Genomic DNA, 83122 nt, shown 5'->3' with positions numbered 1-83122 from the left:
GCACCCGCCTGTTCACCCGCGGACAGAAACTCGCCCTCGCCGAACGCGACGGCGGCTGCGCCTGGACCGGCTGCACCCACCCACCATCCTTCACCGAAGCCCACCACATCACCTGGTGGTCCCAAGGCGGCCCCACCAACCTCGACAACGGGGTACTCCTCTGCCCCTTCCACCACCACCGCATCCACGACGACCACTGGACCATCACCATCCAAAACAGTGTCCCCTGGTTCATCCCACCCAGCGACATCGACCGCCACCAAACCCCCATCCGAGGCGGACGCATCCACCTCGCCGCCTGAACCCGAGGCACCCGCCTGCCCCCGCACACGCCTGCCCTTCGACAAGCCCAGGGACCGACACGCGAACCACCCTTCGACAAGCTCAGGGACCGAAACGGGAACCACGCTGCGTCGACAAGCTCCGCGACCGACACGGGAACCACCACGCGTCGACAAGCCCGGTGAACGACGCCGTCCTCGACAACCCCGCCACCCCGGTCCCTGAGCCTGTCGAAGGGCACACGAACAACCGGCACACCCACCCTTCGACAAGCTCAGGGACCGAACCGGGGAACCACCACGCGTCGACACGCTCGGCGAACGACGTCGTTCTCGACAACCCGGACACCCCGGTCCCTGAGCCTGTCGAAGGGCACACGAGGCGCGCCCCGTCCTCCGCAGACTCACCCCGCGGCGACGACCTCTTCCACCGCCACCCGCGCACCGACGTCCGCCAGCCGCGCGCGCGCCGCGATGAACGCCTCGCGCAGCCGCGCGTCCGATCCGAGGTCGCCGAACACGACCTCCAGGTCCAGGAACGCCCCAGGGCGCTCCGCCTCCTGCGCGACGGCCGCCTGCAACTCGGCCAACCGCCGGTCGACCGGGGCAAGCTCCCGCCCGTCGTCACCGACACCCTCGATGAACCGACTCCACGCTGCGAGGACGAGCCCCGAACGCGCGATCCCGCCGCCGGTCAGCAACTGCTCACGGACCACCGGGAGCAGGAACTTCGGGATGCGCTCCGACCCGTCGACGATCTGCCGCGCCAACGTGTCCTTGATCGCCTCACTGCCGAACCGGCGCATCAGCTCCGCACAGTACGCGTCGATGTCGATGCCCGGGACCGGCGCGAGCGTCGGCCGCGCCTCCTCGTGCATGTACCCGAGGAGGAACCGCGAGAACAGCTCGTCGCGGCAGACATCGTGCACGTACGTCTCCCCCGCCAGCAACCCGAGGTAGCTCATCGCCTGGTGGGAGGCGTTCAGCAACCGGAGCTTCATCAGCTCATACGGCTCGACGTCCTCCACGAGCTGCACGCCCACCTGCTCGTATGGCGGACGACCGTCGGAGAAGTCGTCCTCGAGCACCCACTGCTCGAACGATTCCGAGAGCACCGGCCAGCGGTCGTCGATCCCGAACCGCTCGGACACGAACGCGCGCTGCTCGTCCGTCGTCGCCGGCGTGATGCGGTCGACCATCGAGTTCGGGAACCGCACCTCGGCACCGATCCAGGCGGCGAGCGCCGGGTCGATGCGCTCGGCGAAGGCGAGGATCGCCGTCCGGGCGACGTGCCCGTTGCCCTGGATGTTGTCGCAGGACATGACCGTGAACGGGACCGCACCGGCGTCGCGTCGGGCACGGAGGGCCGCCGTGATGAACCCGAGCGGGCTCTGCGGCAGCGCCCCCGCCGGCAGCCCGTCGAGGTCCGCGAGCGTCGCACCGTCGCTCGGCTCGAAAGCCCCGGTGGCATCGTTCACCCCGTAGCCGCCCTCGGTGATCGTGAGCGACACGATCCGCGTCGACGGATCGCTCACGCGGGCGAGGACCGCTTCCGGGTCGTCGGGAGCGAACAGGTACTCGACGATCGACCCGACGACGCGTGCCTCGACCTCGCCGTCCGGACTCGTCGTCACGAGCGTGTAGAGCCGGTCCTGAGCGCCGAGCGCGTCCCGCATGGCGGCGTCACCGGCCAGTGTGCCGACGCCGACGAGCCCCCAGGACGCGTGTTCGTCGCCGGGGAGCCCGAGCACGCGGTCGACGAACATCGCCCCGTGCGCACGATGGAAGGCGCCGACCCCGAAGTGGACGATGCCGGGTCGGATGGCCGAGCGGTCATAGGCGGGGACGGCCACCCGCTCGTCGAGAGCGGTGAGGGTGGCGTCGGAGAGCTGGGTCATGTGGTGCCTTCTCGTCGGTGAGCGGGTTCCGGGTGGTGCAGGTCGAGGGTGATGCAGGTCGAGCGTGGTGCAGGTCGAGCGTGCTGGGGCTGCTGGGTGGGTCAGACGCCGTGGGTGGATTCGGTCTCCACCGGCGTCGACGCGTCGAGGGTGACGATCCGGGTGGCACGTTGCTTGGTCGCGTCGACCAGGCGGGCGTTCGGCTCGTCGACGCCGAGCACCCAGGCTTCAGCCTCGTCGCGCGGGTGTCCGTGACCGAGGCGTCGGGCGATGAGTCGGTCGCGGCGGACCTCGTCGTCCACGTCGACGTACCAGGACTCGTCGAGATGCGCGGCGACACCCTGCCAGCCGTGGTCGTCGAACAGGAGGTAGTTGCCCTCCGTGATCACGAGCGGCACCTCGGGTCGGACGAGGACGGCACTGCCGATCGACGCCTCGAGCGAGCGGTCGAACCGGGGTGCGTAGATCGGTGTGCCCGGTGCATCGGCGGTGCGTCCGGCACGGGCGAGGCGGGACAGCAGTGCGACGTAACCGTCGACGTCGAAGGTGTCGGGCGCGCCCTTGCGGTCGCGCCGCCCGAGGCGGACGAGCTCGGCGTTGTCGAGGTGGAAGCCGTCCATCCCGACGATCACGGCCTGGTCGCCGAGCGCCGCGGCGATCGTGTCGCTCACGGTGGACTTGCCCGCACCGGGTGCCCCGACGATCCCGAGGATCCGGCGGGACCCGGTGGCGGCGAGCGAACGGGCGTGATCGATGAGGCCGTCGAGGTCGACGAAGCCATCGAGGCCGGTCCCGGCGGTGGTCGTCGTGCCGCTCATCGTGATGCCTGACCTCTCCTGGGAGCCGACCGGTCGCGGTCGCGCCGTCGCCCGACTCACGGTAAGTCCAGGGGATGCGTGTGTCAACATCAGATGTCACCGGTGTCATCACCGGCCACAGAAATCCATGTCACGGGTGACATGACCGTCATTCCGTGGTTATGATGCTCGCGACCCGGTGCACCGACGCACGGGCCTCATCACGTCGATCGGACCACCTCATGACTGACTTCAACGGCCGCACCATCCTCGTCACGGGAGCGAGTGGCGGTATCGGCGGCGCGACCGTCCGCCACCTCGTCGCAGCGGGCGCGCAGGTGATCGCCTCCGGTCGCAACGTCGAGCACCTCGACGCCATCGCCGCTGAGACGGGCGCCGAACCGCTGCCCTTCGACCTCACCTCGGAGGACAGCATCCGCGACGCGATCGAGGGACGCGACATCTGGGGCGTCGTCAACTCCGGCGGTTGGGGCGGCGAGATCGCCTCCCCGCAGGAGACCGACATCGACGTGTTCGACAAGGTCATCAGTATCAACGCACGCGGGTCGCTGCTCGTCACCAAGTACGCGTCCCGCGAGATGATCCGCCAGGAACGCGGCGGCGCGATCGTGAACGTCTCGAGCCAGGCGAGCCTCGTCGCCCTCTCCGGCCACATCTCCTACGGCTCGTCGAAGGCCGCGCTCGACAACATCACGCGGGTCTCCGCCCTGGAACTCGGGAAGTACGGCATCCGGGTGAACGCCGTCAACCCGACGGTCGTGATGACGCCGATGTCCGCCTGGTACTGGGGTCGGCCCGACATCGAAGGCCCCTTCCTCGAGGCGATGCCGCTCGGCAAGTGGGCCACCGAGGACGACATCGCCGGCCCGATCACCTTCCTGCTGAGCGACGCCGCCGGCATGATCTCGGGCGTATCGCTGCCGATCGACGGCGGCTACACCGCGCGCTGACCCGAACCGGCAGGACCGAACGGGAGGGACGAGCATGGCCACGATGCGCCAGATCGCCGCAGCCGCCGGCGTGAGCGCGAAGACGGTCTCGCGGGTCTTCAACGACGACCCGCACGTCCTCCCGGCGACCCGAGAACGGGTCGAGTCGATCATGCGGGAGCTCGACTACGTGCCGAACTCCCTGGCGACGGCGTTCCGCTCGGGCCGCCCGTCGGTCATCGGGGTCGCCGTTCCCGACATCGTCGACCCGTTCTTCGCCGAGATCGCGCGTGCGGTGGAGCGGACGGCGCGCGATCACGACATGTCGACGCTCGTGACGAGTCTCGGCGATGACCCGGACCGCGAGCGCGCGGTCCTCGAGCCGATGCTCCGGCGTCAGCTGGCCGGAGTGGTGCTCGCGCCGATCAGCGACGACCAGAGCTCACTGGCAGCGTGGGCGTCGCGGACGCCGTTCGTGTTCGTCGACCGCGCGCCAGGCGGGCTCGCTGCCGACGCGTTCACGCAGGACGACTTCGATGGAGCGTTCGCGGCGACGACCCACCTCGTCGAGCACGGCCACCGCCGGATCGCCTTCGTCGGCGACCAGCTGGCCCTACCGACGACCGCCGAGCGGCTGCGCGGGTACCGAGCGGCACTCACTGAAGCCGGGCTGCCCGCCGACGAGGAGCTCATCGCCCTCGGTGCGGCGACCCGCGAAGGGGCGGCGCGCGCGCTGGCGGCCATCGACTCGCGGGCGACGGCCCTGTTCTCGTCGAACGCCGTCTGCACGATGGCGTTGCTGCCCGCACTCGCCGAGCAACCGCTCCCACTCGTCGCGTTCGGCGACTTCCCCCTGGCCGAGCTCCTGCGACCGTCGGTGTCCGTGATCACGCAGGACCCGGAGGCCCTCGGCCGACTCGCGGCGGAACGGATCATCGATCGCCTCGACCGCCCCGACGCGCGGTACCGCCGGAGCACGGTCCTCCCGGTGCACCTCGTCGAGCGCGACTCCTGCCGCGCCGCGTCCGCGGTGCGCTGAGCCCTCCCCGCTGGACGATCCGGGTCCCCCCGCCCGCACACGTGCCCGCGAGCGCTTCCCACCCCTCGACGGGCTCGGGAGCGGCAGACTATCGCCCACGCAGTGCCGCGGCCTCGCTGAGCCATCGGCTGTAGAGGTCCCAGGGGTCGACGTCGCGGGCGACTGAGGCGATGTGGGCGAGCAGTCGGGGCGACCCCGTGAACCATTCGGAGCGTTCGAGGCGCTCGCGGGCGAACTGTTCGTGACGCGCACGCTCGACGTGCCGGTCGCCTCGTTCGAGGGCGAGCAGTTCGTCGTGCCAGATCGCGGCGAACCGCTGGCGTGGATTCGTCGTGGTGCCGATCTTCACGCGGTCGCCATGGCGCAGGTAGTAGACGACGTCGATCCGCGGCCGGGCGAGGTCGTCGTCGGGCACGTCCCCGTGCCGCCACTCGCACGAGGCGCACAACCAGGCGGACGGGTAGTGCCGGCCGAGCCGCGAGCCGCACATGATGCACGGCGAGGGCAGGGCGTCGACCACGCCCCATCGGCGCTCCGCCCAGTCGGCGGCGAGGGCCAGGTGATCCTCGCAGAGCGCGACGGGCGCGTCGACCGATGCCGCGGCGTCGCACCCGGGTTGTACGCATCGTCTGTGGGGCATCTCCCGAGTGTCCCCCACCCCGCCGACACCGGCCTCCGCCCACGGACGGGACGCGTGGCCCACCCTTCGACAAGCTCAGGGACCGATCGGTTGGGCTGGCAGCGACCGACCGGACGGGCGAACAAAACGACCGACTCCAACCCCGGTCCCTGAGCCTGTCGAAGGGCACCCGGCAAGACCCCACCCCTTCGACAAGCTCAGGGGCCGATCGGTTGCGCTGGCAGCGACCGACCGGACGGACGAACAAAACGACCGACTCCGACCCCGGTCCCTGAGCCTGTCGAAGGGCACCCGGCAAGACCCCACCCCTTCGACAAGCTCAGGGACCGAACGGTTGCGCCGGCAGGGACCGCTCGGTTGATCACTGCAAGGAACCGAACGGGCGAAGCGGCAGGGGCGAACGAAGGTCCTCCACAACTCCGCGTGATCCGAGAGCGTCCACCGTCGGACGTCAGCGCAAACCGACACGATCGAGGTCCTGCGAGGCTTCCCGGATGCCCTACGTCTACATCCTCAAATGCGCCGACGGATCCTTCTACACCGGCAGCACCATCGACCTGGCTCGACGACTCGCCGAGCACATGGACGGCCTCGGAGCGACCTACACCCGCGAGCGACTGCCCGTCACACTCGTCTGGTCAGCCGAGTACGACCGCGTGGACGACGCATTCTTCATCGAGAAACGTCTTCAGGGGTGGAGCCGGGCGAAGAAGCAGGCCGTGATCGATGGGCGGTTCGACGACCTCCCGCGCCTCAGCTGCTCGCGGATCACCGCGTGGCGCGATCCGGAACCTGGAACAGACCCGGGGGCCGGTCCCTGAGCTGCGCCGCATTGAGCGTGTCGATATGTCGAAGGGCGCGCGACCAGACCCCGCCCTTCGACAAGCTCGGGGACCGAACGGGTGCGCTGGCAAGGACCGGCCGAGTGAGCGGACAGGGGCCGACCGTTCGGAACGACCGACTCCGACCCCGGTCCCTGAGCCTGTCGAAGGGCACACGAGCAGACCCCACCCTTCGACAAGCTCAGGGACCGAACGGGTGGGCGGGCAAGGACCGGCCGAGTGAGCGGACAGGGACCGACCGTTCGGAAACGACCGACTCCGACCCCGGTCCCTGAGCCTGTCGAAGGGCACACGGACAGACCCCGCCCTTCGACAAGCTCGGGGACCGAACGGGTGCGCTGGCAAGGACCGCCCGAGTGAGCGGACAGGGACCGACCGGTCCGAAACGACCGACTCCGACCCCGGTCCCTGAGCCTGTCGAAGGGCACACGGACAGACCCCACCCTTCGACAAGCTCAGGGACCGAACGGTTGGGCTGGCAAGGACCGAACGGTCGGGTCGGCGGGGACCGATCAAGCTCAGAGGCCGGACGGCGCGCTCCCGGCTGGGAGACGATCGGGTGGCCTCCCAGCCGATGCGCACGTCACAGCGCGATCGCGCGACCCTCCTCGTGGGAGCGGATCGCCGCTCGGTAGATGTCGTGGGTGAGCGCTGCCTCCTCGGGGCGCGCCGCCCCGAACCGGTCACCGAGCGAGCCGTGCCGCTCGGCGAGGAACACGGCCCACATCTGGAGGATCGTGTCGGAGAACCCGGACTCGAAGTTCGGGCCGGTCACCGTCGGCCACACCGACTGGCTGCCCGCGTCGAGCTGCTGCCACACCTGCTCCCGACCGCCACCCGGGATGTCCCGCACCGCGAACACCTCGACGAGCTTCGGGTTCTTCGTGCTGAACCGGACTCCGCCGTCGAGACCGATCGCCTCGAACTCCCACGTGTTCTTCTGCCCGGGATCGATGCGCTTCGTCTCGGTCGTCAGCGGGAAGCGGACACCGTCCTGGGTCGCCCAGCTGTGCAGCACCGCGTTGTCCCAGGTGTCGCACGGCACCAGCGAACCGTCGGGGCCCGGACGCTCGGTGACGATGTTCTGCAGCACCCCGTACACGCTCTCGGGTGCCCAGCCGAGCCGCAGCGGCACGTGCCAGGTGTGCATCCCGAGGTCGTTCATCACGCCGGCCTCACCGCAGAACCGCGTCTGGCGCTTCCAGTTGATCTGCTTGCCCCGATCGATGTCGCTCGAGTGCAGGAAACTGTTGCGCGCCTCGACGATCGTGCCGAGCGCCCCGGACCGCACATAGTCGATCGCCAGCTGCGCACCCGGGAAGAACGGCATCTCACTCGAACACCGGACGAAACTCTCCGGGTGCTCGGCCATCGCCGCGAGGACGGACTGCGCGGCCGCCGCGTCGATCCCGAAGGGCTTCTCCGCCAGCAGGCCCTTCCCGGCGCGGATGACGTCCGTGTAGATCTGCTCGTGGAGGTCGTGACGCACGGCCACGTAGACGACGTCGACTGACGGGTCGGCGAGCAGCTCAAGGTAGTCCGTGGTCTTCGTGACGACCGTGTCGATCTCGTCGAACCAGTCGAGCGCCGCCGGGTTGATGTCGCAGACGGCCGTCAGTCGCGGTCGCACCGGGTGGTCGATGAGCGCCGGCCAGCGCTGGATGGCGGCTGCGATCTCGCGCCCCATGAGTCCGCCGCCGATGATCGCGACGTTGACGCGCTCCGCCGTCGCCCGGTCGGCCGTCACCTGGTCGGCGCTCATGCGCGAGCCGCCTCGAGGATCGCGAGGCCGGCATCGGCGTCGGCACCGTCGTGCAGCACCGCCATGAGTGCCGCGGTGATGGCTGCCGGGTGCTCGTGCTGGATGATGTTCCGGCCGTAGACGATGCCGCTGACCCCGGCGTCGAGGACGGCGACCGTCCGCTCCAGCAGGGTCCGGTCGTCGACGCGACCGCCGCCACGGACGAGGACGGGGACGTCTCCGGCGACCTGCACGACGCGCGCGTACTCGGTGATGTCGCTACTCGGATCGGCTTTGATGAGGTCGGCGCCGAGTTCGACCGCCTGGCGCACGAGGGTGACGATCTTCTCGATGTCGCCGTCGACCTGGTACCCGCCGGCCGTCGTGTTGTCCTGCATGACGAGGGGTTCGATCATGAGCGGCATCCCGTACCGGGTCGCCTCGCGGCGCAGGGCCATGATCGAGCGGATGTTCGCCTCACGGACCTCGGGGTGCTCCGGGATCTGCATGAGGTTGACGCACACGGCGACGGCGTCCAGCCGGACGGCCTCCTCGATCGCGTGCGGCACGTGGTGGCTGTAGAGGATCGAGTCGAGGGGGTTGCCGTAGACGTTCGCGACGTCCGTCCGAAGGACGAGCGCCGGCTTGTCCTTGCCGAGGACCTGCTGCAGGAGACGGGCCTGACCGAGGGTCAGCTGGACGGCGTCCGGGCCCGCGGCGACGAGCGTGCGGACGACCTCGCCCATGTCCTCGATGCCGGTGATGAACGAACGCTCGCCGAAGAACCCGTGGTCGACGGCGACGTCGAGCGCGCGACCGGATCGGGCGTTGAAGAGACGATTGAGGCGGTACAGCGACATTGCGGCGGCTCCTGATCGTGACGGGGAGGGTTTCCGAATCGTCCCTCGGTGTGTCACAGTAGTGGCCTGAGACAACGTTGTCTAGCTTGCGTCGGGTCAGCCCCGGGGCGAAGAACGGAGGGTCCATGGGCGAGATCGTCGTCGCCGGTCACATCTGCGTCGACCTGTCGCCGGGGCTGAGCGCGAGCGCACGCATCGATCCGGGCGCCCTCATCGACACCGGCCCGCTCCGCATCTCGCTCGGTGGCTGCGTCGCGAACACCGGCCTCGCCCTCGCCGATCTCGGGAGTACGGTCCGCCTGCACGCGACCGTCGGCGACGACGAGCTCGGCGCGATCGTCGCCTCACGCATCGCGGCGCACGACCGGCTCCACCCGGCGCTCGAGGTCACCGACCAGGCCACGACCTCCTACAGCGTCGTCGTCGAGCCCGCCGGCCTCGACCGGACCTTCTGGCACCACACGGGCGCGAATGAGGTGTTCACCGGCGAGCACCTGGCCGTCGGCGACGCGGACCTGGTCCACCTCGGCTATCCCCCGCTGCTCCCGGGAATCGTCGCCGACGACGCGGCGCCCCTCGCGAAGCTGCTCGAACGGATCCACCGACACGGCGCCACCACCTCGATGGACCTCGCCGTCGTCGACCCCACGAGCGCCGTCGGCCATCTGGACTGGGAGGCGATCCTCCGGCGCACCCTGCCGCTGACCGACGTCGTGAGTCCGAGCGTCGACGACCTGCGTTCGGCGCTCGGCACGCGCCGTCTCCCGGCCGGGACCAGCGCATCGCCCCTGGCCCAAGCGGCGGCGTTCGCGGACCTCCTGCTCGCCTGGGGTGCCGGCGTCGTGGCGATCTCGGCCGGCGAGGACGGTCTGCTCCTGCGGGCGGCCGGCGTCGACCGCCTGCGACTGAGCGGACGGATGCTCGCACCGCTCGCCGAGGCCTGGGCCGACGTCGACCTCGTCGCGCCGCCCGTCGCCGCACCCGCGTTCGTGTCGACCAACGGCGCCGGGGACGCGTCGACCGCCGGCCTGCTGTTCGCGATGTCACGCGGTGCAGCACCGGCGGAAGCGGCCGAGCTCGCGGGCGCGAGTGCCGCTGCGACGATCGCGGGACGCCGGCCGGCGGCGGCTGAGATCACCCGACTGCGCCCCGGACTCAGCGGCCTCTTCGCTGCCGCGGGCGCGGGCGAGCCGGTCGTGTGACCCCCCCCCCCCCATACGCCAGGATGGTGAGCATGCGCAGCTCCCGACCCCCGACCATGAACGACGTCGCCGCGGCGGCCGGGGTCGGGCTGAAGACGGTGTCACGGTATGTGAACGGCGCGACGAACATCAACCAGGAGCTGTCGGAACGGATCGGCGCCGCGATCGAGGCCCTCGGCTACCGACACAATCTGGCGGCCGCGAGCATCCGGCCCGGACGGTCGAGCAAGGTCATCGGACTCATCATCAGCGACCTGGCGAACCCCTACTACTCGGTGCTGGCACGCTCGGTGGAGCGCGTGTGCACGGAACACGGCTACCTGCTGATGTCGGCGAGCTCCGAGGAGGACGCCGACCGGCACCGACTCCTCGTCGACCGGCTCGTCGCGCAGCGCGTGGACGGCCTCGTCGTCGTGCCGCCACGCCAGGCGACGACGGCCTGGGCCACGAGCACGATCGTGCACGTCCCGATGGTGCTCGTCGACCGACCGACCGGGCCACTCGAGTCGGTCGAGGCGCACACGGTGCTCGCCGACAACGCGGGCGGAGCGACCCGGGCGACCGCGGCCATGCTCGCCGCGGGCGCACGACGGGTCGCCTTCCTCGGCGACTCACTCGAGTTGTACACGATGCGCGAGCGACTGGCCGGCTACCACCGGGCGCTCGCCGAGGCCGACCTCGGCGGCGCGGCGGGGACGGGTCCGATCGAGCCGATCGTCTCCGACGGCGCCCACTCCGTCGAGGACGCTGCGGCGGTCGTGGCGGGGTTCCTGGCGTCGGGCGAGGTGGACGCCGTGTTCGCCGCGAACAACCGGGCCGCGATCGGGGCGGTGCAGGCGTTCGCGACGGCCGGGCGCCGGCTTCCGCTCGTGGGGTTCGACGACTTCGAGGCGGCACCGCTCGTGTCGCCTGCGGTGTCCGTCGTGGCGCAGGACGTGGCGCTCATGGGCCGCGTGGCGGCGGAGACCCTCCTGGCACTGATCGCCGGCGAGGCGGGCCCGCCCGTGACCCACACGCTGGACGTGCGTCTGGAGCTTCGCGGCTCCGAGCGCTGACACCCTTCGACAAGCTCAGGGACCGGGAGGGGTACACCCGGACCGCCCTTCGACAAGCTCAGGGACCGGAAGAGGTGCTCCGGGACCGGAAGGGGTACACCCGGACCGCCCTTCGACAAGCTCAGGGACCGGAAGAGGTGCTCGGGGACCGGAAGAAGTGCACCCGGACCGCCCTTCGACAGGCTCAGGGACCGGGAGAGGTGCTCCGGGACCGGACGGGGGCGCGCAGGGACCGGGAGGGGCGCTCAGGGACCGGCGGGGTAGGTGAGGCCGTGGCCGAAACGGAAGAGCGGGTCCTCGGTGTCGTAGGGGACGTCGGACCGACTCGCCTCGACGGCCGCCATCGAGCGCGGCAGGTCGAACGGGAGCCGGCCCTCCGGCAGCACCCGGCCGAACACGACGTCGAGGAACGCCGCGTCGCTGCCGCCGAAGCTCGCGACGAGTGCCGCGACCGCGTCCACCACCCCGGTGAGGATCGCCGGTCGGTCGAGGTGCATGTCGAGCACGGTCGGCACCGCCAGCGCGAGCGCCCGCAACCGCTCGACCTCGTCGGCCGCGATGTCGAGCGATCCGGCGTGGAACATGGCCTCGAAGCCGCCGGGCCGCGGTTCGTACGGCGTCTGCATGCGCACGAGGGCGACGTCCGCCGAAGCCGGATCCGCGACGACCTCGCCGTACGCTGCGGCGACCTCGGGATCGACGCCCTCCACATACAACCGCGGACGCGGCGAGCGCACCGGCAGCGTCTCCTCCACGTTCGTCAGGACGGTGAAGGCGCGGCGCTGTGCGGCCTCGCCGGCGGCGACGAAGTCCGCGCGCCCGACGATGCCGCTCGCGGCGCCCGCGTCGACGTACGGCTGCTCGAAGAGCCCGAGCACGAACTTCTCGCGCAGCAGTCGACGCACCGAGGCGTCGATGCGGTCCTCGGTGACACGTCCCTGCTCGACGAGTTCGACGACGAGCTCGGGTCGGGCCTCGCCTCCGAACTGGTCGCAACCGGCCTGCAGGATGCGCTCGACCCGGGACAGCTCGTCGAGGTGCTCCAGGCCCCACGCCCGCGCTGGCATGTCCTGCCCCATGATCGACGTGTCGGTGACGAGTCCCCAGTCGGTGCAGACGATGCCTGCGAACCCGAGCTCCTCGCGGAGGAGCCCGGTGATGATCCCGTGGTTGAAGGCGAACGCGACCTCCTCGTGTTCGGTCCCGACGGGCATGCCGTAATACGGCATCATCTGCGCGGCTCCGGCGGCGATCGCGGCGCGGAACGGGATGAGGTGGTAGTCGAAGTTGTCGCCGGGGTACACCTGTTCGCGCCCGTAGGCGAAGTGCGGGTCCTCCCCGTCGAGCTGTGGCCCACCGCCGGGGAAGTGCTTCGTCATCGTGGAGACCGACTGCGGCCCGAGTTCGGCGCCCTGGAAGCCTCGGATGTAGCCCGCGACGAGTTCGGCACTGAGCTCGGCGTCCTCACCGAACGTGCCGCCGATGCGCGACCAGCGCGGTTCGGTCGCGAGGTCGACCTGCGGGTGGAGCGCCAGCCGGATCCCGACGGCGAGATACTCCTGCCTCGCGGTGTCGGCGAACGCCTCGACGAGGTCGGCCGATCCGATCGCCGCGAGGCCGAGCGTCTCGGGCCACTGCGAGAACGCGCCGGCACGGGCCGCCGTCCCCACGTTGTCGGTGAAGTGGTTGCGCGGGTCGGTCGACAGGGTGACGGGGATGCCGAGTCGCGTGCGCGAGGCGCGCTCCTGCAGGGCGTTGGTCCACTCGGCGAGGGCCGTCGTGTCGGGCGCGGTGCCGAGGACGTTGAAGTGGGACATGAGCTGCTCGCCGATCATGTGCTCGCCGCTCGCGAGTCCCATGTGCGGGTTCGCCTCGTCGATGGGGCCCGGGGCGATCATCGTCTGGAAGAGCATGCCGGCCTTCTCGGCGACGGTCATCCGTCCGAGGAGGTCCTCCACCCGGTCCTCCACCGGCAGGCTCGCGTCGCGGTAGGGCAGCGCCGGTTCATGCTCGCTCATGGGTGGTCCGTTTCTCGTCGGTGAGTGGGGCGGCGTCGGGATCACCCGGGCTCGGGCGAGCCGGAAGCGAAAACCGAACTCCGTTCGGGAACGGAGTGTGACTCCAGTATGCCCGCTGACGAGGATCACGCAAGACTCAGCCGGCGTGGTTCCCCACGGCGCGCAGCCCGTCGGCCAGCCAGTCGAGCGACGGGGAGACGCCTGGCGCGACCGGATGGCGATTGAGGTGGCCATGGAGGACGCCCGGCTCGAGCCGACTACGGACGGGTGCACCGGCCGCCTCCGACGCCGCGATGAGCAGCTCCCCCGACGGCCGGAGGTCGTCGAACTCCGAGAGCAGGACCGACAGCGGCGGGCGGTCCGGGGTCACGGGGACGATTCCCGGCAGGGCGAGCTCGGGCACGTCGTCGAGTCGACCGACGTAGTTCTCGACCATCCAGTCGATCGACTCGGTCGGGAACCGCATGAAGTCCGGCAGGACCACCATCTCGGCCAGGACGTCCGCGGGCAGGGCGGGCACGACCGCGTGCAGGAACGGGTAGGCCAGCAGCACGGCGTCCGCACGACGATCGCTGCGGAGTGACGCGGCGAGCGCGAGGGCCGCTCCGGCGCTGGCCCCACCGATGGCCGTCCGCGCACCGGGAACGGTCGACCGCTCGTCGTCGAGCTGCTCCCAGACCGCCAGCACGTCGTCGAGCGGCACCGGGTATCGCGTCGTGCCGTCCGCCAGGCGGTAGTCGACGGAGACGACCTCCGCGCCCGCTCGCGCCGCCAGTTCGGCGCTCACGACGTGCGCCTCCGGCCAGTCGAGCGTCCCCGCCGCGAAACCACCGCCGTGCACCCAGAGGAGCGCGACGCCACTGGGATCGGCCGGGACGTAGCGTCGGATCGGGACCGTGCAGTGCGGACCGTCGACGACCTCGTCGGTGACCACCACATCACTCGGCGGGGTCCACGGCCCGTCGTCGCCGTAGGCTGCGAGTCGTTCCTGGAACGCCTCGTCGAGCGCTCCGCCGGCGGCGGCGCGATCGGCGTTGGAGAACCCGTCGAAGAGGCTCAGGCGGTCGCGGTAGTACGGATCGAGTGACATGCGCCGAGCCTACCCAGCCGACTCGCTCGACTCGGTCGACTCAGACCACGACGCCGCCGACGCGCTGGAGGTAGACGTCGATGGCGTCCCGGCTCTCCTGGATGCAGCCGAGCTTCGCATCCAGTCGCTCGCGATGCTCGAGCAACCGCTCCAGCACCTCCGCCGAGGGCGTCACCTGGTAGATCGTGTCGTCGTCCTCGAAGCAGGGCAGGACCTGGAGGATGAGCGCGGTCGGCATGCCGACGGCGATCAGCTCGCGGATGCGCTGCACCTTCGCGACGAGGTGGTCCCCGTACTCGCGGTACCCGTTCGGGCAACGGGTCGGGCGCAGCAACCCCTGTTCCTCGTAGTACCGGAGCAGCCGCGGTGTGCTCCCGGTGGCCGCCGCCAGTTCGCCGATGCGCATGCAAGACCCCTTCGACCGAGTTGTGTCCTCTTGGAGCAGCCGTCGGTGCCGGGCGGATATTCCCGGGGCATCCTCGTCGGCTTGACCCTGCCACCAGTGGCAGGCCGGGAGACTCACCGACATGACCACCGACAGCGTGCGCACGGCACGATCCACGACCCCTCCTGCCACCCGAACCCGCTCTCCCCTCCCGACCGCGCTGCTCCTCGCCGCCGTCGGATTCGTGACGCTCCTCACCGAGGTGCTCCCGGCCGGAGTCCTCCCCGCGATGGCCGCCGACCTGGGCGTGTCGGAGTCGATCGCGGGCCAGAGCGTCGCCGTCTTCGCACTCGGCTGTATCGTCGCCGCGATCCCGATCAGCCGTGCGCTCGCGAGACTCGACCGCCGGACGATCGTGCTGCTCGCCCTGATCGTCTCGGCGCTCGCGAACGCCGGCACAGCTGTCGCGCCCGACCTGCTCACGCATCTCGCGGCCCGGTTCGTCGCGGGGCTCGTGGCCGGCGTCGTGTGGGCGATGCTTCCGGGGTACACGCGCGGGTTCACCACCCCGGAGCGGTTCGGCTCCACACTCGGCATCGTGCTGTCCGGTGCCACGCTCGGCTTCGCGCTCGGCGTCCCGGCCGGCGCGGTCCTCGGTGAGGGGTTCGGTTGGCGCACGGTGTTCGGGATCGTCGCCGCCGCCACCGCGCTCCTCGGTGTCCTCGCGGTCGTCGTCGCTCCCCGGGTGGCAGGCAGCGCCCCCGGGCGTTCGACACGTATGGGTGCGGCGCTCCGCATCCCCGCGGTCGTCACGATCCTCGTGGCCCTCGCCGTCTGCATCATCGGCCAGAACATCGCGTACACCTACCTCGCACCGGTCCTGTCCTCCCGCGGGACGCCCGTGCCGCTCGGGTTGCTCCTCGCCACCTTCGGTGTGGCGTCGGTCGTCGGGACGCTCGGCGCCGGACGGCTGGCGAACCTGCGCCTCGGGACGACCATCCTCACGGCCGCCCTCCTCGGGACCGTCGGCCTCGCGGTCGTGGCCTGGGATCCCCCGGTCGTCGTCCTGCTCATCGCAGCGGCAGGCTGGGGGCTCGCCTTCGGCGCCTACTCCGTGCTCTTCCAGGTGGCGATCGCTCGGGTCGCCGGCAACGCTGCGGACGCGGCCCAGTCGGCGCTCGTCACGGTGTGGAACTGCTCGATCGCCACCGGCGGGGCGGTCGGCGGGATCATCCTCGGCACCTGGGGCCCGGCCCTGCTCCTCCCGGCGGCGGCCACACTGACCGTCGTCGCCATCCCCCTCTGCGCCGTGATCGCACGCGCCGTCCGCCGCGGGTGAACGACGGAGGACCCGGCACGCCGCAGCCGGGTCCTCCTAGACTCGATGCGATGCCCGTCCCGTTCCTGCACTCGCCGAACATCCTGTTCGACACGGTCGTGGACCGCACGGAACGGCTGTCCCCCGGCTTCGTCCGCCTCACCCTCGCCGGCGCCTCGCTCGTCGACTTCGCCCCGTACGAGCGGGACCAGCGGATCAAGATCCTGCTGCCGGGAGACGACGGCGCGTACCCGGACGGACTCCACGGCGGCCTGCCGGAGCACGCGTGGCGGCGCGCCTGGCGAGCGCTCCCACCGGCGGACCGTCCGGTGATGCGCAGCTACACCGCCCACCGCGTCAGGCCGGCGCAGCAGGAGGTCGACCTCGACGTGTTCATCCACGAGCCGGCCGGTCCGGCGAGTCGTTGGGCGCTCGGGGCGCGGCCGGGCGACCGGTTGCTCGTCTCGGGGCCGGACGTCCGTCGCGGCGACCCGACGCACGGTGTCCAGTGGGCGCCCGGTACCGCGACGACCGTGCTCATCGCCGCCGACGAGACGGCCTTCCCCGCCGTCCACGGGATCCTGCGCTCCCTCGACGAGGACGTCCGCGCGCACGTCCTCCTCGAGCTCGGCGATTCCGCCGACACCGCCCTGCTCGGGCCACTGCTCGAACGTCACGCGGTCGAGGTCCATGAACGGGCCGGGCGGCCTGGCGGTGACGCGCTCGTCGCCGGCATCGAGCAGTGGCTCCATCTGCACGGGTCGTCGGCGGCGACACTGGGCACGGACTTCGCCGCCTGGCTGGTGACCGAGAGCACCCGGATCCCCCTCCTGCGCGCTGCGACGACCGACCACGGCATCGGTCCCGAGCGCGTCCACGGGCAGGGCTACTGGAACGCTCGCCCCAGAACCACGCCCGAATGAAGGTTATGCTTGCCTTACTCGGTCGCGTCCGTCGCGGCCCGTCCGAAAGGTGATCCGTGCCCCTCCCCCTCGCCCATCGTCGACGTCTCGTCGCCGTCGCCGCCCTCTCCATCGCCGCCCTCGGCCTCTCCGCCTGCAGCAGCTCGAGCGCCTCGACCCCCTCGGACACCGCGACGAGCGCGACCCACGTCATGGAGCACGCCCACGGCGAGACCAGCATCCCCGACGCACCCAAGCGGGTCGTCGTCCTCGAACCGGTGCAGCTCGACACGACCGTCGCGCTCGGCATCACCCCGGTGGGCGCAGCGGTGCTGAACGAGACCGCCGGCGTCCCCACCTACCTCGGCGAGGAGGCCGCCGACATCCCCACCGTCGGGACCGTGGCGGAGCCGAACGTGCAGCTGATCGCCGCCGCGAAGCCCGACCTCATCATCGGCACCGAGTCACGGCACTCCGCCCTGTACGACCAGTTGTCCGAGATCGCGCCGACCGTGTTCATGGCGACGCAGACCGACCCCTGGCGCGATAACGTGCAGTTCGTCGCCGAGGCACTCGGTGACCCGGACGGCGCGGACGAACTCCTCGACGCCTACGACGCACGCTGCGCGGAGATCGCGAAGGAGCACGACACCGCCGGCAAGACGGCACAGCTGATCCGCCCGCGCGACGGCGTCCTCACGCTCTACGGCCCCACCTCCTTCGCCGGCAGCACCCTCGAGTGCGCCGGGTTCACGACGCCCGAACACGCCTGGGAGGACATCTCCCTCGACCTCTCCCCCGAGCGCGTACTCGAGGCGAAGGCCGACCAGGTCTTCGTGACGAGCGTCGACCCCGACGACACCTCGACGCTGCCCGCCTCGCTCACCGCGAACACGGACGCCTTCCCCGAGCTGCACCTCGTCGACCAGTCCTTCTGGATCACCGGCGTCGGCCCCCTCGGCGGCATGGCCGTCCTCGACGACCTCGACCGGCTGCTCTCCGACGGGTCGTGACGAAGCCGACCGCGATCCTGACCGCCCGCGACACCTCGGTGAGCGGGCGGGCGCCGCAGCGACACCGTTTGCTCGTCGGACTGCTCGCGGGCGTCGCGGCGCTCGCGGTCGCCGTCCTCCTGTCGCTGTTCGTCGGCGCGAACCCGATCGCACCGGATGACGTCCGTGCCGCGCTTCTCGGCACGGGCTCGGACGAGGCGAACTTCGTCGTGTGGGATCAGCGGGTGCCACGCACGGTCGCGGCGCTCGCCGTCGGTGCGGCCCTGGGCGTCGCTGGCGCGCTCATGCAGGCGTTCACCCGGAATCCGCTCGCCGACCCCGGCATCCTCGGCGTCAACGCCGGGGCAGGCTTCGCGGTCGCCGTCGGCCTGGCGTTCCTCGGCGTCCGGGCGCCGGGCGACATCGCCTGGCTCGCGTGCGGCGGGGCGCTCGTCGTCACCCTCGTCGTGTACGCGATCGGTTCGGGCGGGCGCGAGCAGTCCTCCACCGCTCGCCTCACCGTCACGGGTGTCGCCTTCGGCGCCGTGCTCGCCGGACTGACGACGGGGATCGCGATCACGCACCCCGACGCGTTCGACCGGATGCGCGGCTGGAACGCCGGCAGCCTGCTCGAACGCGACCTCGGTGTCGTCGTGCCGGTCCTCCCCTTCCTCGCCGTGGGCCTCGTCCTGGCCGCGGCGAGCGCGCGGAGCCTCAACGCGATCGCCCTCGGCCCGGACGTCGCCAGAGCACAGGGCGTCAGCGTCACGCGCAGTCGCATCCTGGTGCTCGCCGCGGTGACGCTGCTCGCCGGCGGCGCCACCGCGATCGCCGGGCCGATCGCCTTCGTCGGCCTCGTCGTGCCCCACCTCGTGCGCTGGTCGGTCGGCAGTGATCAGCGACGCATCCTCGGGGGTTCGGTCCTCGTCGGCTGCGTCCTCGTGTTGTGCTCCGACGTCGTCGGACGGATCGCGGTGCTCCCGGGCGAGATGCCCGTCGGGCTCGTGACCGCATTCGTCGGGGCGCCCGTCCTCATCGCGCTCGCCCGACGCAGAACGGCCTCGGGCCTGTGAGCACGACACGGGAACGGGAGACCGGACGTCCGATCACCGGGCGCCGACCGGCACGACGGACCCTCCTCGTCTGCGCCGCAGCACTCCTGGCGATCGTCGTCGCGGCGATCGCCGGTCTCGCGCTCGGCGACTACCCGCTGACCACCGAGGAGGTGATCGGCGTCCTCACCGGACGCGTCGACGGCCTGGCCCGCACGGTCGTGCTGGACTGGCGCCTGCCCCGGGTCCTCGCGGCGATCGGCTTCGGTGCAGCGCTCGGTGTCTCGGGAGCGATCTTCCAGACCCTCACCCGGAATCCACTCGCGAGCCCCGACATCATCGGCCTCGCGAACGGCTCGTTCACCGGGATGCTCGTCGCGCTCCTCCTCCTCGGCGGCAGCTGGCCGGCGTTGATGGCCGGGTCGTTGCTCGGCGGTCTGGCTGCCGCGGTCGCGATCTTCCTGCTGGCCCTCCGCCAGGGCTTGTCGGGGTTCCGGTTCATCGTCGTGGGCATCGGCGTCTCGGCCATGCTCGCGGCATTCAACAGTTGGCTGTTGCTCCGGGCCGACCTCGACGTCGCGCTCTTCGCGGCGGCCTGGGGCGCGGGGACGCTCAACACCGCGACCGCGACCGTCGTCTGGCCGACACTCGCGTGCCTCGTGGCGCTCTTCGCGGTCCTGCCGTTGGCCGCCCGTCCGCTCCGCCAGCTCGAACTCGGTGACGATGTGGCTGCCGCGACCGGGGTGCGCCTCACCCGCGAACGCGCCATCCTCATCGGCCTCGCGGTCGCGCTGGTGAGCGCGGTGACCGCCGTCGCCGGCCCGATCGCCTTCATCGCCCTGGCCGCTCCGCAGATCGCACGCCGGCTGACCCGCTCGCCGGGGATCCCGCTGGTCGCGACGGGGCTCGTCGGCGGCGTCCTGCTCCTCGCGTCCGACCTCGTGGCCCAGCATCTGATCCCGCTGACGGTCCCGGTCGGCGTCGTCACCGTGGTCGTCGGCGGGCTGTACCTCACGCAGTTGCTGCTCCGCGAGCGGCGGCACTGAAGGTCGGGTCCGAACCACTCAGCGGGCGTCGTCGAGCTCCAGCAGTTCGCCGACCGTGCAGTCGAGCACCCGGCAGATCGCCGTCAGGGTCGAGAACCGGATCGCCTTCGCGCGGTCGTTCTTCAGCACCGAGAGGTTCACCACACTCACCCCGACGAGCTCGCTGAGCCGGGCGAGGGTGAGCCCACGGTCGGCGAGCAACCGGTCGAGGTTGCAGTGCACACCGGTCGCGACGTCCTCCTCGGGCGTCGGCACCATCAGACGAGTCCCTCGGTGTCGGCGCGCAGACGCTCGCCCGCACGGAACGCGATCGCAAGGCCGCCGACCGCCATGGCGACGAAGAACGGGATCCAGGTGAGCGGATACGGGGTCCCCTCGACGGCCCCGTCGGTCGCGACAGCGAGCGCCCCGTTCGAGGCCATCGTGCCGAACCAGGTGTCTGCGATCCACCCGCAGAGGATGGCGATCGAGGCGATCGAGAGCAGCCGCGCGTTACCGGGTGCGAAGGCGTCGCCACGCAGCAGACGGCGGAAGAAGCGGAACGCGCAGACGATGACCACGAGGTTCGCGATCGCCGGCAGGATCGCGGCGAGCAGCACACACACGAAGGTCGCCACCGGGAGGTCGGCGACGACGACCGAGCCCTGGTCGATCGTGAAGGAGTCGGCTCCTGCCGCACCCGGCAGGACCGTGTCGACGGCGTCGAAGAACACGGGCACCCGGGTCCCATCGGTGCCGAAGACGTCGAGCAGCCGGAGGACGAGCATGACGACGACGGCCCCCGCCGCGACGACGGCGGCACCGAGCACGGACACGAGGTCGTTGCGGGTGGAGCGCTGGGTCTTCGCAGCCTGCCAGGCCGCGTGGTCGAAGCCGGACGGCGTCGGGCGATCGGTGGACTCGGTCATGATCATCACATCCATATCGATTGTCGTTGGTATCGATAAACGATATGCCGAGATCGATCAGAACGCAAGAGCGGGCGGAGCGCAGGTCCACCCGGCCGGATCACCCTGCTGATGACTCGTCGAGCGCCTCGAGCTCCCGTAGCGCCGCCTCGGCGCGCCCGAGTCGATCGGCCTCCGGCTCCTCCCACCATTTCGGGCCGCGTTCACCGAGCCCGTGCTTGGCGAGGCCGACCCGGCGGCGGGCAGCAGCGACCGCGTCGTCATCGCCTTCCCGCTTCGCGACGCCGACACCGGAGCGCCCGCGGCCGAGGTGGGACTGGAGGGACGCGACGAGTTCCGACGGCAGACTCGGATCCGTCCGGCGCCAGCGTCTACCGTTCACGACGAACCAGTGGTCGTCCTCCTCCGGCCCGTCGTCCGATCGTGGCGTCACGGGCACCTCCTGGAGACGACACAGGGCCCGGCCCACCGCGAACGCGGACGAGACCGGACCCTGGAGGTCATGATGGCGCGATCAGCCGTTCTTGACGGCGTCGAGCACGCCCGCCCAGCCGAAGGCGGAGATGGCGTCGGCGAAGGTCGAGTCACCGCGCCCCTCGCCGATCTGCTTGCCCGAGGCGTCGCGGACGACGACCGTGTGGTCCTTCTCGGCCTCGGTGCCGTTGCCCTCCTCGATGAAGTCGATGTGGATCTCGCTGTCACCGAGGGTGCCGGTGACCGTGGTCGTGGCGTCCTGCTCGGTGGTCTTCGTCGTGAGGAACGGACCGCCGCCAAGTGCCGCGAGCGCCTCGTTGATCTGGTTCGTGAGCGATGAGGTGTTCATGTGTCTCTCCCTACGGTGATGAAGAGTCCAGGCTAGTGAGCGGACCCGGGAAGGGCGGGAGCATGGCGCTCGTGCACGAGATGTGCGATGGGGCGACCGGAGACGGCGACAGGACACGCCGGCCGGACTCGCCACAGGAGCAGAAGATCCGCCTCACGTCAACGGTCGGCGCGATCCAGGTGCGGTCGGAGCCACGAGTCGTAGGCTGCGAGCCACGCAGACCGGCACCCCGACACCGACGGGCCGGTCGACGAGACGAAGGAGACCCCATGGCCGGAGACACCGACCCCTACACGACCCTCAACAAGCTGCTCGCGGACTTCCGCTTCGCGATGCTCACCACGGTGGACCTCGACGGCAAGCTCGTCGCCCACCCGCTCACCGTCCAGGAGCGCGAGTTCGACGGCGACCTGTGGTTCATCGTCGGCAAGGACGCCTCCGCCGTGCAGCAGCTCGACGTCAACCCGAACGCCGGCGTCACGCTGAGCTCGGACAGCTCGTGGGTGTCGCTCGCCGGCACCGCCGAACTCGTCGAGGACCACGCCAAGTTGGAAGAGTTGTGGAACAGCGTCGTCGAGGCATGGTTCCCGGACGGCCCCTCCGACCCGCGCGTCGGTCTGCTCAAGTTCTCGGCCGACAGCGCCGAGTACTGGGACAGCCCCGGCGGCAAGATCGCGACCGCCGTCGCGTTCGTGAAGTCCAAGGTCACCGGCGAGACCTACGACGGCGGCGACAACGCGAAGCTCGACCTGTAACGAGCGGTCGCCTGAACACCTTCAGGCACGTTCGTCCGCCAGGACACCGGCGAGGATGCGGGCCGCTTCATCGAAGCGGCCCGCGTCCTCGCCGGAGTAGTTGACTCTCAAATAGGGCCCCGCGGGTTCCGCAGGGAACCACTCGGTGCCGTCCGAGACGATGAGCCCGTGGCTCTCGCAGGTGCGGACCACGCGCGGCACATCGGTGCCCTCCGGGAGCCGCAGCCACAGGTTCAGTCCACCGAGCGGCAGCCGCTCGAGGTGCGCCGTCGGGGCGTGCTCGCGCAGACTCGCGACCAGCAGGTCCCGTCGAGCACGGAGGAGCGGTCGCAGACCGCGGAGGTGCGACCGCCACCCGGGCTGGGTGACGACGTCGAGGGCGGCGGCCTGCAGGACCCCGCTGATGTACATCGACTCGGCGGCCAGGTCGGCCAGGATCCGGTCGTGGGCCGGGCCCCGGGCGATGACGGCGGCGACGCGCAACGCGGGCGAGACGCTCTTGGTCAGCGACCGCAGGTAGATGACGTGGCCGTCGTCGTCGAGCGCGGCGAGCGGCCGGGCATCGACGTCGATCGCGAGATCGTGGGCCCAGTCGTCCTCGACGAGGAACGCGCCGTGTCGCCGGACGATCTCGAGGATCGCGACCCCCGTCTCCGGCGACCAACGACCTCCGGTCGGATTCGCGAAGGTCGGCTGTGCGTAGAACGCCCGCGCACCGGTGTCCTGGAACGCGCGCTCCACGACGTCCGGGTCCGGTCCGTCGGGACCGGTCGGCACGGGAACCAGCGTCACGCCCGCCTGCTCGGCCGCGAGGATCGCGCCCCAGTAGCTCGGCGACTCGATGAGCATCGGCTGCCCAGGGCCGACGAGTGCCCGGAAGATCGAGCTGAGTCCACTCTGACTGCCGGAGATCACGATGACGTCCCGGGCGGTCGGCGGCGCGACCCCGGGCGGTGCGGCTGCCGCGAGGTCGGCTGCGAACCACGCCTGGAGCTCCGGCGAGCCGGCCGCCGGTGATCGGGTCATCGCCACGTCGGTGCGGGCGGCGCGCGCGAGCGCGGCGCGGACCAGCCGTTCAGGCAACAGTTCTCGGGCGGGGTATCCGGAGTGCATCGCGATCGCGGCGGGTGCGACCGACCGTTGCGCCGAGGACAGCGCGCCAGAGCGCCACGGGAGCGCGCCGAGCGCAGCGGTCTGCCAGCCGTAGTCCACCGATCGCGCCGGACGAGCCGCCCGCACGAAGGTGCCGACGCCCGGCCGACTCTCGATGAGCCCTCGCCCGGCGAGCTGGCGCATCGCGTTCTGGACGGTGACGGGGCTCGCTGCGAACTCGGCGGTCAACGCCCGGTTGGAGGGCACGCGTGCACCCGGAGGCGCCGCTGCGATCCAAGCGGTCATGGCGGCGACGATCCGCCCGGTGCTATCGTTGTCCATGAGTGCACAGAGTAGCGTTATCGCGACACCGACGCGAGTGTTATCCCGCAGCGGGCTCGGCTGGGGCTTCCTCGGCGTCCTGGCGTTCTCCCTCACGGTCCCCGTCACGAAGGTCGCCCTCGTCGGCCTCTCGCCGCTCCTCATCGGTTCCGGGCGCGCGGTCGTCGCAGCCCTGCTCGCCGCGATCACCCTTGCCACCCTGCGAGCGCGGCGACCGACCGGAATGCAGTGGGCACGCGTCGCGATCGTCGCCGGCGGCGTCGTCGTCGGATTCCCGCTCCTGACCTCTTTCGCGCTGACCACCGCTCCCGCCGGTCACAGCGCCGTGGTGATCGGCCTCCTCCCGGCGGCGACGGCGGTCGCCGCCGTCCTCCGGGGTGGCGAGCGCCCGACGCGTCGCTTCTGGATCTTCGCCGGCTCGGGCGCGGTCGCGGCGATGGTCTTCGCCTCGGTGCAGCACGGCAGCCTCGCGTCGATGGCCTGGTCGGACCTCCTCCTGCTCGGCGCCGTCGTCGCAGCCGCGATCGGCTACGCGGAGGGCGGACTGCTCGCCCGGGAGCTGGGCTCCTGGCAGACCATCTCCTGGGCGCTCGTCGTGGCATCACCGCTCATGGTCGCCCTCACGGCACTCGCGGTCGTCCAGCAGCCGCCGACCGCAGCCATCGGCAGCTGGCTGGCGTTCGGCTACCTCGGCGTCGTGAGCATGTTCCTCGGCTTCTTCGCCTGGTATCGCGGACTCGCGATCGGCCCGATCGCCCGGGTCAGCCAGATCCAACTCGTCCAGCCGGTGCTGAGCATCGTCTGGGCGGCCCTCATCCTCCGCGAGCGACTCGACTGGGCCACCGTGCTCGGCGGGCTCGTGGTCATCCTGTGCGCCGGCCTCGCCGTCCGCACCCGTCTCGACCGGAAGTGACCCCACCATGCGCCACACCCCCACCTACCTGATGACCGACGTCGACGAGGTCAAGCGCCTCATCCGCAACCACCCGTGGGCGACGTTCGTCTCGCCTGCGAGCACCGGTCTCGTCGCCTCCCACTACCCGGCGATCCTCGAGGAGAACCGGGACGAGCTGTCGATCGTCAGTCACTTCGGCCGACCGGACGAGCGCTCGCACGAGCTCGGCGAGCACGAGATCCTCGTCATCATCCAGGGACCGCACGACTACGTCTCGCCGAGCTGGTACCCGGAGGGCCAGGTGATCCCGACGTGGAACCACGTCACCGCGCACCTGTACGGCACGCCGGAGGTCCTCAGCGAGGACGAGAACTACGAGATGCTCGCGCGACTCACCGACCACTTCGAGGACCATCGACCGGACGGCCGCCACCTGTCCCAGGACGAGGCCGGCACCCGGCGCGCAGCGAAAGGGACGGTCGGCCTCCGGATGCGCGTGACCCGCTTCGACGCCCGCGCGAAGCTCAGTCAGAACAAGGCGCCCGAGGTGGTCGACGACATCACCGCGCACCTTGCGGAGCGGAATCCGGCACTGGCCGAGGAGATGCGCCGTCAGCAGGATCGGCGGCCGGCGGGGCACTGACCCTACGGGCACCGACGCGACCGCGGGCGTCGCTCACGAGTACGAGGGTGACGCCCGCCGCGCTGAGTAGGAACCCGCCGGCCGTCAGGAGCGTGAACGGCTCCTGGAACAGGAGCGCACCCGCGACGGCGGTCGTCGGGGCGACGAGGAACAGGAGCGCGTTGAGGACTGTGACCCCGATGCGACGCAGCAGCCACCAGTAGAGCCCGTAGGCCGACAGCGTCGGGACGAGCGCGAGGAAGAGCGTCGTCAGCCAGAAGATCGTGTCGCCCGGCGGCATCGCGGCGCCGGTCGCGAGGGCGAGCACGGCGAGGAGCACTGTCGTCGCCGTCGCGTGGACGGTCAGCGTGAGGAGGACCGGGGATCGGTGCGGCGAGCGCCGTTCGAGGATCGTCGCGGTGATGAGGCTAGCCATGGCGAGTGCGGGCAGGGCGTAGGCGATCGGCGGCGCGTCCGAGGCGCCGAACTGGGATTGCACGATGAGGAACACTCCGACCGCGCCGATCCCGAGTCCCAGCCACTGGGCCCCCGGAACCCGCACGTGCAGCAGCGGTCCGGCGAGCGCCGCGATGACGAGCGGCTGGACGGCGTCGATGAGCGCGGTCGTCCCGGTCGAGATGCCCACGGCGACCGAGGCGTAGACGAACACGACGTAGCCGAACTGCGCGAACAGGCCGATGACGAGCTGCGAGCGCAGCTGAGCCCGGGTGGCGTTCCGCCACTGCCCGCTCAGCACCAGCACGATCGCGAGCCCCACGGCGAGCGGGACGAACCGCCAGAGGAGCACGGTGAGCACCGGCACGTCCTCGGTCCCGATCTTCGCGACGATGAACCCGGAGCTCCACGCGAGGACGAACCCGATCGCCGCGAGGGGGACGATGACGGCACGGATCATCCGCGCCACAGGTATACCGATCTGTCTACTCATCCCTGCAGTATACAGACTGGTATAGTTTTCGCATGACGGGCGACACTCCAGAGCTCGCACCCCTCACGCCGGGCGCCCGACGCGTGCTCGACGCCGCCTCCGTGCTCTTCTACGAGAACGGCATCCACGCGGTCGGCGTCGACACCATCGCGGAGGCGGCCGGGGTCACGAAGAAGACGCTCTACGACCGTTTCGGCAGCAAGGAGGCCCTCGTGCTCTCCTACCTGCAGCATCGCGACGCGCGCTGGCGAGCGTGGGTCGACGACGTCCTCGCGCAGCACCCGGAACCCGGGGTCGACCGGGTTCTGGCGATCTTCGACGCGGCGATCGGCTGGTCGGACGACAACAGCCCCAAGGGCTGCAGCGCCGTGAACGCCCGCGCGGAGATCCCCGACCACGCGACCAGCGGCCTCGTGCTCCCCGAGGTCACCCGGCAGAAGCAGTGGCTGCTCGAGCGCTTCGCCGAGCTCATCACCGAAGCCGGCCTGTCGGACGCCGGAACGCGCGCCCGCGAACTCATGTTGCTCTACGAGGGCGCGATCGTGACGGTCGGGATGCGCACCTTCCGCGAACCGTTCGAGACCGCCCGCGCGATCGCCGGTCGACTCCTGGCCGCCTGACCGGAGCCGGGCGCGGCCTGTCGGCGACCACCCGACATCGCGTATGGTCTCGGGATGGACTTCACCGATGACGCCACCGCCACCGACCGCATCGCCATCGTCACCGGGGTCGGGCGCCGCCGCTCGATCGGCGCGGGACTCGCCACCGGTCTCGCCGCGGACGGCTGGAACCTCGTCCTCAACGCCTGGCGACCCTACGACGACCGCGTCGGCTACGAGCGGTCCCCCGACGACCCCGAGTCGATCGCGGACGAGTGCCGTGCGCTCGGCGTGACCGTCGAGCTCGTGCTCGGTGACCTCGCAGACCCGGCGTTCCCGGCCGAACTCGTCGAGCGCGCAGCGCAGCTGGGGCCCGTGTCGGGGCTCGTCATGTCGCACTGCGAGTCGGTCGACAGCTCGATCCTCACGACGGACCTCGAGAGCTGGGACCGCCACTTCGCCGTGAACGCGCGGGCGACGTGGCTGCTCATCAAGGCCTTCGCCGAACAGCTCCCGGTGCAGGAGACGCCGCCCCGGGTGGCCGGTCGCATCGTCGCGCTCACGAGCGACCACACCGTGCACAATCTGCCCTACGGGGCCAGCAAGGGTGCGCTCGACCGCATCGTGACGGCCGCGGCGGTGGAGTTGGGCGAGCGCGGGGTGCGGGCGAACGTCATCAACCCGGGTCCGATCGACACGGGCTGGATGACCGACGACATCCGCCGCTGGGGAGCCAAGGCGACGCCCGCCGGCCGACTCGGCACGCCGTCCGACACCGCCGACCTCGTGCGCTTCCTGTTCTCGCCTGCAGGCTCCTGGATCAACGGCCAGGTGCTCTCGAGCAACGGCGGATTCGACGTCGGTTAGGAACGCGTCCACCCGTCGACCTGCGCGCGGACACCGGCGATGTCGGCCGGCATGACGCGACAACAGCCGCCGACGACCGTCGCCCCGGCCTCCAGCCAGGCCTCCACCTCGCCGACCCCGGCGGCTCCACGCCAACAGCGGGCGTCGGCGTCCCAGCGCTCGCCCGAGTTCGGGTAGACCACCACCGCCTTGTCCGTCACGGACCGTGCAGCGGCGATGGCCGGGAGGACCTCGTCCGGGTGCGAGCAGTTGACACCCACCGCCTGGAACTCGTCGATCCCCTCGACCAGTCGGAAGCCCTCCGCCATCGGCTCGCCCGAGCGGAGACGACCACCCTCCACCGTGAACGACAACCACGCAGGCACTCCCGAACCCCGCACGAGCTCGGCGAGCGCCGTCGCCTCGTCGAGCGTCGGAATGGTCTCGAGGGCGAGGAGGTCGGGGGCCGCGTCGACCAGCACGGCCAGACGCCGCTCGTGCCACCGCTGCAGCTCGGTCCGGCTGAGACCGGAGGCACCCTCGTACTCCGAGCCGTCGCCGAGCGTCGCGCCGTACGGACCGACCGACGCGGCGACGAGGAGCGGGCCGTCGGGGTTCGATTCCGACCGCGTGTCGCGCGCCGCACGCGCCAGCTCGACGCTCGACCGCAGGAGCCGTTCGGTCTCCGGAACCGAGATGCCGATCCGATCGAACGCCTCGAAGCCGACCTGGTACGACGCCGTGATCGCGATCTGCGCACCCGCGGCGAAGAACTCCTGATGAGCCTCCTGAATCGCCCCAGGATCGCGCGCGAGCAGCGCGGCGCTCCAGAGCACGGTGGACACGTCTCGGCCGCGCGCTTCGAGCAGTGTCCCGAGACCGCCGTCGACCGTCCAGATGCCGCGCCTCAGGTCCATACGTCCCATTGTGCTCGCGTCGCAACCCGATGAGGCGCCACTGGACAGCTGGTATGGTCTATACCCGTCCAGAGCCGACAGGACACGTTCTCCCCGAGAACGACCCGCCACCCGACGTGCAGCTCCCCCGAGCTCCGTGCCAGTGCAGCATGGCGATCCTCCGGCATTTCTCGGGCACTGAGCGATTACGCGAGTGCCGAACGATTCAACACGACTGTCAGGAAACGAGTACTGCTTGTGAACTCCAGCGACAACGCGGCATCATCGTCCCCCGCATCCCCCTCCCCCAGAACCGGCCGGAAGCCGGCCCGCAAGACCAGGCGCCTCCGCGTCGACGACGTCCTCGTCGTCAAGACGTCCAAGGTCCGCACCGCCATCTCGGGCACCGTCGTCGGCAACTTCATGGAGTGGTTCGACTTCGGCATCTACGGCTACCTCGCGGTCACAATGACCGTCGTCTTCACCGAGGGCCTCCCTCCTGAGGCCGGCATCCTCGTCACCCTGTTCGGTTTCGCCGTGTCGTTCCTCGTGCGTCCGCTCGGCGGGCTCGTGCTCGGACCGCTCGGCGACAAGATCGGCCGGAAGAAGATCCTCTTCCTCACGATGTCGATGATGGCCGCGGCGACCGCCCTCATCGGCGTGCTGCCGACCGCCGCCCAGATCGGGCTGTGGGCGATCGCCCCGCTGTACCTCCTCAAGATGATCCAGGGCTTCTCGACCGGCGGTGAGTACGCCGGCGCGTCCACCTACGTCGCCGAGTTCTCTCCCGACCGCCGACGCGGGTTCTGGGCGTCCTGGCTCGATGTCGGGTCCTACGTCGGTTTCGCGGCAGGCGCCGGGACCGTCGCCCTCACCACGTTGATCGCGGAAGGCCTCGCCGGTCCTGACGCCATGACCGAGTTCGGGTGGCGCATCCCGTTCCTCATCGCCCTGCCGCTCGGCGCGGTGGCGGTGTGGTTCCGCCTCAAGATCCCCGAGACCCCGGCCTACGAGGTCACCGAGACCGCCGGCGGCATCGAGGCGGAGCACGAGGACCCCATGGCCCGCCAGGGGATCTTCGGGATCTTCCGTCACTTCTGGCGCCAGATCCTCATCGCGATGGCGATCGTCGCCGCGACGAACACCGCCGGCTACGCGCTCACGAGCTACATGCCGACCTACCTCGAGAAGGACGTCGGGGTCTCCAACCTGACGGCCGCGGTCGCGACCATCCCGGTCCTGCTGATCATGTCCGCCTGCCTGCCGCTCGTCGGCCGGATGTCCGACAAGCTCGGCCGCAAGCCCGTCTACCTCATGGCCGTCGGTGCGACCCTCGCCCTCATGGTGCCGGCGTTCGCGGTCATGCAGATCGGTGAGATCTGGGCCATCTTCATCGCCCTGTTCATGGTCGCCGCCCCGGTCGCCCTGTGGGCGGGACCGTCCGCGGCCTCGCTGCCGGCGTTCTTCCCGACGGCGTCCCGCTTCGGCGCGATGGCGATCGCCTACAACCTGTCGGTCTCGCTCTTCGGTGGCACGACGCCGCTGTTCAGCGAGTTCCTCATCCAGGTCACCGGGAACACCTTCATGCCCGCGTTCTACATCATGTTCTTCGCTGCGGTGGCGGGCGTCGGCGTGCTCACGATGCGGGAGACGGCTCGTCGTCCGCTCATCGGTTCCGTGCCGACGGTCGAGACGAAGGCCGAGGCGGTGGAACTCGTCAAGGGGCAGGACGACAACCCGCTCATCGACACCCACACGATGCCGCTCGACATCCTGCCGCCCGCGTCGACCACCGGCGCCGCGGCGGACGGCCAGGACGGACGCGTCACGACGCCCGCCGGCTAGCGGGTTCGTCGACGCGTTCGTCGAGGACGACGCGTTCGGTGATCACGATCGGGGCGGGTGCGCGGTGCGCATCCGCCCCGTCGCGTCCGACCCGTTCGAGCAGCGCGGCCTGCCAGCCACCGCTCGCGACCGGCTTCGCCGGGGCGGACGGCACGGTCGGGTCCTGGTCCTCAGCCGCCGGCTCGCGCGGCGCATCCGGCCCACGTTCCTCGACGAGGGCCTCCTGGACGATCCGTCGGGGATCGAACTGTCGAGGGTCGAGGCGTTTCCACTCGGCCGGGTCGAACTCCGGTCCGAGCTCCTCGGCTGCTCGCGCCTTGGTCGTGGCGACGAGGTCGCGGACGGTGCGGACGAGCACTCCGAGTCGCTCGGCGTACACCGGCAACTGTTTCGGGCCGATGAGCACGGCCGCGAGGACGCCGATGACGATCAGCTTGTCCATGGTGAGTCCGAACACGATGCGCTCCGATGATCAGGCAGCCGGAGTGTCGGCGCGGGGGTCGGTGTCGGCCGACACCTCGTCCTTCAGGATGCGTGCCGACTGCCCGACGCTGCGGGCGAGGCTCGGGAGCTTCGCGGCGCCGAAGAACAGCAGGATGACGGCGAAGACGATGAGGGCGTGCCAGCCGGTGAGGTTCTGGAGGAATCCCATGACGGGTCCTTTCGGGTCGATGCGGGTCGGGACGGGAATGCGTGGAGGTGCCGCGGTCAGCGTCCGCTCGGCGGCGTTCCTCCGCCGCCGCCAGCCCCGCCACCGCCGGACGGGGCAGCACCGGCGGTCGGCGTCGTCGTGGTGTCCACCCGGACGGTGAGCGCCACCTGATACCCGGAGGTCGCATCACCCGTCACCGTCGCGAGTTGCAGGGCACCGCCGTCGTCGCCGAAGACGTTGTCGTCGTCGAGACTCACCTGGGCGAGGTTCGCGCTCGAACCGTCGTAGCCCGACAGGGCGTAGACGGTGTCGCACGCCGCCTGCGGGAGGGCGACCTGCGAGGTCGCGATGGCGTTCGCGGAGTCGGAGATGTCCGCGACCGTGGGGTACACCTCGAAGTGGATGTGCGGCCACCGGCCCGAATAGCAGGCCGGGAAGATCGAGGTGTACGAGACGGTCCCCGAGCTGTCGGCGACCTGGACGCCGCGGAGGTAGGTCTCGTCCTCGATCCCGTCGGAGTACATCGAGTAGCCGCCCGACGCGTCGCAGTGCCAGACGTACACGGCGACGCCGGCGAACGGGGCGTCACCGTTCGCCATGTCGAGGATGGTGAGCGAGAGGGCCATGGGGACTCCGCTCGCGGTGGTGCCCGACCCGATGCTCGACCGGATGTCGCTGCGGACGATGCCGGACTCCTCGAGCACGTCGGCTCCGTTGGAGCCGTCGCCCGGGTAGGGGCCCGCGGTCTCGTCGGGGATCTCGCCCGATGGGAGGCCGGCGGTCGCGGTCGCGGTGCCCGTGTCGGTACTCGCGGCGCCGGAGCTCGTACTGCTGCTGCCGGACGCCCCGGTGGAGCAGGCGGCGAGCGCGACGGCCCCGACCCCGGCGCCCACGAGGCTCAGCACCGTGCGCCGGCTGACGAGGGTTCCGAGGTCGAACGCGACACCCTGGTCGACGACCTCCTCGTCGGCCCGGTCGAGTAGACGGCCCTCGTAGGCCGGGCCGTCCGGGGTGGTCTCGGGTGCTGGGATCCTGCTCATGGTGCGCCTCGCCTTCGTCTGCGATCGGTGGTCTCGATCGGTCGTGAGACGAGCATCGGCGTGGCGGCTATGGGCTTCCTATGAGCCGCCCATACGTCGTCGATGGGTCTGCTGGGCGGTTGCCGAGTCCGCATCGTCCCACCAGGCGAGGACCCGGGAACCGATGAGCGTGAGCCACTTCGACGGCTCACCCTCCGGCACGTCGGTGTCGAACCAGACGCGTCCGGGGAGGACCCGTCCCTGCAACCAGATCCCGTCCGACCGCCGTGCCGCGCGGACGAGCTCGACGGCGTCGGCGAGGCGCGGATCCGGGGGTGTGCCGCCGGCGAGAGACGCGTCCCGGAAATGGTCGAGGGCGGCGAGGGCGCTGTAGCGGTAGCGGTTCGGGTAGATGAAGTGGTCCACGAACGGGCCGACCCGCTCACCCGTCGTCGCCCGGTTGAGGAGTCGTCGCGTCAGGAGGTACTCCTCGCCCCCTTGTCGGGCCTCACGAACACTCGAGTCCCCCGTGTACGACTCATACGCCAGGAGACCGCGCACCGCGTTGAGGGTCGAGTGGAAGGAGGACCGCACCGAGTCGCCCTCCTCCGCCTCGCAGTTCCAGCCGCCGTCGGCGAGGCGATGCGTGGAGAACCAGGCGGCGAGCGGGGTGACGTCGACGTCGAGCCAGGCGCCGGTGGCGAGCGTGAAGGAGTTGATGCAGACGTCGACCTCACCGCCCCAGTACGGCAGATCGTCGTACTCCCAGCGACTGTTGGCGGTCAGGCGCTCGGCCGTGTCGGTCAGGGCCCCGGCATCGACACCCCATTCGCGGAGGTCCTTGAGCGCCCAGGTGGTCCCGACCCAGGGCTGCCCGGGCTCCTCCTGCTCGGCACTGCCGAAGAACCCGGCCGGGAAGTAGGCGCCGCCCGCCCACTGTCCGTCAGGGTCCTGATGCGCGAGCAGCTCGGCACCGAACCCGGTCGCCGCCACGGCGCCCCGCGTCGCCTCCCAGACCGCGGGTGGCGCTCCCGCCAGGTCGCGTTCGACCTGCCACCGGATGGCCGGGTCGGCGTCGAGCAACCAGTCGAGCAGCTTCGGATCGATCGCCATGCGGGAACGCTACTCCCCGGTGGCGCGCTCCGACAGGCTGGATCAGCGCGGGGTGGCCTTGAGCCCGTTGGGCGGCCCGTCGCGGTCGGACGCGGTGCGCGGGACGTCGTACCGCACGAGGGCGTCCGCGCGTTCCAGGCTCGGTTGCACACTCATCAACACCCGCTTGAGTGGATCGATGTCCCAGGCGATGACGAAGTACGCGTCGGCACCACCCCGATCGCGGCGCCGTTCGATGACCGCCTTCGGGATCACCGGGTCGTTCCGCATCACGAGCCACGTGTCGTGGTCGAGGCGGATCGGACGCGGGCGGGTCATGTGTCGAACATACGTTCGAATGTCGCGTGAGGCAAGTCGATACTCGAGCTGCTTAACTTTGCTTAACCGCTTGACCATCGTCACTGCACCTCGCTACGGTAACTGCGTAACCGATTAACCACTCACTGCAGAGGACGTCATGAACCAACGAGGGTTCCACCAGCCGAACGGCGCATGGGTCGGAGACGTCATCCCCTGGCAGGAGGACGGTGTCTTCCACCTCTTCTACCTGCACGAATCGCGTCGCGTCCCCAAGATCGGCATGCCGTGGCATCGCGTGACCACCCGGAACCTCGTCGACTTCGATGAGCTCGGTGAGGCACTGCCGTCGGGCGGACCGTCCGCGCCGGACTTCAACGTCTACACGGGCAGCGTCATCCTGGACCCCGACGGCGTCCACCACGTCTTCTACACGGGACAGCACCCGGAGCGCCGCGGTGCCGACGGTCTGGCGCTGCAACTCGTCATGCACGCCGTCAGCACCGACGGCATGCGCACCTGGGAGCGCCGGGAGGCCGACACCTTCGGCGCCACCGCAGGATATGAGACCGCCGACTGGCGGGATCCCTTCGTCTTCTGGGACGAGGACGCGGCCGTCTGGCGGATGCTCATCACCGCCCGACACGCACACGGCCCGGAACGGCGTCGCGGCGTCATCGCCCAGTGCACCTCCACGGACCTCTCGACCTGGGAACCCGTCGAGCCGTTCTGGGACCCGCGCCGCTACATCGCCCACGAGTGCCCCGAGGTCTTCCAGTGGGGCGACTGGTGGTACCTCGTGTCCTCCGAGTTCAGCGAGTCGTTCACGACGCGCTACCGGATGTCGCGCACCCTGCACGGCCCCTGGCTCGTCCCCGAGCACGACACGCTCGACGGACGCGCCTACTACGCGGCGAAGTCCGCCTCCCGCGACGGACGCCGGTTCTTCTTCGGCTGGATCGCCTCGCGTGAGGGAGCCCACGACGCGGGCGCCTGGCAGTGGGCCGGCACCATGTCGGTCCTCGAAGCGGAGCAGCGTGCCGACGGCACCCTGGCCTTCCATCCGCCCACCGAACTCCGCGACACCTTCGCGCCCGCCGACGAGCCGACGGACACCGTCGTCACCTCGGGCACGGTCCTGAGCGCCCCCGACGGGTACGCCGACGCCCTGTCGGCCGTGGACGCACCGAGTTCCTTCCGGCTGGTCGCCCGGTTCGACATCGCCCCCGGCACGACCGAGTGCGGTGTCCTCCTCCGGGCGAGCGATGACGGCGACGAGGGCTACGTCCTGCGCCTGGAGCCGAAGCGCGACCGCCTCGTGTTCGACCGCTGGCCCCGCTCCAGCACCGGCACGGAGCAGTGGCAGATCTCGGGCGACGTCCCCTTCGTCGTCGAACTGGAACGCCCCTGCCACCTCGCCCCCGGCTTGCACGAGCTCGAGGTGATCGTCGACGGCGACCTCTGCGTCGCGACCGTCGACGACGCGGTCGTCCTCAGCACGCGCCTCTACGACCGACCGGCCGGTCGCGTCGGCGTCTTCGTCGGCGAGGGGACCGTCACCGTCGAGGCGTGCACGCTCCTCGAGCGCGACGGCGGCGACTCCGACGACGACCTCACCTCACACCGACTGCTCACCAGCACCACGTCCTGATCCCGACACCACGCTCCGCCCGCCTGCACCACCACCCGCACACCCGCACCCACCTGTGATCGATCAACGGAGATTCCGACCATGCCAACCACCGCACGCCCCCGCACCATGCGCCCCACCCGCAGCACCGCCTTCGTGGCCCTCGTCGCCGCTGCAGCACTCGCCCTCTCCGGCTGCGCCGGCGGATCGAGCGCCACGGACCCGACCGACGTCGACCCGAAGGGCGACATCGTCCCCCGCGAGATCTCGTGGCTGCTCTCCCGCCCGGCCGACGGCGGGGTGATCACCGCGATGGAGCAGATCGCCGACGAGTACGCGAAGGACCACCCCGGCTTCTCGCTGAACCTCATCACGACCCCCGACCGCCCGTCCTACATCCAGAAGTACGAGACCCTCGCGGCCGCGAACAAGCTCCCCGAGCTCTTCGACACCGACGCGACCCCGTTCGCGCAGAAGCTCGCGAAGCAGGGCCGCATGGTCGACGTCGACCTGCTCCTCGAGGACCTCGGTCTCGCCGACTCCTACCGCGAGGCTGCGCTCAACTACCAGCGGTTCGACGACGGCTCGCTCTACATGGTGCCGTTCGAGTTCCAGCTGGAGTTCTTCTGGTACAACCGCTCCCTGCTCGAGGACGCCGGTGTCACCGTCCCGGCCACGCTCGACGACTTCCCCGCCATGTGCAAGGCGCTCCGCGCCAAGGGCGTCACCCCGATCGCGCTCGACGGTCAGGACCAGTGGCCGCTCGAGCGCTACATGGCCTACTACCCGTTCCGGATGGCGGGTCCCGAGTACATCCAGGACCTGAAGGCCGGGAAGGCCTCCTTCTCCGACCCGGCCGGGAAGGCCGCGGCCGAGTGGCTGTACGACCTCGGGCAGGCCGGCTGCTTCCAGGAGGGCTTCTCCTCGACCGGTTACGCGGACGCGCAGGCGCTCTTCACCTCGGGCAAGGCCGCGGTCTACAACATCGGCACGTGGGAGCTCTCGAACCTCGCGACGGATGCGCTCGACCCCGGCGTCCGTGACGCGGTCGGCACCTTCACGCTGCCGACCATCGACGGCGCCGTCACCGCCGACAACGAGTACGTCACCCCGTCCGGCATCGGCATGGCGGTGAACGCGAAGACGTACGACCCGCTCGTCCGCGACTTCCTCGCGTTCGCCCTCGAGCGCTACCCGGAGCTCTACGCGGCGACTGGCGCGCTGTCGCCGACGACCTCCGCGCAGACCACCGTCCCCGCGAACGCGACCGAGCTGTACGCCAGCTCCGTGGCCCAGGCGGACGGCGTCGGACCGGCGATCGCGATGCCCTGGGACACCCAGCTCGATCCGGCCACGAACACCCGACTCCAGCAGGAGCTGACCCTGCTCGTGCAGGGCGACATCACGCCGGACGAGTTCATCGCGACGATGGACGCGGCCCTCACGGAGAACGTCGATGACTGAGCTCACCCAGACCGCGGTGGGCGCGGCACCGGCCCGCCCACCACGGCGGCGGAAGCCGATGTCCACCTCGATGCTGCCCCGCCGGTCGACCTTGTCGGTGCTCGTGTTCCTCGTGCCGCCGCTCGTCCTCTACGGTGTGGCGGTGCTCCTGCCGATCGTGCAGTCGCTGTTCCTCAGCCTCTTCTCGTGGGACGGCATCACGGACATGGCGTTCGTCGGACTCGACAACTACGTCAAGATGCTCACGCGGGACGACGTCTTCTGGACCTCCTTCGGCAACGCCCTCGGCTACCTCGCGATCTGCCTGGTGCTCCAGCTCGGCGGCGCGCTCCTCGTCGCCGGACTGCTCACCGCCCTCCCCCGGGCCCGCGAGCTCGTCAAGACGCTGTACCTCCTGCCCGCCGTCATCTCGACGGTCGCGATCGCCATCCTGTTCCAGCGGCTGTACGCGCTCGAACCGGTCGGGCTGATCAACCAGCTGCTCGCATGGGTCGGACTCGGCGACCTCCAGACGGCCTGGCTGTCGAACGTGCAGACCGTCCTCGCCGCGGTGTCGATCCCGGAGGGCTGGCGGTTCACCGGCCTATACATGCTCATCATCTACGCCGCCCTCATGGCCGTGCCCCGCGACCTCGAGGAGGCCGCCCGGCTGGACGGCGCCTCCTGGTGGCAGATCTTCTGGCGGATCCGCTTCCCGTACATCCGGCCGGTGTGGATCACGACGACGGTCATGGCGACGACCTTCGCCCTCCGCGGCTTCGACATCCCGTACCTGCTGACGAACGGCGGGCCCGGTCAGTCGTCCGAGCTGCTGACCACCTACATGTACAAGACGGCGTTCGTCCACACGGATTACGGCTACGCCAGCGCGATCTCCATGTTCATCGTCGTCGAGTGTCTCGTCGCCGTCGGCCTCATCTTCCTGCTGCTCCGACGGAAGGACAAGTCATGACCGCCACCCTCCCCGCCCGGCCGACCGAACACGTCGCGCCCCCGGCGGCGTCGACACCGAAGCGGAAGCCCCGGCACACCCCGCGCGTGCGGGTGCAGCGGGCGATCCTCACCGTGACCGTCGTCGCGATCGTGCTCGTCCAGGTCTACCCGCTCGTCTGGTTGTTGGTCACGAGCTTCCGGACGGCGGCCGACTTCGCCGGTGGCAACCCCTTCGCGCTGCCGTCCGAGTGGACGCTCGACAACTACGCAAGGGCGTTCTCAACCGGCAACCTCGGGCTCAACATCGTCAACAGCCTGATCGTCACCCTCGGGTCGAGTGCCCTGATCGTCATCGCCGGCATGATGGCGGCGTACGCGCTCCAGGTCCTCGGGTTCCGGTTCAGCGGGCTCGTCCGCGGTCTGTTCCTCCTCGGCATCATCGTGCCCGTGCAGATCGCGCTCGTCCCCCTGTTCATCGATTACTCGCAGGTCGGCCTGCTCGACACCCACCTGTCGATGATCATCCCGCTGGCGGCGTTCGCACTGCCGATGGCCGTGTATCTGTTCTCGTCGTTCTACGAGTACATCCCGAGGGAGATGTACGAGGCCGCGTCGCTCGACGGGGCGGGTCCGTACCGGATCTTCGGCCAGATCACGTTCCCGCTCTCGGTCAACACGATCATCACCGTCGTGCTCGTCAACAGCATCTTCATCTGGAACGACTTCATCTTCGCGAACACCTTCGTGCTCTCCGACGGATTGAAGACCATCCCGCTCGGCCTGCAGAACTACATCGGGGCGATGGGGAACACTGATTGGACGGCGACGTTCGCCGCCGTCTGCGTCACGGTCACACCGCTGCTGTTGGTGTTCCTCGTGTTGAACAAAGCGATGATCAGCGGCCTCGAGAGCGGAGCGACCAAGGGATGAGCAGCACCGACCAGCCGAAGCCCGGCTCAGACCACCCGAAGAACACCTCGGGCATCACGATGCGCGACGTCGCGAAGGCCGCCGGTGTCTCCGTGGCGACCGTCTCGCACGTCGTCAACGACAAGCCGGGGTCGCGGATCGGCGAGGACGCCAAACGTCGGGTGCACGAGGCGGTGGCCAAGCTCGGCTACCGGCCGAACGCCCTCGCGAAGACGCTGTCCCAGGGGCACTCCCGGTTCATCGGCCTCGTCGCCGACGCGATCGCGACGACCCCGTTCGCCGGCCAGATCATCCACGGCGCCCAGGACGAGGCGTGGCGCCACGGCTACGTCCTGCTCGTCGCCAACACCGACGGCAACACGGCCGCCGAGGAGGAGGCGATCGCGATGATGCTCGAGCACCAGGTCCGCGGGATCCTCTACTCCACCTGGTTCCACCACGAGATCACCGTGCCCGAGGCGCTCCTCCAGACCGACACCGTGCTCGTGGACTGCTACGCCGCCGGAAGCGGGCTCCCGGCCGTCGTGCCGGATGAGGAGCAGGGCGGGCGGACCGCGACCGAGGCGCTGCTCGCGGCCGGCCACCGACGGATCGCGTTCGTCAACACGACGACCCCCTCACCGGCACAGACCGGCCGGCTCGCCGGGTACCGCTCGGCGCTGCAGGCGGCGGGAGTGGCGTTCGACGACGCCCTCGTGATCCCGGCATCACCGGAGCAGGAGGGTGGGTACGCGGCGACCGCGGAGGTCGTCGACTCAGGCGCCACCGCGGTCTTCTGCCACAACGACCGCGTGGCGATGGGACTCTACGACGGGCTGCGCGAGCGCGGACTGCGGATCCCCGACGACATGGCGGTCATGGGGTTCGACAACCAGGACGTCATCGCCGCCCACCTCCGGCCCCCGCTGTCGACGGTCGCCCTCCCCCACTACGAGCTCGGAGCGGCCGGCGTCCGTCGGCTGCTCGGTCTAGACGCCGCGCTGCCCGCCGGGCCGCAGCTCATCGCCTGCCCGGCCGTACCGCGGCACTCCGTCTGAGGGCGCGACCGTGCACGACGAGCAGCACGCCCTTCCACGGCCCGGCTTCCACCTGACGCCACAGCGGAACTGGATGAACGACCCGAACGGCTTGGTCTTCCATCGCGGGCGGTGGCACGCGTTCTTCCAGTACAACCCGGAGGGCAGCGACTGGGGCAACATGAGCTGGGGTCACGCCTCGAGCGTCGACCTGCAGCACTGGGACGAGCATCCGGTCGCCCTTCGGTACACCGCCGAGGAGCAGGTGTACTCGGGATCCGTGGTCGCCGCGGGTCCCGACGGGCGCCTCACGGCGTACTACACGAGTGTGTCCACCGACGGTCGGCAGGCGCAGTCCCGGGCGACCAGTGACGACGACGGGCTCACCTGGCAGCGCGACCCGGAGAACCCGATCCTCGACCGCGGCTCGCACGCCTTCCGCGACCCGAAGATCATCCGGTACGAGGACGCCGCGGGTTTCCGCTGGATCATGCTCACGGTGGAAGCCGTGGAGCGCCAGGTCCTCGTGTACTCCTCCACCGACCTCCGCACCTGGGAGCACCTCAGCACCGTCGGTCCGGTCGGTCCCACCGGCGTCGTGTGGGAGTGCCCCGACCTCATCCCGCTCGCGGTCGACGGACGCCCGGACGAGGTCCGGTGGGTCCTGCTCCTCAGCACCAACCCGATCGGCGACGTGCAGGACCCGGACGGGTCGTCGATGAGCTATCTCGTCGGCGACTTCGACGGCTCGGTGTTCACGCCTGAGCGGGCCGAGCTGCAGCGGCTCGACCACGGTCGGGACTTCTACGCGGCGGTCGGGTTCGACCGCGCTCCGGACGGTGAAGCGGTGATCCTCGGTTGGATGGGCAACTGGCGCTACGCCGCCGACCTCCCCGCCTCGCCCTGGCGGGGCGCGATGTCGCTCCCGAGACGCCTGTCCTTGACCACGGTCGACGGCGAGCCACGACTCGTGCAGGAGCCACCGGCCTTCGTCAGGGAACGACTGGCCGCGATCGACCCGACGACCGTCGCCGTGTCCTCGGACGCCGTCGACCTGGGGCTCGAGGGTGACGGCGTGGTCGAGCTGCGCTGGGATCCGTCGATCACCGGTGGGTTGCGGCTCCGGCTGACGGCCGACACCGACGGTGCGGTCCTCATCGTCCACGACCCGGCGACGGCGTCACTCTCCGTCACCCGGTCGGGCGGTGCCATGGACACGGTGCACCCCGACTTCGCCTCCACGAGCATCGTTCCCCTCGTCGGCGACCGGCCGGCTCGACTCCTCCTGAGCCTCGACGGCCCGCTGCTCGAGCTGTTCGTCGACGGCGGTCTCGCCACCGTCTCCGACCTCGTCATCCTCGGGAGCGGACGACCGACGCTGAGCCTCGCGAGCGAACGCGCCAGTCCCGTCTCGGTGGCCGTCGCCGTCCTCGACCGGGCGCCCGCCACCGACCAGGTGCACGCGCTCGCCTGAGCAGTCCTCCACCGCACGATCCAGCACCATCCCGCCACGGGTGCCTTCGGCGCGCCCGCGGCACCGACGAAAGGAACAGCAATGACGCACGACCTCTCCCGCCGGACCGTCCTCCAGGGCGCCGGCCTCGGGGCGCTCGCCCTGTTCGCGAGTACCGGCACGCCCCTCGCCGCCCAGGCGGCGACCACCGCCCAGGCGCAGGCCTCCCTCAGATCGGTGTTCCACATGACGCCGCCGTCGGGGTGGCTCTGCGACCCGCAACGACCGGTGTTCACGAACGGCGCGTACCAGCTGTACTACCTGCACTCCGGCCAGAACAACGGTCCGGGCGGTTGGGATCACGCGACGACGACCGACGGCGTCGCCTTCACCCACCACGGGACCGTCATGCCGCTGCAGCCGGACTTCCCGGTGTGGTCGGGTTCCGCCGTCGTCGACACCGCGAACACCGCCGGCTTCGGGGCGGGTGCGGTCATCGCCCTCGCGACGCAGCCCACGGACGGCGTCCGGAAGTACCAGGAGCAGTACCTCTACTGGTCGACGGACGGCGGCTTCACGTTCACGATGCTCCCCGACCCGGTGATCGTGAACACCGACGGACGTGCGGCCCAGACCCCGGCGGAGATCGAGAACGCCGAGTGGTTCCGGGACCCGAAGGTCCACTGGGACGCGGCCAGGAACGAATGGGTGTGCGTCATCGGCCGGGCGCGCTACGCGGCCTTCTACACCTCGCCCGACCTCACGACGTGGCAGTTGCAGCACAACTTCGACTTCCCGAACCACGACCTCGGTGGCATCGAGTGCCCGGATTTGTTCGAGATGCGAGCGGGCGACGGCAGCTGGCACTGGGTCTTGGGCGCCAGCATGGACGCCTACTCGATCGGCCTGCCGATGACCTACGCCTACTGGACGGGCACGTGGGACGGGACGCGGTTCACCGCCGACGACCTCACCCCGCAGTGGCTGGACTGGGGCTGGGACTGGTACGCCGCCGTCACCTGGCCGAAGGCGGAGTCGCCCGACGACCGCCGGCTCGCGATCGCGTGGATGAACAACTGGAAGTACGCGGCCCGCGACGTCCCCACCGACGCCTCGGACGGCTACAACGGCCAGAACTCCGTCGTCCGGGAGCTGCGACTCGAGGCGCAGTCCGGTGGTCGGTACAGCCTGCTCAGTTCGCCCGTGGACGCTTTGGCCGGGTATGCGACCTCCACCGTCTCCCTCCCCGACCAGACGGTCACCGGGAGCGCCGTCCTGCCCTGGAGCGGCCGGGCGTACGAGATCGAGCTCGACCTCACCTGGGACACCGCGACCAATGTCGGTCTCTCCGTCGGTCGTTCGGCGGACGGCTCTCGCCACACCAACATCGGGAAGGCCGGGGCCGAGCTCTACGTCGACCGCGCACCGTCCGACCTGGCGGGCTTCTCGCTGCAGCCGTACACCCGGGCCGCAGCACCGATCGACGCGGCTGCACGCTCGGTCCATCTGCGGGTCTTCGTCGACACGCAGAGCGTCGAGGTCTTCGTCAACGCCGGTCACACCGTCGTCTCGCAGCAGGTGCACTTCGCCGAGGGCGACACGGGGATCTCGCTCTACACCGACGGCGGACCGTTGACCGCCTCGGGGATCACGATCCGCGAGTTCGGCACGGCGATCTGAGGCGAGCGCCCGCATCCATACGTCAGGATGGACGGATGGATCTGCAGAACCTGGTCGAACACGGACATTGGACGACGGCCCCTGCGGCGGTGACGACGGAGCCGGACGGTTCCCTGCTCGTCACCGCCGTCGAGGGCAGTGACGCCTGGCGACACACCTCCTACGGTTTCGTCCACGACACGGAGCACGCGCTGATCGCGCCGATGCAGCGACGGGCGGCGATCGAGGTGTCGTTCGTCCTCCCCGGCTCCGAGCAGTTCGATCAGGCCGGGGTGTTCCTCCGCGCCTCCGAGTCGACGTGGATCAAAGCCGGGGTCGAGGTGTCCGACGGGGTCGCCCAGCTCGGTGCGGTCGTCACGCACGGGACCTCCGACTGGTCGGTGGCACCGGTCCCCGGTTGGCTCGGACGAACGGTCACCGTGCGCGCGAGCCGCGACGGCGACGCCGTGACCGTACGCGCACGGGTGGACGACGAGGACTGGCGACTGGTCCGTGTCGCCCACCTCGACCCGGAGGCCGACGTCGAGGCGGGGCTGTTCTGTGCAGCCCCGACGCGCGCCGGCCTCACGGTGCGGTTCACCGCCGTCCGTCTCGGTCCGCCGGACGACGCGCTCCACGGCTGACGCTCTGCCCGGTCGCGGCATTGCGCTCCGCGAGCTGTGCGAACGCGGTGACGAGCTCAGGCGGCTCGACGACGTCGACGTCGGTGTCGAAGCGGTTCACGGACGCGGCGAGCGCCACCCACGACCACGCGCCGGCGGTGTAGCGCGTGCGGTCCGGACCGAGGGGCTCGGCGGTGCCGTCACCGACGAACGGCCGGACCGCATCGAACGGCAGGTGGAGCACGACGGTGCCGACACAGGGCCAGGCATCGGCCTGCTCGGATCCCTTGAACCTCGCAGCCACGAACGTCTGGACGTCTCCACCCGGCACCTCGCGCGGACGGAACCGCGGTCCGGTCGGCGTCCTCGGCACGATGCGGTCGGCGCGGAAGATCCGCCAGTCGTCGCGGTCGAGGTCCCAGGCCACGAGGTACCAGCGCCCCTGGGAGGTGACCAGGTGATGCGGTTCGACGCGCCGAGGGGGTTCCGGGTCGTCGACGGATCGCCCGAACCGGAGCACCTCCCGCGCGCGGATGGCCGCGGACAGCGCGAGGAGGATCGGCACGGCCACCTGCGGGGTCGGTCCGCCGCCTGAGCGGGGCACCGAGGTGACGTCGAGGGCGTCGAGTCGATGCCGCAGCCGCGACGGCAGGACCTGTCTCACGGTCGTCAGTGCTCGGAGCGCCGGCTCCTCGAACCCGGATCCCGCGACGGCCGTGGTCTGGAGGGCGATGGTGAGCGCGACGATCTGCTCGTCGTCGAAGAGCAGCGGCGGGAGTTCGCTCCCGGCGTCGAGGTGGTACCCGCCGTCCGGCCCCATCGTGGCCTCGATGCGATACCCCATCTCCCGGAGTCGGTCGACGTCGCGGCGGATCGTGCGGTGGCTGACGTCCAGCCGGTCGGCGAGCAGGGCACCCGGCCAGTCGCGGCGCGCCTGCAGGAGCGAGAGCAACTGCAGGAGTCTGGAGGTCGGTGAGGCCATGGTGCGAGCGTAGTCCGAGTGCAGGACATGATCTGTCCTAGACGCCTGAAACAGTGGTGCTCGACCGGGAGGAGCCCGGCACGACTCGAGGAGCACTCATGAGCATCACGACCACGACCCACCTCAACTTCCAGGGCGACGCCCGCGCTGCGCTGGAGTTCTACCAGTCCGTCTTCGGCGGGCGGACGACGATCGCGAGCTACAGCGACCTCGGGATGCCGAAGGACGCCCCGGGTGCCGACCTGGTCGTCTTCGGTCAGGTCGAATCCGAGGACGGCTTCCGGGTGATGGCGTACGACAGCCCCGGAGCTCCGGTGGCGTCCCTGATCGGCGCCGCACCGACCCGCCGTGAGCACGGTGCGACCGTCACCGGACAGTCCTGCTTCGTCGCGGTGCGTGGCGAGACGCTCGCGGAGGTCGAGGTGTTCTGGAACCGACTCGTCGTGGGAGGTTCGGTCGTCGAAGAGCTCGCCGCGTCCGCCTGGAGCCCCGGCTTCGGCATGGTGACCGACCGGTTCGGCGTCACGTGGGTGCTCGACGTGGCGGCGGCCGGCTGAGGCGTCCACGCCCGTCCGGCGAGACAGGGAACGGGCCGGTGCGGACGATCGTGTCCGCACCGGCCCGTTCCGGTCGTCGGGTTGCGACTCAGCGCACGGTGTCGAACCGCTGACCCTCGGGCTTCGAGGGCAGGAGGAAGAGGACGAGCAGGATGATGCCGCCGACCGACGGGATGAGCGAGAAGAAGTAGAACGGGCCGGGGAAGTTGGCGTCGTGGAGACGGCGCCAAGCGAGGGCCAGGTTCGGGACGATGGTCGCCAGCCAGATGAGGCCGAGGAGGACGACGCCCGTCAGGATCAGCGGAGCAGCCCCGGGGATCTCGAGGATGCCGGGCTGGGTGTAGTAGGTCCGAGAGCCGGTACTGCTGTCGAACACGACGGCCTCGCGCTGCGCGGCAGCGGATGTCGCGCCGATCAGGACGCCGGTGAAGAACAGGATGTTCGGGATGAGCGTGACGAGGAAGACGAACAGCGTGACCCACCAGTACTCGCTCCGAGAGGCACGGCCGGTGAAGGTCGCGTACTTGCGGAGGTAGCGCTTGACCGCCTGCGGGAACGTCGCTCCATAGAGCGGGAGCGTCAGGTCATCCGGGGAGGCGGCGCCGTGGATCGGAGCGGGCGCGTACGGCTGCTTGTACGTCGGCGTCGCGGGGTAGTCAGAGGTGGCGTTGGAACTCATGGTGCCTTTCGATCGAGGTACTCGGTAATGAGACCCTGGCATAACACATGTCCACCTCAGAACAACTTGCGCGACCGACCGACTTCGGGCATGCTCCGCGGCATTTCGGTGATCCTCGGCCAGCCCCGAGCACCCGCTCCGGTCTCACGAATCCGGTGCCCTTCCCCCGGTCCCTGAGCCTGTCGAAGGGCACACGAGGACCCTTCCACATCCGACCCGACTCGGCATCTGGAATGTCAGTGGTCCATGATGGACTTGTTCCATGACCGAGACCACGACCTCCGCAGTTCGAGCTGGCGACGAATACGCCGCGCAGCTCGCGGAGTTCTCAGACCACTATGCCGACATCCAGCGTCGGCGTGCTGCTCTGGACGCCGAGGAGGCCCGGCTCCTCGCCCGTTCCGCCGCCTACGCCGACGCCTTCGCCGACGCCACGGTCCCGGCGATCTTCCCGCCCGCCGAGCGTCAGGCACTCTCACGCCGATCCACCTGCGCGGCCCTCGCGATGGCGACCCGAACGCCCGAGCGGACCGTGCAGCGTGCGAGCAACGACGCGGAACGCCTCGTGAACGAAGCGCCGGCCGTGCTCGCCTCGCTCGAGGCAGGGCGTATCTCGGCGCGGCATGCGCAGACGATCATCGACCAGCTCAGTGACGTGCCGGCAGCAGGGCGGGCGGTGTTCCTCGCCGAGGTCCTGCCGGTCGCGGAAGAGTCGACCAACGCGTACCTCCGGAAGCGCGCCCGCGTCCTCCGCGAGCGCCTCCACCCCGAATCGATCACCGCCCGAGCCGTCCGCTCCGAGGCCGACCGCCGGGTGGAATTCGAGCCCGCAGCCGACGGCATGGCGTGGGTGCATCTCTTCACGACCGCGCCAATCGCGCAGGGCATCGCCGAGCGGGTCGAAGCGGCCGCCGCCGAATCGCGCGATGCCGGTGAAACCCGCACCTGCGGACAACTGCAGGCCGACGCGCTCGCGGCGCTCGCCCTGACCGGTGTGACCCCGGAGGACGTCCTGTCGAGCCCGGTCCTCCCGCACCCGATCGAGGTCCAGGAACACATCAAGCCCACGGTTCAGATCACCGTCCCGGCACTCAGCATGGCCGGTGTGAGCGATGCCCCGGCTACCCTCGACGGCTACGGCCCGATCGACCCCGAGACCGCGGCGCGTATCGCGGTGAACGCGCCGAGCTTCACCCGGATCCTCGTCCAACCGGAAACAGGCGCGGTCCTCTCCGTCGGCCGAAACCAGTACCGCGTCCCGGCCGACCTGCAACGGGCAGTGCGCCTCCGGGACGGCACCTGTCGGGCACCGGGCTGTGGCAGACGAGCCAGAGCCTGCGACCTCGACCACTCGGTCGCGTGGGAGGACGGAGGGGCGACAGACGTCGGAAACCTCGCCTGCCTGTGTCGACATCATCACCGGATGAAGCACCTCCCGGGGTGGAACCTCGACCACAAACCGGGCGGCGTCCTCGAATGGACGACACCCGACGGCAAGCACCACCGGACGGAACCAGACCCCGCCCCGTTCTGACCCCGCCGACGAAGGCTCCTTCGTGGGCACTTCGACAAGCTCAGTGACCGGAAGAGGTGTGCTCGGATCCGTTTCGGTCCCTGAGCCTCTCGAAGGGTTCCTCGTAGGCACTTCGACAAGCTCAGTGACCGGAAGAAGTGTGCTCGGATCCGTTTCGGTCCCTGAGCCTGTCGAAGGGTTTCGCGTGGGCACTTCGACAAGCTCAGTGACCGGAAGAGGTTCACCCGGGATATTTCGGTCCCTGAGCCTGTCGAAGGGTTTCGCGTGGGCACTTCGACAGGCTCAGTGACCGGGAGAGGTGCGCCCGGAACGACGAGGGGTCCTCGTAGGCACTTCGACAAGCTCAGTGACCGGGAGAGGTGCGCCCGGAACGACGAGGCGTCCTCGTGGGCACTTCGACAGGCTCAGTGACCGGAGGAGGTCCAGCCGGAACGTCTCGGTCCCTGAGCCTGTCGAAGGGCAGTCGGGTAGGGACACCTCGGCGAGCGGAAGCGGTCCACGCGGGGCTCTTCCGGTCCGCCGCCGGCCAGAGCGCACACCGAACCGTGTCCCGGAAAGCGCTTGCCGAGCGGGCGCTCGCACCGGTAACCTCGTCCGGAACCCCACCCGGAAGGTCGCGATGCTGCGCCGAAACGACACCTCCACCACGCCGATGGTCGTCAACGACAACGCCGCCTGGTGTTGGTTCCAGGACGAGCGCGCACTCGTCGATCCAACGTCGAACCTCCTCGTCGTCGGCTCGATCGCGTCAACGGACGGCGTCGACGGCGAGCAGCGCGGCGGCAACGTGGAGGTCACCGTCGTCGACCTCAGCACCGGTACCGCCGACATCGTCGTCCTGCACGAACGCCTCGAGTCCGACGATCACGACGTCCCGGCTCTCTGGCGGCGGCGCGACGGGCGCTGGCTCGCCATGTACACCCGCCACAAGACCGACGACCTCACCCGCTGGCGCATCAGTGAGCCGCACGACCCGCGTCACTGGGGGCCCGAGCAGACGTTCGACTGGAGCGCCCACACCGGTGGACTCGGCGTGACGTACTCGAACCTCCACGAACTCGACGGCCGCCTGTACTGCTTCGCCCGCGCCGTCAACGACGACCAGTGCGCGCTCGTGTCGGACGACGACGGCGACACCTGGAACTACGCCGGCAAGCTCTTCACACGGCCGAAGGTCGGTTACGTCAACGGCTACACGCGCTACGTCTCCTCCCCCGGTCGCATCGACCTGATCACCACCGACCACCACCCGCGCGACTACGACAACAGCGTCTACCACGGCTTCCTCGACGCCGACGGGCTCCACCGGACCGACGGCGCCGTCGTCGACCCGCATCCGTTGCGTGGCGACGCACCCTCGCAGGTCGAGCTCACCACCCTCGTCGCCGCCGGCTCACGAATGCCCGACGGCGGCACCTGGGCCGGCGACCGACTCTCCCACTGCTGGACCGTCGACGTGCGACGAGCCCCCGACGGCACCGTGGCCGCCGTCGTCTCCGCCCGCGCCGACGACGGACCAGCGCATCCGGACGAGGCGACCGAACGCCTCCGGCCCGTCCTGGACCACGGGTTCCTGTTCGCCCGCCTCACGCGCGGCGGCTCCTGGCAGGTGCACCCGCTCACCGTCGCCGGCCCCGGCCTCCTCCCGCACGAGCAGGACTACACCGGACTCGCCGCCATCGACCCGGACGACCTCGACTCGCTCTACGTCTCGACGCCGATCGATCCGCGGAACGACCAGCGGCTCGCCCACCACGAGATCTTCCACGGTCGCACCGGCGACGGCGGAGCGACCTGGACGTGGACACCGTTCACGGAGGACTCGGACGTCGACAACCTGCGTCCGATCGTCGCACCCGGTGACCCCTCGACGGTCTCGCTCCTGTGGTTCCGCGGGGACATGGCGAGCTCGCAGGACTACCGGTGCGAGGCCGTCCTGCTCAGGCTGCCACGCACCGAGTGACGACCGGTCACTGGGCCAGGACATCTCGCCGCTGAAGTCCGAAACCTTCCGGAGCTCGGCCCGGATGAACGGCCAGCTCACGCCGCATGACGACCGGTCACTCGGGCCAGGACACCTCGCCACCGAAGTCCGAATGCTTCCGGAGATACGCCTGGATGAAGGGGCAGTACGGGACGATCGTCAGTCCTCGCTCGACCGCATCGTCGAGTGCCGCGGCGGCGAGGACGCTGCCGAGCCCCTGTCCGCCGAAGTCCGGATCGATCTCGGTGTGGGTGAAGAGGATGCGACCGGGCTCCTCCCGGTATCCGGCGATCCCGGCGACGCGCTCCCCCACCCGGATCTCGTACTCGTGGCTGTCATCGTTGCGGACGACCTGCGGGCCGTCCTCGGGTGTGCTCGATGTCGACATCGGGGCTCCCTTCCGTTCGTTCCCCACTGTACGTCGAGCGATCCGTCATGTGCTGTTTACGCAGGGGCCGATTCCGCAACGTGCCGGAAACACGCGCACAGGCAATCGGAAACACGCCGGTGTCACGCTGGGCGCACCCGACGCGCTCCAGCCGCGTCCCTGCGGAGAGGCACCTCGAATGGATCAAGGAAACACAGCGTTCATCCTGATATCAGCGGCACTCGTGCTGCTCATGACACCAGGGCTCGCGTTCTTCTACGGCGGCCTGGTCAAGGCGAAGAGCGTCATCAGCATGATGATGATGAGCTTCGGCGCACTCGGCCTCATCGGCGTCCTCTGGGTGCTCTACGGGTACGCGATCGCGTTCCCCGGCTCCGAAGGCACCGTCGCCCCCTGGGCGATCGACACGGGGAACATCGGCCTGACCGCCGCCCTCGAGACGCCTGAGGGAGCGGCATACCCGCCACTCGCCTTCGTCGCCTTCCAGGCCACCTTCGCGATCATCACCGTCGCCCTCGTCTCCGGCGCCATCGCCGACCGCGCGAAGTTCGGCTCCTGGATGATCTTCGCCGGCATCTGGGCGACCGTCGTCTACTTCCCCGTCGCCAGCTGGGTGTTCAACTTCGGCCTCGCCGACGACGGCAGCTTCGCCTACGGCGGTTGGATCACGCACGGCCTGCAGGACGTCTTCGGCGTCGGCGTCATCGACTTCGCCGGTGGCACCGCGGTCCACATCAACGCCGGTGCTGCAGCCCTCGCGCTCGCGCTCGTCCTCGGCCGCCGCGTCGGGTTCAAGAAGGGCGTCCACGTGCCCCACAACCCGCCGTTCGTGCTCCTCGGCGCCGGTCTGCTCTGGTTCGGCTGGTTCGGCTTCAACGCCGGTTCGGAACTGGCGGCCGACGGCACCGCTGCACTCGTGTTCGTCAACACCATCGCGGCGCCGGCAGCAGCCCTGCTCGCCTGGCTCATCGTCGAGAAGATCAAGGACGGCAAGCCGACCTCGGTCGGTGCCGCATCTGGTGCCGTCGCCGGTCTCGTCGCGATCACCCCGGCGTGTGGTTCGCTGCACCCGATCTGGGCCATCGTCCTCGGCCTCGTGGCCGGTGTCGTGTGCGCCCTCGCCATCGAACTGAAGTTCAAGCTCGGCTTCGACGACTCGCTCGACGTCGTGGGTATCCACCTCGTCGGTGGCCTCATCGGAACCCTGTACCTCGGCTTCTTCGCCAACGGCACCGGCCTCTTCATGGGTGGTGACGCTTCGCAGCTGCTCGTCCAGGCGATCGCCGCGTTCGCCGTCCTCATCTACTCCTTCGTGCTCGCCTTCATCATCGGCTTCGCGATCGAGAAGACGATCGGCTTCCGCGTGAAGAACGAGGACGAGATCGCCGGCATCGACACCGTGGTCCACGGTGAAGAGGGGTACGTCCTGGTCGACACCAAGGCCTGATCCACCGGCCTGAACGACCTGCCCGACCCGACCCGACGAGGACGAGATGCGCGGAGCAGCTGGACCCGAACCGGCTGCCACCCCCGCTCATCTCGTCCTCGTCGACGTCGCGTCACGACCACCGGCCGACCCGGGCCCGCCCCGGCTCGTCCGGTTCGCCGACCTCGTGCGGCAACCACTCGACCGTGGCCGTGGCAGCGTGCGAGACGTCTGGACGAGCACCGACGTCGACCGCCTCATCCGCTGGCGACTGCAGGTCGTCGAGCTCCGTGACGCCGCCGGACTCATCGCCGCTCCCGACGACATGAACCACGCGATCGTCGGCTTCGCCGGCCCACAAGTCGCGGTCCGCGCGGGCGGGAACGAGCTGAACGGCCCCGGGCGCATCCTGCACCGCGACGAGGTCCTGACGGTCCGCGAAGCCTCGGTGCGCCTCTCGAGACCACGACTCCGGGCCTCGGGGTCGAGTTCGATGATCCTGCTGAGCTACAGCACTTCGGAGGACCCGCCGACGCTGAGCTTCGAGCAGCCGGACGCCGCGCACGATCCCGCCGACGGCCTGCGGATCACCCTCGCCCTGCGCGGTCCGATCCGGCGCGGCGATGGCGAGGTCCCGCAGGGCGCCGCCCTCGTCTCCACTCCCCTCGCGGTTCCGCCGCGCTACCGCTGATCGCTAACGCTGACCGGAGGTCCGGCCGTCGGCGAACCGCTGGCGCGCGTGCTGCTGCCGCGACCCGACAGGCACCGCCTCGGTCGCCGCCGGGAGCCCCATGGACGGGGTCGACACGTAGATGCTCTCGGCGCGATCGACGAGGAACGTCTCGTGCCAGACGCCGACGGCCTTCGGCGCGGACCGGGCACGCTTGTTGAAGCGCGACCAGGCGGGCCGATGGGCGGAGGCCGGAGCCGACGCGTAGGCGTAGAGCTTGTCGATCGACGACCAGTACTGGACGAGGTACGGGCCACTGGAACCGAGCAGGACGTGCGAGCCGAGGAGCCCGGACTCCGGATCGGACATGAGCTCCTGCAGCATCCGCGGCATGTCACCGAAGATCGGGAGCCACTTGTCCACCCGCCACCACTGGTTGATGGTCATTCCGATGTGGAACACGACGAGCTCGCCCTCGTGACGATGGGTGATTCGGCCGACGACGACGCGCGACATAGACTACTCCTATTCGATAGTGACGCTATCCAAGTTGGATAGTAGCACTATCCAGACGGAGAGGACAGGATGAGGATCTCGGAACTCGCGGCGGTGTCCGAAGTGCCGGTGGCGACCATCAAGTACTACCTGCGCGAGCAACTCCTGCCGGAGGGCGAGCGCACCTCGGCGACCCAGGCGAGCTACGGCGACGCCCACGTGTCCCGGCTCCGCGTGATCCGCGCGCTCCTCACCGCCGGCGTGAGCATCGCGGAGACCCGCCACGTCGTCGCCGCACTGGACTCGCCGCCGGCGGGCCCCTACGACCTCCTCGGCGTCGCCCACACCGCCGTCACCCCGCGCCCGAGCGGTCCGGTCGACACGACCCGCGCACTGGAGCTCTACGAACGACTCGGCGGGATCGAGGCGCAGTGCGACCCCGGACTCCTCGCCGGCCTGGCCGGGGCCCTCAACACCCTGGAACGAGCCGGCTTCACCGTGCCACCCGCGGTGCTCGACCGCTACGTCGACGCAGCCCGCAGTATCGCCGAAGCCGAGATCGACGGCATCCCGGCGGACTCCCCCGAGCTCGCGGTGCAGTACATCGTGCTCGGCACCGTGCTCACCGAACCGCTGCTCCTCGCCCTCCGTCGGGCGGCCCAGCAGGTGGTGTCGTCTGAGCGTTTCGCCGGGACGGAAGCCCCGGTGTCCCAGCCGTCCTGAGGCTCAGGCGCCCAGCGCCTCAGGCGTCGAGTTCCGCCGAGGTGGGCGGGTTCGCCCCCGGCCGCGACACCGTGATGCTCGCGGCCCGCGCGGCGCGGTCGAGCAGCTGCTGCAGCACCTCGTCGGACACCCCACGAAGTCGCTCCTCGGCCCCGGGCCCAGCGATACCGGCGGTCAGCAGTCCGTCGATCAGCGCACCCATGAACGTGTCGCCGGCACCGACGGTGTCGGCCACCTGCACCCGTGGCGTGTCGATCTCGAGCACGGAACCGTCTCGCACCGCGACAGCCCCGTCACCACCCATCGTCACGACCACGAGTCCCGGCCCGGCCGCGACCCACTCCCGAGCGGCGTCGACCGGCGCCACACCGGGCAGCAGGAACGCGACGTCCTCGTCACTCGCCTTCACGACGTGTGCGCGCGCGATGCAGTCGAGCGCCGCCTGACGGACGCGGGCCGCGTCGTCGATGAGCGACGGCCGGATGTTCGGGTCGTAGGTGATGAGCGCCGAGGGACGACGCGCCTCGACCAACTCGCGGAGGCGGTCGGCACTCGGCTCGAGGACCGAGGCGATCGAGCCGGTGTGGACGACGGCGGCGTATGGCGCACCCGCGGCCTCCAGATCGAGCGAGAGGTCGAATTCGTAGGTGGCCGCGCCTTCGGCGTCGAGGGTCGCCTGCGCCGTGGACGTCCGGCCGGTCGAAGCCGACACGAGGGTCACCGCGGACGCGTCGAGCCAGGAGCGGATCGCCGCGCCTCGCTCGTCGTCGCCCACATGGGTCACCAGGGCCGGGGCGCGGCCCAGCCGACCGAGGGTGATCCCGACGTTCGCCGGGCTGCCGCCGGGACTCTCCGCCTGCGTCCCGTCGAGCCGCCGGACGATGTCGATGAGGGTCTCGCCGGCGATGAGGACGTCGGTCGTGGGGGCTGCGTGCATGGCATCTCTCTCTGCTGGATCCGAGGGTCGGGTGGCGTCAACCGGCGTCGGTCGACACCGCGGCGATGAGCGAGTCGCGCTCGATGATCGGCATGGTGACCAGCTCGTGCCCGAGGGCGTGCTGACCGAGGAGCATCGAGGCTCCGAGCGCGCCGATCTCCTGGTAGGGCAGCCGTGCGGTGGTGAGGCCCGGGCGCAGGTAGCCGGCGAGGATCTCGTCGTCGAAGGAGACGACGGAGACGTCCTGCGGGATCCGACGTCCCTGTTCGAGCAGCACCTGGTAGGCACCGAAGGCGACGCCGTCGTTCGCGGCGAGGATGGCCGTGACGTCCGGGTGGCGCTCGAGGAGCGTAGCCGTCGCCTCGTAACCGGGTTCCGGCTGCCACTCGACGATGTCGACCCGAGCAGGTTCGATCCCGGCCTCCGCGAACGCCGCGGCGATGCCTGCGAAGCGGAGTGCCACCGTGGCCGTCTGTCGCGGATCGCTGATGACGTCCTGCGGCAGGTCGCCGACCACGCCGATCCGTCTGTGGCCCGCGTCGACGAGCCGTTTCGCGACCGCGTACCCGGCCGCGCGCTCATCGGGGAGGACGTTCGCGTGCCCCGAGGAGGACGCTCCGTTGAGCACGACGACCGGGACACCGGTCGAGGTGGTGGGGAGGTCGATGAGGCGGGCGCCGAGGAGGCCGATGAGGATGCCGTCGACCCGGTGGTCGATCATCGTCTCGAAGGCGCGGGCGAGACCACCTTCGATCCCCTCGGTCTCCGCGATGAGCATCGTGTGGTCGTGGGCCTTCGACACCTCGAGCGCACCGCCGATGAGCCCCGAGGCGTGCCGGGTGAGCGTGACCTCGTCGGAGATGAACCCGATCGTCCTGGTCTTCCCGCGGCGCAGCACCTGGGCCGCGGGGTTCGGGCGGTAGTCGAGCTCCGCCGCGGCGGCGCGTACCCGCTCGACGGCGTCCGCGGACAGCCGGGAACCGGGGCGGTCGTTCATGATCATGCTCACCGCGGCCTTGGACATGCCCGCGCGCTCCGCGACGTCCGCGAGGGTCGTGCGGCGGCGTTGCGTGGACATGACACTCCCTCGTGCGGTTTGCTGAATCAGTTCAGCATATCGCGCGGAGCTGTGTTATGTTTCGTCTGCTGAATCCGTTCAGCACCTCCATTCACGGCTCATCGTCCGCGCCCTGCGAACGGTCGGCCCCGATTTCGCAGGAGCAACAACGTGGTTGATCTGAGTCGCAGGGCGGTACTCGCCCTGCTCGGTCTCGGTCTGGCGGGCACGGCCATCTCCTGGCCGCGCCTCACCGGCGGAGACATCCCCGGCCGAGGTGACGACGCCCTCACCGTCGCCCTCTTCGGCACCGCCCAGGACGCCGCCGCCCGGCAGTCGCTCGTGGACGGCTTCCAGAAGCTGCACCCCGACATCCCCGTCCGGATCATCGCGATCCAGGGCCAGGACTGGGGTAACTTCTTCGCCAAGATCCTCACGATGGTCGCGGCCGGCACCCCGCCGGACATCGTGTCGGTCGCCACGGAGGGCACGCAGCTGTTCGCCGAGCGACTCGCCCACCCGATCGACGAGTACGTGCAGCGCGACGCCGCCGAGCTGCAGGAGTACTTCGACGACGTGAACCCCTCGCTCATCGAGTCGTTCATGTACAAGGGCAACCTGTTCCAACTGCCCGACAACTTCAACGCGGCGAACATGTACTACAACACCTCCGCGTTCGAGCGGGCCGGCCTCGAGCGCCCGCGCGACGACTGGTCGGTCGAGGACTTCTTCACCGTCGGCCGCACCATGCAGGCCAGTGCCCCCGGCTCGTTCCTGCCGTACTTCTGGAACAACCGTCTCTGGGGCGGCGTCGTCCCCTGGTTGTACATCAACGACACGAGCTTCCTCACCGAGGAGAAGGCACCCGGCGGCGACTGGATGTGGTCGAAGTTCTACCCGGACGAGACCCCGCGTGGTGGCGGGTACCTGTGGGAGAACGCCGATGCACTCAGCGACCGCACCGTCGAGAGCTTCGAGGTCCTGCAGCGCATGGTCTCCGAGGGCATCGCCGCGAACCCCGCCCAGGGCGGCGGCAACGAGCTCGTCTCGCTCTTCTCCCGCGGCTCGGTCGGCATGACGCCGGCCGGCGGGTTCTGGGTCAAGGGCCTCAACGACGCCGGCCTGGGCGACGACGAGTACGACGTCACCTACTTCCCGAAGATGCGCGGACAGCGCCACCAGTTCGGAGCCGGCGGCTACGCGATGATGCAGACCTCCGAACGCAAGGACGAGGCGTGGGAGTGGATGAAGTACTGCATCTCCGTCGAGGGCATGTCGATCGCGCACAGCCAGCCCGACTCGTCGCTGCCTCGGCGCTCGCTCAACGCCGAGCTGTACGGCGGTGACATCGGCCCGAAGCACTGGGAGGTCTTCTACGACACCCTCGACCGGTTCCCGACGACCGGCCCGATGCCCGCACCGCCCCAGCAGGCAGCCGTGGAGTCGGCCCTCATCAAGAACGTGGTCGGCACGATCACGAACGGCCCGAACGGCGTCCGCCGCGGCCTCGAGACGATGCAGCGGGACCTCGAGCTCGCGCTGAAGGGACGATGATGGCACTGCAGTCACCGACGGCGACCCGAGCCCTGGTCGTCCCGCCCGAAGCCGAGACCGGACGCCGGAAGCGGGCCCCTCGCGGCAGCCGGCTGCTCGTCTGGGTGTTCCTCGCCCCGACGCTCATCGGCCTCGGACTCTTCAGCTTCGTCCCGATCATCGGGTCGTTCGTCCTCGCCTTCTTCCGGTGGGACATCATCTCGGCACCCGAGTTCGTCGGCGTCGGCAACTTCGTCGACCTCGCCGCCAACCCCACGGTGCGCGTGTCCTTCCTGAACACGGTCGGCTTCGTCATCGTGGCGGTCACGCTGCAGCTCGCCGTCGCCCTCCTGCTCGCGATCCTCGTGCAGTCGCGGATGCCGGAATGGCTGCGTACCTTCTTCCGCTCCGCACTGTTCTTCCCGTTGGTGCTGTCGGCAGCGTCCGTGTCGCTCGTGATGTCGTACCTGTTCAACCAGGAGTTCGGCCTCGTCAACGAGTTCCTCGGACTCTTCGGCGTCGGGAACATCGGCTGGCTGACGACCGGGTTCGGCGCGAAGATCGTCGTCCTCCTCGTCTACGTGTGGCAGAACTTCGGCTTCACCTTCCTGCTGTTCATCGGTGGACTGGCCGCGATCCCGCGCGAGGTCTACGAGGCGTCGTCGCTCGACGGCGCGTACGGCTGGAGCCAGTTCCGGAACGTCACCTTGCCCCTCGTGAGCCCGACCATGCTCGTCGCGTCCGTCATGGCCATCATCAGCGCCCTGCAGATCTTCGACCAGCCGTACGTCCTCACACGAGGTGGGCCGGGAGACGACACCCGCACCGCGGTGATGGTGATCTACGAGTCCGCGTTCCAGCAGCTCGACTTCGGTCTCGCCGCAGCGATCGGCATCGTGCTGACGCTCCTGATCATGCTCGTCACCGCCGCACAGTTCCGACTGAGCAAGCGTTTCGTCTTCTACGGATGAGGTCCCAGATGTCCATCGCAGCAGTCACCCCCGACTCATCACGCCGCCGACTCGCCACGGCCGGGAAGTTCCTCGTCCTCGTCATCGCCGCGTTCCTCACGCTCGCGCCCGTCGTGTGGACGCTCATCACCGCGCTCACCCCCGCGAACGTCGACACCGGGCAGACCGAGTTCGGCCCGGGCGCGTTCATCGACGTCTTCCAGAAGATCCCGATCCTGCTCTACACGTGGAACAGCGCACTGGTGACGCTCCTCATCGCGGCCGGACAGATGCTCAGTGCGGCGATGGCCGGCTACGTGTTCGCGCGCTTCGACTTCGGCGGCAAGCGCATCCTGTTCGGACTGATCCTCGCCACGATGATGGTGCCGATGCAGGTGACGATCGTCCCCGTGTTCATGCTCATCCGCGGCATGGGACTGTCGGACACGCTCCTCGCACTCATCATCCCGATGATCCCGACGGCGTTCGGCACCTTCCTCATGCGGCAGTACTTCATGGGGTTGCCGCCGGAGCTCGCTGAGGCGGCGCAGATCGACGGGGCGGGACCGTGGAAGATCTTCTTCCGCATCTACCTGCCGCTCGCCGCCCCGGGCCTCGCGATCGTCGGCATCCTCGCGTTCAACTACCACTGGAACGAGTTCTTCCGACCACTGATCCTCACGATCAGCGAGCAGAACTTCACCCTCCCGCTCGGGCTCGTGACCCTGCAGGGCAACCTCGGCACCGGGTCGGTCGCGACCGTCCTCGCCGGTGTCGTCCTGTCCATGATCCCGGCTGCGCTGGTCTTCGTCTTCGGCCAGAAGCCGCTGCGCGAAGGGCTCACCGCCGGCGTCAGCAAGTGACCGGCACCACCGCCCTCCCCTCGATCCGATCGATCTCGAACCGAAAGGAAGCCATGACCGGCCTCCACGCAACGCACGTCCTCGACCGCGGCTTCCCGCTGCTGCACCCCCGACCCGAGGCCGGGTGGTTGAACGACCCCAACGGCATCATGTTCGTCGACGGTCGCTGGCACGTCTTCTTCCAGTACAACCCGGGGTCGGCCAGGCACGAGGACATCCACTGGGGTCACGTGAGCTCGCCGGACCTGCTCGCCTGGGAGGAACACCCCGTGGCCCTGGCTCCACGCCCGAACACCACCGACGGCTTCGGCTGCTGGAGCGGCGTCGGGGTCGTCGATCAGGGCCGGCCGGCCGTCGTGTACTCGGGCGCGCGTGATCGACACGGGTTCTCGGAGGTCGTCGTCGTCCACGGCTCGGCGGATGCGCAGGACTGGAGCGGCGAACGTGTCGTCGCGGCCTCGCTCCCCGCCGATGAGCGCGTGACGATGGTGCGCGACCCGTTCGTCTTCGAGCTGGGTGGGCGCCGCTGGGCGATCCAGGGCGCGGGCCGCTCGGACGTCGGTGGCGCACTGCTCCTCTACGGCGTCGACGACCTCGACGCCTGGACCGAGGAGGGGTACCTGCTGACGGCCGAGGCGCCGGTCGTCTCGGAGCTCGCTCCGTGCGAAGGGTGGGAGTGCCCCCAGCTCGTGCGCGTCGGCGACGACTGGGTGCTGCTGGTCTCGCTGTGGCTCGACGGCCGTCCGCACCGCGGGGTGGCCTGGGTCCTCGGCTCGATGGAGCTCGACGAGGCCACCGGGCGACCCGTGTTCAGCGCCCGCCGGACCGGCATCATCGACGAGGGGTCGAGCTTCTACGCGCCGCAGGCCGTGCAGTCCGACGGCTCGGACGGACAGTCGGAGCGGGTACTGCTCTGGGGCTGGGCCCAGGAGATCGCACCCGAGGGCGTGCGTGGCCGGACGCAGGCGGACACCGACGAGCAGGGGTGGTCGGGCATGCTGACGTTCCCGCGCGAGCTCGTGGTCCGCGGCGACGAGGTCGAGCTGACGCCGGCGCGGGAGCTGACGAGGCTCCGTGCCGAGCTCGTCGACGCGGCGGAACTCCCTGATCAGGCGGAGGTGCGACTCACAGGCGCAGGCACGGCCTCCCTCGAGCTGGAGGGTTCGGACACGCAGCTGATCTGGCGGGGCGAGCTAGTCGAGGGCGACGAGGTCCGGATCCTCATCGACGCGTCCATCGTCGAGATCCACCACACCGGGCACCCCGCTCGGACCTTCCGCGCGTATCCGGCCGATGGCGAGCGGTACGCCGTGCGGCACGACGCGGGGGTGCGAGCCGACGCCTGGTCGCTGGCCCTGCCCGTCGCGGGCGGCGTGTCGGCGTCCCACTGACGCGGAGACGCGGTGACGCGCAGCGCTGGGTGCGCCGCGCGTCACCGCATGCGGTTGCCGGACCTACTTCGCGAGGAACTCCAGGATGGCCCGGTTCCATTCCTCCGCGTGGCTGACGTTGACGCCGTGCGGCGCACCCTCGACGACGTACAGCGTCGACGACGGGATCGCCGCGTGGGTCCGTGCACCGGAGCCCTCGAAGGGGACGGTCGCATCGCTGTCGCCGTGGATGACGAGGGTCGGGACGGTGACGTTCGGCAGGTCGTCGCGGAAGTCGGTGTTCGCGAACGACGCCATGGCCTCGAGCGCGGCGGGCTTGAACGCCTGGTGCGCGAGCGCGAGAGCCTCCTGACGCTGCTCCTCCGTGACCTTCAGCTCGCCGTCCACCGAGAAGAAGTCGGTCGTGAACTGATCGTAGAACGCGTCCTGATCCGCCGTGAGCCCGGCCGTCATCTTCGCGGCCTCGGAGACCGGGAGGGGCCCGTCAGGGTTTCCGGCCGTCTGCAGCAGGTACGGCGGAACCGCGGAGGCGAAGACCGCGCTGTGGATGCGCTCCGAACCGTGGCGGCTGAAGTACCGGGCGACCTCACCGCCACCCATCGAGAACCCGACGAGCGTCACGTCGCGCAGGTCAAGTGCTTCGAGCACCGCCTGCAGGTCGTCGGTGAGCCGGTCGTAGCCGTAACCGGTGAGCGGCTTGTCGCTGCGACCGAAGCCGCGGCGATCGTAGGTGATGACGCGGTAGCCTGCGGCCTCGAAGGCCGGGACCTGTTCCTTCCACGACGCACCGGACAGCGGCCAACCGTGGATGAGGACGACCGGGCGTCCCGTGCCACCGGTGTCGTCGACGTGCAGGTTCGTGTCCTTCAGCAGGCCGTGGTGTGCGGTGATCTCCGTCATGGTGCTCCTCTCCCGGGCCGCGGGTCGCGGCCACTCAGACCAGCTTCGACGGAGGCGGTGCGAGCGGATGGGGGCTTGCGAACCGCGAGGCGATGTCCTATCCGCTGAAGACTCCGGCGACGTGGCGACCAGAGACGTTCACCGCTCGGTCGGGAGCAACCCCAACCGCCGCGCGGTGGCCAGCGCGTCCTCGCGGGAGTCGACGCCGAGCTTCCGGTAGACGTTCCGGAAGTGGAACTTCACCGTATTCGCGGACACGTACAGCGCCTGTGCGATGTCCTGCCTGGTCCGGCCCTCTGCGGAGAGCTGCAGGATCCGGCGCTCGGTGGCGGTGAGCTCCACGAGCTGCACGGTCTCCGGCGTCGGCTCGGGACTCGAGGCGAGCGTCCGCTCGATCCACGCGTGTGTCGCACTGGGCGACATCGTGCCGAGGAGGTGTCGAAGCGGCCTGCGCGGCGCGACCACGAAGGGCGTGAGCATCCCGGTCCGCGCCGTCGTGGCGATCGCCTGGAGGAGGTGCCGCCGACCGTCCTCGTCCGAGTCGTCGGCGAGCGCCGAGGTGATGAGCAGCTCCGTCTGCGCACCGGCGTCGATGTGCTCCTCCGCGAGCCCGGCGGTGGCGAGTTCCCGCGCGAGGGGTTTACGGTCGGTCAGGAGCGCGAGCCGCGAGGCGACCGCCGCGGTGTGGGCGTTCCGGTCACGACCGTCGAGGAGGACGCTGGCCTCCGTCGGGCGGTCGAGGGCGAGGAGGAGTGACGCTTCAACGGCGTCGAGGAGTCGCTCCGATCCGGCATGACGCAGGCTGCGACCGGCGAACACGCGGGTGCGCTCGATGAGCTGCAGCGCCGCCCGTCGATCGCCCCACAGGAGCGCGTGCTGCGCTTGCGCGTAGGTGATGAACGGGGCCCAGGACCGCTCACGGTTGACCTGGAGCTCCAGCGTCGCGAGCGCGGCCTCCGCCGCCGCACGGTCGACGCGGGCGATGGCGATCAAGGCGCGGGCGATGGACCCGGACAGTTGGACCAGGGGCACCATCCACCCGTGCGCGCCGCCCCCGTCGTCGTGGCGCTCGAGCCAGCGGTCCGCCTCCACGATCTCGCCGCGCACCGCGTAGAGCAGGGCGAGCTTGCCGGAGGCGTCCCCACCGTTCCGGCCGTCCCAGGACTCGTGCCGGAGCTCGTACGCCTCGCGCAGCACGAGGCTCGCCTCGTGGAGGTCTCCCACGAGCAGTTTCGTGATCCCCACCTGCAGCAGGGCGGTGGGGACGCGGGGCGCGAACTCGGTCGGGCGGTGCACGCGGGCTCGGCGAGCGAGCTCCTCGGTGATCCGCGCGTAGTGCAACGCCCGCTGGTGCCGGCCGTGCACGCGGTAGGCGATCATGAACGCCGTCGATGCGCTCAGGCTGATGCGCGCGAGCTCGGAGCGGGCGCGGTCACGGATGTCGTCGGGATCAGTCGGGAGCTGGAACCGCCCCACCGACTGGTCGAGTGCGTCGGTCTCCCCGCGGATGTTGAGCCGGATCTCGCGGACGGCGAAGACGATGGGGTGGTTCGAGAGCACGCGCGCCGGCAGCGCCTGCAGCGCGCGGTCGAGCGTCGCGAGGTCGAGCGCCATGAGGATCCCCCACTCGTACTCGATCACCGAGACGACCGTGTCCCAGTCCTCCTCCTGGATGGCCGTGGTGAGGAGACGGGTGACCGGGGCGACGTCCGTGGGGTGGAGGAACCCCGCCCCGAGGGAGGGAAAATACCTCTTCCAACCGGTGTGCACGGGTCAACCCTAAGTGACCGCCACCTGTCGGGGAACACCCGGGGCAGGATGCGGGGTGGTCTTTGGCCGATCCGCCCGGACCGCGTCGGGGTTGCCGCTCTACTGATCCTCGGCCCCGCAGCTGGGGCCAGGTTTTCGGCGGGCGCACCGCCGCTTCACGGGGAAGGCGACACACATGCAGCAGCACACGGGTCGAAGGAGTCACCGCGCTCGGTGGCGGAACCGGTGGGGGGCACCGTCCGCCGGTCGCGCGACCATGGGGATCATCGGGGTGACCGTCCTGTCGGCGCTCTCGCTCGTCGGGGTCGGCTCGAGCGCGCAGGCGGTACCGGGGACGCCGGGGACCCCGCAGTCGGGCTCGGTGGTCTACTCCGAGGACTTCGAGAACGGCGTGACGTCGCCGACGTACCTCGAGGACTACGTCGGAGCCGACGGCACGCGGTACACCGCGGACGCCTCCTGGCGCGACCACACCCAGTGCAACGGGAACATCACGAGCTTCGCCTCGTCCGCGGAGCCGCAGTGCCTCGCGGCGTCGGCGTCCGGTGAAGGGCGCACGCGGCAGCTCGCCTGGGCCCTCGGCGCCGGCGACACGGCCAACCACTCCGTGAGTGCCTGGACCTCGCAGCAGACCCTCACGATGAACCCGCCGAACGCGGTCGAGTTCGCGACCGTCGACCCGATCGCGCTCACGAGCGCCGGCCGGTACCTCACGACCTCGGTGGATCTCGCCGCGGTGTCCTGCAACGCGTCGCAGCAGCCCGTCCTCGAGTTCTTCCTCACCGACGACCAGGGCGGCGCGCACTCCGTCGGGGCCGTCAACGGCTGTACCGCAGCCGGCTCCCGGTCCGTCACCGCACCGGCCACCGGCGCGGCCGGGGCCGAGAACGTCCGTGTCGGCACCTACGTCTCGCCGGGAGCGGTCCTGCTCCCCGGGGCGACCGTCGGCATCGTCGCCCGCAACCTGACCGGTGGCGGCACGGCCGGCAACGACCACGCCTTCGACAACATCCAGGTGCTCGACGTCTCCCCGCAGTTGGACAAGTCGTTCAGCCCGGCGAGCGTCGTCGCCGGTGAGACGTCCACGCTGACCCTCACGATCACCAACACCGACGAACTCGCGGCGAAGAACGGCTGGTCCTTCACGGATGCGCTGCCCGCCGGCCTGACGATCGCCGACGGCGACGCGTCGACCACCTGCCCGTCGGGTGTCGTCACCGCGCCCGAGGGCGGCTCGTCGATCGACGTCACCGGGAACCTCAGCCAGGGCATGACCTCCTGCGCCGTGACCGTCGAGGTCACGTCGCCCGTCGCCGGGACGTTCACGAACGGGCCCGACAACATCACGAGCGTGGGCCTCAACCCGCCGGCCGACGCCACGGTCGAGTTCGTGCCGCAGGCTCCCGCGATCACCGTCGTGAAGTCCGCGTCCCCAGTTGCGGCGGAGTACGCCGTCGGCGACGAGATCACCTACTCCTTCCTCGTCACCAACACCGGCAACGTCCCGCTCACCGACGTCCAGGTCGACGAGGGCACGTTCACCGGGACCGGTGAACTCTCCGACGTCGTCTGCCCGCCGGCAGCGGCGACGCTCGCACCCGCGGCGGCGGTGACCTGCGAAGCCACGTACACGATGACGCAGGCCGACATCGACGCCGGTACCGTCTCCAACTCGGCCACCGCGACCGGGACACCGCCGCAGGGCCGGCCGCCGGTCTCACCGCCGTCCGAGGTCACCATCCCGGGCGTGGCCCAGGCCCCGGCGCTCACTGTCGCGAAGTCGGCGAAGCCGACCACGGGCGCGAACGCCGGCGAGGACGTCACCTACTCGTTCCTCGTCACCAACACCGGCAACGTCACCCTGACCGACGTCTCGATCGTCGAGGGCGAGTTCACCGGCACCGGCGAGCTCTCCGACGTGGTGTGCCCAGCCGCAGCCGGCTCGCTCGCCCCGGCGGCGACCGTCACCTGCGAAGCGAGCTACACGGTCACGCAGGCCGACGTCGACGCCGGCTCCGTGACCAACTCGGCGACCGCGACCGGCACCCCGCCGGCAGGCGGCACTCCCCCGGTCTCACCGCCGTCGGAGACCACGGTTGCGTTCCCGGCAGCGCCCGCCATCACGGTGGCGAAGTCCGCGACGCCGACCACGGTCGCGAACGCCGGCGAGGACGTCACCTACTCGTTCCTCGTCACCAACACCGGGAACGTCACGCTCGCCGACGCCTCGGTCGTCGAGGGCGAGTTCACCGGGACCGGTGAGCTGTCCCAGGTCGTCTGCCCGCCCGCGGCAGGCTCGCTCGCCCCGGCTGCGACCGTCACCTGCGAGGCCACCTACACGGTGACCCAGGCCGACGTCGACGCGGGATCGGTCACGAACAGCGCGACCGCGACCGGCACCCCGCCGAACGGTGGCACGCCCCCGGTCTCGCCGCCGTCGGAGACCACGGTCGTGTTCCCGGCGACACCCGCCATCACGGTCGTGAAGTCGGCCGATGCAGTGGCCCAGGGCGGCCTCGCGGTCGGCCAGGTCGTCACCTACTCCTTCCTCCTCACCAACACCGGGAACGTCACGCTGACGAACCCGACGGTGGTGGAAGGGGAGTTCTCCGGCGCCGGCGAGCTGTCCGACGTCGTCTGCCCGGCCGAAGCCGCTTCGTTGGCGCCGGGCGCGACGATCACCTGCGAGGCCACCTACACGGTCGTGCAGGCCGACGTCGACGCGGGCCTGATCACGAACTCGGCGACCGCGACGGCGACGCCGCCGAACAGCGTGAACGGTGTCCCGCCGGTCTCGCCGCCGTCCGAGGTCACGATCCCGTCGCCGCCCGTCCCCGGTCTCTCGGTGGTCAAGACGGCCGACGTCGAGCGGGCCACGACTGCGGGACAGGTCATCACCTACTCGTTCCAGGTGACGAACACCGGCAACGTCACGCTGCGTGACGTCGCGGTCCAGGAAGGTGACTTCACCGGTACCGGGACGCTCTCCGCGATCACCTGCCCGACGGGCACGGCGCTCCTCGCCCCCGGGCTCCAGGTCGTCTGCACCGCGACCTACACGGTCACCCAGGCGGACCTGAACGCGGGCTCGATCCGCAACACCGCCTTCGGGACCGGCGTGACGCCGGGCGGCGAGTCGTTCACCTCCGACCCGTCCACGGCCACCGTGAGCACGCCGGGTCCGGTGCTCGCCTCGACCGGAACGACCATCGCACCGCTGGTGGTCGGGGCGGCGGTCCTGCTGCTGCTCGGTACCGGGCTCGTCATCCGACGCCGCCTCGTCACCGGGCGCTGACCCGGACCTGACCGATCGGGCGGGTCGAGCCTTCGGGCTCGGCCCGCCCGTCGTACTTCCACCACCACTACCCTGTTGAGGCCATGAGATCCGCGACCACCACGACCCTGCTGCGCTGTGCGGCCTTCGGCGCCGTCGGTGCCGTCATCCTCTTCCTCGTCAGCCCGCTGACCTCGACCGCCGCGGTGCTCAACCCGGTGCTCTACGCCGCGATCGCCGCCGTCACGATGGTGATGCCGATGCTCGCCAGGCGCTGGACGGGCGTCCCCGGTGCGACGGCGCTCACCGCAGCCGTCACCGGGCTCCTCGCACTGCCCGTCACGGCCCTCGGCCCGGCGATCATCGTCGCGCTCGTCGTTCCGGCAGCGGCGATCGACCTGGTGCTCGCCCGCCGCCGTCTCCCCGCCCGCGTGACGACCTGGCTTGCGGCGGCGGTCGGCGGCGTCGCGATCTGGGCGCTGTCGTTCGCGGTGATCTCACCCGACCTCGTCTCGCCGGCGCTCGTCATCGTGCTGCTCGCGGTCCGCGTCGTGAGCTACGTCCTCGCCATGGAGCTGGCCGGTCTCGTCGCCGGGTGCCTCCGCCGTTCCGGCGTGCGATCCGTGCGTCGCGGCGACGCCCGCCGAGGATCCTCCGACGCCTGATCCGGATCAACGTTCGACAGCAGCGTTCCACCGGGGGCGGTCGGGGTCGGCGTCCCACTCCTCCAGCACCGCTGCTCCGGAGGCGACCGGGAAGGTCGTGATCAGGCGCTCGTCGATGCCGTACACGAGCGCGACGGCGTCGGTCTCCGTCGGCTCGCCGAGCGCCAGACGCATCCGACCGGACGGGCCGTCGGCAGTCCGTGCCGGTCGTGCGAGCAGGCCCTGCGCGGCCGCCGTCACCCGCGACAGCAGGGACGACGCACGGGCCCACGGGACGAACTCGTCGTCGGGGAGCCCGAACGCACGCGCGAGCGTTCCGTCCAGCCAGCGGTCGCGTTTCAACCCGTACGGCGTCGGGACCGCCGAGAGCAGGTAGCCGTAGACGTGGAGAAGCCCGGCGTTCCCGACCGGCCAGACCGCGGTGAGGCCAGCGCGCGCATGGAGCGCCTCGAAGAGCGCACGAGGGATCACCGGCCCACCCGTGTGCTCGTCGATGACGGTCGACGCACCCCAGGAGGCGAACCGGCCGTCCGCCGTGTCGTCGTCGATCGCCGCACCCAACCAGGAGTGCTCCTCGAGCACGGTCGAGGGTTCGGTCTCTGCTCGTCGCGCGAGCTCCGTCATCATCACAGCACCACAGCATAGGCGGCTCGTGCGTCGGTGAATTCACCCGCCGTTCACCCACCATGGTGATTGCGTCCACACTCGCCATCCATGATGGACGCAGCGTCCGCAGGAGCGGCCGTGTGAACGAAACGCTCAGAAGGAGCGCCTGTGGCCCCCACCATCCTCTTCGATTTCGACGGCACCCTCGCCCTCGGCGACGGGCCGATCACGGCCTTCGCCCGCGCCATCGCCGAGCGCACCGGCGATTCCGAGTTCGCGATGCGCGCCGAGGCCGCCCTCGCCGCGTTCTCGAACGGCGAGACCGACGCCCGCGACGGCTACGACGCCGTGACCCGGATCGCCCGCGAAGCCGGCGTCGGTGCCGACGTCATCGGCGCGTCCTACGACCAGTCGCGCGCTCTGCTCGGCTCGAGCGAGGCGGCGGTCGACTCCCCCGAGGGCCTGCGCGCATTCCTCGAGACGCTGGGCGCCCAGGCCCGACTCGTCCTGGCCACGAACGCCCCCGGCGACGGCATCACGGCCCTCCTCCAGTCCTGGGGCGTCGCCGAGGCGTTCGACGCCGTGCACTTCACCGTCGGGAAGCCGGCAGGCCTCGTCCCGCTCATCCGCGACGCGCTCGCCGCCGGCCCCGTCCTCGCCGTCGGCGACATCGTCGAGAACGACCTCGCTCCCGCCGCCGAACTGGGTGCCGACACCGCCCTCGTCGGCGCGACCTTCGAGCGCTCGACGGCCACCGCCACGATGCGTGGGCGCTCGCTCGCCGACCTGTACGACCAGATCATCGCGTGGGCCGCAGCCGCATCGCGCCTCCCCGACGCCTCCCCGACCTCCAGTCCCGCTCCGTCCGCCTCCTGATCACCCTCCACCCTCGAAAGGCATCCCGAACATGCGTAAGACCCTGCTCCTCACCGGCGTCGCGGCCGTCGCCGCCCTCGCCCTCGCCGGCTGCAGCCCCGCCGCCTCCTCCCCGTCGGCCACAGGCACGGCGTCCTGGCCCGACTCCATCACCATCTCGCTCGTGCCGTCGGTGGAGGGCGAGGACCTCGCCGAAGCACTCGACCCGCTCACCAGCTATCTCTCGGAGAACCTCGGCATCGAGGTCAACGGCGTCGTCGCGACCGACTACGCCGCGACCGTCGAGGCCCTCGGCAGCGACCAGGCACAGGTCATCATCACCGACGCCGGCTCGCTCTACAACGCGACCGAGCGCTACGACGCGAACCTCGTCCTGCGCGACGTCCGCTTCGGGGCCACCTCGTACGCGTCGGTCGCCTACACGAACAACCCCGACAAGTACTGCGCCGAGGCTCCGGTCATGGTCACCTACGCGGCGAGCGACACCCCGCTCTCGTACTGCAACGGCATCGAGCCCGGCGCCGACGCTGCGACCGGCTCCGGGCCGGCCGCGCTGAAGGCCCTCGACAAGATCTCGAAGGGCACCAAGGTCGCCCTGCAGGCCGCGACCTCGCCCGCCGGGTACCAGTACCCCGTGGTCGCCATGCGTGACGCCGGCATCGACACGGACGCCGACATCACCCAGGTGCCGGTCGAGGGCAACAACAACGCGGTCCTCTCCGTCTACAACGGCGACGCCGAGGTCTCGTTCGGCTACTGGGACGCGCGGACGACCGTCCTCAAGGAGGCGCCCGACGTCGCCGACAAGGTCGTCGCGTTCGCCTACACCGAGATGATCCCCAACGGCGGCGTCGCGGTCTCGAAGTCGCTCCCGGCCGACCTCACGAAGCAGCTCACCAAGCTCATGGCGGGCTACGCGGACTCCTCCGATGCGGCGAAGCAGGTCATGTTCGACCTCGTCGGCCTCTCCGGCTGGACCGACAAGACCGCACCGGACGAGATCACCCGCTACGGCGAGATCCTCGACCAGTTCTCGAACTGACCCGCTTCAACCGATCGACCCTCTCCAGGAATCCGGTGCATGAACACTGATCAGCATCGCGCGGAGGCCCGAGCCCAGCTCGCGGCCTCCGCGTCGTGGTCCATCCGTCTCGACGACGTCTCGGTCACCTACCCGAACGGCACGAAGGCGCTCCGCAACGTCTCTCTCGACATCGCCGCCGGGGAGATGGTCTCCGTCGTGGGGCTCTCCGGCTCCGGCAAGTCGACGCTCATCCGCACGATCAACGGCCTCGTGCCGGCGACGAGCGGGACCGTCGCCGTCGGGCCGCACACCGTCACCGGTCTGCGCGGCAGGCAGCTCCGTCGGCTGCGCGGGCACGTCGGCATGATCTTCCAGGGCTTCAACCTGGCCGACCGGACGAGCGTGTACCGCAACGTGCTCGTCGGCCGGTTCGCCGGCACCCCGACGTACCGGAACCTCCTCGGCCTGACGACCGCCGCCGACCGGGAGCTCGCCCTGCGCTCGCTCCAGTCGGTCGGCATGCTCGACAAGGTCTGGACCCGCGCGGCGCAACTCTCCGGCGGGCAGAAACAGCGCGTCGCGATCGCCCGCGCCCTCACGCAGCAGCCGAGCGTCATGCTCGCCGACGAGCCCGTCGCGAGTCTCGACCCGCCGACCGCGCACACGGTGATGAACGACCTGCGCCGGGTGAACACCGAGACGGGTCTCACGGTGCTCGTGAACATCCACCTCATGGACCTCGCTCGCACCTACACGGCCCGCTTGATCGGGCTCCGCGACGGCGAACTCGTCTATGACGGCTCCGCAGCCGACGCGACCGAGGCGGACTTCGAGCGCATCTACGGTCGTCCCATCCAGCCCGACGATCGGCTGGACCGATGACGGCGACCAGGACCGACGTGCAGCTGCCGCCCGGGACCGACTGGCAGCTGCCGCCCAGGCCGAGCACCCGGCTGCGGACCGCGCTCATCATCGGGGCCGTGGCCGCCTTCACGATCGCCACCTGCCTCCCGGCGATCGGCGGCGTACAGCTCGACTTCGGCGCGCTCATCTCCCACTGGGACAACGGCTCCGGTCTGCTCCTCCAGCTCTTCCAACCCGACGTCGCCTTCCCGCCACGGACGGTGCAACCGATGCTCGAGACGCTGCAGATGGCGCTCGTGGGTGCGGTGGCCGCCGCGCTGCTGTCCGTCCCGCTGACGCTGTGGGCGGCGGCCCCGACGAACCCGAACGGCCTGTCGCGTCGCATCCTGCGCGCGATCGTCAACGTCGTCCGAGCGGTGCCCGACCTCGTCTACGCGACCATCCTCGTCGCCATGGTCGGCGTCGGTGCGCTGCCCGGCCTCCTGACGCTTTTCCTCTTCGACCTCGGCATCATCGTCAAACTCGTCTCCGAGGCGATCGACTCGGCCGACCACCCCTACATCGAGGCCGGCAAGGCCGCCGGTGGGACGCAGACGCAGATCAACCGCGTCACCGTCCTCCCGCAGGTCTGGCCGCTGTTCGCGAACCAGTGGCTGTACACCCTGGAGCTCAACGTCCGCATCTCCGCCATCCTCGGCATCGTGGGCGCCGGCGGCATCGGTCGGCTGCTCGACGAGCGGCGGGCGTTCTACGCCTACGACGACGTCTCGGTCATCGTCCTCGAGATCCTCGTCGTGGTCGTCCTCATCGAGGTCGCGTCCAACCTGTTGCGGAGGCGACTCGTATGACCGCGAACGATCCGAACAGCTTGCTCCCCCGCCGTCCCTCGCGGCTCGTCCCGACCCTCGCGGCCGTCGCCGTCGGGATCGTCGTCATCGCCGCGACCGCCGGCTTGCCGATCGACTGGCGCGACCTCGGGACCGTCCCGGCGCAGCTCGTGCACTTCGGCGGGCTCATGTTCGAGAGCCCGAACTGGGAGAAGCTCCCGCGGGCCCTCACCGAGATGTGGCGGTCGATCTCGATGGCCTGGATCGGCGCGATCCTCTGCGTCCTCGTCTCGATCCCGCTCGGCATGCTCGCCGCCGGGTCGGTCGGTCCGGTCTGGCTGCGGCTGCCGCTGCGCGGGGTGTTCGCCGTGATCCGCGCGGTCCCGGAGGTGATCATCGCCCTCATCCTGCTCACGATCACCGGACTCACCCCGTTCACGGGTGCGCTGGCGCTCGGGATCGCCGGCATCGGCACCCAGGGGAAATGGGTCTACGAGACGATCGAGTCCGTGCAGGAGGGCGCTTCGGAGGCCGTCCGCGCTGCCGGAGGCGGTACCGCCGAGGTGACGCGCTGGGCGCTCTGGCCCGCCGCCGCACCGGCACTGCTGTCGCTCGCGCTCTACCGGTTCGAGATCAACATCCGCACCTCGGCGGTCCTCGGGCTCGTCGGCGCAGGCGGGATCGGCAGCATGCTGGCGAACTACACCAACTATCGCCAGTGGGATACAGTCGGGATGCTGCTGATCGTGGTGGTCGTCGTGACCATGACGATGGACGCGATCTCGGGTGCCATCCGACGCAGGATCACCCGGGGCCCCGGCATCGCCCGCACCACCCGTACCGCCCTTCCCGCCCGCACGACGAGGAGCCGCAATGTGGACAGGGTCCGCTGACGCCCCGCCGACGGCCAGGATCGCGATGCTCGCGCCATCGCTCCAACCCAGCGAACGCCGGGTGGCCGAGACGGTGGCCGAGGACATCGAGGCGAGCATCGAGCGCACCGCCCAGGAGGTCGCCGACCTCGCCGGTGTCGGCCGCGCCACGGTCATCCGCACCGCGCAGTCGCTCGGGTACGAGGGCTACCCGCAGCTGCGGGTCGCCCTCACCCGCGAGGTCGCGCTCGGGACACCGACCGCCCGCGACGACGGCGACGACACGATGCTCGGCACCCTCCGCGGGGCCATCGACCACTTCGCCGGTCGCCTCGGCCAGACGACGTCGGCGATGACGGAGGAGACGCTCGAACGGTTCGTCCGCGTGCTCGACGAGGCGCCGAGACTGCTCATCGCGGCGAACGGCCTCTCCTCACCGCTCGGTTCCGATCTGGCGATGCGGCTCATCTCCGCAGGCCGGCCGGCCGAGTACCTGCCCGACACGCTCGGGCAGCAGATCGCGGCCACCCACCTCGGCCCGGGCGCGGCGTGTCTGGTCCTGTCGGGCTCGGGCGCGAACCGGGCGTCCGTCGACGTGGCCGCGGCAGCTCGAGCGAGTGGCGCGACCGTCCTCGCGATCACCTCGTTCCCGCGCTCGGCCGTCGCCGAACTCGCCGACGTCGCGCTCGTGGTCGCTCCCATCGACGCGACCTTCCGGGACGAACTCGTGCACACCTCCCGGGCGGCCATCATGCTCGTGACGGAATCCGTGGTCGGCCTGCTCGTGGGCCGGCGGGGCGATCGTGCGCAGCGCGCCCAGTCGGCGACGCTCGCGGTCATCAGCGGTTCGCTGTCGGACGACGCCTCGGACTGACCCGGCTCGGGCCGACCGTCTCGGACCGGTGCCGGGATCCGCGAGAATGTTCCCCATGCCCCGTCATCGACTGCGTCGTCACCTGCTCACCGCCGTGATCGCGGCCACCGGTTCCCTCCTCGTCCTCACGGGCTGCGCCGGCCCGGCGACGACGCCGACCGCGGACACCGACGCGACACTCCGCGTGGGCCTCGTCCTCGAGCCCTCGGACCTGAACATCCGCACGACCGCCGGCGTCGCACTCGAGCAGGTCCTCATCGACAACGTCTACCAGGGGCTGGTCTCGCGCACGACGGACAACGAGATCGTCGACACCCTCGCCGAGCGCCACGAGGTCAGCGCCGACGGGCTCACCTACACCTTCGTTCTCCGTGACGGCGTGACCTTCCATGACGGTGCTCCGCTCACCACCGCCGACGTGGTCGACTCGCTCACGCAGGTCCAGCAGAACGAGGCGTTCGTCGACCACCTCGACCTGGAGCAGCTCCAGAGCATCACGGCGGTCGACGACCGCACCGTCCGGCTGCAGCTCAGCTCCCCCGACTCCGACCTGCTGTGGGCGCTGACGGGTCGTGCGGGGCTCATCCTCCGGGCCGGGGCGGACAACGACCTGTCGACGACGGCGAACGGCACCGGGCCGTTCACGCTCACATCGTGGAAGCAGGGCGACAGCATCACCGTCGAGCGGAACGACGACTACTGGGGTGACGCTCCGAAGGTCCAGGAGGTCGTCTTCAGCTACATCCCCGATGCGTCCTCGGCCGTCAACGCGACCCTCGCGGGCGAGGTCGACGTGCAGATCGGTCTCGACGCGAACCTGCGAGACCAGGTCGAGCGTGCCGACGGCCTGACGATCGTCGAGGGGAAGACGACCGACAAGTACACCCTCGCCTTCAACAACCAGCGCGCGCCCCTGAACGACCCCCTCGTCCGCCAAGCCCTCCGGACGGCGATCGACCACGCCGCCATCGTCGAAGCGGTCGGTGGCGCCGCGGCCCTGCAGTACGGACCGATCCCGGAGCTCGACCCCGGCTACGAGGACCTCAGTGACGTCGTGGGCTACGACCCGGACGCGGCGAAGGCGCTCCTCGCGCAGGCCGGCCAGGAGGACCTCGCGCTCACGCTCACCGTCCCGAACCACTACGGCACCGCCGCGACCAATGTCCTGGTGTCGCAGTTCAAGGCCGTCGGCGTCACCCTGACGGTCGACAGCGTCGAGTTCCCCACGTGGTTGAACGACGTCTACACCAACCACGACTACGACCTCAGTCTCGTGAACCACGTCGAGGCACGCGACATCCAGCACTGGGCGGACCCGGACTACTACTTCGGATACGACAACCCGGCGGTGCAGTCGTTGGTCGCCGAGGCGAAGGCCGCGATCGACCCGAAGGTCGCCGACGAACGACTCCGCGAAGCCGCCGCGCTGGTCTCGAAGGACCACGCCGCGGACTGGCTCTACACCGGGATCACCCTCACCGTCGTGCGCGACGGCGTCACCGGCTTCCCCACCGACTTCGTCAGCGAGCACCTCGACCTCCGGGACGTCGCCGTCACCGACTGATCGGCGGCGGGAGGCTAGTCGCGACCGGCGGCGCGCGTGGCGGAGGACACCAGGTCGTCCTTCGGCAACGCCGTGCCGTCCGTGAGGGCCTGTGTCCAGGACGCCGTCGTCGCCACGGCGGCGAAGTTCGAATCGAGCAGCGCCATGAGGGTCGTGTGCACCGTCTTCGCGTCGACGGACCCGGCCGCGTTCTCGAGGTTGATGGCTCCGGTCGCGTCGGAGAGCACCTCGACGTCGATACCGAGTTCTTCGGCGCCTGCTGCCGAGGCGATGACGCAGTTGTTGGTCATGTACCCGACGAGCGTGACGGTGTCGACGCCCTGCTCGCGCAGCCACGCCTCGAGCTCGGTCCCGGCGAAGACCGAACCGTACTGCTTCACGACGCCCTTCCAGGACGGCTGCACCCGGCGGGCGACCTCGGGGTGCAGCTCGAACGCACTCGTGTCCGGATCGAAGACCGGGGCCCCGCTGCCGGATGAGTGCTGGACGACCACGACGGGGACTCCGGCCGTCGTCGCCGCGTCGATGGCGTCCGCGATCCGCAGGATCGACTCGTCGCGCGGCGGGTACTGGATCGCGAGCGGACCGGCGAAGTACTCCTGCTGGACGTCGATCAGGATCAGGGCGCGACGGGTCGTGGTCACGGAGAACTCCTCGGTTCGGTGATGGCATCCACACGACGCCGGTTCCATCCTCCCGCGGAAGCGGACGACGCGCGCCACCGATAGTCTCGGCGCATGGGGATCAGGGGTGCGGGGATGCGTTCGGTCGGGATCAGTGCGGGACTCGCCGTGATGGTGGCGCTGTCGGCATCGGCGTGCGCGTCATCCGCGACGCCGAACGCGTCGCCGACCTCCGATGCACCGAGCACCCCGGAGTCGACCGACCTCCTCGCATGCAGCGACCTCGCATCGCTCGACACCGTCGCCGGCGTCCTCGCTGCTGAACCGGCTGACGTCGTCGAGGCCGTGCAGCCGTCCGACGCCGTGGATCTGGCCGTCCTGACGGCGGCCGGCGGGCTCGCCTGCTCCTGGCGGGTGGGCGCCGGACAGCAGATGATCGGCGATGGAGCGGGCGACTGGGCCTACCTCTCGATCGAGATCCTGCCGGGCGCTGCCGACGACTGGGCACCGCCCTACACCGGCGACACACCGTCCGAAGACACGAGGACGATCGCCGGTGTCGAGGCGACCACCTCGTCGGGCGAGACCGGATGGCGCGTGTCCGCCCCCGTCGGCTCGGCCTGGGTCGAGCTGTCGATCACCGCCTCCGGGCTGACCTCGACCGGCAGCCGGTTCGACGGCGCGCCGTCGGGCGAGGTCCTCGACAACCTCACCTCGGCGGCGGAGACCACCTTCTCGACGGTGGAGCCCGCCTCCGAGGCTCAGCTCGCCTGGCCTGCGCTCGCGCCACGCGAGGGCGACGCGAGCTGCGACGGCGGGCTGGACGAGGCCGGGATCGTCTCAGCGCTGCAGTACGGCGAGGCCACCACCACCTACACCGTCATCGACCCACGGGCCCAGCCGATCGGCGATCTGGAGGATGCGGCGAGCGCCCGCGTCGGTGCGTTCAGCTGCGAACTCTTCGCTGAGGGTTTCGGGTACACCGACATCCTGGTCGTGCGCGACGGCGCGACGATCATCGACGAGCTGGCAGCCCAGCCCGACATGGCGGCGGCCCTCGAGCCGGTCATCCTCGAGGGCGCGGTCGACGGCGAGTCGGCGTTCGTCGCGCTTCGCATGGACGGTCCGCGGTCGCCGCTCTACCTCACCGTCGGTGAGACGTTCTACGCCGTGAGTTCCGGCGACGGTGCACAGACGGTCGCGGAGGCGATCATCGCCCAGACGCGGTGACGGCCGACAGAGCGGTCACTCGGTGTCGAAACCGCAGGTCTGGATGGTCCAGGCGATGAACGCCTGGTAGTCCGGGTCGGTTGCGGCGCTCTGCACGGCCTGCGACTCGGTGAACCTCGGGTCGAGTCCGACGTCGGAGACGAGGCTGTCGGCCGGGAACTCGGCGAGGATCGCGGCGGTCTCCTCAGCGGAGGTCGCGAAGACCTCCGCGCCGGCTGCGACCTCGGCGCTCACGTCGTCCAGCGGCAGGAGGTCGCGGATCGTCGTGACCTGCGCCTGCACGGCCTCGAGGTCCTGGCCGACGGTGCCTGACTTCGCGGTCGCCGCCGCGCGGTTGGCCGCGCAGAACGCGGTGTAGTCGGCGGGCCCGTCTGCGGCATCGGCGGTCGCCGTGGCGGTGGGGGTCGACGACGGCGCCGCGGAGTCGCGATCCCCGCTGGACGGTGCCGAGCATCCGGCGAGGAGTCCGGCGACGAGGAGGCCGGAGCCCCAGACGAGAGCGAGTCGGCTGCGGCGCGATGCGGTCATGAACGAGGTCCCCTTCGACGATCTGCGAGTCGGCGCCATCCATGTTGCCGTACCCGTGGGCGGTCCGGAAAGCCCGCTGCGCGGTGCGGAGCGCTCTCTCGTATCGTTGATCGACGTGAGCGCCTCCCTTCCCACGACCTTCCCGCTGTCCACCGATCGACTCGTCCTCCGCCCGCACGAACCGTCGGACGTGGCCTGGTTGCTCGCGGTCTACGGACGGTCGGACGTCGCCACCTACCTCCTCGACGAGCCGTGGACGGAGGAGGTCGCGCGGACGAAGAGCGCCGAGCGGCTCAAGCGCACCGGCCTGGACAGCCCGTCGCGTGCGCTCGCGCTCATCGTCGAGCACGAGGGTGCGCCGGTGGGCGAGGTCCTGCTCTGGTACACCGACCACGAGCGGGGCGTCGCCGAGATCGGTTGGGTCCTCGACCCGGCACACGGCGGCAAGGGGTTCGCGAGCGAGGCCGTCGGCGCGGTCCTCGACCTCGCGTTCAGCACGCCGGGGATGCACCGGGTCGCCGCGCAGATGGACGGCCGGAACACGGCGTCGGCGCGGCTCGCCGAGCGGGTCGGCATGCGGCGCGAGGCCCACCTCCGGCAGGACTGGTGGAACAAGGGCGAGTGGACCGACACGGTCGTCTTCGGGCTGCTCGCGAGCGATCGCAGCTGACGCCCGTCAGCCGACCCTCCCGACGACCGCGCCGCGGTCGTCGGTCCCCGTCACCGCGCGGGTCCTGCGCTGGGGACGGCGTGCACGGCGGTGATGCCACGCTTCGCCAGCGAATCGGGATCCGCCGCGGTCCGAGACGTCACGACGGTAACCGGCTCGCCCTGTTCACGCAGCTCGTGCCAACGCTCGAACACGACGCCACCCGGTGCGAGGTCGGCCCGAGCGATCGGGAGGTCGTGCTCGTCCACATCGACGACGACGCCGACCGTGCGTGCGAGCACCCGGTCCCGCGCGCTGCCGCGCGCGTCCACGACGAGCTCGGCGAAGCGACGGCCGAGCGGCTTGACCGCGTTGTCCACGTCGAGCAGGCCCAGCGAGTACTCGAGGTCCTTGTAGTCGCCGAGCGACCGGGAGACGTCGTGCGAGCACCACCAGGTGATCCCATAGAGACCGGGCGAGGAGAGCGCCGCTTCCACGGTCCGGGCCGCGAACTCGGGCATCTCGGTGTCCGCCAGGTTCATCGACGGAGCACCGACCTCCTGCAGCCACACCTGACGGCCCGAGTCCGTGGCGAACGCCTTCGACAGCTCGATCATCCACTCGGCGTGGCGGACGGACTGCGGGGACAGGCCACCGTAGCGCTTCGCCGTCCCGTTGAAGATCCAGGAGTGCACGGTCGTGATGTCGCCGAGCCGCGAGGCGTGCACCGGGAGGAACGGATGCCCGTCCCGATACCAGAGGTGATCGTTCTCGCTGTGCGTGAGCAGGTGCCGGGGATCAGGGTCGACCGGCGCCTCCAGGAGTCTGGTCAACCAGTGCGCGACCTGATCGCTGTCAGCGGGCATCGCGGCCGGATTCGGTGGCTGGAACTGGTTGAGCTCGTTGCCGAGGGTCAGGCCGATGAGGTTCGGGCGGTCCCGCACGGCGTCGTAGACGGCGGACACGAGCGCGGCCTGCGCGGCGACGGCGGCTTCGTCGACGAACATGTTGCCGTCGTGCCAGTTGACGAGCCAGGCCGGGACGAAGTCGAACCCGGACATGTGCCCCTGGATGACGTCGACGGCGATGTCGAGTCCGAACTCGCCGGCGAGGTCGGCCACGAGCGCGACGTCGTCTAGTGCCTGGCGTCGGATGAGCGTCCGGTTCGGTTGCAGCACCGGCCAGAGCGGGAACACCCTGACGTGGTCGAGACCGAGACCGGCCAACGCCTCGAAGTCACTGCGGACGACGTCGGCGTCGATGCCCATCCACTGGAACATCCAGTCCTTGGAGGGTGTGTAGTTCGCTCCGAAGCGCGGAGTGTGGTCGGTCACGGTGTCACTCGTCCTTCTCGATGGGGGTCTGGTCCGGAGCCTGCGCCCGTGCGGTGGATTCCCGCACGATGAGTCGTCGCGCCGAGACGGTCTGCGAGGCGACCCGCTCGCCGTTCGCGAGCCGCTCGAGCAGTTTCACCGCCGTCCTCGCGCTCTCCTCGACGGGAGCGTCGAGCGCGGTGATGCGGGGACGCACGAGGGTCGACACCCACGAGTCCTCCCAGGCGATGACGGAGAGCTGCTCGGGGACCCGGACGCCCAGTTCCGGCGCATGCGCGATGATCTCGGCGGCCATCGCCTCGCTGTCGACGAGCAGTGCCGTGGCCGGGCCGGAGCGCCGCAGCACGTCGGCGACGGGATCCTCGGCGGACGGTTCCCAGTGCAGCACCGTCGGCGTCATACCCCGACGTTCCGCAGCCTCCACGAAGCGACGGTCTCGTTCCCTGGAGTGGACGAGGCCCGGAGAATCGCTCACGCGGGAGATCGCGCGGTGACCGAGGGCGGCGAGATGCTCCAGCACCTCCTCGTAGGCCGCATCGTCGTGCACCGTGACGGCCGGCACGAGATCGTCCACCGGCGCACCGAGGAGGACGGCCGGCGCCCCCAGCTCGCGCACCTGCAGGATCCGGGGGTCGTCGTCGCGGACGTCGACGAGCAGGAACGCGTCCACCCGCTGCTCGCTCCACCACTCGCGGTACACACGCTCCTCGTCGGTGTCCCGCACGAGCGTGAGCGACAACGACCAACCGATGGCTGCGAGGGGCTCGGTGAGACCGGCGATCAGCCGCATGAAGAAGGGGTCGCGCTCGAACGTGTCGCCGGAACGCGTCACGACGAGGCCGAGACTGCGCCCGCCGCGGCCGCTGACCTTGCGACTGGCGTAGTTCGGCCGCCAGTGCAGTTCGTCGGCCGCGCGGCGGATGCGGTCCGCCGTGGCCGTGGACACGTTCGGTCGTCCGTTGAACACGTGCGACACCGCCGACGGGGAGACCCCCGCGCGGGCGGCGACGGCGGCGATGGTCGCGCGAGCCGGTTTCTTGTCGTTCATCGTGTCCGAGAGTAGGGGCTTGACCGGATCTTGTAAAGCGGTATACATTGACCGCACGTTGATGTGTACCGCTACACAAGCGCCACGCGGAGAACACGATCACGTCCCATCCCGACGCACCGCAGCTCTCAGGAGGTCTCATGACCGATGGCATCAGCAGACGTACGTTCCTCGGCACGGTGATCGGGGGCGGCGTGATGATCCCCCTGCTCACGGGATGCGGCCCCCTCGTTCCAGCGTCCGGCATCCCCGGATCGATCTCGGTGCACACGCAGTTGAGCGGCGCCGTCTCGGGAGCCCAGGTCTTCTCCGACGTCGTGGCCGCCTACTCCCGCACGACCGACCGCGCCGTCGCCCTCTTGAAGAACGGCTCCGACCTCCCCATCGTCTTCGAGACGAGCTCGCTCGCGGGCAAGGAGGCGGACATCGCCATGGTGAACCTGCAGGGGCGCACGCTCTCCTGGACCCGGCTCGGCGCCACGATCCCGGTGGAGGATCTGCTGGACGACTGGGGCCTCCGCGACAAGATCATCCCGGAGGCCCTCGAGGAGTGGACCGACGAGGACGGACACCTCCGCGCGTTCCCCTTCACCCGGACCAACTGGCCGGTGTCGTTCAACACCGGCCTGCTCGCGGAGGCGGGCGTCGAGTTGCCGACCACGTCCGACGAACTCATCCTCGTCGCCGACGCCCTCCGGTCGAAGGGCATCGGTCCGGTCACCGTCGGGGGATCGGACTGGAGCGGCCAGAAACTGTTCCTCCAGATCCTGCAGGGCTTCCTCGCGAAGGACGACGCCACCCGCGCGTTCTCCACCGGCAAGCTCTCCGAGTTCCCCGGAGCCGTCGCCGGCGTCGAGCACTTCGTCGAACTGCGGGATGCCGGGGTGTTCGTCGACAACGTGCAGGGGTACACCTCCGACTCGGAACTCACGCAGTTCAACACGCGGAAGGCCGCGATCGTGCCGGCGATGTCGTCCGCCCTCGCCCTCGTCCCCGCGGAGCGTGCGGCCGAGGTGACCGTCGGCGGGTGGCCGACACCCTCGCAGGGAGGCGTCGTCGACCATCCGACCGTCATCCAGAGCTACAACGGACACGGCATCTGGATCAGCGCGAACGGCGCGGAGAAGCTCGAGCTGCTGAAGCCCTTCATCCAGAACCTCTACTCCCCCGAGGTCACGAGCGAGTTCATCCTCGGCTCCGGTCGCGACATGAACCGGATCACGGACGTCGTGAGCACCGACTTCCCCCTCGTCGCGCAGGCCTCGCAGCTCACCACCGACCAGGTGACCCCGGTCATGCTGCCCGATCTGCTCATCCCCGATGCGGTCTTCGAACCGATGATCCGGGTGACCGCGATGGCCTACGGCTCCGCGAGCGCCGACCAGATCATCGACCGGTTCGAGCAGGCCTACGACGCGGCCTGAGGGCCCGAAAGGACATCATGACCGTGCTCGAAGTCAGCCCCACGACGGGACGACCCGTCTCCGCCCGACCACCTGGCGCTCGTCCGCGTCGCTCTCCGCTCCGGGAGCGCTTCCCCGGCCTCGCCCTCCCGGCGCTCATCTGGTACGCGGTCTTCATGATCGGGCCGGTCGTCGCGATCTTCGTGATCGCCTTCCTACGCTGGCCGGGGATGCTCGAGACCCCGTCGTTCGCGGGCCTGGACAACTTCAGCGTCGTCTTCGCGGACGCCACTTTCTGGGCCGCCCTCGGCAACTCCGCCGTCCAGATCGTCGTCGGACTCCCGATCATGATCGTGCTGGCCTTCCTCCTCGCCTTCTACGTCGTGCAGAAGCCCCGTGGGCACCGCGTCCTGCGGTACATCCTGTTCATCCCTGCGCTGATCTCGGCGCCGGCGACCGCCATGGTGTTCTACGCCATGCTCAACCCGGACGGACTCGTCAACGGCCTGCTCGCGCCGCTCGGCCTGGCGGGCAACGCCTGGCTGGCCGACCCGTCGACCGCGCTCGGCGCCATCATCGCCGTGGAGCTGTGGAGCGGCATCGGCTACTCGGCCGTGCTCATCGCCGCCCGTCTCGACGGCGTCGACACGGAGATCGTGCAGGCGGCCCGCGTGGACGGCGCCTCCGACTGGCGCATCGCCTGGCGCATGTACTGGCCCATCGCCCGCGACTTCATCGGCGTGGTCACCATGCTCCAGTTCCTGTCGCTGCTGTTCAACTCGGCGCAGACGGTCCTCCTCCTCACCCAGGGCGGTCCGGGCACCTCGACCATGACGCTGTCGTACCTCATCTACAGCAAGGCGTTCGTCGAGACGGACCTCGGCTACAGCCAGGCGGTCGGTGTGGTCCTGTTCGTCCTCGGGCTGCTCGGCATGTGGCTGATCCGCCGGACCCTGCGCGCCACCCACTGATCGGATCAAGGAGACTCTCATGGCATCACGCACCGTCCTCCCCCTCCGTGATCGGTTGGGGTCCCTCACGAGCGGCACCCTCGCCTGGCTGTACGCGGCGATCCTGCTCATCCCCTTCTACTACTTCATCTCGTCGTCCTTCAAGACGAACGAGGAGATCTTCGAGTCGCCGCTGGCGCTGCCGACGTCGTGGGACCTCTCGAACTTCGCCACCGCGTTCCGGCAGGCGGACCTCGGGCTCGCGATCGCGAACTCGGCGCTCACCACGATCAGTGCGCTCGTGCTCACCCTGCTGCTCGCCCTCCCCGCGGCGTTCGCGCTCGCACGGGCGCAGGGCCGGCTCGGGAAGGTCATCGAGAACGTCTTCAACCTCGGCTTCCTGATCCCCGCCTTCGCGGCGTTGTTCCCGACGTTCCTCCTCGCCGCCGCCGTCGGGCTGTTCCACACCCGCACCTTCGTCGTGCTGCTGCTCCCGGCCACCGCGCTCCCGCTGTCGATCGTGATCCTCACCGCGTTCATGCGGACCATCCCGCGCGAACTCGAGGAGGCCGCGTCCATGGACGGCGCATCCACCCTGCAGGTCCTGCGTCAGGTGTACCTCCCGATCTGCATCCCCGGCATCGCCACGGTGCTCCTGCTGAACTTCCTGTCGTTCTGGAACGCCTACCTCTATCCGCTGATCCTCATCGGCCCCGACACCGCCCAACGCACGATCCAGGTCGCGTTGCCGACGCTCAAGGTCGACGCCGGCACCGACTACGGTGTCCTCATGGCCGGAACCCTGCTCACCCTGCTTCCGGTCTACCTCGTCTACACGGTCCTCCAGAAGCAGATGCAGAAGGCGCTGGTGTCGGGAGCGGTCAAGGGATGACGCGGTCGTCGGCCGAGCTGAGCCTGCGCGAGCGGATCGGCCAGATCAACCAGCGTCTCAAGGGGTGGGAGGCCGTCGAATGGGTCAACGGCGCCCCGCGCGTCACCGACGTGCTCCGGCGCGAGGTCGACCGGTGGGGTGGGATCGGCGCGATCTACGGCGTCCTGCGCGCCGACCCGTGGTCGCAGGTGCGCTGGGAGAACGGCGTCCCACCCGAACGGAGCGCCGAGGCCTACGCGGCGGTGCAGGAGGTCGTACGAACCCGCGGGTCCGGCCTCCCGACGCTCTTCGTCGAGGAGGTCCCGCACGGCCTCATGGCGCTCGGCGGCACCACACTCCCGGTGAACCTCGCACTCGGTGCCGGGATGGACGTCGACCTCGTCGAAGGCCTCGGCGCCGAGGTGGCCGCCGAGGCCCGGGCGCGAGGCACGCACGTGGCGCTCGTCTCCGGGCTCGACGTGCTGCGGGATCCGCGCTGGGGTCGTGCGGAGGAGTGCTTCAGCGAGGATCCGGCGCTGGCGGCGCTGCTCGTGGAGGCGACCGTGCGGGGCATGCAGGGGCGGAACCCGCACGGGCGGCTCGCCCACGACCGCATCGCCGTGGTCGCGAAGCACCTCGCCGGGCAGGGTGCCGGCATCGGCGGCCGGAACGGATCCGGTGCTCCGATCGGACGCCGCGAGCTCGGTGAGATCCATCTGCGGCCGGCGTACG

Annotated in this window: 83 protein-coding genes (1 of these 83 running past the window's edge); 50 read left to right on the top strand and 33 right to left on the bottom strand. The window is 70.2% G+C overall.

What is annotated here, in order from left to right:
* A partial coding sequence (locus tag HOW07_RS14735; RefSeq protein WP_175117631.1) for an HNH endonuclease signature motif containing protein occupies window positions 1-302 on the top strand: 302 nt, incomplete at its 5' end.
* A gap of 383 nt (window positions 303-685) precedes the next feature.
* Here HOW07_RS14735 and HOW07_RS14730 read toward each other — a convergent pair.
* Together HOW07_RS14730 and HOW07_RS14725 are read right to left on the bottom strand one after the other, a co-directional pair.
* Window positions 686-2179 carry a mannitol dehydrogenase family protein gene (locus HOW07_RS14730; RefSeq protein ID WP_175117630.1) on the bottom strand — a complete coding sequence of 498 codons (1494 nt, stop codon included), beginning with the start codon at window positions 2177-2179 and terminating at the stop codon, window positions 686-688.
* Window positions 2180-2280: 101 nt separating this feature from the next.
* Window positions 2281-2997: a nucleoside/nucleotide kinase family protein gene (locus tag HOW07_RS14725; protein WP_175117629.1), complete on the bottom strand. Its 717-nt coding sequence runs from the start codon at window positions 2995-2997 to the stop codon at window positions 2281-2283.
* 221 nt (window positions 2998-3218) lie between these two features.
* On the opposite strand from HOW07_RS14725, the gene HOW07_RS14720 reads away from it, so the two are divergent.
* Both HOW07_RS14720 and HOW07_RS14715 read left to right on the top strand, forming a co-directional pair.
* Window positions 3219-3947 (top strand): SDR family oxidoreductase, encoded by a 729-nt coding sequence (locus HOW07_RS14720; protein ID WP_064296395.1) that lies wholly within the window; start codon window positions 3219-3221, stop codon window positions 3945-3947.
* Between the two features lie 34 nt (window positions 3948-3981).
* Window positions 3982-4965 carry a LacI family DNA-binding transcriptional regulator gene (locus HOW07_RS14715; protein ID WP_175117628.1) on the top strand — a complete coding sequence of 328 codons (984 nt, stop codon included), beginning with the start codon at window positions 3982-3984 and terminating at the stop codon, window positions 4963-4965.
* An 88-nt stretch (window positions 4966-5053) separates the two neighbouring features.
* Here HOW07_RS14715 and HOW07_RS14710 read toward each other — a convergent pair whose 3' ends face one another.
* Window positions 5054-5605, bottom strand: coding sequence for a GIY-YIG nuclease family protein (locus HOW07_RS14710; protein ID WP_175117627.1), 552 nt, complete (start codon window positions 5603-5605; stop codon window positions 5054-5056).
* 494 nt (window positions 5606-6099) lie between these two features.
* On the opposite strand from HOW07_RS14710, the gene HOW07_RS14705 reads away from it, so the two are divergent.
* A complete protein-coding gene (locus HOW07_RS14705) occupies window positions 6100-6426 on the top strand; it encodes a GIY-YIG nuclease family protein (protein ID WP_175117626.1) in 327 nt (108 codons plus the stop codon).
* Window positions 6427-7030: 604 nt separating this feature from the next.
* On the opposite strand, the gene HOW07_RS14700 is transcribed toward HOW07_RS14705, so the two are convergent.
* Window positions 7031-8209 (bottom strand): Gfo/Idh/MocA family protein, encoded by a 1179-nt coding sequence (locus HOW07_RS14700; RefSeq protein ID WP_175117625.1) that lies wholly within the window; start codon window positions 8207-8209, stop codon window positions 7031-7033.
* Complete coding sequence (locus HOW07_RS14695) at window positions 8206-9048, bottom strand: class I fructose-bisphosphate aldolase (protein ID WP_175117624.1); 843 nt, start codon at window positions 9046-9048, stop codon at window positions 8206-8208. Before HOW07_RS14695 ends, HOW07_RS14700 begins: the two co-directional genes overlap by 4 nt.
* A 125-nt stretch (window positions 9049-9173) precedes the next feature.
* Between HOW07_RS14695 and HOW07_RS14690 the strand changes: the two genes are divergently transcribed.
* Complete coding sequence (locus HOW07_RS14690) at window positions 9174-10250, top strand: carbohydrate kinase family protein (RefSeq protein ID WP_175117623.1); 1077 nt, start codon at window positions 9174-9176, stop codon at window positions 10248-10250.
* A gap of 32 nt (window positions 10251-10282) precedes the next feature.
* On the top strand, window positions 10283-11305 hold the full coding sequence (locus HOW07_RS14685; RefSeq protein WP_121294038.1) for a LacI family DNA-binding transcriptional regulator: 1023 nt from the start codon (window positions 10283-10285) through the stop codon (window positions 11303-11305).
* Between the two features lie 245 nt (window positions 11306-11550).
* Here HOW07_RS14685 and HOW07_RS14680 read toward each other — a convergent pair whose 3' ends face one another.
* From HOW07_RS14680 to HOW07_RS14670, 3 genes are all read right to left on the bottom strand, one after another.
* Window positions 11551-13323 (bottom strand): glycoside hydrolase family 3 protein, encoded by a 1773-nt coding sequence (locus HOW07_RS14680; protein WP_175117622.1) that lies wholly within the window; start codon window positions 13321-13323, stop codon window positions 11551-11553.
* Window positions 13324-13459: 136 nt separating this feature from the next.
* A complete protein-coding gene (locus HOW07_RS14675) occupies window positions 13460-14413 on the bottom strand; it encodes an alpha/beta hydrolase fold domain-containing protein (protein WP_175117621.1) in 954 nt (317 codons plus the stop codon).
* Window positions 14414-14453: 40 nt separating this feature from the next.
* Window positions 14454-14819 carry a MerR family transcriptional regulator gene (locus HOW07_RS14670; RefSeq protein ID WP_121294035.1) on the bottom strand — a complete coding sequence of 122 codons (366 nt, stop codon included), beginning with the start codon at window positions 14817-14819 and terminating at the stop codon, window positions 14454-14456.
* 121 nt (window positions 14820-14940) lie between these two features.
* Between HOW07_RS14670 and HOW07_RS14665 the strand changes: the two genes are divergently transcribed.
* The 5 genes from HOW07_RS14665 to HOW07_RS14645 are packed head-to-tail and all read left to right on the top strand — an operon-like array spanning window position 14941 to window position 20108.
* A complete protein-coding gene (locus HOW07_RS14665; protein WP_175117620.1) occupies window positions 14941-16137 on the top strand; it encodes an MFS transporter in 1197 nt (398 codons plus the stop codon).
* A gap of 50 nt (window positions 16138-16187) precedes the next feature.
* Window positions 16188-17039: a siderophore-interacting protein gene (locus HOW07_RS14660; protein WP_175117619.1), complete on the top strand. Its 852-nt coding sequence runs from the start codon at window positions 16188-16190 to the stop codon at window positions 17037-17039.
* A gap of 56 nt (window positions 17040-17095) precedes the next feature.
* A complete protein-coding gene (locus tag HOW07_RS14655) occupies window positions 17096-18031 on the top strand; it encodes an iron-siderophore ABC transporter substrate-binding protein (RefSeq protein ID WP_175117618.1) in 936 nt (311 codons plus the stop codon).
* Window positions 18028-19083 (top strand): FecCD family ABC transporter permease, encoded by a 1056-nt coding sequence (locus tag HOW07_RS14650; RefSeq protein WP_371743691.1) that lies wholly within the window; start codon window positions 18028-18030, stop codon window positions 19081-19083. The genes HOW07_RS14655 and HOW07_RS14650 overlap by 4 nt, the downstream gene beginning before the upstream one ends.
* On the top strand, window positions 19080-20108 hold the full coding sequence (locus HOW07_RS14645; protein ID WP_371743690.1) for a FecCD family ABC transporter permease: 1029 nt from the start codon (window positions 19080-19082) through the stop codon (window positions 20106-20108). The genes HOW07_RS14650 and HOW07_RS14645 overlap by 4 nt, the downstream gene beginning before the upstream one ends.
* A gap of 18 nt (window positions 20109-20126) precedes the next feature.
* On the opposite strand, the gene HOW07_RS14640 is transcribed toward HOW07_RS14645, so the two are convergent.
* From HOW07_RS14640 to HOW07_RS14625, 4 genes are all read right to left on the bottom strand, one after another.
* A complete protein-coding gene (locus HOW07_RS14640) occupies window positions 20127-20366 on the bottom strand; it encodes a helix-turn-helix transcriptional regulator (RefSeq protein ID WP_079002926.1) in 240 nt (79 codons plus the stop codon).
* Window positions 20366-21016 (bottom strand): DUF2975 domain-containing protein, encoded by a 651-nt coding sequence (locus HOW07_RS14635; protein ID WP_147427213.1) that lies wholly within the window; start codon window positions 21014-21016, stop codon window positions 20366-20368. Before HOW07_RS14635 ends, HOW07_RS14640 begins: the two co-directional genes overlap by 1 nt.
* Before the next feature lie 100 nt (window positions 21017-21116).
* Window positions 21117-21449: a biopolymer transporter Tol gene (locus HOW07_RS14630; protein ID WP_175117617.1), complete on the bottom strand. Its 333-nt coding sequence runs from the start codon at window positions 21447-21449 to the stop codon at window positions 21117-21119.
* Window positions 21450-21530: 81 nt separating this feature from the next.
* Complete coding sequence (locus HOW07_RS14625; RefSeq protein WP_064294727.1) at window positions 21531-21839, bottom strand: hypothetical protein; 309 nt, start codon at window positions 21837-21839, stop codon at window positions 21531-21533.
* Between the two features lie 269 nt (window positions 21840-22108).
* Between HOW07_RS14625 and HOW07_RS14620 the strand changes: the two genes are divergently transcribed.
* Window positions 22109-22594 carry a pyridoxamine 5'-phosphate oxidase family protein gene (locus HOW07_RS14620; RefSeq protein WP_064294726.1) on the top strand — a complete coding sequence of 162 codons (486 nt, stop codon included), beginning with the start codon at window positions 22109-22111 and terminating at the stop codon, window positions 22592-22594.
* Between the two features lie 21 nt (window positions 22595-22615).
* On the opposite strand, the gene HOW07_RS14615 is transcribed toward HOW07_RS14620, so the two are convergent.
* On the bottom strand, window positions 22616-24028 hold the full coding sequence (locus tag HOW07_RS14615) for a PLP-dependent aminotransferase family protein (protein ID WP_175117616.1): 1413 nt from the start codon (window positions 24026-24028) through the stop codon (window positions 22616-22618).
* Here HOW07_RS14615 and HOW07_RS14610 point away from each other — a divergent pair.
* Window positions 24027-24941 carry a DMT family transporter gene (locus tag HOW07_RS14610; protein WP_175117615.1) on the top strand — a complete coding sequence of 305 codons (915 nt, stop codon included), beginning with the start codon at window positions 24027-24029 and terminating at the stop codon, window positions 24939-24941. The two genes, HOW07_RS14615 and HOW07_RS14610, sit on opposite strands and share 2 nt — an antisense overlap.
* Before the next feature lie 7 nt (window positions 24942-24948).
* Window positions 24949-25566 carry an FMN-binding negative transcriptional regulator gene (locus HOW07_RS14605; RefSeq protein ID WP_121294027.1) on the top strand — a complete coding sequence of 206 codons (618 nt, stop codon included), beginning with the start codon at window positions 24949-24951 and terminating at the stop codon, window positions 25564-25566.
* Here HOW07_RS14605 and HOW07_RS14600 read toward each other — a convergent pair.
* Window positions 25484-26494, bottom strand: coding sequence for a DMT family transporter (locus tag HOW07_RS14600; RefSeq protein ID WP_254628362.1), 1011 nt, complete (start codon window positions 26492-26494; stop codon window positions 25484-25486). The genes HOW07_RS14605 and HOW07_RS14600 overlap by 83 nt on opposite strands.
* Before the next feature lie 32 nt (window positions 26495-26526).
* Here HOW07_RS14600 and HOW07_RS14595 point away from each other — a divergent pair, with 32 nt between their 5' ends.
* Window positions 26527-27114, top strand: a complete 588-nt coding sequence (locus tag HOW07_RS14595; protein WP_175117614.1) for a TetR/AcrR family transcriptional regulator — start codon at window positions 26527-26529, stop codon at window positions 27112-27114.
* A gap of 54 nt (window positions 27115-27168) precedes the next feature.
* Window positions 27169-27960 (top strand): SDR family oxidoreductase, encoded by a 792-nt coding sequence (locus HOW07_RS14590; protein WP_175117613.1) that lies wholly within the window; start codon window positions 27169-27171, stop codon window positions 27958-27960.
* On the opposite strand, the gene mmuM is transcribed toward HOW07_RS14590, so the two are convergent.
* On the bottom strand, window positions 27957-28856 hold the full coding sequence (gene mmuM / locus HOW07_RS14585) for a homocysteine S-methyltransferase (RefSeq protein ID WP_254628361.1): 900 nt from the start codon (window positions 28854-28856) through the stop codon (window positions 27957-27959). The genes HOW07_RS14590 and mmuM overlap by 4 nt on opposite strands.
* 237 nt (window positions 28857-29093) lie before the next feature.
* Between mmuM and HOW07_RS14580 the strand changes: the two genes are divergently transcribed.
* Window positions 29094-30680, top strand: a complete 1587-nt coding sequence (locus tag HOW07_RS14580; protein WP_175117611.1) for an MFS transporter — start codon at window positions 29094-29096, stop codon at window positions 30678-30680.
* Here the strand turns inward: HOW07_RS14580 and HOW07_RS14575 are convergent.
* From HOW07_RS14575 to HOW07_RS14555, 5 genes are all read right to left on the bottom strand, one after another.
* On the bottom strand, window positions 30661-31137 hold the full coding sequence (locus tag HOW07_RS14575) for a Sec-independent protein translocase TatB (RefSeq protein ID WP_175117610.1): 477 nt from the start codon (window positions 31135-31137) through the stop codon (window positions 30661-30663). The genes HOW07_RS14580 and HOW07_RS14575 overlap by 20 nt on opposite strands.
* Window positions 31138-31152: 15 nt before the next feature.
* Window positions 31153-31332 carry a twin-arginine translocase TatA/TatE family subunit gene (locus HOW07_RS14570; RefSeq protein WP_175117609.1) on the bottom strand — a complete coding sequence of 60 codons (180 nt, stop codon included), beginning with the start codon at window positions 31330-31332 and terminating at the stop codon, window positions 31153-31155.
* Between the two features lie 56 nt (window positions 31333-31388).
* Window positions 31389-32372: an intradiol ring-cleavage dioxygenase gene (locus HOW07_RS14565; RefSeq protein WP_175117608.1), complete on the bottom strand. Its 984-nt coding sequence runs from the start codon at window positions 32370-32372 to the stop codon at window positions 31389-31391.
* Between the two features lie 78 nt (window positions 32373-32450).
* Window positions 32451-33464, bottom strand: a complete 1014-nt coding sequence (locus tag HOW07_RS14560) for a squalene cyclase (RefSeq protein ID WP_175117607.1) — start codon at window positions 33462-33464, stop codon at window positions 32451-32453.
* Between the two features lie 42 nt (window positions 33465-33506).
* Window positions 33507-33782, bottom strand: coding sequence for a hypothetical protein (locus HOW07_RS14555; protein ID WP_064294714.1), 276 nt, complete (start codon window positions 33780-33782; stop codon window positions 33507-33509).
* Between the two features lie 139 nt (window positions 33783-33921).
* On the opposite strand from HOW07_RS14555, the gene HOW07_RS14550 reads away from it, so the two are divergent.
* The 8 genes from HOW07_RS14550 to HOW07_RS14515 all read left to right on the top strand — a co-directional run bounded on the left by HOW07_RS14550 (window position 33922) and on the right by HOW07_RS14515 (window position 43490).
* Window positions 33922-35412 carry a glycoside hydrolase family 32 protein gene (locus HOW07_RS14550; protein ID WP_175117606.1) on the top strand — a complete coding sequence of 497 codons (1491 nt, stop codon included), beginning with the start codon at window positions 33922-33924 and terminating at the stop codon, window positions 35410-35412.
* An 81-nt stretch (window positions 35413-35493) separates the two neighbouring features.
* Window positions 35494-36855, top strand: a complete 1362-nt coding sequence (locus tag HOW07_RS14545) for an ABC transporter substrate-binding protein (RefSeq protein ID WP_254628360.1) — start codon at window positions 35494-35496, stop codon at window positions 36853-36855.
* 70 nt (window positions 36856-36925) lie between these two features.
* Window positions 36926-37807 (top strand): carbohydrate ABC transporter permease, encoded by an 882-nt coding sequence (locus HOW07_RS14540; protein ID WP_056013507.1) that lies wholly within the window; start codon window positions 36926-36928, stop codon window positions 37805-37807.
* Complete coding sequence (locus tag HOW07_RS14535; RefSeq protein WP_175117605.1) at window positions 37804-38718, top strand: carbohydrate ABC transporter permease; 915 nt, start codon at window positions 37804-37806, stop codon at window positions 38716-38718. The genes HOW07_RS14540 and HOW07_RS14535 overlap by 4 nt, the downstream gene beginning before the upstream one ends.
* The gene (locus HOW07_RS14530) at window positions 38715-39755 is read left to right on the top strand and encodes a LacI family DNA-binding transcriptional regulator (RefSeq protein ID WP_175117604.1); all 1041 of its coding nucleotides are present in this window, start codon (window positions 38715-38717) and stop codon (window positions 39753-39755) included. The genes HOW07_RS14535 and HOW07_RS14530 overlap by 4 nt, the downstream gene beginning before the upstream one ends.
* A gap of 10 nt (window positions 39756-39765) precedes the next feature.
* Window positions 39766-41208: a glycoside hydrolase family 32 protein gene (locus tag HOW07_RS14525; RefSeq protein WP_175117603.1), complete on the top strand. Its 1443-nt coding sequence runs from the start codon at window positions 39766-39768 to the stop codon at window positions 41206-41208.
* Between the two features lie 81 nt (window positions 41209-41289).
* A complete protein-coding gene (locus tag HOW07_RS14520; RefSeq protein WP_175117602.1) occupies window positions 41290-42867 on the top strand; it encodes a glycoside hydrolase family 32 protein in 1578 nt (525 codons plus the stop codon).
* Between the two features lie 35 nt (window positions 42868-42902).
* Window positions 42903-43490: a DUF1349 domain-containing protein gene (locus HOW07_RS14515; protein ID WP_175117601.1), complete on the top strand. Its 588-nt coding sequence runs from the start codon at window positions 42903-42905 to the stop codon at window positions 43488-43490.
* Here the strand turns inward: HOW07_RS14515 and HOW07_RS14510 are convergent.
* On the bottom strand, window positions 43444-44451 hold the full coding sequence (locus HOW07_RS14510; protein WP_175117600.1) for a YafY family protein: 1008 nt from the start codon (window positions 44449-44451) through the stop codon (window positions 43444-43446). The two genes, HOW07_RS14515 and HOW07_RS14510, sit on opposite strands and share 47 nt — an antisense overlap.
* A 98-nt stretch (window positions 44452-44549) precedes the next feature.
* Between HOW07_RS14510 and HOW07_RS14505 the strand changes: the two genes are divergently transcribed.
* Window positions 44550-45008, top strand: coding sequence for a VOC family protein (locus tag HOW07_RS14505; protein WP_175117599.1), 459 nt, complete (start codon window positions 44550-44552; stop codon window positions 45006-45008).
* An 88-nt stretch (window positions 45009-45096) separates the two neighbouring features.
* On the opposite strand, the gene HOW07_RS14500 is transcribed toward HOW07_RS14505, so the two are convergent.
* Complete coding sequence (locus HOW07_RS14500) at window positions 45097-45687, bottom strand: DUF805 domain-containing protein (RefSeq protein WP_175117598.1); 591 nt, start codon at window positions 45685-45687, stop codon at window positions 45097-45099.
* A gap of 262 nt (window positions 45688-45949) precedes the next feature.
* On the opposite strand from HOW07_RS14500, the gene HOW07_RS14495 reads away from it, so the two are divergent.
* Window positions 45950-47221 (top strand): HNH endonuclease signature motif containing protein, encoded by a 1272-nt coding sequence (locus HOW07_RS14495; protein ID WP_175117597.1) that lies wholly within the window; start codon window positions 45950-45952, stop codon window positions 47219-47221.
* A 619-nt stretch (window positions 47222-47840) separates the two neighbouring features.
* Window positions 47841-49184, top strand: coding sequence for a BNR-4 repeat-containing protein (locus tag HOW07_RS14490; RefSeq protein WP_175117596.1), 1344 nt, complete (start codon window positions 47841-47843; stop codon window positions 49182-49184).
* Window positions 49185-49281: 97 nt separating this feature from the next.
* Here HOW07_RS14490 and HOW07_RS14485 read toward each other — a convergent pair whose 3' ends face one another.
* Window positions 49282-49593 carry a GNAT family N-acetyltransferase gene (locus HOW07_RS14485; protein ID WP_175117595.1) on the bottom strand — a complete coding sequence of 104 codons (312 nt, stop codon included), beginning with the start codon at window positions 49591-49593 and terminating at the stop codon, window positions 49282-49284.
* A gap of 178 nt (window positions 49594-49771) precedes the next feature.
* On the opposite strand from HOW07_RS14485, the gene HOW07_RS14480 reads away from it, so the two are divergent.
* The gene (locus tag HOW07_RS14480) at window positions 49772-51040 is read left to right on the top strand and encodes an ammonium transporter (protein ID WP_064294702.1); all 1269 of its coding nucleotides are present in this window, start codon (window positions 49772-49774) and stop codon (window positions 51038-51040) included.
* A gap of 46 nt (window positions 51041-51086) precedes the next feature.
* Window positions 51087-51710 (top strand): hypothetical protein, encoded by a 624-nt coding sequence (locus HOW07_RS14475; protein ID WP_175117594.1) that lies wholly within the window; start codon window positions 51087-51089, stop codon window positions 51708-51710.
* 3 nt (window positions 51711-51713) lie between these two features.
* Here the strand turns inward: HOW07_RS14475 and HOW07_RS14470 are convergent, their stop codons facing one another.
* Window positions 51714-52205, bottom strand: coding sequence for a DUF4188 domain-containing protein (locus HOW07_RS14470; RefSeq protein ID WP_175117593.1), 492 nt, complete (start codon window positions 52203-52205; stop codon window positions 51714-51716).
* A gap of 69 nt (window positions 52206-52274) precedes the next feature.
* Here HOW07_RS14470 and HOW07_RS14465 point away from each other — a divergent pair, with 69 nt between their 5' ends.
* Window positions 52275-52907 carry a MerR family transcriptional regulator gene (locus tag HOW07_RS14465; RefSeq protein WP_175117592.1) on the top strand — a complete coding sequence of 211 codons (633 nt, stop codon included), beginning with the start codon at window positions 52275-52277 and terminating at the stop codon, window positions 52905-52907.
* Between the two features lie 19 nt (window positions 52908-52926).
* Here HOW07_RS14465 and HOW07_RS14460 read toward each other — a convergent pair whose 3' ends face one another.
* Window positions 52927-53844 carry a carbohydrate kinase gene (locus HOW07_RS14460; protein ID WP_175117591.1) on the bottom strand — a complete coding sequence of 306 codons (918 nt, stop codon included), beginning with the start codon at window positions 53842-53844 and terminating at the stop codon, window positions 52927-52929.
* 37 nt (window positions 53845-53881) lie between these two features.
* The gene (locus HOW07_RS14455; protein ID WP_175117590.1) at window positions 53882-54922 is read right to left on the bottom strand and encodes a LacI family DNA-binding transcriptional regulator; all 1041 of its coding nucleotides are present in this window, start codon (window positions 54920-54922) and stop codon (window positions 53882-53884) included.
* A gap of 150 nt (window positions 54923-55072) precedes the next feature.
* Here HOW07_RS14455 and HOW07_RS14450 point away from each other — a divergent pair, with 150 nt between their 5' ends.
* From HOW07_RS14450 to HOW07_RS14435, 4 genes are read left to right on the top strand one after another with little or no spacing between them, the layout of a single operon-like run.
* Window positions 55073-56455 (top strand): extracellular solute-binding protein, encoded by a 1383-nt coding sequence (locus HOW07_RS14450; protein WP_175117589.1) that lies wholly within the window; start codon window positions 55073-55075, stop codon window positions 56453-56455.
* The gene (locus HOW07_RS14445; RefSeq protein WP_121293996.1) at window positions 56455-57405 is read left to right on the top strand and encodes a carbohydrate ABC transporter permease; all 951 of its coding nucleotides are present in this window, start codon (window positions 56455-56457) and stop codon (window positions 57403-57405) included. The genes HOW07_RS14450 and HOW07_RS14445 overlap by 1 nt, the downstream gene beginning before the upstream one ends.
* An 8-nt stretch (window positions 57406-57413) precedes the next feature.
* Window positions 57414-58247, top strand: a complete 834-nt coding sequence (locus HOW07_RS14440; RefSeq protein WP_175117588.1) for a carbohydrate ABC transporter permease — start codon at window positions 57414-57416, stop codon at window positions 58245-58247.
* Window positions 58248-58300: 53 nt separating this feature from the next.
* Entirely contained in the window at window positions 58301-59638 is a 1338-nt protein-coding gene (locus HOW07_RS14435) for a glycoside hydrolase family 32 protein (RefSeq protein WP_175117587.1), read from the top strand.
* 63 nt (window positions 59639-59701) lie between these two features.
* Here the strand turns inward: HOW07_RS14435 and HOW07_RS14430 are convergent, their stop codons facing one another.
* Both HOW07_RS14430 and HOW07_RS19875 read right to left on the bottom strand, forming a co-directional pair.
* A complete protein-coding gene (locus HOW07_RS14430) occupies window positions 59702-60538 on the bottom strand; it encodes an alpha/beta fold hydrolase (protein WP_175117586.1) in 837 nt (278 codons plus the stop codon).
* A gap of 138 nt (window positions 60539-60676) precedes the next feature.
* Complete coding sequence (locus HOW07_RS19875) at window positions 60677-62308, bottom strand: LuxR C-terminal-related transcriptional regulator (protein ID WP_175117585.1); 1632 nt, start codon at window positions 62306-62308, stop codon at window positions 60677-60679.
* A gap of 175 nt (window positions 62309-62483) precedes the next feature.
* Here HOW07_RS19875 and HOW07_RS14420 point away from each other — a divergent pair, with 175 nt between their 5' ends.
* Window positions 62484-65603, top strand: a complete 3120-nt coding sequence (locus tag HOW07_RS14420) for a DUF11 domain-containing protein (RefSeq protein WP_175117584.1) — start codon at window positions 62484-62486, stop codon at window positions 65601-65603.
* A gap of 83 nt (window positions 65604-65686) precedes the next feature.
* Entirely contained in the window at window positions 65687-66247 is a 561-nt protein-coding gene (locus HOW07_RS14415) for a hypothetical protein (protein ID WP_175117583.1), read from the top strand.
* A gap of 6 nt (window positions 66248-66253) precedes the next feature.
* Here HOW07_RS14415 and HOW07_RS14410 read toward each other — a convergent pair whose 3' ends face one another.
* Entirely contained in the window at window positions 66254-66871 is a 618-nt protein-coding gene (locus HOW07_RS14410; protein ID WP_175117582.1) for an amino acid deaminase, read from the bottom strand.
* Window positions 66872-67021: 150 nt separating this feature from the next.
* On the opposite strand from HOW07_RS14410, the gene HOW07_RS14405 reads away from it, so the two are divergent.
* The 7 genes from HOW07_RS14405 to HOW07_RS14375 are packed head-to-tail and all read left to right on the top strand — an operon-like array spanning window position 67022 to window position 73754.
* Window positions 67022-67729, top strand: a complete 708-nt coding sequence (locus HOW07_RS14405; RefSeq protein ID WP_175117581.1) for an HAD family hydrolase — start codon at window positions 67022-67024, stop codon at window positions 67727-67729.
* 31 nt (window positions 67730-67760) lie between these two features.
* Window positions 67761-68771 (top strand): phosphate/phosphite/phosphonate ABC transporter substrate-binding protein, encoded by a 1011-nt coding sequence (gene phnD, locus HOW07_RS14400; RefSeq protein ID WP_121293990.1) that lies wholly within the window; start codon window positions 67761-67763, stop codon window positions 68769-68771.
* Between the two features lie 39 nt (window positions 68772-68810).
* Window positions 68811-69635, top strand: coding sequence for a phosphonate ABC transporter ATP-binding protein (gene phnC / locus HOW07_RS14395; RefSeq protein WP_175117580.1), 825 nt, complete (start codon window positions 68811-68813; stop codon window positions 69633-69635).
* Entirely contained in the window at window positions 69632-70465 is an 834-nt protein-coding gene (gene phnE, locus HOW07_RS14390; RefSeq protein WP_175117579.1) for a phosphonate ABC transporter, permease protein PhnE, read from the top strand. The genes phnC and phnE (HOW07_RS14390) overlap by 4 nt, the downstream gene beginning before the upstream one ends.
* Window positions 70462-71337: a phosphonate ABC transporter, permease protein PhnE gene (phnE, locus tag HOW07_RS14385; RefSeq protein ID WP_175117578.1), complete on the top strand. Its 876-nt coding sequence runs from the start codon at window positions 70462-70464 to the stop codon at window positions 71335-71337. Before phnE (HOW07_RS14390) ends, phnE (HOW07_RS14385) begins: the two co-directional genes overlap by 4 nt.
* Window positions 71318-72190 (top strand): MurR/RpiR family transcriptional regulator, encoded by an 873-nt coding sequence (locus tag HOW07_RS14380; protein ID WP_121293987.1) that lies wholly within the window; start codon window positions 71318-71320, stop codon window positions 72188-72190. Before phnE (HOW07_RS14385) ends, HOW07_RS14380 begins: the two co-directional genes overlap by 20 nt.
* Window positions 72191-72245: 55 nt before the next feature.
* Window positions 72246-73754, top strand: a complete 1509-nt coding sequence (locus HOW07_RS14375; RefSeq protein ID WP_175117577.1) for an ABC transporter substrate-binding protein — start codon at window positions 72246-72248, stop codon at window positions 73752-73754.
* Window positions 73755-73768: 14 nt separating this feature from the next.
* On the opposite strand, the gene HOW07_RS14370 is transcribed toward HOW07_RS14375, so the two are convergent.
* Window positions 73769-74398, bottom strand: a complete 630-nt coding sequence (locus tag HOW07_RS14370; protein WP_175117576.1) for an isochorismatase family protein — start codon at window positions 74396-74398, stop codon at window positions 73769-73771.
* Window positions 74399-74512: 114 nt separating this feature from the next.
* Here HOW07_RS14370 and HOW07_RS14365 point away from each other — a divergent pair, with 114 nt between their 5' ends.
* Window positions 74513-75607: a hypothetical protein gene (locus HOW07_RS14365; RefSeq protein WP_121293985.1), complete on the top strand. Its 1095-nt coding sequence runs from the start codon at window positions 74513-74515 to the stop codon at window positions 75605-75607.
* A 15-nt stretch (window positions 75608-75622) separates the two neighbouring features.
* Here the strand turns inward: HOW07_RS14365 and HOW07_RS14360 are convergent, their stop codons facing one another.
* Window positions 75623-76135: a hypothetical protein gene (locus HOW07_RS14360; RefSeq protein WP_121293984.1), complete on the bottom strand. Its 513-nt coding sequence runs from the start codon at window positions 76133-76135 to the stop codon at window positions 75623-75625.
* Between the two features lie 115 nt (window positions 76136-76250).
* On the opposite strand from HOW07_RS14360, the gene HOW07_RS14355 reads away from it, so the two are divergent.
* Complete coding sequence (locus HOW07_RS14355) at window positions 76251-76805, top strand: GNAT family N-acetyltransferase (RefSeq protein WP_371743689.1); 555 nt, start codon at window positions 76251-76253, stop codon at window positions 76803-76805.
* Between the two features lie 50 nt (window positions 76806-76855).
* Here HOW07_RS14355 and HOW07_RS14350 read toward each other — a convergent pair whose 3' ends face one another.
* Window positions 76856-78118 (bottom strand): glycosyl hydrolase, encoded by a 1263-nt coding sequence (locus HOW07_RS14350; RefSeq protein ID WP_371743688.1) that lies wholly within the window; start codon window positions 78116-78118, stop codon window positions 76856-76858.
* Window positions 78119-78122: 4 nt separating this feature from the next.
* Window positions 78123-79166, bottom strand: a complete 1044-nt coding sequence (locus HOW07_RS14345; protein ID WP_175117575.1) for a LacI family DNA-binding transcriptional regulator — start codon at window positions 79164-79166, stop codon at window positions 78123-78125.
* A 140-nt stretch (window positions 79167-79306) separates the two neighbouring features.
* On the opposite strand from HOW07_RS14345, the gene HOW07_RS14340 reads away from it, so the two are divergent.
* The 4 genes in view from HOW07_RS14340 to HOW07_RS14325 are tightly spaced (at most 19 nt apart) and all read left to right on the top strand, a layout consistent with a single transcriptional unit that may run on beyond the window.
* Window positions 79307-80590, top strand: coding sequence for an ABC transporter substrate-binding protein (locus tag HOW07_RS14340; RefSeq protein ID WP_121293982.1), 1284 nt, complete (start codon window positions 79307-79309; stop codon window positions 80588-80590).
* Window positions 80591-80607: 17 nt separating this feature from the next.
* Window positions 80608-81540: a carbohydrate ABC transporter permease gene (locus HOW07_RS14335; RefSeq protein ID WP_175117574.1), complete on the top strand. Its 933-nt coding sequence runs from the start codon at window positions 80608-80610 to the stop codon at window positions 81538-81540.
* Window positions 81541-81559: 19 nt separating this feature from the next.
* Window positions 81560-82411 carry a carbohydrate ABC transporter permease gene (locus HOW07_RS14330; RefSeq protein WP_071259104.1) on the top strand — a complete coding sequence of 284 codons (852 nt, stop codon included), beginning with the start codon at window positions 81560-81562 and terminating at the stop codon, window positions 82409-82411.
* On the top strand, window positions 82408-83122 hold the 5' end (the start) of the coding sequence (locus tag HOW07_RS14325; protein WP_175117573.1) for a glycoside hydrolase family 3 N-terminal domain-containing protein. It continues 1559 nt past the right edge of the window; only the first 715 of its 2274 coding nucleotides appear in the window; the start codon lies at window positions 82408-82410; the stop codon falls past the right edge of the window. Before HOW07_RS14330 ends, HOW07_RS14325 begins: the two co-directional genes overlap by 4 nt.

The organism is Plantibacter sp. MCCC 1A11337, assembly GCF_013349365.1.
Taxonomy (GTDB): domain Bacteria; phylum Actinomycetota; class Actinomycetes; order Actinomycetales; family Microbacteriaceae; genus Plantibacter; species Plantibacter flavus_A.
Note: the sequence above shows the minus strand (reverse complement) of the source record. Positions and strands in the feature narration are given on the sequence as shown.

Coding starts and splice junctions, on each gene's coding strand:
- HOW07_RS14455 (WP_175117590.1), bottom strand. CDS start 54,922: ATGTCCACGCAACGCCGCCGCACGACCCTCGCGGACGTCGCGGAGCGC.
- HOW07_RS14680 (WP_175117622.1), bottom strand. CDS start 13,323: ATGAGCGAGCATGAACCGGCGCTGCCCTACCGCGACGCGAGCCTGCCG.
- HOW07_RS14510 (WP_175117600.1), bottom strand. CDS start 44,451: ATGGCCTCACCGACCTCCAGACTCCTGCAGTTGCTCTCGCTCCTGCAG.
- HOW07_RS14700 (WP_175117625.1), bottom strand. CDS start 8,209: ATGAGCGCCGACCAGGTGACGGCCGACCGGGCGACGGCGGAGCGCGTC.
- HOW07_RS14640 (WP_079002926.1), bottom strand. CDS start 20,366: ATGGTGCCGACGCCCGAGGAGGACGTCGCGACCGGTGTGCACTGCAAC.
- HOW07_RS14460 (WP_175117591.1), bottom strand. CDS start 53,844: ATGCACGCAGCCCCCACGACCGACGTCCTCATCGCCGGCGAGACCCTC.
- HOW07_RS14590 (WP_175117613.1), top strand. CDS start 27,169: ATGGACTTCACCGATGACGCCACCGCCACCGACCGCATCGCCATCGTC.
- HOW07_RS14430 (WP_175117586.1), bottom strand. CDS start 60,538: ATGACGGAGATCACCGCACACCACGGCCTGCTGAAGGACACGAACCTG.
- HOW07_RS14420 (WP_175117584.1), top strand. CDS start 62,484: ATGCAGCAGCACACGGGTCGAAGGAGTCACCGCGCTCGGTGGCGGAAC.
- HOW07_RS14605 (WP_121294027.1), top strand. CDS start 24,949: ATGCGCCACACCCCCACCTACCTGATGACCGACGTCGACGAGGTCAAG.
- HOW07_RS14730 (WP_175117630.1), bottom strand. CDS start 2,179: ATGACCCAGCTCTCCGACGCCACCCTCACCGCTCTCGACGAGCGGGTG.
- HOW07_RS14465 (WP_175117592.1), top strand. CDS start 52,275: ATGAGGATCTCGGAACTCGCGGCGGTGTCCGAAGTGCCGGTGGCGACC.
- HOW07_RS14610 (WP_175117615.1), top strand. CDS start 24,027: ATGAGTGCACAGAGTAGCGTTATCGCGACACCGACGCGAGTGTTATCC.
- HOW07_RS14475 (WP_175117594.1), top strand. CDS start 51,087: ATGCGCGGAGCAGCTGGACCCGAACCGGCTGCCACCCCCGCTCATCTC.
- HOW07_RS14690 (WP_175117623.1), top strand. CDS start 9,174: ATGGGCGAGATCGTCGTCGCCGGTCACATCTGCGTCGACCTGTCGCCG.
- HOW07_RS14410 (WP_175117582.1), bottom strand. CDS start 66,871: ATGACGGAGCTCGCGCGACGAGCAGAGACCGAACCCTCGACCGTGCTC.
- HOW07_RS14550 (WP_175117606.1), top strand. CDS start 33,922: ATGAACCAACGAGGGTTCCACCAGCCGAACGGCGCATGGGTCGGAGAC.
- HOW07_RS14540 (WP_056013507.1), top strand. CDS start 36,926: ATGCTGCCCCGCCGGTCGACCTTGTCGGTGCTCGTGTTCCTCGTGCCG.
- HOW07_RS14675 (WP_175117621.1), bottom strand. CDS start 14,413: ATGTCACTCGATCCGTACTACCGCGACCGCCTGAGCCTCTTCGACGGG.
- HOW07_RS14720 (WP_064296395.1), top strand. CDS start 3,219: ATGACTGACTTCAACGGCCGCACCATCCTCGTCACGGGAGCGAGTGGC.
- HOW07_RS14490 (WP_175117596.1), top strand. CDS start 47,841: ATGCTGCGCCGAAACGACACCTCCACCACGCCGATGGTCGTCAACGAC.
- HOW07_RS14615 (WP_175117616.1), bottom strand. CDS start 24,028: ATGGACAACGATAGCACCGGGCGGATCGTCGCCGCCATGACCGCTTGG.
- HOW07_RS14710 (WP_175117627.1), bottom strand. CDS start 5,605: ATGCCCCACAGACGATGCGTACAACCCGGGTGCGACGCCGCGGCATCG.
- HOW07_RS14725 (WP_175117629.1), bottom strand. CDS start 2,997: ATGAGCGGCACGACGACCACCGCCGGGACCGGCCTCGATGGCTTCGTC.
- HOW07_RS14570 (WP_175117609.1), bottom strand. CDS start 31,332: ATGGGATTCCTCCAGAACCTCACCGGCTGGCACGCCCTCATCGTCTTC.
- HOW07_RS14515 (WP_175117601.1), top strand. CDS start 42,903: ATGGATCTGCAGAACCTGGTCGAACACGGACATTGGACGACGGCCCCT.
- HOW07_RS14470 (WP_175117593.1), bottom strand. CDS start 52,205: ATGTCGCGCGTCGTCGTCGGCCGAATCACCCATCGTCACGAGGGCGAG.
- HOW07_RS14635 (WP_147427213.1), bottom strand. CDS start 21,016: ATGACCGAGTCCACCGATCGCCCGACGCCGTCCGGCTTCGACCACGCG.
- HOW07_RS14435 (WP_175117587.1), top strand. CDS start 58,301: ATGACCGGCCTCCACGCAACGCACGTCCTCGACCGCGGCTTCCCGCTG.
- HOW07_RS14480 (WP_064294702.1), top strand. CDS start 49,772: ATGGATCAAGGAAACACAGCGTTCATCCTGATATCAGCGGCACTCGTG.
- HOW07_RS14365 (WP_121293985.1), top strand. CDS start 74,513: ATGCGTTCGGTCGGGATCAGTGCGGGACTCGCCGTGATGGTGGCGCTG.
- HOW07_RS14715 (WP_175117628.1), top strand. CDS start 3,982: ATGGCCACGATGCGCCAGATCGCCGCAGCCGCCGGCGTGAGCGCGAAG.
- HOW07_RS14620 (WP_064294726.1), top strand. CDS start 22,109: ATGGCCGGAGACACCGACCCCTACACGACCCTCAACAAGCTGCTCGCG.
- HOW07_RS14625 (WP_064294727.1), bottom strand. CDS start 21,839: ATGAACACCTCATCGCTCACGAACCAGATCAACGAGGCGCTCGCGGCA.
- HOW07_RS14660 (WP_175117619.1), top strand. CDS start 16,188: ATGCCCGTCCCGTTCCTGCACTCGCCGAACATCCTGTTCGACACGGTC.
- HOW07_RS14330 (WP_071259104.1), top strand. CDS start 81,560: ATGGCATCACGCACCGTCCTCCCCCTCCGTGATCGGTTGGGGTCCCTC.
- HOW07_RS14360 (WP_121293984.1), bottom strand. CDS start 76,135: ATGACCGCATCGCGCCGCAGCCGACTCGCTCTCGTCTGGGGCTCCGGC.
- HOW07_RS14560 (WP_175117607.1), bottom strand. CDS start 33,464: ATGGCGATCGATCCGAAGCTGCTCGACTGGTTGCTCGACGCCGACCCG.
- phnD (WP_121293990.1), top strand. CDS start 67,761: ATGCGTAAGACCCTGCTCCTCACCGGCGTCGCGGCCGTCGCCGCCCTC.
- HOW07_RS14485 (WP_175117595.1), bottom strand. CDS start 49,593: ATGTCGACATCGAGCACACCCGAGGACGGCCCGCAGGTCGTCCGCAAC.
- HOW07_RS14670 (WP_121294035.1), bottom strand. CDS start 14,819: ATGCGCATCGGCGAACTGGCGGCGGCCACCGGGAGCACACCGCGGCTG.
- phnC (WP_175117580.1), top strand. CDS start 68,811: ATGAACACTGATCAGCATCGCGCGGAGGCCCGAGCCCAGCTCGCGGCC.
- HOW07_RS14380 (WP_121293987.1), top strand. CDS start 71,318: ATGTGGACAGGGTCCGCTGACGCCCCGCCGACGGCCAGGATCGCGATG.
- HOW07_RS14415 (WP_175117583.1), top strand. CDS start 65,687: ATGAGATCCGCGACCACCACGACCCTGCTGCGCTGTGCGGCCTTCGGC.
- HOW07_RS14555 (WP_064294714.1), bottom strand. CDS start 33,782: ATGACCCGCCCGCGTCCGATCCGCCTCGACCACGACACGTGGCTCGTG.
- HOW07_RS14595 (WP_175117614.1), top strand. CDS start 26,527: ATGACGGGCGACACTCCAGAGCTCGCACCCCTCACGCCGGGCGCCCGA.
- HOW07_RS14345 (WP_175117575.1), bottom strand. CDS start 79,166: ATGAACGACAAGAAACCGGCTCGCGCGACCATCGCCGCCGTCGCCGCC.
- HOW07_RS14520 (WP_175117602.1), top strand. CDS start 41,290: ATGACGCACGACCTCTCCCGCCGGACCGTCCTCCAGGGCGCCGGCCTC.
- HOW07_RS14685 (WP_121294038.1), top strand. CDS start 10,283: ATGCGCAGCTCCCGACCCCCGACCATGAACGACGTCGCCGCGGCGGCC.
- HOW07_RS14440 (WP_175117588.1), top strand. CDS start 57,414: ATGTCCATCGCAGCAGTCACCCCCGACTCATCACGCCGCCGACTCGCC.
- HOW07_RS14665 (WP_175117620.1), top strand. CDS start 14,941: ATGACCACCGACAGCGTGCGCACGGCACGATCCACGACCCCTCCTGCC.
- mmuM (WP_254628361.1), bottom strand. CDS start 28,856: ATGGACCTGAGGCGCGGCATCTGGACGGTCGACGGCGGTCTCGGGACA.
- HOW07_RS14535 (WP_175117605.1), top strand. CDS start 37,804: ATGACCGCCACCCTCCCCGCCCGGCCGACCGAACACGTCGCGCCCCCG.
- HOW07_RS14565 (WP_175117608.1), bottom strand. CDS start 32,372: ATGAGCAGGATCCCAGCACCCGAGACCACCCCGGACGGCCCGGCCTAC.
- HOW07_RS14600 (WP_254628362.1), bottom strand. CDS start 26,494: ATGAGTAGACAGATCGGTATACCTGTGGCGCGGATGATCCGTGCCGTC.
- HOW07_RS14705 (WP_175117626.1), top strand. CDS start 6,100: ATGCCCTACGTCTACATCCTCAAATGCGCCGACGGATCCTTCTACACC.
- HOW07_RS14695 (WP_175117624.1), bottom strand. CDS start 9,048: ATGTCGCTGTACCGCCTCAATCGTCTCTTCAACGCCCGATCCGGTCGC.
- HOW07_RS14445 (WP_121293996.1), top strand. CDS start 56,455: ATGGCACTGCAGTCACCGACGGCGACCCGAGCCCTGGTCGTCCCGCCC.
- HOW07_RS14505 (WP_175117599.1), top strand. CDS start 44,550: ATGAGCATCACGACCACGACCCACCTCAACTTCCAGGGCGACGCCCGC.
- HOW07_RS14545 (WP_254628360.1), top strand. CDS start 35,494: ATGCCAACCACCGCACGCCCCCGCACCATGCGCCCCACCCGCAGCACC.
- HOW07_RS14500 (WP_175117598.1), bottom strand. CDS start 45,687: ATGAGTTCCAACGCCACCTCTGACTACCCCGCGACGCCGACGTACAAG.
- phnE (WP_175117578.1), top strand. CDS start 70,462: ATGACCGCGAACGATCCGAACAGCTTGCTCCCCCGCCGTCCCTCGCGG.
- HOW07_RS14530 (WP_175117604.1), top strand. CDS start 38,715: ATGAGCAGCACCGACCAGCCGAAGCCCGGCTCAGACCACCCGAAGAAC.
- HOW07_RS14495 (WP_175117597.1), top strand. CDS start 45,950: ATGACCGAGACCACGACCTCCGCAGTTCGAGCTGGCGACGAATACGCC.
- phnE (WP_175117579.1), top strand. CDS start 69,632: ATGACGGCGACCAGGACCGACGTGCAGCTGCCGCCCGGGACCGACTGG.
- HOW07_RS14375 (WP_175117577.1), top strand. CDS start 72,246: ATGCCCCGTCATCGACTGCGTCGTCACCTGCTCACCGCCGTGATCGCG.
- HOW07_RS14340 (WP_121293982.1), top strand. CDS start 79,307: ATGACCGATGGCATCAGCAGACGTACGTTCCTCGGCACGGTGATCGGG.
- HOW07_RS14335 (WP_175117574.1), top strand. CDS start 80,608: ATGACCGTGCTCGAAGTCAGCCCCACGACGGGACGACCCGTCTCCGCC.